The sequence below is a fragment of the Mesorhizobium sp. L-8-10 genome, from assembly GCF_016756635.1.
In the GTDB taxonomy this organism is placed as follows: domain Bacteria; phylum Pseudomonadota; class Alphaproteobacteria; order Rhizobiales; family Rhizobiaceae.
The window spans coordinates 342,595-456,319 of sequence record NZ_AP023263.1 but is presented as its reverse complement, the minus strand read 5'-3'; the positions used below and the strand labels follow the sequence as shown (position 1 = coordinate 456,319).

The window sequence follows — 113,725 nt, the reverse complement described above, 5'->3', positions numbered from 1 at the left end:
CGCGAACTGCCGAGCGAGCGCTTTGTCATCGACGGAGACACCGAGGGCCTGTCGAAGGGCGGCAGCTTCGTCGGCCTGCATGTGCTGACGCCGCTCGCCGGCGTGGCCGTCCACATCAACGCCTTCAACTTCCCCACCTGGGGCATGCTGGAGAAACTCGCGCCGGCGATCCTGGCCGGCGTGCCCGTCATCACCAAGCCCGCGACCCAGACCGCTTACGTCGCCGGGGCGGTGGTGCGCCTCATCGTCGAGGCCGCCATCCTGCCGGCAGGAGCACTGCAGTTCCTGGCGGGGTCGACGGGCGACCTGCTCGACCACCTGACCGGCCAGGACATCGTCTCCTTCACGGGCTCGGCCGAGACGTCCGACCGGCTGCGCAGCCACAAGGCGATCTCCGAGAAGGCCGTCAGGTTCGTCGCGGAGCGCGATTCGCTCAATGCAGCCGTGCTCGGGCCGGATGCCGTGCCGGGAACGCCCGAGTTCGACCTTTTCCTCAAGGAAGTGATCCGCGAGATGACGGTCAAGGCCGGGCAGAAATGCACTGCCATTCGGCGCGTCATCGTTCCCCGGCAGCAGCAGCACGCTGTCGTCGACGGTCTGAAGGCGGCCCTTGCTGCGATCGCCCCCGGTGACCCGCGTGACGAGGCCACCCGGCTGGGGGCCCTGGCATCGGCCACGCAGCGCGCCGCGGTCTGCGACGCGGTGCGTGAGCTCGGCACGGAGGCCGAGATCGTCTTGGGCGGCGCCGATGCGCCCGGCGGCGCGGGAGCGTTCATGGCGCCGGTGCTGCTTCTCGCGGCCGATCCGCTTCATGGCGACAAGATCCATCGTGTGGAGGCCTTCGGTCCGGTGGCGACCGTCATGCCCTACGATACGCTCGAGGATGCGGTTGCACTGGTCGCCAAGGGCGAGGGAAGCCTCGTCGCCTCGGTCTTCACCTATGATCCGGCCGTCGCCGAACAACTGATCTTCGGCATCGCGCCCTGGCATGGGCGCCTGCTCATCGTGGACCGCGATTGCGCCAAGGAATCGACGGGACACGGGTCGCCGCTTCCGGCGCTGGTCCATGGCGGGCCGGGCCGGGCCGGCGGCGGCGAGGAATTGGGCGGACTGCGCTCCGTCTTCCACTACATGCAGCGCACCGCGTTGCAGGGTTCGCCGCAGCGGCTGGCCACACTCACCGGCCGCTGGACAAAGGGCGCGGCTGCGCCCGTCGCGGCGGAGCACCCCTTCCGGCGCAATTTCGAAGGGCTCGCGATCGGCGACTCGGTCGAGACGCCGGCGCGGGAAATCTCGCTGGCCGACATCGAGCATTTCGCCGATTTCACCGGCGACAAGTTCTACGCTCATATGGACGAGGCGGCGGCCCGCGCCAATCCGTTCTTCCCCGGCCGCGTGGCCCATGGCTATCTCATCCTCTCCTTCGCCGCCGGCCTTTTCGTCGACCCGGCGCCCGGACCGCTGCTCGCCAATTACGGGCTCGACAATCTGCGCTTCCTGAAGCCCGTATCCCCCGGCGATACGATCCGTGTGCGGCTCACCGTCAAGGAGAAGCGCGCCGCCCGCGCACCCGAGTATGGCGAGGTACGCTGGGACGTCGAGGTGTTCAACCAGAACGACGAGACGGTTGCCCGTTACGACCTGCTCACAATGAGCGCGCGTCAGGCGGCTTAGCGCATCGCCCTCCTATTGACGTGACCTGGTACCCAAGCTGAAAGATACTGTGCTGCCAAGGTAAAGCACAGTTCGGCAGCTTCGGGAGATAGGCGATGAAGCGTCGAACGAGAGACGGGCTGCGAATCGTACTTGGTTTGGCGATCGCATATCTGCTTGTCGCCTATTTCATTGTGCCTGAGATCTGGATCTTTCGGGATGCGTCGCGCGTCTCGGACTTCGGCGACATGGTCACGCATACGGAGCAGGACATCCCTGGCGATCCCATCAATGTCGGACTGGTCGGGACAAAGGAACAGGTCATTCGCGCATTCGCCGCAGCCGACTGGGATCCAGCCGACAAGATCACGCTGCGCTCTTCCATCGACATCGGTCTCAGCGTCGTGCTCGATCGACCCGACCTGGACGCGCCTGTCAGCCCTCTGCTCTACGAGGGGAGGAAGCAGGATCTTGCTTTCGAAAAGCCTGTCGGACACAGCGCCGACCAGCGCAATCATGTCCGCTTCTGGCTAACCAAGAACCTCGGTAGCGACGGTCGTCCGATTTGGCTCGGTTCGGCCAGCTTCGACCGTGGCGTCGGGCTCAGCCATGACACCGGCCAAATCACCCATCACATCGGCCCCGATGTGGACGCTGAACGAGACCTCGTCATCGGCGACCTCATGAAGGCAGGACAGCTTTCCTCCAGCTACGAGATCCCCGGAATAGGCGCCACCAAAGACGGCCGCAACGGTGGTGGCGATCCGTATTATACGGACGGCAAGGCTCTCATCGGGGTGTTGAAATAACATCATCAGCCCTTTTTGCTCGACGAGCGCTGCGTGGGTTCCGGTTCGTTCAGCCCTATCCACCCGAACATCTCGCGCAAAGATCGAAATCGGACTGTTCTCCAGATATGCCGGGGTTCACCGCATGGCCTGGCGGCAACGAAAAACCGCCGCCGTTTCCCAAAAGGACAGTATCGCCTAAGAACGGCGCGAAGTAATATCGGCATCGGGCGATGCAGTATCGCTGCATCGCCCGATGTCGACAGGCGCCAATATTGCCACGAAACTTATGAGTGATGCGCCCCGCGGAATGAAACGACGCGGGCGCCCGCCACGCGGCACCTGCCGCCGGCTCACGGGGGGTCACTCGCAGCGGGCATCGACCGGACGCTTGGGCGCGCATGCAGGGCTACGTCCGCTATGTAGGGAGATGAAGCATGACACACAGAACTCTTATCCTTCTTGCCGTGCTTGCCGGAAGCCAGTGGTTTAGCTTGAGTGGTGGCCTCGCGCAGGAGGCCGATGCCAAACCGCATGTTCCCCTTCAGAAAACGATAGGCCAGGTCACGCCGACCGGCCCGGTTCCCTCGCTTTTTGTGCTCAACTCGGCCGGCGCAAAGCTCGAGGGCAACAAGCTGACCATGACCGGCGTTGCGCCGAACTCGATCGTTTTCGCCGATCGCCCGGTGCGGGCAGCAGGGCATGTCACCACCGAGCAGTTCATCATGCAGTGGGACGAAGGCAAGGACAACTTCATCAAGGATCCGCCCAATGCGACCATTTCGGTCCTCGGCGGCGACGGCTCCAAGGTCGAGGATGCCGTGGTAACCTTGATGAAGCCGTTGCTCGAAGCCGGCAACCTGACCTTCGAGGTTGCGGTCCTCGAGGGAAGCCTGAGCGGAGGCAGTGGACCCGCCGCGCTGTTCATTGATCGTGGCGGCGGCTTCGGCGGAGGCGGCTTTGGCGGTGGTGGCCATGGTTTCGGCGGCGGCGGTTTTGGCGGTGGCGACCGCAGCTTCGGCGGCTTCCATGACGACTTCGCCGGCGATCGATTGGCTGGCGACTATCGACGCTTCCCTGACGATCGATACGCGGTCGACCGATACGGCGTCGATCACTACTGGCACGCGCCCGTCTATCATGGCGCGTGGTACGCCGGCGGGCTGGCAACAGGTGCCGCGATCGGCGCTGCCGCGGCTGCTCCTTACTATCGCGCGTACCCTTACGCTTACGGGCAATGCGGATATTATCCGTATCCGCCTTGCTACTAAGGCGAGAACCGGAGGATAAGAGTGCTCGTGCTAGCCAACAAACGGCGTTCGTCAAACAGGGAGATGATAATGGCTTTCGTCCGCACAGCATGTCTTGGGTTGATCGTGGCACTGGCCTCACTCGACGCAAGTGCCCAGAACTCGGCGCAGATCGGCACGCTGTCATGCGATGTGTCTCGCGGAATCGGTTTCTTCGTGGTCGAAAAGCAGACGCTTTCGTGCGTTTTCGAAGACGGCAAAGGCAATGTCGAAAACTACACCGGTTCGATTGATCAGTTCGGCGTCGCGATCGGCGAGGTTGCAGCAGGGCATCTGGTCTGGGGCGTCGTGGCGGCGACACGCGGCCTTCCGCAGGGCGCGCTTGCCGGCACCTATGCTGGAGTGGGCGCTAACGCATCGCTCGGCGCCGGCGGTGGCGCCAATGTTCTCGTCGGTGGCAGCAACCGCGCATTCTCCTTGCAGCCGATCTCTGTGGAGGCTCAGAAAGGCATCAACATCGCGGGCGGGGTTACCGCTGTCACCTTGAAGCCTGCCCCTTGAGAACCGAACGGGATCAAAACCACGAGGCTGACAAACAGCAGCTTGGAGGCCATTCCGCGCGCCTATCGAAGTGATGCTCGGAGTGGCCCAAATGGACTGAGGCATTTGCGCCCGCGTCAGTGGAGGCGCCTCCACTGACGCACGCAGAGGTCCGGCCGAGTCGCGAACTGGCGGAAGGTATTCTATCTCCTCAGAGCTCCGCGACCCGGTGCAAAGGCAAAGATCCAGCAGGAGGTGGCTCGACCAATGGCGACCTATGTCCGGCACGAGCAATGTGGATATTATCCCTATCCACCCTGCTATTCAGGTAAGGCCATGGGCCTGGAACGCTCCACACGTCGCCACCGGCTCAACCATCCCGCAGCACTGCAGGGTGCTCGGGTGAGTTGGCTGATGTCAGCACTCCTCTTCAGCGCGGTGCCCGCGTTCGCGGGAAACAACTCGATCGGCCTCGAGATAGCCAACGACCGGGAAGCGGACGACTTCAGCGAGTCGAAGGACGTCAAATATCAAATCGACGGTGCGCATACCTTCGATAACGGCGTCATTCTCGGCGGATCCTTTCAGTACACAGACCCGGCCAGGGGAGGGAAGGACAGTCAGAACGTGGAAGCGACCATCGGCTATCGCCTGTTGCTTGGGCAAGTCTTCTCGGTGGTGGGCAGTTCCGGTATCGGCGCGAGGTTCAGCGGATCGGACGATGTCTTCGCCTACTATGTTCTGAAAGTAGGCGCCGACCTGCGCATGACTGATCGTGTCACCTGGAACGCCATCGGCTATCGATACCGCAACGCCTTTGACACCGACAACGACTATGATACGCCGCAGCTGTCGACCGGTCTTTCTTTCAAGGTCGATCACGCAAACTCGGTCTCGACCAAGTTCTATCGCAGTTGGAAAGACGGCAACCCGGACGAAACGGGCCTTGCACTCGGCTTCAAGCACGAGTTCTGAGCCCGGCGGGAAATCAGGACGTGGCGCGCCTCGGGGCAGTGGTGTTCGTGAAAGGTCCGCAACGCGCTTGAAAGGTGCAGGCGCGAGAGTATCGGACATCTGCAAGAAATATCCGGGCCGAGTTGAGCTACCGGCTGGAGGCGGCGGGATCAGTCACGGCGATTGACCATGATGCGGTCAGGATGGCGGCGGTCCAGTTGGGCTGTGTGGCCTTCCTGCGCAAGCCGTTTCCAGCCGATTTGCTGTGCTGACCGACGCTGCAATGAACGCCCTGTCGCCCCTCCCCAACGCTGAACGCAGCCTTGCCTGAAATCCGGGCATACGATGTTGTTCCTGGCGGCTGCCACCTCCTCAGAAAGGACTATAACGCTTCGACGAACCGCTCGATATAATTGATGCCGGGTAATCCCGGACGCGTTGTCATCGCTTCATTATTCGTGACGAAGGTTCGGATCTGCTGGCACAAGCAATTCGTGTGCAAGAGCGAAGAGAAAGGGAAGGCGGCCACGAGTACGTCCTACCCGATTTCGGTGCCAGTGAGACCTGGCAGTATCTTACCCATCTGAATCAGCCTTCGCCGCAATGGCAACGTCCGCCTTATTGAAGAAAGGCGAGTAACATGAAAGCAGCAGCAACTTTCATTGCAGCGGGTATGGCAGTCGGTGCGACCCTTCTTTGCAGCACATCGATGATCCACGCCCAGGAACAGGCCAAGCCCAACATCCTGGTGATCATGGGCGACGATGTCGGCTGGTTCAATATCGGCGCCTATCACCGGGGCATCATGTCCGGGAAGACGCCGAACCTCGATAAACTTGCCTCCGATGGCATGATGTTCACCGACTATTATGCGGAAGCCAGTTGCACTGCGGGCCGGGCCAGCTTCATCACCGGTGAAATCCCGTTGCGCACGGGGCTGACGACCGTCGGCCAGGCCGGCGCCGACGTAGGCATGCCCGACAAGGCTGCGACCATCGCTGCCGCCCTCAAGACCGAGGGTTATGCGACCGGCCAGTTCGGCAAGAACCATCTCGGCGATCTGAACAAGTATTTGCCGACCCTGCATGGCTTTGATGAGTTCTTTGGATATCTCTATCACCTCGACGCAATGTCGGACCCCTACTGGTATTCGTTCCCGAATGACCAGTCGTACCGTGACAAGGTCGGCCCGCGCAATTTGGTCCACAGCTTTGCAGCCGATACGGACGATACGACAGAGCAGCCGCGATGGGGCAAGATCGGCAAGCAGAGGATCGTGGATGAAGGTCCCCTGGCACCGTACCCCGATATGTCCAACGTACCGAACATGCACGACATCACGCCCAAGGCCAAGTACGACATGGGAACGTTCGATGAAGTGCTGGTCAAGGCTTCGTGCGACTTCATGGACAAAGCCAAAACCGACGGCAACCCGTTTTTTGTCTGGCACAACACGACGCGGATGCACGTCTGGACATTTCTGTCGGCCAAGTACCAGGCGCTCATGAACAGCGATACCAATTACGGCCTCGAGGAGGCCGGCATGGCGCAACTGGACGACAGCGTCGGTGCGCTGATGAAATGTGTGGAGGATGCGGGCGAAACCGACAACACCATAATCATCTTCACGACCGACAATGGCGCCGAAGTCTTCACGTGGCCCGACGGTGGCATGACCCCGTTCAAGGGCACCAAGGGTACGGTGATGGAGGGCGGTTTTCGCGCGCCCGCGATCATTCGCTGGCCGGGAAAGGTCAAGCCGGGCACAGTTGAGAACGGTATCTTCTCGGCTTTGGACTGGTTCCCCACGCTCTTAGCGGCTGCCGGCAACCCCAACATAACCGAGCAACTTCTCAAAGGCGTGCAATTGGGTGATCGGACCTACAAGAACCACCTTGACGGCTACAACCAGCTGGACCTGCTGCAAGGCAATGGGCCGTCCGCCCGTCGCGAGTTCTTCTACTTCGGCGGCCCTCAGTTGGGTGCGGTTCGTATCGATAACTTCAAGTTCCAGTTCTTTCAGCAGCCGCAAGGTTGGCCAGGTGCGAAAGTAACCACGGATATGCCCACAATGGTCAACATCCGTCAGGACCCATTTGAACGGACACCGTCGATCGGCGAGCAAAGCCTCAATGATCTCGGCGGCGGCTACATGAATGACTTTTTCGCACGCGAGTTCTGGCGGTTCGTAAGTGTTCAGCAGGAAGTCGCGAAATTGGCCCTCACGGCGGTTGACTACCCCCCGATGCAGGATCCGGCCTCATTCAACCTCGATGCGGTAAAAAAACAGATTGACGCGGCAATCAGGAACAAGCCGGGCAACTAGGAAACAAGATCGACGCGACGGGCGGCTCTCTTCGGGGCGCCCGTTGCTCAACCCGCGCCATACGGAGTACAACCCGCCGAGACTCTGATTGCGGCTGGATGAGAATCCGGTGGCAGGTCAGGGCAGTCAAGAAGGAGACGCCTTCATGTTTGCAACGCGGGACATTGCAAGAGTGGCTGTCGCCCGGGCGCCTCGGCCGACGGCCGCTCTTGCTCGTGCTTGTCGAGGACTCTCCTTGAAAGGCCTCAAGCTGATTGTTTGTTGTTCGGCTGCGATAACTTTGATACCGCTGCCAATTCATGCGGAACCTCTCACGACGATGGATGAGGTCGGGGCGGCCATCATGTCATGCTGGAATCCACCGACGGGGGTTGAAAAGTCCGCGGTTACGCTGAGTTTCAGCTTGAAGAGCGATGGATCGCTTGTTGGTCCACCCCAACCCACATCCATCGATGTCGCCGGCGACGAGAAAGTTCGTCAACAGTTTGTCGCTGCTGCCATGGACGCGGTGGATCGATGCACACCCGTTGAACTGTCTCCTGGCTTGGCCCAGGGAATTGGGGGGAACCCGTTCACAATGGAATTTGCATCCTCCGATAAGGCGCAAACCCTCTCGCCTTCGAACTAGGCGCGGAGCCTCAAAGGGCTCTCGTCGGTGAGGCCGGGTCTGTCGGTGCTTTGGGTCTTAGGCTGCGGTGCCAATCCACCGGCGGAGCCAGGCCGGGAAGCTTCGCGAAGCGGACTGTTCGCTTCGCCGTCTTGCCACCGCCGCACCTGCGCAAACCATTCCCTGGCAAGCCAACGAATGGTCTGCCCAGGCCTTTTGTTTTGTCGCGGATTCTTGTCGGAAAACCGCGGGACACTTTTCCGGCTTAGACGGGCAGAGCGGTCGTGTATTTCACGCTTTTCAGGGCAAAATGCGACGACGATGTCGCCACGGCCTCATGCGTAAGGATGCCCTGCATCAGGAGCCGTTCGTAGTCGTGCACGTCGCCGACGGCGACCCGCAGCAGATAGTCCCAATCGCCGGACATCGAATAGCATTCCAGCACCTCGTCATGGCTTTCGACGAACCGCTCGAAGTCCTTCCGCGCGATCGGATCATGCGACCGCATCCGCACCTGGCAGAACACGTTGAGGCCGCGCCCCACGGTATCGGGATCGACCAGCCTGACCGTCGGACCCAGCACGCCCGCCGCCTCCATCGCCTTGATCCGCCGCCAGCAGGAGGCGCTCGATGCGCTGACCTCCTCTGCCAGTGCCGCATGGCTGATGTCGGCCCGTTCCTGCAGCACACGCAGGATGCGCCGGTCAGTGGCATCGAGCTTGAATTGATTCTCCACGAATTGCTCCAATTATGAAATGAGTATTTCATACTGGATGCTATGTGCCTCGAATATGAAACGCAATCGCATTGCGCGCGTATTATTCTTGACGAACAGCATGTCAGGAGGATCCGCCATGGGACGAGCAGCGCTGAAGCAGGTCGGACGCAACGCCCCTGACGAGAATGTCGACTGGAGGCGGATCGCCTATCTCGTCCAGCTCTCCCGAGCCCTTGATCACATGGAGGAGACCAGGCTCGTTCCCGAGAAGAAGGTCCTCTACCAGTTCTCCGCGCGAGGCCACGACATGGCGCAGATCATGCTGGGCTGCCGGCTCACCGAGACCCACGACGCGACCTGCGGCTACTATCGGTCGCGTCCGCTCCTGCTGTCGCTCGGCGTCGATCCCGCCGACGCGCTCGGCTCGGCTATGGGGCGCGCGGGCGGCTATTCCGACGGGCGCGACATCGGCGTGGTGTTCAACTATCCCAACAGCGATGGCGCGTCGGCGCTTCCCATGTGCGGCGGCGTCGGTGCCCAGTACACGCCGACCGCCGGCTGGGCGCAGGCCCTCGACTATTATGGCAATGTGCTGAAGGACGATCGCTACCGGCGCGATATAGCCGTCGTGCTCGGCGGCGACGGTTCGGTCGCCTCGAACGGCTTCTGGTCGGCGCTGACCATCGCCACTACCCAGCGATTGCCGATGCTGTTCTACATCGAGGACAACGGCTTCGGTATCTCGGTTCCCTCCACCGTACAGACGCCCGGCGGCAACATCGCCGCAAACCTCGCCGGGTGGAAGGATCTCATGATCTTCGAGGGCGACGGCTGCGATCCGGCCGAGGCGAGCCGGCTCATCGAGGAGGCGGTCGAGTTCGTGCGCGAGAACAGGGCGCCGGCGCTGCTGAGGCTCACCGTGCCGCGTCTCGAGGGTCACAGCTTCCAGGATACCCAGGCCTATAAGAGCAAGGCGGTCCTCGATGCCGAATGGGCGCGCGATCCCTTGCCGCGCCTGCGCGATTATCTGGTGCCGGCCGCGATGACCCCGGAAGAATGGAACGATGCCGCCGCGCGTGCCGCCGCCGCGGCCGAGGCGGCCCGCATCGAGGCCGAAGCGCGGCCGGTGGCCATCCCCGAGACAGTGACCCGCCATGTCTTCTTCGAGGGCGAGATGCAGGCGATGGGCGGCCAGCACCGCCACGGCTATGTCGCGCCCGCCACGTCGGATATGCCCGTCCCCGACGGCCAGCGCATCAACATGGTCACCGCGATCCGCCGCACGCTCGACCATGAAATGTCGATCAACGACCGGGTCGTGCTGTTCGGCGAGGACATCGGCCCGAAGGGCGGCGTCCATGCCGTGACGCTGGGCCTGCAGGAGAAGTTCGGCTCCGAGCGCGTCTTCGACACGTCGCTCTCCGAGGAGGGCATCGTCGGGCGTGCGGTCGGCATGGCGCTTGCCGGACTCGTCCCCGTGCCGGAGATCCAGTTTCGCAAATATGCCGAGCCGGCGACCGAACAGATCAACGACTGCGGCACCATCCGCTGGCGCACCAACAATCGCTTCGCGGCGCCGATCGTGTTGCGCATGCCAGGCGGCTTCTTCAAATGCGGCGACCCCTGGCACAGCCAGACCAATGAGGTCGCCTTTGTCCATCAGCCGGGATGGAAGGTGGCGGTGCCGTCCAACGCAGAGGACGCCGTCGGCCTGCTGCGCACCGCGCTGCGCGGCAACGACCCCGTGATCTTCTTCGAGCATCGCGCCATGCTCGATCATGCCTGGGCGCGTCGCGCCTATCCCGGTGACGATTTCGCGCTGCCCTACGGCAAGGCGCGCTTCACCAGGACGGGCGACGCACTGACCATCGTCACCTGGGGCGCCATGGTGCATCGCTGCGAGGAAGCGGCGGCGGACCTGTCGGCCGACATCATCGACCTCAGGACCCTGATGCCGTGGGACCGCGAGGCCGTGCTGACCTCGGTCAGACGCACGCGGCGCTGCCTGATCGTGCATGAGGATCTCGGCACGGCCGGCTTCGGCGCCGAGATTTCCGCGGTCGTTGCCGACCAGGCCTTCATGGATCTCGATGCGCCGGTCTCCCGGCTGACCATGCCCGATATTCCGAGCCCCCACAATCCGGCGCTGCTCGACTGGGCGGTACCCTCGGTCGAGAGCATACGGCGCAAGATCGCCGATGTCGTCGCGTTCTGAGTTGCAGGCCATGGACGATCTTGTCGAGGTGAAGGCGCCGCTCGAGCAGGAGGGCACCAAGGCGGTGGTGCGCAACTGGCTGAAGCAGCCGGGAGAGGCGGTGCTTCTCGACGATCCGCTGGTGGAACTGGAGACGGACAAGGTCACGCAGGAAGTGCCTGCTCCCGTCGCCGGCGTGCTGGAGGAGATCTTTCTCAGGAGCGGCGAGGATGCCGTGCCGGGTGTCGTGCTCGGCCGGATCCGTGTGGGAGCGGCCAAGGCGGCACGGGATACGCTCGTCGAGCGGCCGCCAGCGGCGGCCGAGGTTGCGGACGGCACGTTTCACCCGTCGCGTTTCTCCCCGGCCGTACGACGAGCCGCCGAGCAATACGGCATCGATCCTGCCGAGGTGACCGGAACCGGCAAGGGCGGACGGGTCACGCGCAAGGACATGGACGCGGCCTTCGCGGCGCGTGGTCCCGATACCGCGCCGCCGCCAGCCGTCCCCGAGAGGCCGGCTCCGCAGTTCTTTCCCGAAGCCGGGACCCCTCCCGCTCCGCCGCTCAGCGAGCCGTCCGCCGGCTCGCATGTGGTTGCCCATTCGCCCATGCGTCTGGCGATCGCCGGCCACATGGCGGAATCGCTTGCCGCCGCGCCGCATGTGACGGCCGTCTTCGAGGCCGATTTCTCGGCGATCATGCGGCACCGGGGTGCCAACAGGGAGCGCATGGCAGCCGAGGGCGTCAGCCTGTCCTATACCGCCTATCTCGTTGCCGCGTCGGTTGCCGCGATGAGGGCGGTCCCTGAGATCAACAGCCGCTGGCATGCGGACCGCCTGGAAATCTTCGACGACGTCAATATCGGCATCGGCACCGCCCTCGGCGACAAGGGCCTTGTCGTCCCGGTCATCCGCAAGGCCCAGCATCTGTCGCTCTCCGGCATCGCGGCGCAGCTCCAGGACCTGACCAACCGCGCCAGGATCGGTCGGCTCAGCCCCGCCGATGTCAAAGGCGGCACCTTCACCATCTCCAATCACGGCGTCTCCGGTTCGCTGCTCGCGGCGCCTATCATCATCAACCAGCCGCAAGCGGCGATCCTGGGCGTGGGCAAGCTGGAGAAGAGGGTGGTCGTGCGCGAAGTCGACGGCGTCGACACGATCCAGATCCGGCCGATGGCCTATGTCTCCCTCACCATCGATCACCGGGCCGTCGACGGGCACCAGACCAATGCCTGGCTCTCCCATTTCGTCAGGACGCTGGAAGGCTGGCCGTCGTGAGCGAAAAGGATGATTTTGACGTGCTCGTTATCGGCGCCGGGCCCGGCGGCTATGCTTGCGCGATCCGTGCCGCGCAGCTTGGCTTGCGGACGGCCTGCGCCGATGCCCGGGAGACGCTCGGCGGAACCTGCCTGAATGTCGGCTGCATTCCGTCGAAAGCCCTGCTCCATGCCTCCCATCTCTACGACCAGGCGTCGGGCTCGGGCTGGGAACGCTTCGGCGTGAAGGTCGGGGACCTCTCCTTCGACCTCGCTGCGATGATGCGCGGCAAGGACGAGACGGTTGAGACCCTCACCAAGGGCATTGACGGCCTCTTCCGCAGGAATTCCGTGACGCGGCTGAAGGGGCTTGCGCGCTTCGCGGGCCGCGACCGCGTCGATGTCGCGGGTCGCCAGCTTGCGGCGCGCGCCATCGTGATCGCCACGGGATCGGTGCCGGGGCCCTTGCCGGGCGCCGAGATCGAAGGCGGCGACGGTATCGTGGTCGATTCCACCGGTGCCCTCTCCCTGGACCGGGTGCCCGGCCGGCTCGCCGTGATCGGCGGCGGCGCCATCGGGCTCGAGCTCGGGTCGGTATGGCGCCGACTGGGCGCGAGCGTCACCGTCGTCGAATATATGGACCGGATCCTGCCGGGCATGGACGGCGATATCGGCGCGGCCATGGCGAAGATCTTGCGGCGGCAGGGGATCGACATCAGGACGTCCAGCCGTGTGAAGAGAATTCGCGGCGAAGACGGTAAGGCAAGGCTGGCGATCGAGCAGGCCGGGAAGGTTGAAGAACTCGTCGCAGACGCCGTGCTCGTCGCGACCGGCCGCAAACCCAACACTGCCGGGCTCGGTCTCGCCCAGGCCGGGCTCGCCGTCGACGAGGCGGGCTTCATCCCGGTCGATCGCAACATGGCGACAGCGATTCCGGGGATCTTCGCCATCGGCGACGTGACGCGCGGCCCGATGCTCGCCCATCGCGCGGAAGACGAGGGAATTGCCGTGGCCGAACGTATCGCCGGCCGGCGGGGAATGGTGAACCACGCAGTCATCCCGGCCATCGTCTACACCGATCCCGAGGCTGCGGGCGTCGGACGGACCGAAGAGGAACTGAAGCGCGACGGCATCTCCTATGAGAAGTCGTCGTTCCCGATGTCGGCCAACAGCCGGGCGAGGACCAATCGCGAGCTCGACGGTTTCGTGAAGATCCTTGCCGACGCCGGGACCGGCGAGGTGCTCGGGGCCCATATCGTCTCCAGCCTCGCGGGCACGATGATCGGACAGGTGGCGCAGGCCATGGAGTTCGGCGCGACGGCTGAAGACATCGCCTATAGCTGCCACGCCCATCCCACGCACAACGAAGCGATCAAGGAAGCGGCGCTCGGGATCTCGGGAAGGCCGATCCACATCTGAGGAGCCACTGGCGGTTGCCTGCGGACTCGCCTGGCTGCGCGTCGCCCGCCTTTCATGGGCGACATCCGTTGCACAGATGGTGAGCGGAGCGGCATGCTCGTCCCGTCCACCGGCCGGGCGCGGCCGGACTTGCCGGGCGGCCAGCGTCGCCTCGTGGCAAGCGCGGTGATCATGCTGTGCGCGGCAATGATCCTTCCCTAGCGTCAAGGCTGGTCGATAAAAAAACTTTATACGGACAATTCCGAATGGCGATTGGACAAATGCGCGATGCCCCGTGGAAACTCATGGAACATAAGCAATCGTCAGCCTAGGGAATGAAAATGGACGAGCGCAGGCTTTATCTGAGATTTGTCGACGCCAATGTCGAGGGCATCATTGATCTTTATTGGGATGTCGCTCCTGAAACATGTAAGGCGCTGTGGGGCGCGCTGGAGAAGCCGATCCGCTGGCCGGCGGCCCATGCCATGTTCTCGGGACCGGAAATCATGATGGGGCTGCCGGAGGAAAACCGCAATTTCGACCCGACGGCGCTGCCGCCCGAGAACCAGACGATCATCCCCGAGGTCGGCGAGCTGCTCTGGTTTTATCAGCCGAAGAACTTCTTCAAGATCGATCCGAGCGAGTTCTGGGAGATCGGCATGTTCTACGGCGTCGGCGGCCGCACATTCGGCCCGACGGGTTGGATCCCGTGCACCTATTTCGGCAAGATGACGCAGAACCTCGAGGGCGTCGCCGAGCAGTGCCGGCTGATCCGCAAGGAAGGCCAGAAAGTCGTCGAGATCGGCCGGCTGAGCTGAGCCGTCGTATCACCAGCAACCGGACATCAAAGGGGAACAGCCATGAGAAGCAGTTTCGGTATCGCAGTTCTGGGCGCGTCGTTCGTCGCACTGACGGCGGGCACCGCCAATGCCCAGGACAAGACGCTCATCATCAATTCCTTCGGCGGCGCCTACGAAGCGGCGCACAAGAAATGCGTGATCGAGCCCTTCGAGAAGGAGAACGGCGCGACGGTCCGCATCGTCACCGCCTATTCGGCGGATGCCTTCGCCCAGCTCCGCGCCCAGAAGGATGCGCCGCAATTCGACGTCATCCATTTCTCCGGCGGCCAGGAGATCGTCGGCGCGGCCGAAGGCCTGCTCGCGCCGATCGACCCGGCCAGGCTGACCAACGCGGCCGATCTCTACGATTTCGCCAAGGCCAAGCTGGCGAGCGGTGAAGGCCCGGCCTATTCCATCGCGGCGATCGGGCTGGTCTACAACAGCGAGAAGTCGCCGAAGACGCCGTCGAGCTGGAAGGACCTGATGGATCCTGCGCTTGGCGAGCACCTGGTGCTCACCGACATCTCGAATGGCTACGGCATGCTGGGCTTCCTGATGCTCAACCAGGTCGAGGGCGGCAGCCTCGACAACATCCAGCCGGGCCTCGATGCCGTCGCCAAGCTCCTGGAGGGCGGTGCGGTCGTGGTCTCGAAGTCGCCGGAGATCCAGCAGGAATTCGCGCAGAACGAAGCCTGGATCGCGCCATACGCCTCCGACTACGCCTATACGCTGCGCGCCGCCGGCCTGCCGGCCAAGTTCGTGCAGGGCGCGGAAGGCACGCCGGCGAGCTACATCACGACCAATCTGGTGGCCAACAGGCCGAACCAGGACCTGGCGCTGAAGTTCATCGACATGTCGATCTCGCCGGCAGCCCAGACCTGCTTCGCCGAGGCATTGCGCTATACGCCGACCAACAGCAAGGCGACGCTCTCGTCCGAAGTCGCGGCCGACGTCGCCTACGGTGTCGACGGCGTGAAGAGCCTGATCCGGTTCGATCCCGCCAAGATCGAGGCGAACCGCGCCGCCTGGGTGGAAGCCTGGAACAAGACCATAGCCAAGTGATCAACGCATCGCCCGGCCTCGTTCCTCATGGGGCGAGGCCGCAGGAGATGGGCCGGTGAACGATCGTACCGAAAATCTGCTGCTGGTGTCGCCGGGCCTGCTGCTCCTCGCGCTGGCATTCTTCCTCCCCATCTTCCAGATGCTGGCGCTCAGCGTGTCGGCCCCCGAGGGCCCCACGCTCGAACATTTCACCCGTTTCCTGGGCGATTCCTTCTATCTCGGCGTGCTGTGGCGAACGGTGAAGCTGTCGCTGATCATCACGGCGATCTGCGCGGTCATCGGCTTCCCGCTCGCCTATATCATGGCGCGTGTCGGGCCGCGGGTCAGGCTTTGGCTCGTCATCATGGTGATCCTGCCGCTGATGACGAGCGTCGTGGTGCGCACATTCGGCTGGATGGTCCTGCTCAGCAAGTCGGGCCTTATCCCCGAGTTGTTGCGCGACCTGGGCCTCGTTCGCCGCAACTTCACGCTGATGCACACCGAAACCGCCATCGTGGTGGGCATGGTGCAGGTGTTGCTGCCTTTCATGACCCTGTCCATCCTCGGCGTCATCACCCGCATCGACCCTCGCCTCGAAGAGGCGGCACGCACCATGGGCTGCTCCTTCCTGCAGACCATACGCACCGTCGTCCTGCCGCTTTCCCTGCCCGGCATCGTGGCGGGCTCGCTGCTGGCCTTCACGCTTTCGGCGAGTTCCTTCGTGACGCCGAACCTGCTCGGCGGGACGCGGATCCAGGTGCTGGCGGCCTCGATCTACAATTCGGTGACGCAGACGCTCGACTGGCCCTTCGCGGCGGCGCAGGCGGTCATCCTGTTCGTCGGCATCGTCCTGGTGCTCATCCCCTATATCCGGTTGACCGGGCGCGGCCATGGTTGAGGCGGTTCCGCGACTGGTCCGCATCGCGGGGATCGTCTTCGTCGCGCTGACGGCCCTTCTTCTGCTGGGTCCGCTGATCGTGGTGGTCGGGGCGTCCTTCAGCGCCAGCCAGTTCGTGGTCTTCCCGCCGCAGGGCGTCTCGCTCGCCTGGTACCAGAAGGTGCTGTCGTCGCCTGATTATCTGCATGCCGGCCTGATCAGCGTGATCGTGGCGCTTTTCGTCACCGTGACCGCCACGCTCGTCGGCGGCGCCGCAGCGATCGCCATCCACCGCAGACAGTTGCCGGGCTCGCAGGCCATGGCGGCGTTCTTCCTCTCGCCGCTGGTCCTGCCCACGATCATCTATGCGATCGGCATGCTGATGTTCTGGAGCGCGACCTTCGGCCCGGTTTCCCTGCCTGCCTTGTGGATCAGCCACACCGTCATCGCCATGCCCTATGTCATCCGCACCACGCTGGCGGTGCTGTCGGAGGCCGACCCCTTCCTGGAGGAGGCAGCCCGCACGATGGGCGCCAACCGGATGCAGCGGCTATTTCTGGTCGTCGTGCCGCAGTGCTTTCCCGGCCTCGCCGCGGGGGCATTCTTCGCCTTCAACATCTCCTTCGACGAGGCCGTGCTGTCGCTCTTCCTGCGCAAGCCCGGCTTCACCACGCTGCCGGTTCAGATCTACGGCCAGCTCGAGTTCAGCCCGGATCCGTCGGTGGCAGCCGTCTCGTCCATCATGATCGCGCTGACCGTGGTGCTCATCCTGGTCATCGATCGTTTCCTGGGCATCAAGAAGTTCGCGAGTGCTTGACCATGGCCAATGTCCGACTTGACGACGTCAGGAAGTCGTTCGGTTCCGTCCAGGTGCTCCACGGCATCACTCTCGACATCGCCTCGGGCGAGTTCGTGAGCCTTCTCGGTGCCTCGGGCTGCGGCAAGACCACCCTGCTGCGCACGGTGGCCGGGCTCGAGACGGTCACATCGGGGTCGATCTCCATCGACGGCCAGGTGGTGACGGGCCTGCCTCCGGAGAAGCGCGACATCGCCATGATGTTCCAGTCCTATGCGCTGCTGCCGCATCTGACCGTCGCGGAGAACGTGCGCTTTCCGCTGCGCATGCGTGGGATCGGCAATCGCGAGGAACAGGCGGAGCGTGTTAAGGCGGCTCTGGAGACCGTGCAACTCGGTCACCTCGCCGAACGACGACCCCGGCAACTGTCGGGCGGCCAGCAGCAGCGTGTGGCGCTGGCGCGCGCCATCGTTTCCAAGCCCAAGGTCCTGCTGCTGGACGAGCCGCTGTCCAACCTCGATGCGCGCCTGCGCGAGGACATGCAGGTCGAGCTTATCGAGATCCACAAGCGTCTCGGCCTGACAACCTTGTTCGTCACCCACGACCAGGAGGAGGCGCTGAGCCTCTCCGACCGTGTCGTGCTGCTCAACCAGGGCAAGGTGGAGCAGGAGGGCGAACCTGCGGTCATTTATTCGCACCCGGCGACCGAATTTGCTTCCAATTTCATAGGCTCCGCGAACATCCTGCCGGCCAGGATCGACGACAGCGCCGCCGGCCCCGTCGCCATCCTGCCGGACGGACAGACCTTGCCGCTGGTGCGCGAGGAGAGGATTCGCGGGCCCGTGCTCTTGGTCCTGCGCCAGGAGGACCTCGCCATCGCCGGGGCGGGCAGGCTGGAGGGGACCGTGCGCACGCGCGTCTATCTCGGAGCGCGCAACCGCTACGTGGTTTCGCTGGCCGGGCAGGCCGTCAGGGTTCTTGCCGGAAGCGACAAGGTGTTCTCGGCCGGAGAGCCCGTCGCGCTCGATATCGATCCGTCCCGCATCCGCGTGATCGTCGCCTGAAGCAGGTGACGAAGAAGACCAGCCATTTCAACCACAGGGCAGATCCGGAGCAGTACCATGAACGGGTTTGAGACACGTCTCTTCATCAACGGGGAATTCGTGCCTGGCGAGGGGGCCGTCGAGCACGCCTACGAGCCGGCCACCGCGGGCGTGCTGGCGGACGTTCGGTCGGCTTCCGAGGAACAGATCGACGAGGCCGTCCGTGCCGCCCAACTCGCCTATCGCAACTGGTCCCGCACCACCCCCAAGCAGCGAAGCCTCGCTTTGCTGGCGATTGCCGACGCGATAGAAGAGCGGACCGCCGCGCTCGCCTCGGCCGAGTCCCGCAACGCCGGCAAGCCATTGCGTTTCGTCGCCGGCGGCGAACTGGCCAATGTGGTCGATGTCTTTCGTTTCTATGCTTCCGCCGTGCGCAACATGCCGGCGGTGGCGAGCGGCAATTACCGGTCGCCGACATTGAGCAGCGTGACGCGTCGCGATCCGATCGGCGTCGTCGCCCAGATCGCGCCGTGGAACTATCCGCTGCTGATGGCCGCATGGAAGATCGCCCCGGCGATCGCCGCCGGCAACACCGTCGTCATCAAGCCCTCGGAACACACGCCGCTCAGTATCCTGGTGCTGGCGGGGGTCTTCGCCGACTGTCTTCCCTCCGGCGTCGTCAACATCGTCTGCGGCAACGGCCTCGATGTCGGCCAGAAACTCATCTCCCACGACCTAGTCCGTATGATCTCGCTCACCGGCGACGTGCGGACCGGCCGGGCCGTCCTCCATGCTACGGGCGGCAACATGATCAAGCGCACCCATCTGGAGCTCGGCGGCAAGGCGCCTGTTATCGTCGCTGCCGATGCCGATCTCGATCGGCTGGTGGAGACGCTGCGTGAGGCAAGTTTCTACAATGCCGGCCAGGACTGCACCGCGGCCTGCCGCATCTTCGCCGACAAGGCGATCGCCGACGATCTCACCGAGAGACTGTCGGCGATGATCCGCACGCTCACTTATGGCGCGCCGGAGCGCGACGATGTCGAGTTCGGGCCCGTGGTCACGGCGCGCCAGCGCGAGCGTATCGCCGGCTTCGTCGCTCGCGCCCATGAGGATGGCTGCGACATCATCGTCGGCGGCAGGATCCCCGAAGAGGCCGGCTTCTATTACGAGCCGACGCTGATCGCGGCGCCGTTCGAGGCCGAGGCCGTCCAGAAGGAGATCTTCGGGCCGGTGCTCACCATCACTCCGGTCGACTCGATGGAAACCGCCCTGGACTGGGCCAACGCGTCCGAATACGGCCTCGCCTCCTCGGTCTGGTCGCGCAATGCCTCGACCGCCGCGCGGATCGCCGATGCGCTCGAATACGGTGTGACCTGGGTGAACACGCATGGCTCCATGGCGACCGAGATGCCGCATGGCGGCATGAAGAACTCGGGTTACGGCTCGGATCTCTCCATGCAGTCGCTTCTGGAATACACGCAGATCCGCCATTTGATGACGGCGGCCTGAGACGCGCGGTTCCGATGTTGCCGTCGGACTTTTCTGTTAGAGGGTACGGTATGCGTATCCTCGACCTGAACACCTTCCTGGTGCTGGCGCGGAACCGCCATTTCGGCCGGACCGCCCAGGAACTCAATACGACGCAGCCGGCGATCTCGACCAGGCTGGCGGCGCTCGAAGCCGAGTTCGGCTGTCGCCTCGTGCATCGCGGCGACCGCGAGTTCCGGCTGACGCCCGAGGGGGAGCGGGCGCTGCAGGTCTTCCAGGACGTCATCGGGACGCTGCAGGGCCTGCGTGCCGAGCTGCGCCAGGGCACCCCCAGCTCTACGATAACGGTCAGGATCGGCGCGATCGATTCGGTGGCCTCCACCTGGATGCCGCATCTCATCGAATCGCTGCATGCCCGGGCGCCCAACCTGCGGGTGGAACTGACCGTGGAATCGACGAAGGATCTCGTCCAGCACATGACCAAGGGCGAGCTGGACATGATCTTCTGTCTCGATCCGGCGATCGGCGACGGTTTCCGCAGCTTCGTCGCCTGCGTCTGGCAGATGATCTGGGCCGGCTCGCCGAAGCTCGTGCAGAAGGACATGGCCTACAGCGTCGACGAACTGGCGCGAATGCCGATCGTCACCTTTCCGAAGGACACGCCGCCTTATCGCCAGATCGCTCCCTATTTCCAGGACGAGCGCGTGCTGGCCTCGAAGATGACGAGCTCGAACTCGCTCTTCGCCATCATCAACCTGATCATCGACGGCTTCGGCGTGGCGGCGTTGCCGGCCGTCACGATCGAGCGCGAACTGAAGGCGGGACTGCTGCACCAGATCGAGGTCGAGAAGTGGTTTCCGCCCATGCCGATCATCGCGACCTATCAGTCGTCGACGCACCAGAACGTCATCCATCTCGTCGCCGACCAGGTGCACGAGGTGGCCGGCGAATTCTGCGCCCGCGTCAGGCCCGGCACCGCCTGGACGACGGAGGCCATGGTTGCAGCCGAGAAAGCCGGCTAACCGGTTGTCCCGGATTTGCGGAGGCGGGGTGTCAGCCTACGGCATGCGAGTTGTCTATCGGCGCAAATGCGCCTCAGCGTCGAGGTCGTTCCATACCCTCTGATCCACGAGCCGGCCGCCGTCGACCGTAAAGCGGTCAATGAAGCGTATGCCTTTGAACGGGCGCCCGTCCGGCCATTCGCCCGAAAGCGTGCCGAAACAGTAGACCACCATGCCTTGCTCGCCAAAGCTCTCGTCGAAGCCTTCATAGGTCTTGCTGACGAAGCGGTAGCGCTTGCTGCCCCATGCTACCAACTCCTCGAGTGCCGTGAACCGGGCGTTGCCCGGAAAGGTCATAACGAAATCGTCCGCAAGAAACCCGCGGGCACGATCCAGATCGCGTGCTTCCATTGCAGCAAGAAATGCGCGCACGGTTTCGGCAGCCGCGGCCACCGGTCTGCCGGGCATGCGTGATACACGTCCGCGCATGTAGCTGGAGGGTTTGACCTCCTCGATCACCACGGTGACGCCTTCGAGCGGCGCCGCGATCGTCGAGCGGACGGCATCAGTCAGACGTGCCGCCAGCCGGCTGCGGGTCTCGTCGTCATATCCCTCGATAAGCGTCGTCCTGACGACAGGCATTCCCTTTCTCCAAATCACGATTTCGATCAGTTGACATATTGGTATAGCTATATACCATATTGAGCAAGTCCAGGGAGGCAGATGGATGGTTCGCGACGGAGCGAGAGACGGGGAGAACCAGGGAAGCGAGCTGCATGGCCGGCTCAATCCCGATGCCCGTGTGCCGCTCTATCATCAGATCTTCGTCCTGCTGCGTAACCGGATCTATGGCGGCGTACTGACACCAGGCGATCTCGTCCCCGGCGAACTGGACCTTACCCGTGAATTCGGGGTGTCCCGCATTACCGCCAAGCGGGCGCTCAACGAACTGGCGGATGTCGGGCTTGTCGTTCGCGAACGCGGCAAGGGCACGCGGGTGGTTGCCCGTCCGCCGACGCCGGCGGTCACCTCCTCCATCGAAGGCTGGCTGGAGAACATCTCCCTCATGGGCATCGCCACCGAGGCGCGCGTGCTCGAATTCGACTATGTGCCGGCAAGCGAGGACATAGCCGCTGCCCTCGAACTCACATCCGGGATGGAAGTTCAACGTGCGGTGCGCGTTCGCCGCCTCGACGGCAAGCCGATGTCGTTCCTCGTCACCTATGTGCCAAGCGATATCGGCCGCCAGTACGACCGTGACGACCTCAACACCAAGCCGCTGCTTCACCTTCTGGAGCGGGCAGGTGTCGAAGTCGCGTCGGCCCGGCAGACCATATCGGCGACCATCGCCGACGGCGAGGTTGCCGCCGCTCTTTCCATACATGCGGGAGCGCCGCTGATCGAGGTCCGGCGTGTCGTGCGCGACGTCTCGGAGAGACCCGTCGAATATATCCGCGTGCTCTACAGGCCCGACGTCTATCGCTTCGAGATGGATATGCGCCGGGTGCGCGGGAAGGAAGGCATGCACTGGTCGGCCCTTACGCAGACACCGGCCCCGGCCGGTACTGGCGAGACGGTGATGAATGCCGGGGAACAGTGAAGACAACCAATACAGGAGGTGAACATGACCGACAGGACAGGTAGGAGCGCGATGCGCCGTCGTGAATTTCTTGCCGCGGGCGCAGCCACTTTGGGAACTGCGGTGGTGGGCTTTCCCGCGGTGCTCAGGGCGCAGCCGGCTTCGATCAAGATCGGCCTTATCCATCCCGTTACCGGGTTCATCGCCTTCTCGGGTACGCAGTCGCGGGCCGGCGCGCAAATGGCGATCGAGGAGATCAATGCGGCCGGCGGCATCAAGTCGCTCGGCGGGGCGAAGCTCGAGGCGGTGCTCGGCGACAGCCAGGGCAAGCCTGAAGTGGGCGCGGCCGAAGTCACCAAGATGGTCGAGGCAGGCGTCCACGGCATCGTCGCAGGCTATTCCTCCGCGATCTCGCTTGCGACCTCGCAGGAAGCGGCCAAGACCGATACGCCGCACGTGGTCGATGTCGGCGTCGCCGACGACATCATGAAGCGCGGCCTCAAGAACACGTTCCGCTTCTCGCCGGGCTATAGCAAGATCGCGTCAACCGCGGTCGCCAATCTCGATACCATCAACAAGGCCGCGGGTTCGCCGGCCAGGACCGCGCTTATCGTGCACGAGGAATCGCTGTTCGGCACGGGTTCGGCCAAGCTGCTTTCGACGGAGCTGCCGAAGATCGGCATCGAGGTCGTCGATGTGATCAAACATGCGAATCCGACGCGGGACTTCACCAACATCGTGCTGCAGATCAAGTCCAAGAAGCCGGACATCATCATCCCGGCCAACTACTACAACGAATATATTCTGTTCGCCCGCACCCTGCGGCAGCAGAAGGTCGAGGCCAAGGCCATCTATTCGGTGCTCGGCGGTGCCGCTTCCAACTACCAGTTCGTCAAGGAATTTCCCGACGCTGCCGATCAGATCATGGACTGCAATCACTGGTTCAACCCGAAATCCGACCTTGCGCTGGCGCGCAAGAAGGCGGCGGAAGCAAAGGGTCTGGTCTATACCTACGAGGTGTTCCTCACCTACAACGCCGTCGCCTATCTGGCCGATGCCATCGACAGGGCGGCGTCCACGGACAAGGAGAAGGTGATCGCCGCGCTTGCGGATTCCACATGGGATCAGCATGGAATGCCCTATGGCCCGACCAAGATGGAGAACGGTCAGAACATGGGTGCGCAGCCGGTCAATACGCAGATCCTCAACAACCAGATCGAGGTCATCTATCCGGCGGAATTCGCCTCGGCCGGAGCTGTCTTCCCGATGAAGTCCAACGCCTGACTCCGGATGCGCCTGCCGGGCGGCTCTGCGGTCGCCCGGTCCATCGAGGAAATGTCGTCGCTTATGCCCGATTTCACGATTGTCCTGCCCTCGCTGCTCAACGGCATCACCACCGGCGCGCTCTACGCGCTGGTGGCGCTCGGGCTGACGCTTATCTACGGCGTGCTGCACATCATCAATTTCGCGCATGGCGCGCTGCTGATGATCGGCCTCTATGCGGTCTATTTCCTCAATGTTCAGTTCGGCGTCGATCCGTATGTCGCCCTGCTCATCGTGCCGCCGCTGATGTTCGCGCTAGGCTACGCCCTGCAACGCGGCATCATCACGCGCGCCAGCCACGGCCGTGACGAGAACATCCTGCTCGCCACGCTGGGGCTCTCGATCATCATCGAGAACCTGGCGCTCTATTTCTTCAAGTCGGATACCCGCATCATCGATACATCCTATTCGTTCGAGACGGTGGAGGTGCTGGGCGCATTCCTGCCCCTGCCCAAAGTCATCGCCTTTTTCGGAGCGCTGGTGACGGCAGGACTTTTCTGGCTCGTGATGGCGCGCACCGATCTCGGCAAGGCGATCCGCGCACTTGCCAAGGAACGCAAGGGCGCCGCACTCGTCGGCATCGACACGGAACATGTCTATGCCATGAGCTTCGGTCTGGGGATCGCCTGCCTTGGCGTCGCCGCCTGCCTGCTTCTGCCCAGTTACTACGTCACGCCGCAGGTCGGCCACGGCTTCGTCCTCATCGCCTTCACCATCGTCGTGCTCGGCGGCATGGGGTCGTTCGTGGGCGCGCTGCTCGGCGGCTTCATCATCGGCATCGTGGAGGCGATGGGCGGACTGTTCCTCGGTGAGAGCCTCGGCCAGATCGGCATCTTCCTGATCTTCATCCTGGTGCTCATCTTCCGCCCGACGGGTCTGCTGGGGCACAAGGCATGACCGCGATGCGCAGCCTCTCGACCCTTCTCCTGGTCTTCCTGCTGATCGGCATTGCGCCGCTCGTCGTGACGTCCGACTTCTGGCTCAACGTGGTCATCATGACGCTCTATGCGGCATTGCTCGGGCAGGCCTGGAACATCCTCGGCGGCTATGGCGGGCAGTTCTCCTTCGGTCATGCCGCCTTCTTCGGCACGGGAGCCTATGCGGTGGCCGTCCTGCAGGTGCAACTCGGCATCAATCCGTGGATCGGCATGGCATTGGGCGGTGTGCTGGCTGCGGCGGTCGCTGCTTTCATCGGCTTCTGCACCTTCCGCTATGGCCTGCGCGGTTCTTATTTCGCCCTGGTCACGCTGGCTTTCGCCGAGGTCCTTCGAATCCTGTCCAACTCCGTCGACTTCACCGGCGCCGGCGTAGGATTGCTCATCCCGCTCGCTCGCGGGGTCGAGAATTTCCAGTTTGCGTCGCGCGCCGGCTATTTCTGGGTCGTGTGGGCGCTGGCGCTGGCCGCTTTTGTCACCGTCTGGTGGATCGGCAATTCGCGCTTCGGCGCACAGTTGACGGCGGTGCGCGACAACGAGGAGGCTGCCGCGCGCTTGGCGTCAACGCCTTCCGCGTCAAGATGGGCGCGATTGTCCTTTCCGGATTCTTCTCCGGCCTCGCCGGCGTCTTCTACGCGCAGTATTTCCTCTATCTCGACCCTTCGATCGCTTATGGGCCGGAGATCTCCATCACCAGCCTGCTCGTGCCGATCATCGGTGGCATGGGGACGCTTTTCGGGCCGCTTCTCGGTGCCGTCGGCGTGCATGCCATCTCCGAAGGCACGCGCAGCTTCGTAGGCGAGGCGCCGGGCATCAGCCTTGCCCTGTACGGGGCGGTCCTGGTGGTGATGGTGCTCTTCATGCCGCGCGGGCTTGCCGGGTTGCTCGCCCGGAGGGCCCGCAAGAGGCATGAGGACAGGGTTGCTGCCGGAGACGCGGAGGTTGCCGGCCATGCTTGAGGTCCGCGCCCTTTGCAAGAGCTTCGGCGGTGTTCAAGCGGCGCGCGACGTCAGCTTCACCGTCCCGGAAGGCGGCATCGTCTCGCTGATCGGTCCCAACGGTGCCGGCAAGACGACGTTGTTCTCGCTGATCACCGGCTTCCACAGACCGGATTCCGGTTCGGTCGCCTTCCGTGGCGAGGTCATCACGGGACACGCACCCGAAACGATTGCCCGCCGCGGCCTGGTGCGCACCTTCCAGATCGTGCAGCCCTTTGCCGGCCAATCGGTTCGCGAGAACATTGCGGTGGGCGCGCATCTGCATATTTCGTCGCGGCGGGAAGCGCTGGCGAGGGCCGGCGAAGTGGCGCGCATGGTCGGCCTCGGGGACAGGCTCGACATGCCGGCCGGCGCGCTGACGGTCGCCGGCCGCAAGCGTCTCGAAGTCGCCCGCGCGCTGGCGACCGGGCCGAAGCTCGTGCTCTTCGACGAGGTTCTGGCCGGCCTCAATCCATCCGAGATACGCGACGTCATCCCCATCATCCGGGCGATCCGCGAAACCGGCGTGACCATCCTTCTCATCGAGCATGTCATGCAGGCCGTGATGAGCCTGTCCGAATACACCTGGGTCCTGAACCAGGGACAACTGATCGCCGAAGGCAAGCCGCGCGACGTGGTCTCGAACCGGCAGGTAATCGAGGCCTATCTCGGCAAGGGCATGGCCGAGCGCATCGCCAGGCGGGAGGTGGCCGATGCTTGAGGTCGAAGGTCTCAAAGGCGGCTATGGTGCGGTGGAGGTGCTGCGCGGCATCGACCTCGACATCGCCTCGGGCGAGATCGTGGCGCTGCTCGGCTCCAACGGCGTCGGCAAGACCACATTCGCGGCCGCGTTGTCGGGCCTGATCCCTTGCCGGCAGGGGTCGGTGCGCTTCGACGGGCGTCAGATAAACGGGCTCGGCGCCCGTGCGATCGTCGATCTCGGACTGATCCAGGTGCCGGAAGGGCGCCACATCTTCCCCAACCTGACCGTTCTCGAGAATCTCGAGCTTGGCGCCTACTGCCGAGGCAGGGCGAACCGGCCGGACAACATCGACAAGGTGGCCGACATTTTTCCGCGGCTGAGGGAACGTTTCGGGCAAAAGGCAGGCACGCTGTCGGGCGGCGAACAGCAGATGCTGGCGATCGGACGCGGCATGATGGCGGAGCCGAAACTGCTCATCCTCGACGAACCGTCGATCGGGCTGTCGCCGCTTCTGGTGGAAGAGATGTTCGCGCTGATCTCCCGCCTCAACGCGACCGGGCTTACGATCCTGCTGGTCGAGCAGAACGTGCTGCAATCGCTGGAGATCGCCAGCCGCGCCTTCGTCATGGAGAACGGCGAGATCCGCCTGTCCGGCAGGCCGGCCGAGATGATGAACGATCCCGAATTGCAGCGCTCCTATCTGGGGCTGGCGTGATGAAGGCGACGCTAGCGCAGAAGATCGTCGCCCGCGCGGCGGGACGGCAGAGCGTGCGGCCGGGCGAGGTCGTCACGGCCAGGGTCGATCTGGCGATGATCCACGATTCGGGTGGGCCGCGCCGCGTCGAACCCATCCTGAAAGAATTCGGCGTCGGCCTGTTCGATGCCTCGAAGGTGGTCCTGATCTCCGATCATTTCGTGCCTGGAGACACCGACGAGGGCGCGCGCATCCTGGAACTGACCCGCCAGTGGGCCAGGGACCGCCGCGTCGCCTTCCACGACGGCGAGGGCATCTGCCATGTCGTGCTGCCGGAACGCGGGCACCTGAAACCCGGCATGTTCGTTGTCGGCGGCGACAGCCATTCGCCCACCGGCGGCGCCTTCGGCTGCTACATGTTCGGGGTCGGCGCGACCGAAATGGCGGGCGTGCTGGCGACCGGCGAGATCTGGCTCAAGGTGCCGGGCACCATCCTGATCGAATGGAATAACCGGCTGGGACCGGGTCTGACCGCCAAGGACATCATGCTTGCGCTTTGCGGCCGGCTCGGCATGGACGGCGGGAAGTATCAGGCGGTCGAATATGCCGGCGAGGCGATCACGGCCCTTTCCATGCAGGAGCGCATGACGCTCTCCAACATGGCCGCAGAACTCGGTGCGCAGGCCGGATTGATCGCCCCCGACGAGACGACCGCCGCTTTCCTGAGGGCCGCCGGCGGCGAGCCGGGCGACTACGGCCATCTGTTCACCGATCCCGGGGCCGAATTGCTGGAGCATCACGTCTTCGACGCGGCAGCCCTCGAACCTCAGGTGGCGGCGCCGCATTCTCCCGCCAATTCCGCCCCGGTGGGCGAGACCGCCGGCACGCCGGTCGAAGTCGCCTATATCGGCGCCTGCACCGGCGCCAAATATGTGGATCTCAAGGGCGCGGCGGACCTGCTGCGTGGCCGCAAGCTCGCCAGAGGGGTCGAACTTCTGGTGGCGCCGGCCTCGCGCCGCGATCAGCAGCGCGCCGCGGACGACGGCATCATGAAGGTGTTCGAGGATGCCGGCGCGCGCATCCTGGCCAATGCTTGCGGCATCTGTGCCGGTTATGGCGCCGACCGTCTCGGGGAGGACGTCTCCTGCATCTCGTCCACGGCGCGCAACTTCAAGGGCCGTATGGGAGCGGCGTCCTCGAAGGTATGGCTCGGCTCTCCGTTGACGGTAGCGGCCTCTGCCGTTGCCGGGCACATCGCTGATCCGCGCGACTTCCTGCCGGAGGCGAACCGATGAGCGGTCGTATCTTTCTTTTCGGCGACGACATCGACACCGACCAGCTGGCGCCCGGACAATATATGAAAGGGGGGCTCGAAGAGCTTGCGAAACATTGCCTCGAAGGCGTGCGGCCGGAATTCGCCCACGAGGTCGGGCGCGGCGATATCGTCGTGGCCGGCAGGAATTTCGGCATGGGCTCGTCGCGGGAGCAGGCTGCCGAGGCCCTGCTGCATCTGGGCGTTGCCGGCGTGGTGGCACGTTCCTTTGCCGGCATCTTCTATCGCAATGCCATCAATCTCGGATTGCCGGTCCTGGTGGCGCCAGACCTTGCCGGTGTCACGGACGGCGAAAAAGCCGACCTCGATCTCGAGGCGGGGGCGTTGCGCCTCGCGGCGAGCGGACGGGCGGTGGTACTCGAGCCCCTGCCAGACAATCTCAAGCGCATGCTCGCCGACGGCGGCCTGGTTCCGCATCTGAAGAAGCGCTTCGCGGCGGCGCGCAGCAATGGAAGGCCCCTATGAAAGTCAATCTGAAGCAACGCCTCGGAGAAGAGCGCATCCTGCTTGCTCCCGGCGTTTACGACGCCCTGAGCGGCCTGATCGCGTCCCAGGCCGGGGCGGAGGCCGTTTATCTCTCCGGGGCTTCGATCGCTTATACGCGTTTCGGCCGCCCGGACATCGGTCTTGTCTCCATGAGCGAGGTGGCTGATACCATCGCGGTCCTGCGCGACCGTATCGCCCTGCCGATCGTCGTCGACGCCGACAACGGCTTCGGCAATGCGCTCAACGTTCAGCGCACGGTGCGCGTCTTCGAACGCATGGGCGCCAATGCCTTGCAGCTTGAAGACCAGACAATGCCGAAGCGTTGCGGTCACCTCGATGGCAAGTCGCTGATCTCGCCGGGAGAGATGGCGGGAAAGATCCGGGCGGCCTGCGATGCGCGCGCTTCCGACGACACGCTTATCATAGGCCGCACCGACGCCATCGCCGTCGAGGGTTTCGAGGCGGCGCTGGATCGGGCGGAAGCCTATGTGGAAGCCGGCGCCGATATGCTTTTCATCGAGGCCCCGCGATCCATGGAGGAGATCGGCCGCGTCGTCGAACGTTTTGCCGGCCGCGTGCCGCTGATGGCCAACATGGTGGAAGGCGGCAAGACTCCGATCGTCGATGCGGCCGGGCTGGAGAAGCTCGGCTTCAGCTTCGTGATCTTCCCCGGCGGCATCGTTCGTGCCGTTGCGGCGACGCAGCGCGACTACTACCGCAACCTGACGCGAACGGGGTCGAACGAGGCGTTCCGCGACCGCATGTTCGACTTTGCCGGCTTGAATGCCGTCATCGGCACGCCCGACTTGCTGGCCATGGGCCGTCGCTATGACGGAGGTGACGCGTGATGGCGCTTGATCCGGTCACGCTCGCCATTCTCAAGGGCCGCCTCGAGCAGATCGCCGACGAGATGGATGCGACATTGTTCCGCTCCGCTTTCAACCCCATCATCGCCGAGGCGCACGATGCCTCGCACGGCATCTATGATGCGATCACCGGCGAAACGCTGGTGCAGGGCAAGTCCGGTCTGCCGATCTTCGTCGGCGTCATGGCCTTCGCGGTCAAGGCCGTGATCGGCAAGGCCGCCCGCCAGGGCGGCGTCCATGAAGGCGACGTCTGGATATTCAACGATCCTTATGAGGGCGGCACCCATCTTTCGGACTTCCGGCTCGTGAAACCCGTCTTCCGGGACGGTAACCTGTTCTGTTTTCTCGCTTCCGTCGGCCACTGGCACGACGTCGGCGGCAATGTGCCCGGAAACTACAATCCGGCCGCCACCGAATGTTTCCAGGAAGGAATGCTCATCCCGCCGGTCAAGCTCTATGACCGGGGCGAGTTCCGGCAGGACGTCGTGGACATATTGTCCGCCAATTCCCGGCTGCCGCTGTCGCTCTATGGCGACCTCAATGGCCAGATCAACGCACTGGAACTCGGCGAGCGTCGCATGCACGCGCTGATCGACGACTATGGCGACGGGACGGTCGCGTCGGCGCTTGTCGAACTGAAGGCACGCGCGGCCGAGATGATGCGTGCGCAGATCGCCGGCCTGCCGGCGGGCACGGTTTCCGCCGAGGATTTCCTCGACAATGACGGCATCGTCGACCAGCCGCTGAAGATCGCGCTGGATCTTACCATCGAGGGCGACCGGATGGTGATGGATTTCACCCGCTCCTCGCCCGCCTGCGCCGGCCCGGTCAATATCTCGCGCTCGACCACCATTGCGGCCTGCTATGTGGCGCTCAAGCACATTTTCGGCGAAGTGCCGGCGAATGCGGGGGTTCTGGAGCCGGTCGAGTTCCGCATCGCGGAAAGCTCGCTTCTGTCGGTCGTGGCGCCCAAGCCCGTCGGTGGGTACACCGAGACGATCCTGCGGCTGATCGACGTCGTCTTCCAGGCGGTTGCGAAGATCGCGCCTGGGCCGGCCATGGCGTGCGCCTACGGCACGATCAACGCCCTCTCGCTTGCGGGCCACAGGACTAACGGCCAGCGTTGGGTCATGTTCTCCTTCTTCGGTGGCGGTCATGGCGCGCATGGCGCCGGCGACGGCCTCAACCACGGCAATGCGCCGATCTCGACGGCGACCATTCCGCCGCTCGAAATCCTCGAAGCCGCCTATCCGGTGCGCTTCACCCAATGGGCCCTGCGGCCCGATTCCGGCGGAGCGGGCCGTTACAGGGGCGGCCTCGGCGCGGTGTATGAGATCGAGCTTCTGGAGAGGGAAGCCGATGTGTTCCTGTTCGGCGAGCGTGGAAAGTTCGCGCCTCCCGGTGTCGCGGGCGGAGCCGCCGCCGCGCCCAACCGATTCCGCTACGAGCAGGCCGAGGGCGAATGCGAGCCGCCGATGGTTTCGAAGATGGTCGGCATCCATCTGCGGCGGGGGCAGAAGGTTCGCCTGGAGACGCCGGGAGGAGGGGGCTACGGCGATCCTCTGGAACGTGACCCGGATCTGGTGGTGCGTGATGTCAGGCGGGGCTTCGTGAGCCCGGAACGAGCCGCCTCCGACTATGGCGTCTCAATCTCTGACGGCCGGATCGATGCCGGCGAAACGGCAAGACTTCGCAACCGGGAGGCCGCCGAATGAACCGCCCTGCCTACGTGATCGGCGTCGATGTCGGCGGCACCTTCACCGACGTCTTCATCCTTGACGAAAGCGCCGGCACGGTGATGACCGCCAAGGTGCCGTCCACGCGCGGCGACCAGTCGAAGGGCATGGTCGAAGGCATCGGCAACCGGATTGGCGACTTCGCCGATATCAGCACTGTCGTGCATGGCACCACGGTTGGCACGAACGCGCTGCTCGAACGCAAGGGCGCCCGCACCGGCATCATCACCACGCAGGGTTTTCGCGACGTGCTCGAGATGCGACGGCGTGACCGGCCGACGACCTGGGGCCTGAAAGGCTCCTTCGCGCCGGTGGTGGATCGTTCGGATCGGGTCGAGGTCGCGGAGCGTGTGCTCGCGGACGGCTCCGTTCTGCGCGTGGTCGAGGAGGAGGAAGTGCGCGCGCGGGCGAAGGCACTTGCGGCAAGCGGTTGCGAGGCCGTCTGCGTCTTCTTCATCAACGGCTATGCCAACAATGACAACGAGAAGCGCGCCGTAGAGGCGGTGCGTTCGGTCTGGCCCAACGCCTATGTGACGGCGGCGACGGAGATACTGCCGGAGATCCGCGAATTCGAGCGCGTCTCGACCGCGACGCTGAACGCCTATCTGCAACCCGTCGTCTCGTCCTATCTGGAGCGGCTGGAGAATGCGCTGGGCAGCCGCGGCTTCGCCGGCGACATCATGATCGTGCAGTCGAACGGCGGCGTCATGGCGGTCGATACCGCCAAGCGCTATCCGGTCCGCACCGCGCTTTCCGGTCCAGCGGCCGGGGTCATCGCGGCGACGGCGATCGCGCGGGCGGCGGGTTTCGACAACATCATCACCTGCGACATGGGCGGCACGTCTTTCGACGTCTCGCTCGTCACCGGCGGCAAGGCGGCGCTGGCCGCCCAGACGGCGATCGACTTCGGGATGGTTGTCCGCACGCCGATGATCGAGATCACCACGATCGGAGCCGGCGGCGGCTCGATCGCTTCGGTCGACAAGAGCGGCCTCCTTCAGGTTGGGCCGGAATCGGCCGGCTCCGATCCGGGGCCGGTGTGTTACGGCTTGGGCAACGACCGGCCTACGGTGACCGACGCCAACCTCGTGCTCGGCCGCATCAATCCCGACCGTCCCATCGGCGGCAAGCTCGCGCGTCTCGACGTCGAGGCGGCGCGCAGGGCAATCGATGCCCATATCGCCCTCCCGCTCGGTCTGGGCGTGGAGCAGGCGGCCGATGCGATCCTGAAGCTGGCCAACGCCAAGATGGCGGGAGCGATCCGGCTCGTTTCGATCGAGAAGGGGCATGATCCGGCGAAGTATGCCGCCATGCCCTTTGGCGGCGGCGGCGCGCTGCATGCCGGTGCTCTGATCAAGGAGGTTGGCCTTGGCGCGGCTCTCGTGCCGCGCTTTCCCGGCGTCACCTCGGCGCTTGGCTGCGTGGTGGCGGACATGCGCCACGACCGGGTGCAGACCGTCAACCGTCTGCTCGACCAGATCGACGCGGTGGCCCTCGGCGAGGAAATGAAAAGGGTTGCCGACGAAACCGAAGCGCTGCTCGCGCGCGCGGGCGTGACCTTCGAACGCGTCGAACGCATATTCGAACTGGACATGCTCTATCTCGGCCAGACGCATACGGTGAGCGTGCCGATTGCGGTAGTCGATGCCGGATTGACGCGCGCGGCGATCCAGGCGGCATTCGATGAGGCTTATCGCGACGCCTATGGCAGACTACTCGAGAACATTCCGACGCGGGTGATGAACTACCGCGCGGCCGTTGTTGGCTGCCGACCGGCCCTCGACATGGCGGTGTTCGCGCCGGTGGACGGGAAGACGGCCGAGGCCTGCCGGATCGGCACGCGCCGCATCTATGCCGACGGTGCGTTTCATGAGGCCGCGATCTATGACCGGCTGGCGCTGGAGGTTGGCGCGACAATCGTCGGGCCGGCATTGCTGGAACAGCCGGACACGACGATCTTCGTCGATCCGGGACTTGTCGCCAGCGTCGACCGTTTCGGCAACCTGCTGATCGAGCGGGTACGATGATGCAGCCGGCAGTCTCCAACCCGCGAACGACCGGGCTTCTCATCATCGATCTCACCAATGATTTCCTCCATCCCGACGGTGCCTATGCGCGCGGCGGACAGACCAGCCCGGAAATCGCCGCTCTGCCCGAACGCGTGCTTCCGGTGGCCGAGACCCTGCGGGCGAAAGGCGGCTGGATCGTCTCGGCGGAGTTCACCCTGGTGCCGGGCAAGGGGGGCGAGCCGTTCATCTCGCCCCACCTCAAGGCCATTCGCCCTTTCCTCGGCAAGGGTGATTTCGCCCCTGGGAGCTGGGGGCAGGAGTTGGTGGAAATGCTGAAGCCGGCCGATATCCGGATCGAGAAGGTTGCCTATTCCGCCTTCTACATGACCCGGCTCGAATGGGTGCTGCGCAAGGCCGGCATCGATACGCTGCTCGTCTGCGGCATCGTCACCAATGGCGGGGTCGCCTCGACCGTGCGCGACGCGCATATGCGCGATTTCACCACCACCGTGCTCAGCGATGGCTGCGCCGCGTTCAGGCGCGATACGCATGAAACCACGCTCTTGGATCTGCGCACCGTCGCGGGGCAGATGACCTGCGCCGAAGCGGCAAGCCTGATCGCGGGGCCGTGACGTGCAGGCCGGCGCGGTCAGCCGCGAGCCGCCGCCGCGCATCGACGCCTCGGCCGACGTGGTCGTCATTGGCGCTGGCGCCTGCGGCCTGGCGGCGGCGCTGAAGGCCGGCGACGCCGGCGCGGATGTTCTGGTGCTCGAACGCGATGGCTCCGCCTCGGGCTCCACCTCCATGTCCTCGGGCTTTGTTCCCGCGCCGGCAACGCGCTTCCAGTGGACGGCGGGCATCGAGGATGACACGCCCGACCGTTTCCTGGCTGACATCATGGCCAAATCCCATGGCAGTTCGCATGCGCGGCTTGCGGCACTTGCCGCTCGCACGATCGGTCCCGCGCTCGAATGGCTTGCCGACCGACATGGGCTCGAATGGATCGTGCTCGACGACTTTCTCTATCCCGGCCACTCCCGCCATCGCATGCACGCAGTCCCGGAAAAGACCGGCGCGGCACTTCTGGCCCGGATGCAGGCGGCAACCGAGCGGGCAGGCATTCCGGTCGTCTGCGATGCGCGGGCAGTGCGGCTGTTCGTTGACGATCTCGACCGCGTGCGCGGCGTCGAGCTCCTTCGTCCGGACGGCGCCGCCGAGATCGTCGGCTGCGGGGCACTTGTGCTGGCCTGCAATGGCTATGGCGGGAGCCGCGAGCTCGTCGCCCGTCACATTCCCGAGATCGCCGGCGGCCTCTATTACGGCCATGCCGGCAATACGGGCGATGCGCTGACATGGGGTGAGGCGCTGGGTGCCGACGTGGCGCATCTTTCCGCTTATCAGGGGCACGGCTCGCTTGCGCATCCGCATGGCATCCTGATCTCCTGGGCGCTGATGACGAAGGGCGCAATCCAGGTCAACACGGAGGGCAGGCGGTTTTCCGACGAGAGCGGCGGCTATTCCGAACAGGCGGTCTGCGTCGTTTCCCAGCCCGGCGGCGTCGCCTGGAACGTTTATGACCAACGCATCCACGATTTCGCGCTGGCCTTCCCCGACTACCGCGATGCCGTGGCGGCGGGCGCGGTGATCCGTGCCGCCGATCTTTCGGAATTGGCGCGCGCGACGCATCTGCCTGAAGCCGTCCTCCAGGAAACGTTCATCGAATTGGAAGCCTCCCGGTCAGGACGGCGAAAGGATGCTTTCGGCCGCGATTTCAGCTCCCTTCCCCCGTTCGAAGCACCGTTTTGCGGGGTGAGGGTCACAGGCGCGCTGTTCCACACACAAGGCGGCCTTGTCATCGACGACAATGCACGTGTAGTGCGGCCGGACGGTGCGCCGTTCCCGAATCTCTTCGCCGGAGGCGGGGCCGCCTGCGGCGTCTCGGGCCCCAACGTCTCCGGCTATCTTTCCGGAAACGGCTTGCTGACGGCGCTGGCCTTCGGTTTCCTGGCCGGAGAAGGCGCGTTAGATCGAAGTTTGAATTGAGAATGTCGGGATAGTGGCGGATTTGCAGGGCGTCCGGGCTAAGTTCTTTGCGAATTGTGTCCGTGTAGGAGGTTCTCAACGGACTCGAATTCTGATTCGATGGCGGCATGCGCACTGGTTCGGCTTGGCGGGATTTGCCGGAGGTGTTCGGCGAAACTCCCTCGCCGTCGTCACCATCGCGGCCATGGATGATTGCGTCGTGGGTTTGGTTGGTCCGCATGGAATGACGCTACAGCCATCTGCAGAACCTGGAATTCTCGCGTCAATCGCCGCTCGCCAGTGTCGGAACGGACAATCTCGCATTTGATCCGTTTAGAGTCCCCGATAGGGGATCAGGAAACCCCACGCCTTTAGGCGGCTGGGATCGCGACGCTTCCCGTGTAGATTGGTTTTATGGAAGCGTACAAGCGTGGCAGCCACACAGCCTGGGACTGCAAATATCATGTGGTTTGGGTGACGAAGTACCGCTACGCGGTGCTTGGCGGCGACGTGGGTAACCGCTGCCGAGAATTGCTACGAGAGACAGCACGGGCCCACGAGATGGTCGTTCACGCCGGGTCGATCAACCGCGACCATGTGCATATGCTGCTGTCGATCCCGCCGAGCCTGTCGGTGTCGCGCGCCGTGCAGCACCTGAAAGGGCGCAGTTCGCACAAGCTGCTGAGCGAATTCGGGATATTGCGCAAGCGCTACTGGGGCCAGCATCTGTGGGCGAGAGGCTATTGGGTTACCACGAGTGGCAACGTAACGGACGAGATGTGGATGGAGTATATCAAGAACCAAGCGCCACCCGAGCCTGATGACAACTTCAACGTGACGTGAGTGAGCGCCTCGTCCGCCGCCGGCGGACCGATCCGGCTTTAAGCCGTAACCCGAAGCCACCGCCTTTCAGGCGGTGGAGCATTCACGACCGAAAAGCTGTAGCGCCCGCGCGTATCGCGTGTGACCGAATAGGACAGGATCTCGCGTATCCGGTTGTCCCGGTCAAAGGTAAGCACGCGAGGCTGGATCTCCGTGATCGCGCTCTCATCGAGATAGACAGAGTTGCAGATGATGACCTGGTCGCCGGGCTGGCACGTGCGCGCGGCCGCGCCGTTGAGGATGCAGCACCGCGAGCCGCGCTCGCCGAGGATGACGTAGGTCGAGATCCTGGCGCCCGAATTCTTGTTCCAGATCTCCACGAACTCCATCGGCAGGATGCCCGCCTCTTCGCAATGATCCGGGTCGAGCGTTATCGAGCCGTGGTAATTGATGTTGGCGTCGGTCACGTGGATGCCATGCAGCTTGCCGGCGACGATCTTGCGCATTCCGTCCCTTTCCTTGTCGGTTGACCCTGCTCCGTCACACGCTGACCAGCAGCGCGCCGCCGGTGAGCCCTGCGCCGGCTGCTGCGAGCAGGAGCTTTTCGCCGGACTGTAATGGTTCAGCTTGGTGGGACAGCGACAGCGAAAGCGGGATGGTGGCGGCTGACGAATTGCCGTATTCGCTGATGGTTTTTATCACCCTGCCGTCCTCGATGCCGAGGTTCTTGCCCACCGCCTTGAAGATGCGCGCATTGGCCTGATGCGGGATGAAGCGGCGGACCTCTTGCGAAGAGACGTCTGCAGCGGCCAATGCTTCCACGGAACAGCGGGACATCATCTCCACCGCCTTGACGAACACCTCGCGACCGTCGGTGATCGTCATGCGGGTTTCGGCGATATCCAGGTCCTCTGCGAAGGGCTTGCTGCTGCCGCCGGCTGGGATCCGGATCAGACCATAGCCCGATCCGTCGGCGCCGAGCGAGGCGCCGAGGATGCCGTGGCCGGGCTCCGCGGAAGGTATCAGCACAACGGCGCCGGCGGCGTCGGCGAAAAGCACAGCGCTCGCGCGCTCGGCCGGGTTGATGCGGCGGCTCAGGATGTTGGCGGCGACCACGAGTGCGGGCTTGTTGTGCAGCCGGACAAAGGCGTCGGCGAATGTCATGGCGTAGATGAAGCCGGCGCAGGCTCCGGCCAGGTCGACGGCGCCGGCGCGGAGAAGCCCGAGCCGGTGCGCGACCAGCGGGGCGCTTGGCGGAAGCAGATGATCGGGCGTCGACGTCGCGAGCACCATCAGGCCGACCGTGTCGCGCTCGATGCCCGCCATCGCCATCGCCATCTCCGCGGCCTGTTCAGCCATGCCCGACAGCGTGTCGCCGGGCAGAACCCAGTGACGCGAGCGGATGCCGGTCCTCCCCTCGATCCAGCCGGGCTCCAGACCAAGGCGGGCTTCGATCTCGGCGTTCGGCACCTTTCGCGCCGGTGCGTGATGGCCGAGGCCCACGATCCTCGATGTCCGGTTCATGCGGCCGCCTCCACCAGGCTGGCCGCCTCGTCGATCGCATCGTAGAGCTGGTCGAGTTCGTCGGCCGTCACGCAATAGGGCGGCAGAACGTAGACCACATTGCCCAGCGGCCGCACCAGAAGGTGGCGCCCGAGGAAGAAGGCGCGCAACTTCGGCCCGATTTCGGCGAGGTATCCGGAACTTTCGACGTGGAGGTCAAACGCGGCGATCGTCCCCGTGCAGCGCACATCGGCGAAGCGCCTGTCGCCGCGGAAGCTGGCGGCGCGCTCCGCCTGCATGCGAGACAGCGCCGCTATCCGCTTCATCACCGGCTCGCTTCGCCAGACCTCGATATTGGCAAGTGCGGCGGCGCAGGCGATGGGGTTGGCGGTGTAGGAACTCGAATGGAAGAAGGTCCGGCTGCGGTCACGGGAATAATGCGCGCGGAAGACGGCTTCCGTGGCGAGCGTCGCGGCGAGCGGGATGGAGCCGCCGGTCAGCCCCTTGGACGTGCACAATATGTCCGGCGAGATCCCGGCCTGTTCGCAGGCAAACAGCGTGCCCGTCCTGCCCCAGCCAGTCATCACCTCGTCGGCGATGAACAGGGTCCCGGACGCCTCTGTGATCCGCTTCAGTTCGGCGAGCACCCATGCCGGATACATCAGCATGCCGCCGGCGCCGAGCACCAGCGGTTCAACGATCAGCGCCGCCGCCTTGCGATCGCGGATCAGACCCTCGAGGCGGTCGAGCGTTTCCTGTTCGCGCCCGGCGACTGGAAACGGGATGGTGTCGACCTCGAACAGCAGCGGCTCGTAGGCAGCGTTGAAGACGCCACGTGCGCCGACGCTCATCGTCCCGATCGTGTCGCCGTGGTAGCTGTGCTCCATGACGACGATGCGCGAGCGCGCCGCGCGGCTGTTGTGGAAATATCCGAGCGCCATCTTGAGCGCGACCTCGACGCTCGTCGAGCCGCTGTCGGAATAGAAGACCCAATCAAGTTCCTCGGGTGCCAGCGTGGTGAGCGCGGTGGCGAGGCGTTCGGCCGGCTCGTGTGTGAAACCGGCAAAGATGATCTGGTCGAGCGTCGCCGCCGTTGAACGGATCGCCTCGACGATCGCCGGATGCCGGTGGCCGTGGGTCACCACCCACCAGGACGAGATGGCGTCGAGGATGCGTCGGCCGTCGGCCGTCTCCAGATAGGCGCCGCCGGTTCGCGCGACGCAGGGCATGTCCGGCTCGACAGCGTGCTGAGTGAAAGGGTGCCAGACGGCCGATCGGTTCACGACAGGACCTCGTCGAATGCCGCCTTGTCGAAGCCGAACGTCATGGCGGAGCGCAGCGTCTGAGGCGTCAGCGGGTCGAGATGCGGCAGGCGGCCGAGCACGCGGACCTTGCCGAGGTCGGCGATCGTGCGCTCGGTGTCGGGCATCGCCTCGCCGATGAAGGCAATGCCGAGGAGCGGGATGTCGCGCCGTCGCAGCGCTTCGATCGACAGCAGCGTGTGGTTGATCGTGCCGAGCGCGGTGCGCGCGCAGAGTACGACGGACGCGCGCCAGCGGGCGAAGACATCGATGAAGAGGCGCTCCCGAGTCAGCGGGACCAAAAGGCCGCCGGCGCCTTCCACGATCAAGGGCCGCGCGACGCTGGGCAAGGCGAGGCGGTCAGGGTCGATCGACACGCTATCGAGTTCGGCGGCGCGGTGGGGCGAAAGCGGCTGCGACAGGCGGTAGGCCTCCGGCAAGATCCGTTCGGGTGACAGCCCGGCGAGACGGGAGACCACGCGACTGTCGGTCTCTCCGTCGAGCCCCGACTGCACAGGTTTCCAGTAGACGCCGTCCACCAGGCCGGTGAGACCGGCCGCAAAGACCGTCTTGCCGATGCCGGTGTCTGTGCCGGTGACGACGATCGGGCTCATGCCGCGACGCTCTCCCATTCCTCGGCAAGCGCCGCGACCATGGCCGACACGTCGGCCTGACCGACATTGAGGGTGAGCGAAATCCTGAGACGGGCGGTGCCCTCCGGTACAGTCGGCGGGCGGATGCCGCGTACATCGAAGCCGCGCATCTGCAACGCTGTGGCCAACGACATGGCGCGGCGGTTGTCGCCGACGATGACGGGCAGGATCTGCGAGCCGCTCGGCCCGATCCCGCAACGTGTCTCTATCTCCCGTCCAGCGAAGGCGACAAGCTGCGCCAGCCTCTCGCGACGTTCCGGTTCGTCGCGCAGAATGGCCAACGCTTCGGTCGCCGCGACCGCCATCAAGGGCGACGGGGCGGTCGCGTAGATGAAAGGCCGGCAGCGATTGACCAGGAAATCGCACAGCACGGCGGGGGCTGTGACGAGCGCGCCGGAGCAGCCGAGCGCCTTGCCGCAGGTGTGCAGTGCCACAACGTTGTCGCGGCCCTCGAGATTATGGGCGACACCGCGTCCGTCCGGGCCGTAGACGCCTGTCGCATGCGCCTCGTCGATGAACAGGAAGGCATCATGGCGGTCAGCGAGAGCGGCGAGATCGGCAAGCGGCGCGCGGTCCCCGTCCATACTGTAGAGACTCTCGACCGCGATCCAGGCGTGGCCGGTGCCGCCGCCGTCGCGCCAGCGCGATATGACATCATCGATGGCGCCAATGTCGTTATGCGGGATTTCGACGACCTGCGCCCGGCCGGCGCGTGCGCCCTCATGGGCGCTGGCGTGGACGAGCGCATCGAGGATCAGAAGGTCCCCCTTTTGCGGCAGTGTGGTCAGTACGGCGAAATTGGCGACATAACCCCCGCCGAAGAACAGCGCGCACTCGGCGCCGAAGAATCGTGCTGCAACGGCCTCCAATTCCTCATGCTCGGGTGCGTTGCCGCGCAACAGGCGAGACCCCGCCGCTCCGACCGGTGTGCCGTTGGCCAGGGCGGTGGCGACGGCGTCGGCAAGCCGCCGGCAGGAGGCGAGGCCGAGATAGTCGTTGGAGGCGAAATCGAGGCCGGCGCGCGGCGACAATGCGCGCAGGCGACTTTTCCGGGAAAGCCCGCGCAGCGTCGCCTCAAAGCGGTCGAGCACCGTCACTAAGCGGCGATCTCCATGGGTGCGATGCCGAGCCGGCGGAACAGTGCACTATCCTTATCCTCGCCCGGATTGCCGGCCGTCAGGAGGGTGTCGCCGACGAAAATCGAGTTGGCGCCGGCGAAGAAGCACAGCGCCTGCATCTCGTCACTCATGGCCGTGCGGCCGGCCGACAGCCTGACATGAGACTTCGGCATCAGGATGCGCGCAAGCGCGATGGTCCGGACAAACTCGATCGGCTCGATCGGTGCCGACCCGGCGAGCGGCGTGCCGTCGATGGGGATAAGCATGTTGATCGGCACGCTTTCGGGGTGCTCGGGCAGGTTGGCAAGCGCCACCAGCATGTCGACGCGGTCGACTGCCTCTTCGCCCATGCCGACAATGCCGCCGCAACAGACCTTGATGCCGCTGTCGCGGATATTGGCGAGCGTATCGAGCCGGTCGGCGAAGCTACGGGTCGTGATGATCTCGCCATAGTAGCGCTCGGAGGTGTCGATGTTGTGGTTGTAGTAGTCGAGCCCCGCCTGCTTGAGCCGGCGCGCCTGGTCGATATCGAGCATGCCGAGCGTCATGCAGGTTTCCATGCCGAGCGCCTTCACGCCCTCGACCATGGCGACGACGGCATCCATGTCGCGCGCCTTGGGGCTCCGCCACGCCGCGCCCATGCAGTAGCGTGTGGCGCCCGCATTGCGCGCCTTCCTGGCTTCGTCGATGACACGCTGGACCTCCATCAGCTTGGAGGCCTTCAGACCGGACTCATGGTGCGCCGACTGACTGCAATAGCCGCAATCCTCCGGACAGCCGCCGGTCTTGATGCTCAGGAGCCGGCTGAGCTGAACCCGATTGGGGTCGAAATTCTCGCGATGGACGCAGTGGGCCTGAAAGAGGAGATCGTTGAAAGGCGCGTCATAGAGCGCTCGGGCCTCCTCCACCGTCCAATGCCGGCGGGACGCCGCATGGGTCGGCTCGGCGTCGTTACGCTGCAATTTCAGGGTCATGTCCTCTCCACTGCTCCAGGTCTTGCCGCCCGTCCCGGCGTCCAAATACCGGACAGCTTTGCTCTTCGTAGCCAGCCTAGAAATCCGACGCTGCTATGGCGGCATAACGCGGGATCATATGCTTATTGTGAGCATAAGGCTTGTCAAGCGCGCATAGGTGGCAATTGTTGCTTGGCTGCTCGGCGTCGGCAGACACAGGCCCAAGCTGGCCAGGACGAGTAGCTGTTGCCGAAATGGGAGCTTGAGGCGGCAACTCTGTCTGTTGTGAACCGCCCCAGGTTTGCCGGAGGCCATTTGGTTTGAGTCACGCGGCCATGGCCGGATCTTCCAGCATGGCGTAGTAGCGTTCCTCGGCTTCGGCCGGCGGGATGTTGCCGATGGGCTCCAGGAGCCGGCGATCGTTGAAGCAGTCGACCCGGGTCAACGTGGCGAACTCGATGGCTTCGAACGAGCGCCACGGTCCACGTCGATGGATGACCTCTGCTTTTTAGGGCCGTTGATCGTCTCAGCGAGAGCGTTGTCGTAGGAGTCTCCGACGCTGCCCCGAAAGGTTGCCACGGAGCCCTTTCGCGACCCATCGTTTCTGAAGATCAGGAGCACTACGGGCGCTCAAATGCTGCGAAATCTGCTGCTCTTGACGTGAGCAGAGCAGGCGATTGACCGTGCACCACACAAATGAGGAAGACCCTGTGCCATGCGACAATCGCCGCCGGGTTTTGGGCGCGTCCAACCCGGCGGGACAGCCCCGGCGACCCCTTCACAGACGTTCGGCGCGGACCCTGATGAGATCAAAGAGCAGTCGACGCAACCTCATCAGCCGCCGGCGCCATAGTCCGCTCATGGCCTCTCCTTCCTGAACATGTCTCCCATCTTCCGGGTTCAGATACCCCAGTCAGACCGCCTGCGTGGCAGCGATAGCAAGGCCGAACAGGGCCGTGCCGGCGCCGAAGCCGCGCATGAGGAGGCCCCGGGCGCCGACAAGGGCGCCGGTTCCGTGCAGCGCCAGCGTGGCGGCGACGAAACCTGCCACATAGGCAAGGCCGCTCGCGCTCGCAGGCACTTCGAGCCCGTGGGCATGGCCGTGGAATAGGCCGAAGAGGCCGACGAGCGCGCAACTGCGGGCAAGAGGCTGGCGGCGGCCGAAGGCCATGATAGCGCCGAGGACCACGAGCGACAGCGCGATCGAGGGCTCGACAGCCGGCAGCGCCACACCACTCATGCCGAGCGCGGCGCCGGCCAGCATGGCCGCGACGAAGGAGAGCGGCAAGGCGGCGATACCGCGCCCACCTGTTCGCGCCGCGATCATGCCAACCGCCAGCATGGCAAGGAGATGGTCGAGGCCGAAGATGGGATGCGCGAGCCCGGCGACGAGCCCGTGCAGAGGGTCGCCGCCGGTGTGGGCGTTGGCGATCGATGGCGTGAGCGCCATGATCGCGGTAGCGGCTCCGGTGAGGCGGGTGGCACGAATGTTCATGGTCTTCTCCGGTACAAGCTGTTCGATGAGGTGAGGGCGGCGATCATTGGCCGGCCATCGTGATTTGGGAGGCCTGGGTTCGGTCGCTCAAGGACCGGGCTTCCGCGAAGCCTAGCCGGTGCGCCGCCTGGCCGTCGTGATAGACGAAGGCGAGCTTTCGCCGTCGCGAGGCGAGCCGCTGCGGCAGCGGGTCGTAGCGCACGCCGTTGCCGCCGATGAGCGGCATGACGGCGCCGACATCGGCCAGGTCCTCGGTTTCCACGCGCAGGAGATGCAGTTGCGTTCCATCGGCCGTTTCGCCGACGAAGGGGATGCCCGAAAGGCGCAGCAGGCTCGGGATATCAGACGCGCCCGAGAAGGCCTCGACAAAGGCCTTTTCCACGAGGTCGAGATCGGCCTCGCGCGGCTGCGGCGCGCTGTGATCGTGCGGCAGGTGCGGCGTCTGCCATTGCACGGCCTTGCCCGCGGGGCCGTTGTGGCCGGGGGGATGCGGGTGGTGATGATCGTAGCCGCTATGGCCGTCATCGTGATGGTGATGATGATCATCGTGCATGGCTAGAGACTCACCGGCTTGTCGATGATCGACTTGTGCTTGCCAAGCGTGCCGTGGGCGACCATCGAGCCAAGCGCCTCGACGACGACGCGCGTGCCGAATAGGGCGGTGATGTCGGAGGTGTCGTAGGGGGGCGAGACCTCCACGACCTCCAGCCCGCAGACGCCGGGAGCGGTGACGAGCCCGAGCAGCTTCAGGGCCTCGCGCGGCAGGAAACCGCCTGGTTCCGGCCAGCCGGTGCCCGGCACGAAGCCGCAATCGACCGAATCGACGTCGAAGGAAACGTAGACGGCATCGGCGTCCTTCCAGGCGATCTCAAGCGCGATCTCGGCCGTCTTTTCGAGCCCCAGCTTTTCGATGTCGTCGATGGTAAGCACATTGGTGCCGCGCTTCCTCGCCTCGGCAACGCCGTAGCGCGGCACCTGCCAGCCGCCGATGCCGAGCTGGACCAGGTTGGTGGCGGGAACATTCGGCAGGTTGGTCGCCCAGTACCAGGGCGTTGTGTGCATACGCTCGTCGAGATCCTTTTCCTGAATGTCGATATGGCGGTCGAAATGGATGATGCCGATGCGCTTGGACGTCACCTCGGCGATGCCGCGCACGCAGGGAAAGCCGATCGAGTGGTCGCCGCCCAGCATTACCGGCAGCGCACCTGACGAGGCGACGTGGCTGACGCCGCGCGTGATCTGGTCGAAGCTCTTTTCCAGATTGGCCGGGATGGTGAAGACGTCACCGGCGTCGCACAGCGTCATCTGCTCGCGCAGGTCGACGCCGAGTTCGTAATTGTAGGGCGTGTAAAGCGCGGAGATGCGGCGGATGCCCTGCGGCCCGAAGCGAGTGCCAGGGCGATAGGTCGTGCCGGAATCGAAGGGAATGCCGATGATGGCGGCGTCATATTTCCCGACGTCCCGCACATTCTCGACATAGGGCGCCTTGAGGAAGGTGTTGATGCCGGCAAAATGAGGCAGCTCGCCGCGCGCGAATGTCGGGATGCTCCTGTCGGTCAGGCATTCGGCGCCCGGCAGGCCCATGTCCAGCGCCCATTGCTGCTCCTTGCGCCAGCCTCTCTCGGGCAGCTTTTCCTCCGCCTCGATCGACCGCCAGCCCTGCATGGCGCGCACGTCGAAATCCGGGTGATGGCGGTGCTCGGTCGGCACGCGTTGGATCAGTCCGGCGCGCGTTTGCTTCCGCTCGGGCAGGTCTCTCATTGTTGGGTCTCCTGCGGCGCCGTCGCCGCGCTGACATGTCCCGGCCGGGTCGTCCCGGCCAGCGCGGCCACCTTGGCCATCTCGGGGAAGGAAGCCCGTTCCTTGCGGTCGAGCTTCAGATCGTAGGTGATTGTCGCGCCGTAGGCGGACGGGAACTGCGGGTCATGGCGCACCTTGTCGAAAACAAGCACGCGTGTGCCGAGCTTGAAGGCTTCATGGATATCGTGCGTGACCATCAGCACCGTCATGCCGTGCTCGGTCCAGATTTCGGTCAAGAGCTCGTGCATTTCGGCCCGGATGCCGGGATCGAGCGCGCCGAAGGGCTCGTCAAGAAGCAGCACTTTCGGCCGCCCGAGCAAGGTCTGCGCGATTGCCAGGCGCTGCTGCATGCCGCCCGACAGCGACGCGGGATAGAGGTCGCGGGCATGGCCGAGGCCGACGCGCTCCAGCATTGCTTCCGCCTCGGCTCTGGCCTTGGCGCGCCGCGCGCCGAGCGTGCGGCCGATCATCCCGCCGGAGCGGAAGTCCTCCACCAGCAAGAGATTTTGCATGACGGTCAGATGCGGAAAAACCGAATAACGCTGGAAGACGATGCCGCGGTCTGGCGTCGGCTCCGGCGCGATCGGACCGTCACCGACGACCACCACGCCGGCGGACGCCTCGTCCTGGCCGAGGATGATGCGCAGGAAGGTGGATTTCCCGCAACCGCTGGCGCCGACGAGCGACAGGAACTCCCCGTGCTCGGCCGCGAGGTTGACGCGCTCGAGCACACGTACGTCGCCAAAGCTCTTTTCCAGCCCGTGGACGAGGATTCGGCTCATTTTGCGTCACCGGCATGCGCCCAGCCGAACAGCGCGCGCGAAAGGCGCACGAGCAGCCAGTCGGTCACGACCGCGAGCAGCGTGATCCAGGCGACATAGGGAAGAATGATGTCCATCGACAGATACCGCCGCACCAGGAAGATGCGGTAGCCGAGCCCCTCAGTCGAGGCGATGGCTTCGGCCGCGATCAGGAACAGCCAGGCCGGCCCGAGCGCAAGCCGCACGCAGACGATCAGGCGCGGCATGACCTGCGGTAGCACAACGCGCAGGATCATCGTCCAGGTATTGGCGCCGAGCGTCTGCGCCTTGACGATCAGCTCGGTCGGCAGCTCCGCCACGCGGTTGGCGACGTCCCGCACCATGACCGGGGCGACGCCGATTGCGATCAGAGTGATCTTGGCCGCCTCGCCGAGGCCGAGCGCGATGAACAGGATCGGCAAGAGCGCCAGCGGCGGGATGACGCAGATGACCGTGACAAAGGGCAGGAACAGGGCACGGATGCGGGGGACAAAGCCGATCGCGGTGCCAAGGCAGAGCGCGAACAGCGTCGCGATCCCCACGCCTGCGAGGAGCCGTTCGAGGCTCGCAAAGGTGTCGACCCACAGGACGATGTCGCCGCTACGCTTGTCGGGGACGGAAGCGAGCTCGAAGAAGGCCCGCCACATCTGCGCAGGCGAAGGCAGGAGCTTATCTGCGGGATTGGCGGCCAGCCTGTCGGCCGATGCGACGACATAGGTGATCGCAGCGGCCAGGAATGGTAAGAGGGCGAGGAGGAACGCCGAGGTGCGAGACAGCCTGGCGTTGACGAGCCGCAGGCGCGGTTTGCGCCTGCCGGCGGCTGCCCGCGCAGCCGCCTCCGGGATTGCGATCGCAACGCGCTCTAGCATCGTCATCGCCCTCCGCCTGGTCAGAGCGATCCGGCGGCCGCCTCCGCCATGAAGGCCGGGTCGAAGCGCAGCTTGACATTCTCCTTGTCGCCAAGCGCCGAGCCGTCGGCGAAGCTCATCCCGATAACGTCGACGTTCGGCGCGTTGGTGCCCAAAATGCCGTGGTCGAAGAGGAAGTTGCGCACGAGGTCCATGGTTTTCGGCAATTCCGCGCTTTTGGCGAAGGCGACAGCTTTGGCCGGTTCGTAGAACATCTGTGTCGAGGCGAGCTGCGCCTCGAAACCGTCGAGGTCCGTCCCCGAAGCCTTGGCCATTTCCTCCCTGGCCGCCTTGCCTTCGGGCGTGCCGGACGCCATCAGCGCCATCGCTTCATACCAGGCGCCGACGAGCGCCTTGCCAAGCGCAGGGTTGTCGGCGAGCATTTCGGTGTTGACCACCATCAAGTCGATGATCTCGCCCGGGATGTCGGAGGAATCGAACACCTTGGCCGCGCCGGGCATGGCCAAGATTTCGGAGGCGAGCGGGTTCCAGGTCACGACCGCGGTCACGTCCGACGTTCCGTAAGCTGCCACAATGTCGGCGTCGGAGGTGTTGACGACGCTGAGGTCCTTTTCCGTCAGGCCGACCGTGTCGAGCGCGCGCGCCATCAGATAGTGCGAGACCGACAGTTCGACGAGGTTGACGCTCTGGCCGGCGATGTCGGCGAGCTCCTTCTTGTCCTTCAGGATCACCGCGTCGTTACCGTTGGAGAAGTCGCCGATGATCAGCGCCGTGGTGTCGACGCCGCCGCCGGCGGGGATCGACAGCGCATCCATGTTGGTCATCGAGCAGCCGTCGAAGCCGCCGGCGGTATATTGGTTGATGCTCTCGACATAGTCGTTGATGCGCGTGATCTCGACATTGATGCCGTATTTGTCGGCCCATTTCTTCATGATGCCGCTGTCGGCGATATAGCCCCACGGCATCCAGCCGACATAGATCGACCAGCAGATCTTGAAGTCGGTCTTGGGCGCGGCGAAGGCCGCTGTGGAGGGAATGGCCAGGAGGGCGGCTAGGACGATTCCGGTCAGTCTGCGCAGCATATCTTACCCCTCGTCTGGATCCGGAACCATGTCCGGATATCCTGTTGGGGTCTGCGTGCGCGCTACCGGGAGAAGGTTCGCGCCAGCAAACCCGTGCAGTGTTCTCCCGGGATTTTGGCCCGCCGTGTCCCGCCGGATGCCTCAGCGCACCCGTACGGTCGCGTCTCTCGGACCAGCACCGCCGATGTGCCGGTGCATGATGCGGAAAGCCTGCGACTTTGCCAGATCATGCCGCGGCGGCCGGAACCCTAGACGCTCTGCACAGGAAATAACCAAGCAAGGAATGTGCAAAGCAGGCAGCATCGGCAGGGCACGGGTATTTCGGCGGCTTGCATCGGTCCGGCACGGCGAGAATGCCGGAAATTTCGTCATTCCGCCGAGGGATTGAGCAGAAGCGGGTGAAGCAGAAGCGGTGAAATGGCGGCCCGCAGCGATCAGGGGTCGGGATGGATAAGCAGCCGGTCCAGCCCGATCCGCTTGAGCGTCCCGAGAACCGCCACAACATGGCCGTGCGGCATCGCCCGGACGATCTCCAGCCCCTCTCCCGCCAGCCCCAGCTTGTCACCGTGCAAGACCGCGCGCAGGGCCTCGACCTTCTCCGCCGGCCAATGGCTGAGATTGGCAAGCGTGCGGTTCTTCACCTTATCGCCGTCGCGATAGCTCTCGCGCAACAGCACGGCGGGGGGGCGAATTGCGGTTGGGGACGGTGGGACGTACATGAGAATCTTGGTTCACCGACCCCGTCCCCTGTCAAACGCAATATCAGCCAATACCTCACTACACTACAACGCCAGGGATCGCCCGAAATCCAGCAATCCCGCGGCCTTCAAGCGGGTAAAGTTCGGGCTAGAGATCAGCCCGCCACCGCTCTAAGGCCGTGTCCCCGACGGCGAAGGGATGGAGGTGGTTCCGCCGAAGCCCTGAAGTGTCCATTCATAGACGGTCGTTGCGGTCCGAAGTTGGCCAATACGTGAGGCTGCAAGATCGAGAATGTCGACGATGACAGCCGTCCACATGAGGGTAAGCAGCGCGACCAGCACGCGCGAGGGCTTCTCCTTGAGGCCGAACTGATAGCCCAGGCAAGTCACACTCAATAGAGTCATGCCGATAAGCAGCCAGAACAGCTGCGGGGGAAGCCGTGTCTCGAATGCAAGGCGTTCCTTCGTGCTTGCGTCGAACAGGTCGTTCAGGGCGAGCATCAGCGAATTCGAGATAGCGCTGGGCTGTTCGCGCACGATCGGCGCCAACTGTCCCCACATCTCGGACTGGAGCGCGTTCGTGCGCTGGTTCAATTCGGCGATGGAGGCCCGGCTCCCGCCATGTCGAACGAAGTCCGCGCGCACCTGCGTATATTGCTCGAGCAAGGCGGCGATCTGGTCCGCTTGCGGGCCGCCGATGGCCTTGGCTCTGAGCCAGGCGGTTCCGATCGCATTGGCCTCCATGAGGCTTCCCTCACGACGCTCGTTGAAGCGCGTGTTGGCGAAGGACAGCGTCAGTGCCAGGACGAAAGCCAGCAACCCCAGCATGCCTCCGACGACGATGCCGACCGTCTCCGGCTGGCCGCGGTCCTTGGCCCGGTCCCGGCGTCCGAACCGCAGCCCGATTTCATGGGCGATCAGCTGGGCAAGAAACAGAAGCAGCCCAAATGCCAGAAGGCTGCGCTCCGCGATGAATATGAAAAACGCCATCCCTTGTCCCCGGTCCAGCAGATCGCCGTCAGCCGTCGCGACCAGTTTGGAATATGCCGCGCAGGCACTTGTCAAGCGGGCGACCCTTGGGGAGGCGCGCTACGCGGCGGGGTGCCGGCTTTCGGGGACGCTCGATCCATGCTTTCGCCTCGGCCAATCACCCTGCCGCCATCGCGCCACCGGCAGGAGGACCCCCGTCCGTGGTGCCGGCAAGCGGCCGGATGGCAACGCCGGCGGGGAGGCTTTCCGCGGCACTTGCCGCGGTGCAGCCGGGCAACGCAGCGATCCCTGCCAAGGCTGGAACCAGCGCGCCGCGAATTCATGAAGCAATGCTTTGTTCGACGGGCCTCTTCTGGAGAGCGATCTGGCGCTCCTGCGTGGCCGCCGCCTCTCGACGTCCGTATATCAAACCGGCATGTCGGCGTGATTGACCTTGGGGCCAATCCCGGGCCACGCCATCAGGGGTCCGGAACTGCCAATGGAGGCAACGACCCGCACGAGGTCCGCAACCGTGCGCACCCCCATCTTCCTCATCATACGGGCCCGATGCACCTTGACGGTCTTCTCGACTGTCCCGAGCTCGGCAGCGATCTGCTTGTTGAGGCGCCCTGCCGTGACATGCGCGAGAACCTCGCCCTCTCGCGGCGTGAGGCTCGCCAGCCGCGCCTCGACGGAATGTCTCAGCTCTCCTTCGCGCCGGCTACGGAGGTCGCGATCCAGCGCCTGCGCCACCGCGGCCAGAAGGGCGGAAGCGTCCACGGGTTTGGTCAGGAAGTCCACGGCACCCGCCTTCATCGCCCTGACGCTCGTGGGAATGTCCCCGAACCCGGTGACAAAGATGACGGGCCGGTTGATCCGCCCGGAGAGGAGGGATTGCTGGACGTCCAACCCGTCCATGTCAGGCAAGCTGAGGTCGATGACGGCGCAGCCGTGAACGGCAGGGTCGTGATGGCCCAGGAAATCGCCGGCACTCGCATAGGACCTGACCACATGTCCGGCTGTCGAGAGCAACCTCGTCAGCGACGTACGAACACCCTTGTCGTCATCTACCAGGTAGACGGTAGAAACGCTTCCATCCATGGGCCGGTCCTCACACCGACGGCCAAACCACGGTAGCCCTCCGTCCCCCGCTGTGGCCGTCGTCCAACGTCAGCATGCCCCATGCAACACGGTGCACCGACAGCCCGCCATGTCAGGTGGTATTCCAGGGGCCGCAGTTCAACGCTTCGCAGCGTCCATCATCTCTCCTCATGGGCTTTATTTCAACCTTTCTTTCCGCAAGCTTCATCTGTCAAAGATTCAGTTATTTTAGTCGTTACTGATGGAAATCTTCGGCCACTCTCTTGCTGGATTGGTGGCAGCCGTCGGCTGCGATCCTGGATTCCGTCAACCGTTGGCGACCTCCGGATTGAGAGGCGGAAGTCTGTCGCGGGCGCTGCGGCGAGGTCCCGCCGATGCGCCCTTCACCGCTTCGCTGACGGTACGCCACGCGTCAGACGGAGGCGTCCCTTCGGTTTGGCCGTAGATCGATCGGCCAATTCCGGTCAGGGCCTGATGAATGGGGGCGACCAGGGCCGCGTCGGTGACGGGAGGGCGTGAGGCCCATTCGTCGACGGCGCGCAAAGTCGCCGGATAGTCCCGCTTCCGAATGGCCTTCAACATGGCGTGTTCCGCCCATGCCTTGCTGGCTGCACGTCGGGCCCGGCGGCGGCGATAGGTGTCTGTCGCCCGCCGCCAATACCGGCGGATCAGGAACGCCGACACGGCAAGCACGACGATGCCCGCAAGCCCCGCAGCCGCCAGCGTGATTGTCCGGCGATCGGAGCCGGGTCGGGATGCGGGCGGGCCGTCGACGGATATGTCGAATCCATCCAGCGTCGCCGTCTCGATCTTGCCCGACGTCAGGTTGAACCAGCGCAGTTCGACCCCCGGCACGTGGCCGTTCGCGCCGCCCTCGGCCATGAGTGTCACCTGTTCGATACGGGTTCCCGACAGCAGGCCACGCTCGTCCTTCTCTGAGATCGACGGTTGCCCTGGATAGGCTTCTATCCCCTCGATCCGGATTTCGGGCATCAGTTCGGGCAGCACGATTGGAGATGCGCCCTCCATCTCGGCTGTAACGGTCCGCTTGATGCTCTGGCCGGGCTGCAGTCCCGTCGTCGGTTGCGTGAACTCCTGCGTCAGTTTCAGGCTGGTTGCGGCGATGAACGGATCGAGCCCCTCGGCGCCTTGCGGCAGGACGCCGGCGATCGTGACGGCTTTCGTCTTCAACTCGGCCCGGGCCGCCTCGGAACTTCCCGGAACGGCATAGGTGACGGAGATGCTCTGTGCCGGGATAGCGAAGGTTCCAGCCACCATGGGCGAGATCAGATAGTTCCGCGTCACCCCCGACCATTGTTCGCCGTTGATCCTGCGGCTCGTCGGTCCCGTCGATCGCTCCGGCAGACGCACCCGCAGGTTCGGACCCTCCATCGACGGAAACTCCACCGGCTTCGGCAGCCAGGTCGGCACCAGGACCGTGACGCGGAGGGTCACGTACTGCCCCGGCACCACCTGTGACTTGTCAAGCTCGGTTTCCACAACGGGTTGCTGGTCGGGTTGCTGTGCGTGGACGACCTCCGCCGACATTCCAACGAGAACGAGTAGCAAGATGAGCAGTCTCATTGTCGTGTCGTCGCTTGTCTTGTCGCCGCCTCGATGGCGAAGCGCTGGCGCAGAAAGTCCGCGGGATCGGTATCGACCGTGTTCATCCACTGCTCGGTCGTCAGCAGTGCGTCACCTTTGCCCTGGATACGGGTCTCGGCTCCGCGCGCATCCTTGTTGTCCATGACGATTTCGTCGGCGCCTTCGCCGGCTTCCTCGCCGGTGTCGGATTGCTCGCGGGTCGTTTCGATGTAGTCGAGGATCTCCTTGGCCGTCTTGAGGTTCTCGGCCGCACCCGGATAGTCCGGATCGCGCTTCAGGGTGGTTTCAAAGGCGGCGATCCCGTCCCGGTATTCCCGGCCTTTGATATGCGCCATCCCTTCGGCAAAAGCCGCCGCCGCCGTGTCGAGCCGGGAAAAGACATCCGCTGCCTCGCTGTACTGGCCGTCCCGGTACAGCGACTGGCCCTTCCACATCGGGTCGGCGAACAGTTCCGCGGCGCGATCGTATTCCTTGCGCTGATAGGCGAGGCGGCCTTGCTGGTCCGGCGTCAGGAGCCAGTCGATGACGCCTTCAGCATGGGCGGGAGGGGATGGCATCGCGCCGATCCCGAGCGCAAGAAGGAGCGACCAGCGCATCGTCCAGCCGCGGCGGAACCACAACAGCGCAAGCAGCGCCGCCGGCCAGCCGAGCAGCCATCCGCGATCGTTCCAGGGCTGCGTTCCCTCTTCCGTCATGACGCGCTCATAGGCGGCGTTCAGCCGGCGTTCGAGCGTGCGTACGTCGCCGCCGTCGGGTGTGGCGCGCACGACCGGAACGCTCAGGCGGTCGATACCCGGATCGTTTGCGCCCTCGGGAAGCATCGCGAGGACGGCGAGACTTGCGACATCGGCATTGCCGAGCGCGTCGACATCCGCCGTGTCGACGGCATCGGTCACGAACAATATGCCGCCGGGCACATCCTCCCTGGCAAGGATGTCACGGGCGAGCGCGAGCGCTGCTCCCGCGTCGGCCCCGTCTTCCGGCATGATCTCGGGCGACAAGCCCTGCAGATAGGGTTCGACGACGCCTGGGTCGTCGGTCATCGGCACGACGGAATGCGCCGAGCCCGCATAGGCGACGAGAGCGGTCCGCCCGCCGGCCCGCAGTTTCAGAAGATCCCGGATTTTCTGCTTCGCACGCTCCAGCCTCGTCGGAGCGAGGTCATCGGCGGTCATGGACGATGTGACCTTCAGCGCCACGACAAGGGGTACGGTCTGCGCAACGAAAGGGTCCGGCACGCGCGACCAGGTCGGCCCGGCAGCCCCCAATGCCGTGAGCAACAGGCCCAGGGCCACGCCGTCGATCGCCAGCAGATGCCGCGTCTGGACGCCGCCGACCGTCATGGCCTTGCGCAGATGCGGTGCAATTCTTTCGGTCGCCTGCGCGGGACGCATCGCGCGGCGCCGGACATGGAACCAGATCGCCGCGATCGCGGGAACAAGCAGGAGCCAGGCCGGCCTGAGGAAGTGGAAGGCTTCGAGGAAGAACGAAATCTCCGTCATGCCCGCCCCTTGCGTGCGCTGCCAAGGGCCAGCCAGGCGATGGCCAGTGTTCCGATCAGGGTCGCCGCAGCCAGTGGCAGGTAGGCCAGAGCCTGCCGCGGCCGGTACGACAGGGTCTCGACCTTGCGCGGGGCGAGCTGGTCGATTCTGTCGTACACCTGCCGCAGGCCCTTCTCATCCTCCGCAAAAAAATACTGGCCGCCCGTTCGGCGTGCAATGTCCTGAAGCGTCGCGAGATCGACACGGTTCTCGCCTGCTGCATTCGGATCGCCGACACCGATCGTATAGATCTCGATATTCCGGTCACGCGCGATTTCGGCGGCATTCACCGGGCTCATGCGGCTGGCCGTATCCGTTCCATCCGAAAGCAGGATCAGGAGACGCTGGTCGATGTTGCTGGCTTCGAAAGTGCGGATCGCCAGGCCGATCGCATCGCCAAGCGCCGTGTGCGGGCCGGCTATGCCGACATCCGTCTGGTTCAGCAACTCGCTGATGGTCTGCAGGTCTTCCGTCAGCGGAGCCTGCACATAGGCCTTTGAACCGAACACGACCAGGGCCATGCGATCGCCGTCGCGTCCGGCAATGAAATCGTCGACGACGCCGCGCACGCCCTCCAGCCGTTGCTTCTTGGTGCCGTCCGGGGCAACGAAGTCCTTGGCGTCCATCGATCCCGATATGTCGATCGCGAGGATGACGTCCCTGGCGGACTTGTCGAGTTCGACGGCTTCGCCCAGGCGCTCGGGACGGGCCAGGGCGAGAACCAGCAGCGGCCAGATGATGATGGCCGTCCCCATCTGCAGGCGGCTGCGCGACAACACGACGGCCCCTTCGCCCGGCCAGGAGCCGGCGGTCTCGACGATCCGCCTGAAGAAGGGAAAGCGCAGTGCCGGCACGCGCTCGCGATGCGGCGGCAACAGGAGCCAGAGGAACGGCAGCGGCAACAGGAGCAGCGCCCAGGGGAAAGCCAGCGTGATCATGGCGTTCCTTCCGGACGGTGCCGAAGGATCCAGTTTCTGGCGACCGCGTAGAGCGCCGGCTCCTTCGGCATCGTTCTGTAGGGAGCCGATGCCACCACTCGGCCGGGCCCCTCCAAAAAGTCCCGTCCGGACACCTGAGCGTCGAGGAAGCTCAGCCAGCCGTCGCCGGCAAGCCCGGCCACGTTGCGCCGCGGATAGGCGGCGAGCGCGGTGCGCCGGAGGATCTCCGCGATTGCCGCCGGGTCGTCCCCTGCCGCCTCGAGTTCCCTGACTGCATCCCGACGATAGGCATTGGCCAGGTAGCGTCGCCGCAGGTAAGCCGCGACGATTATGCCGATCGCCAGCAGGATCAGTGCCAGCGCGACCCAGCCCCAGGTCTGGGGCATCATCGAGACCGGCGGCGGCTCCGGCGCCTCGATCAGCCGGCCGAGCAGATCGAGCAGCGTAACGGGTTCGGCCTCGTCGTTCATCGCCGTCGCCCCGGCAGGCCCATGAGCCGCCGCATCTGCTCGACGCTGTCGCCTGACGTCGTCAGCGGCAGGACCGGCACCCCGAGCTGCCTCTGCCAGTCGAGGATTTCGGCCAGCCGGCCCTTCGCCATATCCTTCAGCCGGCGGTGCACCGTCTTGTCGGCGGTGTCGATTTCCGCTTGCAGCGTTCCGTCCGAGACGACCACTTTCACCCCGGCCGGCATCTCCTCGACATAGGGATCCGACACGAGCACCAGCACCAGGTCGTTGCGGCGGGACAGGCCGGCGACCAGCCGGTGCGTCGACGCGTCCACTTCGTCGAAATCGCTGAACACGAGCACCAGATGGTTGCGCGGCGCAATCCGCGCCACGGATTGCAGGACGCGATTCATGGACATCGGCGCCACCGGCGGCCGGTCGGCGTCGAGCTGCCCGTTGGCATCGCTCAGCGCGGTCAGGAAGGCGGTCAGCGACTTTCTGCTGCGCCCGGGCCGGATCTCGGCGATCGCGCTATCGCCGAATACGATCCCTCCCACCCGGTCTCCCTGATCGAAGATGCGAAAGGCGGCAAGCGCGGCGCATTCGGCGGCGGTCACGGACTTCATGTTGAGGACCGACCCGAAGAACATCGACATGCGCTGATCGACCACGATCAGGGTCGGACGGTCGCGCTCCTCCGTATAGACCCGCACGTGCGGCTCACCGGTGCGGGCCGTCACCTTCCAGTCGATGGCGCGGATGTCGTCGCCGGGAAGGTAGCCGCGCAATTCCTCGAAGTTCAGCCCGCGTCCGCGCAGCCGCGAGGCATGCCTGCCGTTGAGCACGCTGCGGGCGGGCTGGCGCGGAAGAAAACTGATCTGGCGGGCACGTGCCTCCAGCTTCCTGAGATGGGCGAGATCGACGTGGATGCGGGTGTCCTCGACCTCGGTCGCGCTCGCCGGGCGCCCGATGCCTGCGCGTGTTCGTGCCGGCCTGTCCCGCATGGTCTCGCTCAGGTCAATGCGACTTGCTTCAGCAATTCACCAACCACCTTGTCCGGCGTCACGCCTTCGCCCTGCGCCTCGAACGTCAGGCCCAGCCGGTGCCGGAGCACGTCGGGCGCGATGGCGCGCACGTCCTCGGGATCGACATAGTCGCGGCCCGCCAGCCAGGCATGGGTACGACCGCATCTGTCGAGCGCCAGCGAAGCGCGGGGGCTGGCGCCGATCTCGATCCATCGCGGCAGGTCCTTGCCGTATTCGGTGGGGATGCGCGTGGCATTCACCAGATCGGCCATGTAGCGCTCGATCGCGTCGGAGACATGGATCGCGCCGATCTCGCGCCTTGCGGCGAAGATGGCGTCCTGCGGAACGGCGGAAGGTTTGGTGGAGGATGCCTTGACATGCTGCGCCTCCAGCGCGGCAATCTCTTCGCCGCGCACCAGCCGGATCACCTCCACTTCGTCTTCCACCGGCGGATAGGTGATGAGCACATGCATCAGGAATCGGTCCATCTGCGCCTCGGGCAGCGGATAGGTGCCCTCCTGTTCGATCGGGTTCTGCGTCGCCATCACCATGAACAGCGGCTCCATCACATGGGTCTTGCCCGATACCGTGACCTGGCGTTCCTCCATGGCTTCCAGAAGCGCGGCCTGCACCTTGGCTGGGGCGCGGTTGATCTCGTCCGCCAGCACGATATTGGCAAAGATGGGGCCCTGCTCGAAGCGGAATTCGCCCTTTTCACCCGACTGGTAATAAACCTCCGTTCCCGTCACATCAGACGGCAGGAGATCGGGCGTGAACTGTATGCGGCTGAACCTTGCCTCCAGATTGTGCGCGAGCGCCTTGATCGCCCGCGTCTTGGCAAGGCCGGGCAACCCCTCGACGAGCAGGTTGCCATTGGCAAGAAGCCCGATCAGCAGCCGTTCGATCACAGCGCGCTGGCCGACGATGGCTGCACCCATGCGGGTGCGCAGTTCCTCGATCTGCTCGCGTGGTGTCATTGCTTGCCCGACCAGATCCGGTTCCAGTCCTTTGCCATGTCGACGACCAACCAGCCGCGCTTCTCGGCCTCGTCCAGGCCCTTGTTCAGCACGCCAACGTGACCTTCGCGGTCATACGCGAATTCGCGCTCGGCGTCGGTGTGATGCACGAGCAGACCGAAGCGCGGGCCTTCCCCTGACGTCGTCCATTCGAGCATCTCGAAGTCTCCGTCCGAATTGCCGGCAGCAAAGATCGGGCGCTTGCCGATATGGCGGTCGATACCGACGGGCTTGCCGGCCTTGTCGTCGATGAATGAGATGCCGCCGAACTTCATGAGGGTCGGCTTGTCGCCCTTCGCCTCGTAGCGGGTGTCGCCCTCGGTGCCGACCACCTGTCCGGGCGGCACTCCGTAGGCTTCTTCGGAAACGGCGCGGATGAAATGCACGCCGCCGCCCGAGACGATGTAAGTGGCGAAATCCTGGTCCCTGAGATAGGTGAGAAGTTCCAGCATCGGCTGATAAGTCATGTCTGCATATACAAGCCCGGATTGCGGACGCTTGGCGGTTGTCAGCCACTCACGCGCGTCGGCCTCGAAATCGCCCACCGACATGCCGGAGTGGGAAACGTCGAGAATCTCGATCAGCCCTTCCTGACCTCCGGCCATCGCGCCCTTCAGATCACCCTTGGCCGCCGCCTTGAGCGTGTCCGAAGTCAGTATGGACGGGTCTTTCTCGGCTTTCTGCTTGAGGCGGTCGAGTGCGTAGAGGGCCTGGAAATAGGCCGGCTGTTCGCTCCACAGCGTGCCGTCATTGTCGAATACCGCGATGCGGTCGGCGGCAGGCACGAAATCATCCGAGACCGGATCGGTGACGCGCTCGACGAATTCGATGATCGCGGCTTCGGCCCGGGTGTCGTTCCAGGAGGGCAACGGGTCGGCAAGGGCGGGTAGCGCGATCAGCAGAACTTGCAATGTTGCGAATGCCGCGGTGACGGATATCTTGGCCATCTTCAGGTTCCCATCGACATGGCTGCAAGGCAGGCAGTGATCGGGACGCCGGTCCCGGCGTCCCGATCGTTGTCCTTGTCGGTTCAGTTGCCGGTTCCGGCCTTGATCTTCGCCTCGATGGCGCTGAGGTTGAACGATCCCGGCGCCTGGCTCGGCGGGTAGTCCTGCATGGTCTGCAGGAAGCGCGCGGCCAGCGCCTGGATCGGCACGAGCACGAAAGCCCGGTCGAGGAACCAGTCGTTGTAGGTATTCGCGTTGTGCTGCGCCTTCTCGAACGGGTCGCGCCGCAGGTTGAAGAGCAGGGGAACACGCAGTTCCGTGAAGGGCTCGCGCCAGACCCCGAAGGCCTCGCCGCGGTTCTCCAGGAACACCACCTTCCAGTCGTCATAACGCGCGGCGACGATCTGGCCATCGTCATTGACGTACCAGAACTCGTGACGCGGAGACTCCTCAGCCTCGCCCGAGAGATAGGCCGTCATGTCGTAGCCGTCGATATAGTTCTTGTAGGTCCGGCCGTTGAGTTCCACGCCGTCGGCCAATTGCTGCTTGATGTTCGGATTGCCGGCGATGGCTGCGACGGTCGGCAGCCAGTCCTCATGGGCGACGATCCCGTTCACGGTTTCACCCTTGCGGAAATGACCGGGCCAGCGGACGAAGGCAGGTACGCGATAGGCGCCTTCCCAGTTCGAGTTCTTCTCGCTGCGGAAGGGCGTCGTGCCGGCATCCGGCCAGGTGTTGTAGTGCGGGCCGTTGTCGGTCGAGTAGAAGACGATGGTGTTGTCGGCGACGCCAAGTTCGTCGAGCTTGTCGAGGAGCTGGCCGACCATCCGGTCATGCTCGACCATGCCGTCGTGATAGTTGTTGCCGCTCGGCCCCGAGATGCCGACATTGTCCTCCTTCACATGCGTGCGGAAGTGCATGCGGGTAGCATTCCACCATGTGAACCAGGGCTTGCCTTCCTTGGTCTTTCGATCCATGAAGTCGACGGCCGCGGCTAGCGTCTCCTCGTCCACGGTCTCCATTCGTTTGCGGGTCAGCGGCCCGGTATCCTCGATCTTGCCGTCGGCAGACGCGCGCAGCACGCCGCGCGGGCCGAAGGCTTCGCGGAAGGTACGGCCGTCGGCCAGCTTCATGTCGCCGGGATAGTCGCGGTTCTCCGGCTCTTCCTCGGCGTTGAGATGGTAGAGATTGCCGAAGAACTCGTCGAAGCCGTTGTTCGTCGGAAGATGCTCGTCGCGGTCGCCCTGGTGGTTCTTGCCGAACTGGCCGGTGTCGTAGCCGAGCGATTTCAACACCGTGGCGATGGTGACGTCGGTTGTCTGCCAGCCCTGCGGGGCGCCGGGCAGGCCGACCTTGGTCATGCCGGTCCGGACCGGCACGTTGCCGCCGAGAAAGGCCGCGCGTCCGGCGGTGCAGCTCTGCTGTCCGTAATAGTCGGTGAAAGACACGCCCTCCGCGGCAATCCGGTCGATATTGGGCGTTCGATATCCCATCACGCCACGGTTGTTGTGGCTGATGTTCCAGGTCCCGATATCGTCCCCCCAGATCACCAGAATGTTCGGTTTCTGAGCCTGTTCTTGCGCCGCGACAGGGTCGGACGGGGCAAGGTAAGCTGCGCCGAGTGTAAACACCGCGGCGCTGAGCCTGGTTGTCAAGGCTGCAAGTTTCATCGATGCCTCCTGATCTACCCCTGCCGGCGCCGCGTCCTCGCACGCCCGCGAAGGGTCCGATGCGGATTATTCAGGTAAGATGACGTCAAGTAAGTTGGACCTTGGGGCAATGCGGCGGGCTGTGAGTGGCAATGGGTCACTCCGAAGCCGCTGTCGCCTCCTCGATCGCCGACGCCACGGCCGCCCGCCCGAGCGGCTTGACCAGATAGGCGGCCGCGCCCGCTTCAAGGCATCTCTCCCGCATCCCGTGCTGGTCGAAGCCGGTCATGATGATGGCGGGGACTTGCCGCCCCTCGTTCCGGAGGCGATGCAGGACGTCCAGCCCTTTCAATCCGGGCATGTTCAGGTCCAGCAAGACGCAATCGGGCGTGGCTTCATACAAGGCGTCGAGGAATTCTTCGCCCGATGCGAATGTGCGCGACTGGTGGGAAAGCGACGTGACGAGCCGGCGCAGTGCACGACGAACCGAGTCGTCATCGTCGACGATGGCCACCACTGATGCAACACGTTCCATTCCCATCCTGTACCACATGCGAGCGGGTCGTCGTAGTTGGCCTTGGGTCCCATGCGGCCGTCGGATCGATGCGCATCCCAGCTTCCTGCCTTGTTCGCCATATGCGCGGTGGCTTGCCGGTTGGTTCTGCTAGACCGGCGGCAGGGTGAGGATCACCCGAGTGCCGGCGTCCTCATGGTCGTCGAAAGCGAGAGTGCCTCCGTGCGCCGATGCGATCGAACGGCAGATGGGCAGTCCGAGGCCCATGCCTGTCGCTCCACCGCTCACGAAAGGCTTGAAGGCCTTATCCTTCATCTCGGGCGAAATTCCCGGCCCACGATCGGAAACCGACAACTGACGTGCACCGCCTGGCAATGTCCGCGTCTCGATCGTGATTTCACGTCCCCCCGGCGGAAGATGACGCATGGCTTCGGTGGCGTTCAGGATCAGGTTCAGCACGATCTGCTGCAGCTGCGCAAGATTGCCGCGGACGGGCAGTTCTTTCTCCTCCCGTCGGAAGTCGACCTGCGTCTGGCGTGCAACCAGTTCGCTCCTCGCCAGTTCCATCGTCGCGGCAACCGCTTTGTTGAGATCCACCCGCTCGAGCGCCGCCTCTCCTTTCACCATGAGCTGCCGCAACTGCGTGATGATGCCGGCTGCGCGCCTGTCCTCGTCGGCGATGTCCTCGAGGATATCCTTCACTTCGTTCAGGTCGGGCGGCTTCATGGCCAGCAGCCGGGCTCCTGCTTCGGCATTCGCGAGGATCGAGGTGAGCGGCTGGTTCAGTTCGTGGGCGAAGGCTCCCGAGAGCTGGCCGAGCTGCGTGATACGCGAAAGATGGGCCAGCTCCAGCCGTTCCAGGGCGAGTTCCTCCTGCGCGATGCGACGGCGCCGGTCAAGGATGACGAGGCCGGCGATCGTGGCCGCCTGGAGCCCGATGACTGCAAGAGCCGCTATGATCTCGAAGCGATATCGTTCCCAAACCGGCGGCTCATGGAATTCGAGTTGCGTGTCCGCGGGAAGAAGGTCGCTACCGATACCCCAGCGTTCCAATTGCCGCCAGTCGACGACCGGCCGGCTGGTCGATGCTTCGGTCCGTCGCTCCGGCGGTGCGCCCGAAATGATCTGGCTGGCAAGGTCAGCCATGTCGATGCCGATACCTTCGAACGTTTCCACGAAGCCACCCACCACGCCGGTGCCGATGAAGGAACTGTAGACGGCATAGGCCGGCGCAACCGATGCCGGAGCGATCTCGGCCGCCGCGTCGCGGGGGATGAAGGAGCGGCCCGCCGCATCCTGGAGTATGGTGAGGATCAGCAGAATCGTATCGGCGGGCAGTCGGTTCGCGACGTCCTTGAAGCCGTCCAGCGTCAGCCCCGAAACATACTCGACGCTCAGTCCGCGATAGTTCCCTGTCAGTTCGTTTCGGGCTCGCGCTTCCCACTGGCGGTCGAAATCGGACGAGCCGGTCATGACGACGATGCGCTTCGCCGTCGGCTGGAGACGCCTCGCCAGATCGATCGTTCCGACCGGGTCGAACCGGCTGACCACGCCCCAGATGTCGGCCGGCAGCGAGAGCGATTTCAGCGTCGCGTCGGTGATCCCGCCAAACACAAGGGGCGCGCCCGGCGCGATCGCGTCGCGGTGCTCGAGCATGAACAGGAGCGCGCCGGGCCCGGCGGCCAATGCGATGTCGAGCGGAATCCCCTTGTACTTGGCCGCCAGGAACTGCGCCTGCCGATCCAGATGGCCCGGACCGGGGAAGCGGACGGAATCGAGATGTTCGCTGTAGAGCTCGATCCGTGTGGGCGCATCGCCGACGAGGCCCTCTCGCAGGCCGCGGGAGACTTCGGTCACGGCGAAAAGGGTGCTCTCGTTCTCGTAGACGATGAGGATCCGCTTGGCAGTTCCTTCGGTGGCTCTGGCTGCGGAGAATTTGCCCGGCGTCGGAGCCAGACAAAGCAACAGGATCAAGATCTGAAAGAAAAGCGGTCGGCGCGACAAGACGATTCCATCGATGCAACGGCTGGCTGAACTTAGCCGACAGGGAGAACGGAAGCCATAAGGGTCTCTCGTGTCCCCTGTTTGACACGGTCATGACCGTTTCCGGGACACACGAAAGAAGCCTGGGGAGGCTATCGGGCCCTCTCGGCGTTCGAACCATTGCTTAATGCCGAAGCTGCGTTGCACCAAGGTCCAACTATCACACCATCCTGCCTGCGCTATCAATTCGGCAAGCAGGGTCGGCATCGCCCGGGCAATTGCTCGGCGCTTCGATCCATGGCACCGTTGCCCGCAAAGAAACAGAGAAGCGCGATGAAGTCGGGTAGAGTTATCCTTGGTCTCTTGGCGTCGCTGACGGTCATAGCTGCCGGCACATCCGCCAGGGCCCAGGAAGCGGACCTCGCCAAGCAGTTGTCGAACCCTGTCGCCTCGCTGATCAGCGTGCCGTTTCAGTTCAACTACGATTCCGGCTTCGGGCCGAATGACGGCGACAAGGTGACGCTGAACATCCAGCCGGTCATCCCGATCTCGCTCAACGAGGATTGGAACATCATCTCGCGCACGATCCTGCCGGTCATCTGGCAGGACGACATCGCCGGCCCGTCCGGCACCCAGTCGGGGCTCGGCGACACGGTGCAGAGCCTGTTCTTCTCGCCCAAGGCACCGGGGCCCGGCGGCATCATCTGGGGTGCCGGACCGGCGTTCCTGATTCCGACAGGCACCGACCCGCTGCTGGGCGGCGACAAATGGGGCGCTGGACCGACCGGCGTGGTCCTGAAGCAAACGGGACCATGGACCTACGGTATGCTGGCCAACCACATCTGGTCATTCGCCGGACCGGAAGCGCGACCGGACGTGAATTCCACATTCCTGCAGCCTTTCGTCAGCTATACCACGGCGGATGCCTGGACCTTCGCGCTCAACACGGAATCCACCTACGACTGGACCAACGAGGCCTGGTCAGTGCCGGTCAACTTCATGATCAGCAAGCTGGTGAAGTTCGGACACCAGCCGGTCAGCCTGCAGGCCGGCGTCCGATACTGGGCCGAAACTCCCGAGGGCGGGCCGGATGGCTTCGGAGCGCGCGCCGCGGTTACGTTCCTGTTTCCGAAGAAATAGGAGCAAACCCACGACAGCCCGATGGGGAAGACCCGACCTCGGGCGCAATCGGCGCATGACTTCACATGATGGGGCCGTCGCAGACGGCACTCGGTGACGAGGCGCCACCGTCACCGGACAGACCGTGTCAGTCCATGATGTGGTATCCTCCGTCGACATAGAGCACCTGGCCGGTGATGAGGCGCGCGGCGTCGTGGGCGAGGAAGGCGGTTGCGGCGCCGACATCGTCTATGTCGACGAGCTCGCGCGAAGGGGCCTTGGACTTTGCCTTGGCGAGGAGCTCGTCGAAGTCGGGGATTCCCGAGGCGGCGCGCGTGGCGAGCGGACCGGGAGAGATCGCGTGTACCCTGATTCCCTTGGGTCCAAGCTCGGCGGCCATGTAGCGGACGGCGGCCTCGAGCGCAGCCTTGGCGACACCCATAATGTTGTAGTTCTCCACCACCATCTGCGAGCCGTAGTAGGTCATGGCGAAGAGCGTGCCGCCATTCTTCATCAGCGGTTCGGCGAGGTGACCCATGCGGATGAAGGACCAGCAGGAGACGTCCATGGTCGTCAGGAAGCCGTCGCGCGGGACGTCGGTGACCCGGCCCTGAAGCGTGTCCCTGGGCGAGAAAGCGATCGAGTGCACCAAGAAGTCAAGCTCGCCCCAGGTCTCGGAAATGCGGTCGAAGACCGCCTCGATCTGGCCGGGCACGCTCACATCCAGCGGCATGAAGATCGGGGCATCGAGGGCCTCGGCAAGCGGCGCGACGTGCGGCTTCGCCTTGTCGTTGAGATAGGTGACGGCGATCTCTGCACCGAATGCGCGGAAGGCACGGGCGCAGCCCCAGGCAATCGAGCGGTCGTTGGCAATGCCGACGATCAGGCCCTTGCGGCCCTCGAGGATCTTGCCGGCCTTGGCGGTGGGGATGGATATGGCGGTCTCATGCGACATGACGATCTCCGGCGATTCAGGTCGGGGCGGCAATGAAGGCGAGCGTGTGCCGGGCGATCATCAGTTCCTCGTCGGTTGGGATGACATATAGCCCGACGCGGCTCGCTGGCGTTGAGATGCAAGTGGCACCGGTATCGTTGGCGGCTGCGTCGACCTTGGCGCCGAGCCAGGCCAGGCGTTCGGCGATGCGGGCGCGGATGGCGGCCGAGTTCTCTCCGACGCCGGCGGTGAAGACGAAAGCGTCGAGGCCACCGAGCGCGGCGGCGAGCATGCCGGCGCTCAGCCCGCAGCGGTGGACGAAGTGGTCGAGCGCCAGGCCGGCATGCGGGTCGTCGCTCGCCAGCAGGTCGCGCATGTCGTTGGAGATGCCCGAGAGGCCCTTGAGGCCGGACTCCTTGTAGAGCAAGTCGGTGACTTCCTTCACGCTCATGCCGCGCTGGTCGATCAGATAGAGCACGATGCCGGGGTCGAGCTGGCCTGGCCGCGTGCCCATCGGCAGGCCGTCGAGGGCGGTGAAGCCCATGGTGCTCTCGATGCTGCGGCCATCTTGGAGCGCGCACATCGAGGCACCGCTGCCGAGATGGGCGACGATGACCCGGCCGGCGGCAGGCGCTATCTCGCGCATCCGTTCGGAGATGTATTCGTAGGAGAGGCCGTGGAAGCCGTAGCGGCGCACGCCTTCTTCGTAGAGGGCTCGCGGCAGTGCGTAGCAGTCGGAATGCATGGCGTGGCCGCGGTGAAAAGCCGTGTCGAAGCAGGCGACCTGCGGCACGTCCGGGTTGATCTCCATGGCGAGCCGGATCGGTGCGAGATTGTTCGGCTGGTGCAGCGGCGCGAGATCCTGGAGATAGGCGAGCCGGTCGAGCACGGCCGCGTCGATCAGGACAGGACCGGAGAAGTCCGGGCCGCCGTGGACGACGCGGTGCCCGATGGCACGCAGTTCGAAGCCGTCCAGGGTGCCGAGCCAGTGCCTGGTCGTGGCGAGCGCGGCGGGCAGGTCGCGGATCTCCTCAGGCGCGTAGCCCTGTTCGACAAGCGCGGTGCCGTCGGCGGCAGCGGCGCCCAGGCGGGGTCGGGTGCCGATGCCCTCGACCTGGCCGCGCACCTGGCGGACCGGTGCGCCATCGACAAGGCCGAAGATCTGAAACTTCAGGCTCGAGGAGCCGGCGTTGATGACGAGGATCGCGTCCATCGGTTCATGCCGCCACTTGGGTGACGCGACGCCGGGCGGCGGCGTAGAGGGAGGCAACGGCGCAGGAGGCGAGGCGCGTGCGCACCGAGTCCGCCCGCGAGGTCAGCACGATCGGCACCCTGGCGCCGAGCACGAGACCGGCGGCGTCGGCATGGGCGAGAAAGGTGAGGTTCTTCGCCAGCATGTTACCCGCCTCGAGGTCGGGAACGACGAGGATCTGGGCGTGGCCAGCCACCGGCGAGGCGATCTCCTTGATGCGCGCTGCCTCGGGGTCGATGGCATTGTCGAAGGCGAGCGGGCCCTCGAGGAATCCGCCTGTGATCTGGCCGCGCTCGGCCATCTTGCACAGCGCAGCAGCCTCGATGGTCGAAGGTATCTTGGTCGTGACCGTTTCCACTGCCGACAGGATCGCCACCCGCGGCTGGCCCAGGCCGACCGCGGTGAAGAGGTCGATGGCGTTCTGGATGATGTCGCGCTTTGCGTCGAGATCGGGGAAGATGTTGATCGCGGCGTCGGTGATGAAGAGCGTGTCGGCGTGGCCGGGCACGTCCATGATGAAGACATGGCTGATCCGGCGCTCGGTCCTGAGCCCGGTGGCCGAGGCGGTCACCTCCCGCATCAGTTCGTCGGTGTGCAGGCTGCCCTTCATCAGAAGTTCGCCCCTGCCCTCGCGGACAAGAGCGACGGCCTGGGCTGCGGCAGCGTGGCTGTGCGGTGCGTCGACGATCTCGCAGTCGGCAAGGTCAAGGTGGTGCGCCTGCGCAACGGCCCGGATCTTTGCCTCGGGACCGACCAGGACCGGCAGGATCAGCCGGGCGGCGGCGGCCTGAAGCGCCCCTTGCAGCGAAGTCTCGTCGCAGGGATGGGCTACGATCGTTCGGGCTGGCTCCTCCACCTGTGCGGCGGCGATCAGCCGGTCGTACTTGGAAGAGACCCTTGACGGTTCCTGCGGGACTTCCGACATGACTGTTCCTCACTCCTGCGAAGGCCGTCCTTCGCAACGCTTCGACGAGACAGACGGGACTGAGCTTGGCATCGGGCCATCCCGAGGGTGCCGGTCCATCTCTTTGTTTCCGATCGGGGCCATCGCCGGCATGGCGCTTCATCCCCGAATTCCTTGTTCAATGCGAAACGTTCGGCTGCGAACCCTGCGCCGCGGATTCACTGGTCGAAGCACCGCTCGTCTCGGATTCGACACGTTCGATCTTCGAGCTCCGCCCCTTGCTTGTTCCGATGGCGAAAAGCTCGGTGATCCGCTTCATCCGCTCCGCTGCAGCGTCGGTCAGCGGCCCGGATGCCGTCAGCACATTGGTAAGCAGATCGAGCGCGTCGCGGCGCTCGTCGCGGCCTTCAGGCAAAAGACCTGGAAGCGCTGCGAGTGCGGCATCCTCGTCGATCAGCACCATGAAGAACTGCTCGCGCAGCAGCGCCTTGAATTCGGCGAGGGTCACTTCAGCGGCGCGGGGGGCCTTTTCGCGGATCCGGCGGATCGCCTCGAAGCTGCGCTCGTCGACCCTGCCGCGGGCCATGCCGACATAGACCATTGAGCGCAGCAGTGCTTCCCGCAGCCCGCCCTGGGTTATGGCCGCCCTGAGTTCCGCGATCCGCCGTTCGACCAGGGCATTGTGGAGCAGGCTCTTCGCTGCCTTGCGCGGCGGGGGCTGCGACCCGGTGTCGATCCCGAGCGCGGCTTGCAGGGCCGGCGCTCCGTAGAGGGCACGAAAAGTCTCCTCCGACAGCCGCTCGGCAGTCTTGCGCCAGGCATCGAGGCCTTCGACGATTTGCTCAGAAGCCTGCTGCTGGAGCTTGAGGAACGGATTGTCGCCAGCGACCGGGCTCCGCTCCTCGCGGACCCGGCCAGCCGCGGTTTCCACCCATGCCATGAAAGGATTGCGCGGGCCGTAAAGCTCGTATTGGAGGCGCAGCGGGTGCATTCGACGCATTGCTTCGGCCACTGGCGGCGTCATCGTCGCTTTGACCCATGGCTGCACGAGGGCGCGATAGAGTGCGAGGTTGATCTCGGAAAGCCGGGCAGCGGCAGCAAAGCGGCGCTCGTCCTCGAGATCGTTGCCACCAAGGGCGCGGATGTCGTCCAGCGTTCGCGGCTCGCAGCGCATCACCCATTCGCCGGTAACGAGCTCGGCGTTTTCGACCGTGGCATCCTTCGGTTCGAGAATGGCTTCGTAGAGCCCGGGCGGCAGCACGTCGACGAAGTCGATGTTGGAGGCGAACTCGTCGTGCTCCTTCTTTGCAACGCCGGCCGAGACGAAGATGCCGAGGTGCCCGATCGTGTCATGGATGGTGTAGACGATCGTCTGGCCGTGGGCGCGGATCTCATCGACGCTGTCATAGAGATCGAGGATCCAATCGAGCGCTTGCTGCGGTGGCGTGATGTTATCGCCCTTCGAGCAGAAGACCACGATCGGCGCGCGGATGTTGCGCAGGTCGATGGCGACACCGTCGGAAGTGCGGACCTCGCCGGCGGCGAGCTTGTTGCCGACGAATAGCTCGTCGACGATCCACTGCATTTCCTCGGCGTTCAGCAGGACGTGGCCGCCCCACCACTTCTCGAAGCCGAGATAGCGTTCGGCCTCCGTGTCGATCTTCGAGTAGAGATTGTACTGTTTGGTCCACAAAGTGTTCGCCGGGTTCTGGTTCTCGAAGTTCTGCACCAGCCAGGCGCCGTCGAAGACACCCTGCCCGAGGTCCCCGGTGAGTGCCGTGAGCCATGAGCCGCCGAGCAGGCCGCCGGAATAGCGCATCGGGTACTGACCCTTCACGCCCGCCCAGTAGGAGAGCGGCGAGCCCGCGACAATGATCGGGCCGAAAAGCTCCGGGCGCAGGGCGTTCACCATCATCATCGCCCAGCCGGCCTGACAGTTGCCGATCACACAGGGCTTGCCTTCGGCCCCGGGGTGGCGATCGATCACGATCTCGAGAAACCGCGCCTCCGCCTGGGCGATGTCCTCGATGGTCTGGCCCGGGACGGGATCGGGCAGGAAGCCCACGAAGTAACACGGGTGGCCGGCCTTCGTCGCCACGCCGATCTCGCTGTCGGCCTTGAAGCCGCCGATTCCGGGTCCGTGCCCAGCCCTTGGATCGACGACCACGAATGGCCGCTTGCGGCTGTCGATCTCGACGCCCTGCGGGGGGACGATGCGCACAAGGAGATAGTTGACGGGGCGCGCGAGCTCGCGGCCGTCACAGACGAGTTCGGCATCGAAGTCGAGCACATGGGGCACGGCTTCCGACGCATGCTCGTCATACTGGACGGCCCTGCGCCGCATCACATCGAGGAAGAGGATGGAACGCTGCCAGGCGTCGAGTCCATAGGAAGCAGCTTCAGCAAGCATTTGCATCTCCGCGACAAGGCACCGGCGGACTGACAAGGCGCCAAGGGACTGTAAACTCCCTACGGTTGATCGCAGGGCATTGATCTTCATCAAATATACTTGGCGAATGTAACGATATTTTTTCTTCGCGTGCATGCAACAGTCAAGATTCGCGAGGGTAGCGGCCTCCGGGTCGCACCTGGGAACACGCGGCCGCGTTGCCCCAAGGTCCAACTATCGCCTGATCGCAAGCGCCACGGATCGCGATATCCTGAATGCGGCGCCGGATCCGATCGAGATCAGGCGGGTGCTCGGCAAGGACGAAGACGAAGAGGACGAGGACGAGGAAGTCGAGGAACTGCTCTATCTCTCGCCGATCTTCACCGGAAGGTCGCCGACCAGCTCGACAGTGACGGTCACGCTCATAGGTGCCGACGGCGCGCCGATCGACATGGGCTCGGTCGTGGCCGGCCCCGACGGGAATTGGACGCTCATCATGAGAGACGTCGAGGGACCGGCGCCCGTTTCCGCCATCGTCATGACTCGCATCCGAAACTGACACCGCCGGGCGTGCTCGGCTACACCAATGTCTATTTCAATCCGGGCGGCAACTCGCCGCCCGACTGGATGCTGGACACGTCCAGTCGGGTTGATATCAAAGCCCGGCACAACGAGGAGCTTCCGGGCTGAGACGGACTGCAAAAAGACTGTTCTGCGCGGCCCCGTCGCTATCGCAGCAGCATGGTCGAAAGCTCGGGTACGAAGGCAACAAGCATCAGAACCGCGAGTATCACAGCGGCGAATGGCAGGACCGAGACGCAGATCAGCTGGAATTTCTCGCGAAACGCCGTCATCGCAACAAACAGGTTCAGCCCGATGGGCGGCGTCAGGAAGCCGATCTCGAGGTTGATCACCATCATGACTCCGAACTGGATCGGGTTGATGCCAAACGCAACTGCCGGGGGCAGCAGCAGTGGCCCCAGGATGAGGATCGCCGAGATCACGTCGAAGAAGCAGCCGACGACCAGAAGCAGCAGGTTCACCGCGATCAGGAAAGCCACCTTGCTCGTGGTGACATCGGTCATCCAGAGCGCGAGCTCATGGGGTACGCGCATGATCGTCAGGATCGACTTGAGGCTGAGCGCCACGGCGATGATCGGGAACAGCATGCCCAGCATCCTCGCCGTGTCGAGGGTCGTCGCCCGGAAATCCGCGAAGGTCAGCTCCCGGTGAATGAAGAACTCGACCAACAGCCCGTATGCCAGCGCCACCGCGGCGGCCTCGGTTGGCGAGAAGTAACCGGAATAGATGCCGCCAAGCAGCACCACCGGCAGCATCAGCGACCAGATGCCCTCCCTCAGCGCCGAAAGGAACGCGGCCCCGTCGAAGGATTTCGAGGGGCGGGCCCTGTTCACCCAGTAGGAATAGATCGCGAGCATCGCCGTCAACACGAGGCCGGGGACGATGCCGGCGATGAAGAGGTCGGCGATGGATTGCTCGGTCACGAGCCCGTAGATGATCAGCGGGATCGATGGCGGGATGATGATCCCGAGCGTTCCGGCCGAGGTGATGGCGCCGAGCGCGAATTTCTTGTCGTAGCCCTGAGCGAGCAGGGCCGGATAGAGGACCGACCCGACCGCAAGCAGCGTCACCGGCGAGGAGCCGCTGATCGCCGCGAAGAGCGCGCAGGACAGGATCGTCGCGATGCCGAGCCCGCCGGGGAGCGGATCGGTCAGCAGCGTCGTGATCCGGATCAGCCGCTTCGCGATCGATCCGCGGGTCATGATGTTTCCCGCGATCAGGAACATCGGGATCGACAACAGAACCTCGCTGCCGAGGCTGATCCACATATCCTCGACGAGATATTCGAGGCGACCGTCGCCCCACACCAGATGCACATAGCCGGCGATGGCGAGCAGCAGCACCACGATGTTCTGGCGCAGCACGAGCAGCAGGAGAGCGAGCAGCAGGAGTCCGATCGCGGCCATCCGTCAGCCCTCCGCGAATTGCTGCCCAGGCTGTGACCGGCTCTTGAGCTTCGGATCGATCGCGAAGAAGAAGTGCCGGATGGCGCAGGACAAAAAGGCGATGGGCATGACCAGCTGCACCGGCCAGAGCGGAAAGAACAGCACGGCGATGCGGTCTCCCGCCGCTCTCGATTCGGTGACGAATAGGATCGCGAAGCAGGCGATGGCGACGTAGAAGGCGGCCGCGACCAGGTCGGAGGCGCGCTCCAGATAGCTGTCGAACCGTCTGGGCAACACCTTGTCGAAGGCCTCCGGGCGCAGATGCGAACCGGCCGCCGTCGCCAGCGACAGCCCCACGAACCCCGCGACGATGGCCGCAAGGACTGCAATCGCCTGCGTGCCGAGCAAGGGAATTCCGAGGATCTCGCGCGCGACGATGTCGCCGATCAGGAGGACCGCCACGATGACATATGCCACCGTGGCCACGAGGCCCTCGATCCTTTCCAGAAGCGAAAGAAAGATACGCATCGGCTTACTTGGCGCATGCCTGTTTGGCCGAGAGCAGGTCGGCCCAGACCTGCGGGGCGTTGTCGCCGAGGTCGGAGAGGATCTGCTCCTGGGCTTGTGCGGCGAAGCTCTTCCAGGCGGCTTTCTCGTCCGAGGTCGGCGTGTGGACGATGGCGCCCGCCGTCTTGGCTTTCTCCAGCAGCGCCTGTTCCGCAGCGCGGACGGCGGGCCGCAGTTCGTCCATCGTCAGGGCAGCTTCGGTGATCGCGGCGCGTTCCTTGTCGCCAAGCGCATCCCACGTCTTTTTCGAGACCAGCAGCGCACCGAGCTGGTGGCCATGTCCGGTCAGCGTGATCTGCGGCGCCTCAGCCGCATAGCCTGCTGCCACGCCCATCACGATCGGCGTGGTGACGGCCACGACCGCGCCGGTCTTCAGAGCGGGCATGGAATCGACGGTGCCGAGCGGCACGGCCGCAGCGCCGGTGGCGTCGATGTAGTCCGTATCGGTCGGCGTCGGCGAGGTGCGGACCTTTTCGCCTACCATGTCGGCCGGCGTGCGAAACGGCTTTTGCGACATGATCACCATCTGCCCGACCTCGATGCTCGAAAGCAGGACAGCGCCCGCCGACTGGAACGCAGCGTCGAACGTGCTGGACAGGTGGGCGTCGGTCACGCAGTCGACCTCCGCGAGGCTGTCGAAGGCATAGGGCGACAGCAGCAGCCCGTATTCCGGGACCAGCAGCGAGGCGGCGACGTTGGACAGAAGCGCCATGTCGAGACGACCGCGCGGCAGCTGTCGCGCCATCGTCTGTTCGTCGCCGAGCTCGTTGTTGTAGTAGATGCTTATGGTGACCTCGCCGCCGGAGAGTTCGGCAACCGTTGCCGCGAATTTCTCGGTGACCTTTCCCCAAGGTGTTGCGGCAGGCGCCGCCATGCCAAGGCGCAATTCGACCGCATCGGCCGCCTGTGCCACGCAAAGTGCAGCGGCAAGGCTGGCCGCCAGGCTCAGTTTCTTCATCGGATTCCTCCTGTAGGATAGCTGGGCGTTTCGCCCCAGCGGTGCAAACATCAGATCATGTCGCGCTAGCTTGCTTCCTTGCGGACAGCGTACGGGTCAGGCTGCGAGCCTGAGCCGAGGTCGGTAATGCCTCTGGCGCGCAAACAGGGGCAAAGTGGTGTTTTCGTGCTGCCCTCCGCGCAGATGAGAGCGCCGGCGGAACAGGCCAGAGGGCACCCGCTGGGCCGTTCCTCGCGTATCGCGGCAATCCGGGCGATGCGCGCGCAGAGCGGCATCGACCTGCCGCCGAGTCCGCAAAGGATCCTTTCCATGGGGCCTCCTCCTCTTGTTGGCCGGTTGGGACCGGACGGGTGCGGACTTGTCCGACAGGCGAAATCTACGCTTCCGTCCGGCTTGCGTCCCCCCACTCGACAGGGGGGCATCCCCCTCCTCAGCCAGCCTTGTGCGAAATCAGGTGATTTCCGAAGGCCTCGCGCAATTTGTTCTTCTGCACCTTGCCGGTGGCGCCCAGCGGAATCTTGTCCACGAAGATGACGCCGTCCGGCGTCCACCAGCGGGCGACCTTGCCGCGGAAATGGTCGAGCAGTTCGGCCTCGGTTAGCTCGGCCCCGGTTTTCTTGACGACGATCAGCAGGGGCCGCTCATCCCATTTCGGATGACGGGCGGCAACGCAGGCGGCCAGTTCGATGTCCGGATGGCTCATGGCGATGTTCTCGAGTTCGATGGAGCCGATCCACTCGCCGCCCGACTTGATCACGTCCTTGTTGCGATCGGTGATCTGCATGAAGCCGTCGGCATCGATGGTCGAGATGTCCCCGGTGGGGAACCACCCGTCGACCAATACGTCGCCGCCCTCGCCCTTGAAATAGCCCGAGGTGATCCACGGGCCCCGCACCATCAGTTCACCCGAGGATTTGCCGTCATGCGGAAGAGCCTGCCCGTCTTCGTCCACGATTTTCATGTCGATGCCGAAGACCACGCGCCCTTGCTTGGCCTGAAGCGCCAGTCGCGCCGTGTCATGGAGTTCCTTGTGCACGGGTTTCAGGGCGCAGACGGTGCCGAGCGGGCTCATCTCCGTCATGCCCCAGGCATGCAGCACGCTGACCCCGTAGCGGTCCTGGAACGCCTTGATCATCGCAGGCGCACAGGCCGAGCCGCCGATGACCGTGCGCGACATGGACGAGAACCGGCTGCCGGTGGCCTCGACATGCGCCAACAGGCCCTGCCATACGGTCGGCACCCCGGCCGAAAGCGTGACGCGCTCGGCTTCCAGCAGCTCGTGCAGCGACTTCCCGTCGAGCCAGGGACCCGGGAACACCAGCTTTGCGCCGACCATGCAGGCCACATAGGGCAGACCCCAGGCATTCACATGGAACATCGGCACCACCGGCAGGATGGTGTCGCACGCCGAGCAGTTCATCGCATCGGGCAGCGCCGCGGCATAGGAATGCAGGATCGACGAGCGGTGGCTGTAGAGGACGCCCTTGGGATTGCCCGTGGTGCCCGAGGTGTAGCAGAGGGCGGCGGCGGTATTCTCGTCGAACTCCGGCCAGTCGAAGGCGTCACTGCCTTCCGCGATCAGGTCCTCGTAGCAAAGAAGCTTCGGGATGTGCGGCGCGTTGGGCATGTTCTCGCGGTCGGTCATGGCGACGAAGGCGCGGACCGTGAGTGCCTGCCGGGCGATCTGCTCGATGATCGGCAGAAACGTCAGGTCGAAGAACAGGATCTGATCCTCGGCATGATTGGCGATCCAGGCCACCTGGTCGGGATGCAGGCGCGGGTTGATCGTGTGCAGGACCGCGCCCGAGCCGGACACCGCGTAATAGAGCTCCATATGCCGGTAGCCGTTCCAGGCCAGTGTCGCCACCCGGTCCCCGAAGCCGAGCCCGCGGGCGGCAAGCGCGTCGGCCATTTGCCGGGCGCGGGCTGCCATGTCGCGGTAGGTGTAGCGGTGCGTGTCGCCTTCGACCCGGCGCGACACGACTTCCTGCTCCCCGTGGTGGCGTTCGGCATGGGTTAGCAGGGACGAAATCAGTAGCGGTCGGTGCATCATCTGGCCGAGCATGGGAGGTCCTTCTGTGGGTCGGGACAGTGATCGATCAGGGCACGATCACGGTCGCGCCCGTGGTCTTGCGGCCCTCGAGCGCGACATGCGCCTCGGCAGCGTCTTCGAGCGCGTAGGTCTGGCTGGGGGCGCTGACGATCTTTCCCGCAAGCACCATGTCGAACAGCTCCTTGGCCATGTCGAGCATATGCGCGCGCGGCGTCGCGTAGTGGACCATCGCCGGCCGGGTCATCCAGATCGAACCCTTTACGGCGAGCAGGGTCGAATCCACCACGACGGGACCCGAGGAGGTGCCGTTGCTGACCAGCGTCCCGCGCGGCCGCAGGCTGTCGAGCGAGGCCATCAGCGTGTCCTTCCCGACCGAGTCGTATACGACAGGCACGCCCTTGCCGCCGGTGATCTCGCGCACCCGTGCGGCAATGTCTTCGCGCGAGGTGACGATGACATGCGCACAGCCGTTCTTGCGGGCAATCTCGGCCTTCTCGTCGGTCGAGACAGTGCCGATCATCTCGACACCCAGGGCCCGCGCCCACTGGCAGGCGAGCACGCCCACGCCGCCGGCCGCGGCGTGGTAGAGGATCGTCTCGCCTCCATGCAGCGGGTAGACCTGCCGGAACAGGTACTGCACCGTCATGCCCTTCATGACGAGGGTGGCGGCGGTGCTGTCGGAAATTCCGTCGGGCAGCGGGATGAGTACGTCGGCCGGCATCACCCGGACTTCCGAATAGGCACCCTGCGGCCCGAGGAGATAGCCGACCCGGTCGCCGGGGCGGATGTCTTCGACACCGGGGCCAACCGCCTCCACCACGCCCACCGCATCCGAACCAAGCCCGTTCGGCAGTTCAAGGGGATAGCGTCCGGTTCGGAAATAGATGTCGATGAAGTTGACCGCGATGTACGAGTGCCGGACCCGGGCTTCTCCCGGACCGGGCTCGCCGACCTCGACGTTTTCGAGCTTCAGGACTTCCGGTCCCCCGGTTTCGTAGAAGCGGATTGCTCGAGCCATCAGCGGTTCCTCGCCGTTGTAATGGATGTATCCGTGGCCAGCTCTGTGTCCAGGAGGCCGATCAACCGCTCGGCCTCCGGCCAGTCGCCGAAGCCTGATGCGGGGTTGAGATGTCCGACCGCGCCGAGATCGGCGAATTCGCTGCCCCAGCGGAGCGCCATTGCCTCGATGCGCGTGAATTTCCCCAGCGGGTCGTTCCGGCTTGCCGCGACGACGCTCGGGAAGGGCAAGGGATCGCGCGGTACCGGCAGCCAGCCGCTTGCGTCGAGTTCCGCCATTGTTGGATAACCCTCGGGCATCGGCGTCTCGAAATCGGGCGGGGTCGCCAGCAGGGCGCCGCGCACCTGGCGACGCGTGTGTCGAGCCCAATGCGCGACCATGATCACGCCGCCGCTGTGGGCGACGACGATCACCGGACCGTCGATGGACTGCGCCTCCCGCTCGATTGCGGCGCAACGCGCGCCGCAATCGAGGTCGGTCCGGCCCATCGGCTCGACGGCCCTGACGCGAGGCAACCGCTGCGCCAGCAGTGTCTGCCAGTGTTCGGGGACATGGCCACGCAGCCCCGGCACGATCAACACGGTCGCCTCGGCCATCTTAGACTACTCGGCAGCCTGCATCAGGAAACCGCGCTGCCCGGACTTCCGGTTCGGCGAAAAGCCATTCCTGGCCAGCGTCTCGTCGGTGGAGGAGTAGAACTCGCCGATCCGGTAGATGCGGCGCGCCTGTTTGGCGTCGGCGATGGGACGGCCGAAATCGCGGGAGATCCGCACCAGCTGCTCAATCTGCTCGACCGAGCCCATCTTGCGCGAACGGTCCTGGGTCCAGATATTGTCCTCGATACCGCAGCGGACATGCAGGCCCATGGCGATTGCCATCATGTTGAGCGGCAGCACGTTCAGCATCGAGGATTCGAGCGTCAGCACGGCCCCATCCGGCACGGCACGGACGAAATTCGCGAGGTTGTAGATGTTCGGCGCATCGAAACCGCCGCCCAGCGCAACCCAGGTCAAGATCAGCGGGACGTTGCAGGTGCCGCGGCGCATCATCCGCTCGACGGTCTCGAGCTGACAGATGTTGGCGAGCTGGAAGTGGGTCTGGATGCCCTTTTCCGACAGCCGGCGGATGTGTTCCTCGACCCATTCCGGACCCGCGGGGATCGTCATCTCGCGATATGCACGGTAGAGGTCCGGCTCGGCGATCGAGGTGCCGGCGATGTCGGCATCCGTCATTTGCTCGACGATGTTCATCTGATTGGTGTTGATCGCGATCGTCACCTGGTCGGGGGTCGGCGTCAGCTCGGCCAGCATGTGCCGGGTGTCGTCCGAGAGCCACTTGGCTTCGGCGCCTTCTCCCTCGGGTGAGAAGGAGATCGACCCGCCGACCTGCAGGATCATGTCCGGCACCGCTTCACGCAGCCGCTCGAGCAGTTCGTTGAACTTCGACAGGCGCTTGGAGCCCTTGCCGTTTTCCTCGCGCACATGCAGGTGCAGCACGGTGGCGCCCGCGTTGTAGCAGTCGACTGCCTTCTGGACGTGCTCGTCCATCGAGATCGGGATGTCTTGCGGGAAATCCTCCGGTTCCCATTCGGGCCCGTAAGGCGCGGCCGTGATCACGAGCGGTTCCTGGTTTTCGGGGAACAGCGAGCCATCGAGGAAATTCATGGCGAATCCTTTCCAGTTTCGATTGACGATGTTTGGGTCGGGCCCTGTACCAATTCAGAACAGCGGAATGGCCCGGCAGGAATTCAGAACGGCAAGTCGCCGATGATGCCGGCACGCTCCATCTTCCGGTGGCACGGCGGATAGTCCATCACCGCGTAATGCTGCGTCGACCGGTTGTCCCAGAAGGCGAAGCTGTTCGGCTTCCACCGCCAGCGCACCTGGAACTCGGGCACGAAGGCCTGGCTGATCAAATAATGCAGCAGTTGCGCGGCCCCCGGAGCATAGTCCAGCCCGAAACGAACGTTCTCAGGCGTGTGGTAGTTGGTGAAATGCGTGGTGAAGGCGTTGACGAACAGCACCTTCTCGCCGGTTTCCGGATGGATGCGCACCACCGGATGCTCGGCATCGGGATACTGCGCCTTCAACGCTAGACGCTTCTTGATCGGCATGGTGGCGCCGAAGGTCGCCTCGATGCTATGGCGGGCCCGCAGGCCCTCGATCTGCGCCTTCACCGTCTCGGGCAGGCGCGCATAGGCCTCGACCATGTTCACCCACATCGTATCGCCGCCCACTTCGGGGCATTCGACGCAGCGCAGGACGCAACCCATCGGCGGCTTCTCGCGCCAGGTGGCATCCGTGTGCCAGGCGTTCTCGTAGCGGTCGTTTGGCTTGTCGGGCGTCTTGTAGATACGCACCAGACCCGGATGGTCGGGATCGTTTCCGGCAACCGGATGATCCTCCAGCTCGCCGAAATGGCGGGCAAACGCCACATGCTCGGCGCGGCTTACGTCCTGATCGCGGAAGAACAGCACCCGATACTTGAGCAGCAGCGTGCGGATCGCCTGCATCATCCCGGCATCACGCGAGGCGACGCCGAGATTCACGTTGAGCACTTCCGCCCCGATCGTGCAGGTCAGCGGCTCGACCTTGATTTCGGATATCAGAGCCGTTGGCGATACCTTCGCGGGGGCAGCGGGCTGCCTGGTTTCGGATTCAAGGCTCATCGGTCCTCCTGACACCGATCGGACGGCCGATTTCTCCCGGCTGGTCCTATCTGATCCCAATATAGCCCGGGGCATCGGCGCATGCCCCCCACTTGAAGGGGGGGAAGGGGGTGGTCAGGCGAGAAAGCCCATCAGGCGGGCCCTCGACACGACATGCTTGCGCGACCCGGCGTCGAGCTTCACGAACAGGTTCTTCACGTGCCACTTCACGGTTTCCTCGTGGATGTCGAGGGCTCGTCCGATCTCCTTGTTCGAGAGTGAGCGGGCGAGAAGTTCGAGCACTTCCCACTCCTTGGGGGTCAGCACCGAGGCTCGGTGCGTGGTCATCGCGGTCTTCCGCTCTGCCGGTGGTTCCGGCGCGGTCCGGGGAATGCCGGCCGCCGGCTCGGACCCGCCGGTACCGGCCAGCAGCCGCCGGGCCAGATCGCCCAGCATTGGGTGGGCATCGGCAAAGACGCGCTGCAACCCGTAGGTTCTGGCGAGTTCCTGCGCTTCGCGCATGAGCGCCTGCGCGTTCTCGCCGAGCCGTTCCAAAATCAGCGCCCGCATGCCCAGCGTTTCGATCACGAGGCGTTCCTGCTTGTAGGATCGGGCAAGTTCGTTGGCCCGTTCGAAAGGAGCGGTCGCGGCGCGCCAGTCGCGGGCCGCAACCGCCGCATAGCCATGGGCAAGCTCCACTTGGATGGCGATGCTGCGCCGCCACATCGGGCCGTGCTGGGCTGTGTTGGTGTCCAGAAAAGCGTCCAGCCGGGCAGCCAGATTCCGGCAGGTCTCGCCGCGAAAGCCCCGTGCGTGCAGGCGCACCTGCTCGACCAGGCTAATCACCCTCAGGCGTGGCAGGTGGCGATGCAGGCCCACCGCCTCGAGCGCGCCTAGCAGCTCCAGCGCCCGGTCCTCGTCCCCTTGCGACCAGGCGATGCGGATGAGCGTGCGGTAGGCGAGCATGAGCGCTTCCGGGAGGCCGCTCTTTTCCAGCACGTCCATGCGGTCGGCAAGGAGCACCCGCGCTTCCTCCGGCTGATCGCGCTCCCACATGGCAGCGGCAAGCAGCGCCGCCATCATCGAGGTGAAGGCATTACGCCGCCCCAGATCGGCCTCGCATTGCAGCAGGGCCGGGCGGATGATCTTCTCGGCCAGGCGCACCTGCCCTTCCCAGAGGTAGCTGAGGCCGATGATGAAGTCGTTCCAGCGCGACAGATAGCTCATTTCCGGCAGGCTGCCCGGCCGGGGTGCGCGCTGCTGACGCAGGCGGGCCAGCGCCGGTTCGCCATCGAGCAGCGCGCGGAATGCGAAGCGGTTGGCGTGGATCTTGAGCAGCAGCGGATCGGAGAGTGGCGGATCGAGCGCCCAGGGGTCGTGCAGGCGCGCAAACAGGTCGGGATCGTCGGCATAGGCGGCCGCACCGCCGAGGATGAGCGCGCATTCGCAGCGCAATGATGCGTCATCGCCGGCGCCGGCCATGATCCGGTCGACCAGGCGGCTTGCTTCGTCGTGGCGCTCGCTCAGGGCCAGCGCCCAGGCCGCCGCGAGCAGGAGGCGCGGGCGCCGGTCCAGTCCCTCGTCCGGCACCACCGCCAGCCAGTTTCGCACCTGGCCGAGTTGTCCGCGCGTCATTAGAGAATCGTAGAGACTGCGCTCCGCCAGATCGAGCGCCGGGTCGGTTTCGCCGATTGCCAGGAGATGCTCTGCCGCCTTGGCAGGCATGCCGTTCGTCGCCAGCCATTCCGCCGCCCGCCGGTGCAGATCATGGCGCTCGGCAGCCGGCAGATCGGCGAATTTCAGAAGCAGCGCTTCCCGCGCAACGGCATGGAGCCGCATCCAGTCGCTGCGCTCGGCCAGTTGCACGACCGGGGTGGTGCGGGCGATCCGATCGAGCCGGGGGCGCGCATCCGCCGTGCCGGTCACGACGTTGCAGAAATCGTGGGTGAAGTCGTCGAGGATGGAGATGCGCGTCAGGAAGTCGACGTCCTCGCTGTCGAGATTGGCGAGAAGCAAGGCAACGAAACGCTCCTGGAAATCGCCGGCGCTGCCGGCTAATTCGCTGGCCAGCGACGCCGCGGAGCGCGCATTGAGACCCGCGGAGATTGCAAGCTGCAGACCGAGCGGCCAGCCGGCGGTCAGTTCATGGATCTGCGCCGCGATGTCCGGATCGAAGCCGTCGCCGAACCGCTGTCGGAAGAGTTCGATCGACTCGTCGAGCTGGAAGCTTAGAGCCGACGTCGTCACCGTGGCGCATTGCCCGTAGGCGATCAGGTCGTCGATCTCGTATCCGCTCATGGAGCGCATGCCGAGAAAGATCCGCAGGTTGCCGGGCAGGTTGCGCAGGATATAGCTCAGCGCCTCGCGCGAGTCGGCGGGCAGCCGGTCGGCCTCGTCCACGATAAAGGCTGCATCCACCGCCGATTGCGTGATTTCGGCTAGCAATTCCGAATACTGCTCGATGCCTTTGCTGTCCGTCGCCCCCATCAGCGTATGGCCGAAGGTTGGCCGCAGCGCGGCGGCGCGAAAGGACAGGATCAAACCATGGAGCAGTTCCGTCGGGTTGTCAGTCTCGCTTGCCCAGAGCCAGGCAACCGACGCGCCGATACCGAGCAGTTCGCGGCGCCACTGTGCCAGCAGTGAGGTCTTGCCAAAACCGGCCGGCGCATGCACGACCACGGATGGCTCGGCCAAGAGCCCGTCCCTGCCGAGCGAAAGCCGCGGCCGGACCAGTGCGTCGCGCCGAACCCGTGGCGGCAGGATCTTCAAGGTGACGCTTGCCGCTATGCCGGGGTTTTCCTCCAATCTTCCTCCGTCTTCTGCAGCTGTCCGGCGCCCGGCGCCCTGGCCGGCTGCGCCAGCAGGGCGTCCAGACGTTGCGACCCGAGCATGTCCAACTCCCCTGGCCGGTAAAGACTAGTCGCCGGCGCGCAAATGGCAATCGTGGGCGTTGTTTGAGATCTCGGCGGATTTCGACTATATGAAGCGCGTTATGGCAATGCAGACCGTCGAGATCATCCCTGCTGAGTTCCCCGAGCTGACCAAGCTCGCGTGGAACCGTGATCCCCGTCGTCCTATGGCTGACGACGAGGTTTTCGCGCTGTACGAACGGAACTGGCGCTTCGTCGATCATGAACACCTGACCGAAGAAGAGACCCGGCTGCTAAGGGAACTCTGCGACAAATACGGCCACGGCCTTAGGTTGGTCTAGTTACTTGTACCCGGCATTCCGTCGTGCATCCTGCTATGGACTTGGCCATGCAGGTATGGACCTGGCCATGCAGGAATAGACGGATGACGTTCAACAGGCCTGAACATGAAATCATAGGCGATGCCCTCCGGCGCATGAACCATCAGATGCTGATGGACAGCAAGTGCTGGTTCGGAGGCGGGACGGCGATTGTCCTGAGGCTGGGCGAGTACCGTTGCTCCTTGGACGTGGACTTCATCTGCTCCGATACCAACGGCTATCGGGACTTGAGGAACGCTCTTATCGGCAAAGGTCCGAGCACCCTGTTTCCCAATGAAGTAAAGAGCGTTCGCGACATCCGGGCCGATCAGTACGGCATCAGAATGTTCCTCGAATATCGCGCGCAGCTCATAAAGTTCGAAATCGTTCGGGAGTCTCGGATCGATGTCGATGGCGATATCGATCCCGTGCTCCAGGTTCCAACGCTGCTCGTCCGCGACATGTTTTCGGAAAAGCTGCTTTCAAATTCGGATAGGTGCATGGATCGCTCTACAGCCTATCGGGACGCCATCGACCTCGGCAGACTGGTCGAGGCATACGGCCCCATTCCCGAAGATGCCTTGGCCAAAGCGGTCACGGCATACGGGGAGGATATCGAAAGAAAAGCAGTCTGGGTCGTCAATAGGCTACATAGTCGCGACGAACTGCGAAACGCAGCCGAAGCCCTCCAGATGGACCATGACGTGGCTGCCCGGGCCATTGCCTCCCTGAGAGATGATTTTCAAAGGATCTGGCCGGCGGCGAAAATAGATCTCAATCCCTCCGAGGGAAATGACCACGTGAGGTAACTTTCCGCGTTCCAATGCCGGACAATACGCGATCGTCGAAAGTCAGGCAGCTATACGTCGAGATTGGCCACGCTCAGCGCGTTCTCCTGGATGAAATCGCGACGCGGCTCCACCTCGTCGCCCATGAGGCGGGCGAAGAGCGAGTCCGCATCGGTCGCGTCGGTCACCTTCACCTGCAGCAGGGAGCGGACATTCGGGTCGAGCGTCGTCTCCCAGAGCTGCTCGGCGTTCATCTCCCCGAGACCCTTGTAGCGCTGCATGGTGAGGCCCTTGCGGCCGCTGCTGAAGACGGCGTCGAGCAGGGCCAGCGGGCCGGAAAGCCGTTCCGACACATCCTTGCGGCGCAGCACGGGCGGTGCCGCATAGACCTCGCCGAGACGGGCCGCATAGCGGTCGAGAGCGCGCGCATCGGCCGAATTGAGCAGCGCCATGTCGAGCACGGCGGCTTCCTTCACGCCGCGCACCGTGCGCTCGAAGATGTAGCCGCCGGGTCCCTCGTTGGAAGGGTTGGTGCGGCCCTGCCAGCCACGCTCGGTGTCTTCGGCGATCTCGTCGAGGCGGCGCGCGATCGTCTCGGCCATGACCGCGGCGTGCGCCGGGTCTCCGGCGATGTCGGGGTTGAGCCCGCCGGCGATTGCCGCCTGCTCGACCACCGCGCGATTGTAGCGCGAATGGATGCCGTTGATCAGGCTTCGCACGCCGAGAGCGTCCTGGACGGCGGCGCGCAGGTCCTGGCCGGCACGGATCTCGCCTGATGACAGCGACAATGTCGCCTCGTCGAGGCCGGTTTCGATCAGGAAGTCCTCGAAGGCGGTCTCGTCCTTCAGATACTGCGCGCTTTTGCCCTTGGTCACCTTGTAGAGCGGGGGCTGGGCGATGAAGAGATGGCCGCGTTCGATCAGTTCCGGCATCTGCCGGAAGAAGAAGGTCAAGAGCAGCGTGCGGATATGGGCGCCGTCGACGTCGGCGTCGGTCATGATGATGATCTTGTGATAGCGCAGCTTGTCGGCGTTGAAGCCGCCTTCATCCTTGCCGATGCCGGTGCCGAGCGCGGTGATCATCGTGCCGATCATGTCCGACGACAACATGCGGTCGAAGCGCACCCGCTCCACATTCAGGATCTTGCCGCGCAGCGGCAGGATCGCCTGGTTCTGGCGCGAGCGTCCGCTCTTGGCCGAGCCGCCGGCCGAGTCGCCCTCGACGATGAAGAGCTCCGACTTGGCCGGATCGCGCTCCTGGCAGTCGGCGAGCTTGCCGGGCAGCGAACTGACATTGAGCACGCTCTTGCGCGAGATGTCGCGCGCCTTGCGCGCGGCTTCGCGGGCGGCCGCTGCCTGGATCACCTTCTCCACCACCACCTTGCCCTCGGAGGGATGCTCCTCGAGCCAGGTGCCGAGCGCCTCGTTGACGAGGCTCTCCACGACCGGACGAACTTCCGACGAGACCAGCTTGTCCTTGGTCTGCGACGAGAACTTCGGATCGGGGACCTTCACCGAAAGCACGGCCGTCAGGCCTTCGCGGCAGTCGTCGCCGATGAGGGCGACCTTTTCCTTCTTGGTCATCCCCGAGGTTTCGGCATAACCCGTCACCTGGCGCGTGAGCGCGCCACGGAACCCCGCGAGGTGGGTGCCGCCGTCGCGCTGCGGGATGTTGTTGGTGAAGCAGAGCACGTTCTCGTGGTAGGAATCGTTCCACCACATCGCCACCTCGACGGTGACGCCGTCGCGCTCGGCGCGGATCGCGATCGGCTCGATCAAATGCTTCCTAGCCCTGTCGAGATATTTGACGAACTCCACCAGCCCGCCGTCATAGAGCAGTTCCTGCGTCTTCACGTCGGCGTGGCGCTTGTCTGTCAGCACGATCCGCACGCCGGAATTGAGGAAGGCAAGCTCGCGCAGCCTGTGCTCCAGCGTGCTGTAGTCGAACTCGACCATGGTGAAGGTATCTGAAGAGGGCAGGAAGGAGACTTCCGTGCCGGTCTCGTCGCCGGCGTCGCCGGTTTCCCTCAGCGGTGCGTCGGCATCGCCATGGGTGAAGCTCATCTCATGGATGCGGCCCTTGCGGCGGATCTTGAGCTTCAGCCAGACCGACAGCGCGTTGACCACCGAGACGCCGACGCCGTGCAGGCCGCCGGACACCTTGTAGGAGTTCTGGTCGAACTTCCCGCCGGCATGCAACTGGGTCATGATCACTTCGGCCGCCGACACGCCTTCCGTGGGGTGCAGGTCGGTCGGAATGCCGCGGCCGTTGTCGGTCACCGTGCAGGAGCCGTCGGGGTTGAGCGTCACCGTGACAAGCGTCGCATGGCCGGCCAGCGCCTCGTCGATGGCGTTGTCGACCACCTCATAGACCATGTGGTGCAGGCCCGAGCCGTCGTCGGTGTCGCCGATATACATGCCCGGCCGCTTGCGGACGGCATCCAAACCCTTCAAAACCTTGATGGAATCTGCGCCGTACTCGGCATTCGCGCCGGGAAGATTCTCGGACTGATCGCTCATGAAGTGCTTTCGATTTGATCCCGTGAAAAGGACGCGTCGAATCCCGTCCGAATCGCGCGTCCCATGACCTTCAGAATATAGGCGTTCGGACCCGTTTTTCCAAGTTTTTCCGGTATTTCCGGCGGGAAAGACGGGCTTTCCCGCTGCGTTCGGGGTGACGCGGAAAAGACCGGATCCGTCACCCGCCCGGCAGGCGTTTGCGACCCTCGCCAAGGCCTTCGCGCGCCTTCATGTAATCCGCCAATGCACGACGCATATGCGCGACGAAAGCCCGTAGCTTGGGCAGTGCGTGCGACCGGTTCGGATAATAGAGGAAGATGCCCGGCGTCTGCGGCATATAGCCCTGCAGAACCAGCTCGAGCCTGCCTTCTTCCACCATTTGCTCGACCAGGGGCTCTGCCACATAGGAAAGCCCGATGCCGTCGAGAGAGGCGGCGATGCTCACCGCTGTGTCGTTGACGATCAACGGGCCGTCGACCGCGACTTCGAAGGCATGGCCATCCCGTTCCAACTCCCAGCGGTAGATGCCTTGCGAGCTCATCTGGCGGAAGCGGATGCAGTCGTGCTGCTTCAGCTCTTCCGGCGACGTCGGCCGCCCGCGCCGCGCGAAATAGTCCGGCGCACCGACGACCACGAAGCGGAAGGGCGGGCTGACGCGCACCGCCACCATGTCTGCCTGAAGCGACTCGCCGAGCCGGAAACCGGCGTCGAAGCCGCCGTCCACGATGTCTGTGAAGCCGTCATCGGCGAATACCTCGACCTCCACCTCGGGATGGGCGGCGAAGAAGGAGGGCAGGACCGGCCCGATCAGGCTGGCGATCACGCCGCGCGAGGCATTGATGCGCAACAGGCCGGACGGGCGTCCGGAGAGCGATCGGGCTGCATCGAGCGCTTCGCGCAGCCCGGCCATCGCCGGGCGGGCATGTTCGAGGAGGCGTTCGCCCGCCTCGGTCAGGCCGACGCTGCGGGTGGTGCGGTGGAAGAGCGCGATGCCCAGCCGCGCCTCCAGGGCCTTGATCGTCTGGCTGAGCGCCGAAGGTGAAACGCCGAGCTCGGCCGCGGCCGCGCGAAAGCTGCGCCGCTGCGCGACCAAGAGGAAGGCCGGTATGCCGTCAAGGTCGCGTTCAGCGATTGTGAAGTCATGCTTCATGGTTCGTGCAAACTATGACGGATTATCGCCGCGGGGAAGAGGTGGGAGTCTGACCATCCGAGCAAGATGCCGCGGAAGCGGAGAAGGAGTTGCCGATGTCGATCCGCCTCACCATCAACGGTCAGCCTTTCGACTTCGCGGGCGAGCCGGAGAAGCCGCTGCTCTGGGTGCTGCGCGAAGACGTCGGGCTCAGCGGCACCAAATATGGTTGCGGGGTTGCCGCCTGCGGCGCCTGCACCGTGCATGTCGATGGTGTTGCCACACGATCCTGCTCGCTGCCTGTCGGGGCCGCAGCCGGTGCCGAGATCATTACAATCGAAGGGCTCGCGGCGTCGAACGATGCTGGGCGACATCCGGTCCAGCAAGCCTGGGAAAGGCTGCAGGTGCCGCAATGCGGCTATTGCCAGTCCGGCATGATCATGGCCGCGGCCGCCCTGCTCGTCAAAAACCCGCGGCCCGAGGATGACGAGATCAACGCGGCGATCACCAATCTCTGCCGATGCGGCACCTATCCGCGCATCCGCGCAGCGATCCGTTCGCTTGCATCCGAGGCCTGACGGAGGGGACACAGATGCGCCGCAGGACCTTCCTTTTCGGCTCGGCTGCCGCGGCCGGTGGTCTCGTGCTCGGATACCGGGCCTGGGCGGCGAGCTACGAGCGCGCCGCCATCGGCCAGGTGCAGGGCGAGGGCGAACATCTTCTCGCCGGCTGGCTGAAGATATCGACGGACGACACGGTGACCGTCTATGTGCCGCATATCGACATGGGGCAGGGCACGCATACCGCGCTCGCCATGCTTGCCGCCGAGGAACTCGACGCCGACTGGTCCAAGGTCAGGACGGAGCGGGCGCCGGGGGAGAGGACTTTCGCCAACCAGTTCCTGGCCCGTGGCTGGATCATCGAGGACCGGAAGTTTCCTTTGGTCGACGGCGCGGTCGACATGGCCTTCGAGGAGATCGCACGCGTCATCGACCTGCAGATCACCGGTGGCTCGACCGCCGTGCGCATGACCGGCCGCTTCGGCATGCGGCGCGTGGGGGCGGCGGCCCGCGCCATGTTGGTGACGGCAGCGGCGACGCGCTGGAGCGTGCCTGCCGCACAGATCTCGGTGCGCGACGGCATTGTCTCCGATCAGGCCTCCGGCCGCAGCGCGCGTTTCGGCGAGCTCGCGGAGGCGGCGGCGCGGCTTCCGGTGCCGCACGGCGCGCCGCTCAAGCAGCCGGGCGAATGGCGCATCGCCGGCACGTCGCCGGGACGTCTCGACATTCCGGCCAAGACCGACGGCAGTTTCGGCTATGGCATCGACCTGAAGCTCCCCGACATGTTGTATGCCGCGCTTCGGTCGGCGCCTGTCCATGGCGGGCGGCTCATCGATGCCGACCTTGCTCCCGCCAAGGCCATATCAGGCGTCGTCGACGTCCTGCGGCTCGACAATGCGGCGGCTGTCGTCGCGCCGAGCTGGTGCCAGGCGCGCCGGGCGGTGGACGCTCTGGAGCTGCGTTTCTCTAACGGAGATGCAAAGGTCCTGGATGGGATCGCCTTGCATGCCGCGCAGGACCGGGCCCTTTCCGAGATCGACGGAACCGACATGGTCGACATCGGCGATGCCGTCGAGGCGTTCGAGGCGGCCGCCGAGACGCGCCGGATCACGGCAACATACCGGGTCCCCTACCTCCATCACGCAGCGATGGAGCCGATCAACATCACCGCCCAATTCGCCGAGGGCCGGCTGACGGTCTGGGGCGGCGAGCAGGATGCGCTCGGCACCAAGGCGAAACTTGTCGAGCTCTCGGGTCTTTCCGGTGACGCGGTGACCTTCCATGGCCTGGCGGCGGGCGGGTCCTTTGGCCGGCGGATTCCGGTCTCAGCCGACTATCTCGATCACATTGTGCCGCTGGCGCGGGCCGCTTCGCCGCGTCCGGTGAAGCTGATCCTTTCGCGGGAGGAGGAATTCACCCACGGTGCCTACAGGCCCGCGCTGGCGACCGTCATGAAGGCATCGTTGGGGCGGGACGGGCGACCGACTGCCTGGCTGCAGACCTTCCTCGCCGGTCCCACGCGCAACGAGGGTTTTGCGCTGCCCTACACGATCGCGAACCAGTCGATCCGTGCGATCGACTTCGCCACCCATGTCCGTACCGGAACATGGCGCGCCGTCGCTCACACGCAGCACGCCTACTGGATGGAGAGTTTTGTCGACGAACTCGCCCATGCCGTGGGGCAGGATTCCTTCGAATATCGCCGGTCCCTGCTGCCTGAGGGTTCGCGCGAGCGCAAGGTGTTGGAGACGGCCGCAAAAAAGGCCGGCTGGGGAGAGCCGTTGCCCGCCGGCCACGGCCGCGGCATTGCGATCGCCGAAAGCTATGGCACCGTCGTCGCCGAAGTGATCGAGGTCTCGCTCCGCGCCGACGGTATGCCGCACGTCCATCGCGTGGTCGCGGCGGTCGACTGCGGCACTGTGATCCACCCCGATACGGCGCGCGCGCAGGTGGAGGGCGCGATATTGATGGGGCTGGGCGCGGCTCTGTTCGAGGAGATCACGCTGGATGGCGGCGCGGTCGTTGAAACAAACTTCCCGAACTATCCGATCATGACGATGGGCGAAACACCCGCCATCGAGGTGCACTTCGTCTCGAGCGACGGGGCCTGGGGAGGGCTCGGCGAGCCGGGCCTGCCGCCGGCCGCACCCGCGCTCTGCAACGCGCTCTTCGCCGCGGGCGGCAGAAGGATCCGGTCGCTGCCGATCCGCCGGGCCCTCGAGGAGACGTCGTAACCGCTGCGCTGTTCACGCAAACGGGTGATCGCTACAGTCGTTGCGGCGTCAGAGATGCTTGAACGGCGGGGGAGGAGATGAAGAAACGGATCGGCATCGTGGGCCTCGGTATGGCGGTGTCGCCCCACGCCCGGGGCGTCATGGATTTGTCGGATCGCGTCGAAGTTGCCCATGCCTTCAGTCCGAGCGTGGCACGGCGGCAGGCATTCGGCGAGCGCTTTCCGTTCCCGCTCTGCGACAAGCTGGAGACGATCCTCGACGACCCGGGCGTCGATGCGGTTCTGGTGCTCACGCCGCCCAACACCCATCTCGACATCGTCCGCCGATGCGCCGTGGCGGGCAAGCATGTGCTGCTCGAAAAGCCGGTCGAGATCTCGACCGCCCGCGCCGAGGAACTGGTCGGATTGTGCCGCGATGCCGGCGTCACACTCGGCATCGTGCTGCAGCACAGGTTCCGCCCGTCCGCCATGGAACTCGCGGGAATACTGAGCTCGGGAGAGCTCGGTGCGATCGTCGGCTGCTCGGCGATCATCCGCCTGTGGCGGCCGCAGAGCTACTATGACGAACCCGGGCGCGGCAGCTTCTCGCGCGACGGCGGTGGGGTGCTCCTCACGCAGGGGATCCATACGCTCGACCTGATGCTGCGCCTCGCCGGCCCGGTCGCCGAAGTGACCGGCTTCGTGGGGACGACGCCGGTTCACAATATGGAGGCCGAGGACATGGTCTGCGCAGCGATTCGTTTCGCCAACGGCGCCTTCGGCACGATCGATGCGACGACGTCAGCCTATCCGGGTTTCCCGGAACGCATTGATCTCACATGTTCGAAAGGCAGCGCCTCGCTCGCGGGCACGGCATTGACCGTAGCATTCCAGGACGGGCGCAAGGTCGAGATCGCGCCCGACGGCACTATGGGGGGCTCCGGCACCGACCCGATGGCCTTCCCGCACGACTATCATCGAGCGGTCATGTCCGATTTCATCGAAGTGATCGCGTCGGGTCGCGAGCCCCAGGTAACCGGCAAAGAGGCGCTGCGCGTGCACCGGCTGATCGATGCGCTCGTTGCAGCGGGCCGCGAACGGATGCCCGTGGCCCTGATGCCGTGATTGCGAAGCGCGTTGGCTGATGTGAACGCTCAGGCGGAACGCAAAGGCTTCAGCGCCTCACTCCAGCGATAGAGCTCGTCGAGCATCGTCGCCGCACCGGTCGCGACGATATCGGTCGGCGCGAAGGCGCCGTCCGCATCGAGGAATTGCGGGAAGTTCGGCAGCGGCACGCCTTCCGGGATCGGCACGACCTTCAGGGTCGACAGCAGCTGCTTCTCGGCCTGCACGGCGCGCAGGCCGCCCGATATGCCGCCGTAGCTCAGGAAGCTCGCGGGCTTGTACTGCCATTCGCGCGTCAGGTAGCTGATCGCGTTCACCAGCGCCGGCGGCGCGAAATAGTTGTATTCGGGCGTAACGAAGACGAAGGCGTCGGCCGCATTCACCGAGCGCGACCAGGCCTTGGTGTGGTCGTTCTCATACTCACCCAGCCGCGGATGCCTCGGCTCGTCGAAGATCGGCAGGTTGAACTCGGCGAGGTCCACCAGCACCGGCTCGAACTTGCCATGTTCCCTGGCGAATTCGGTCAGCCAGCGGGCGAAGACCGGGCCGACGCGTCCGGGCCGCGTGCTGGCGATGACGATGTTGAGCTGGTGTGCCAAGTCGGTTTCCTTTTGGTCAAGAGTATCCAATGGTGACCGGCACATAGGCGATGCTTCACATGCGAAGCAAGAAGGCACTTCGAGGTGACCGACTAAACTTCGGGTAACTCTTGATCCCCAATCGATTGCGGCTGCCCGGATGTTCGTCCCCAGGCGCGTTCGGTCGATGCACGGCCGGCTGCCTTGTCGCGGCATGGACGCGCGCTGCGGCGGCTCCTACATTGATGTTGAGCCATGGATACCGTGCCCGCCCCTTTCGTGCCGCCTGCGCCAAAACCGCGCACCAGCCCGCCGTCGACGCTGCAGATGATCCGCATCGTCTACCGCAACCCGCTCGAATTGTGGGGCGAGCCTTCCTACAACGAACCGTGGATTTCCGTCTCGGGTATCGGCGGGCCGCTCGTCATCGCCAACGATCCCGGCCTCATCCGCCACGTGCTGGTGGACAATGCCAGGAACTACAAGATGGCGACCGTGCGCCAGAAGATCCTGCGCCCGATCCTGCGCGACGGGCTGCTGACCGCCGAGGGTGAGGTCTGGAAGCGCTCGCGCAAGGCCATGGCGCCGGTTTTCACGCCGCGCCATATCCACGGTTTCGCGGGCTCGATGTTGCGGTGCTCGGAAGCATTCGCCACACGCTACGACGATCTCGTCGGCACGACCGACGTCGCCCGCGACATGACCATGCTCACCTACGAGATCCTGGCCGAGACGCTGTTCTCGGGCGAGATCGCCGGCGAGCCCGGCAGCTTCTCCCACCAGATCGACCGGCTGTTCGAGACGATGGGGCGCGTCGATCCGCTGGACCTGCTGCGCGCGCCCGACTGGTTGCCGCGCGTCACAAGGCTGCGCGGGCGCAAGACCATGGCCTATTTCCGCAAGATCGTGTCCGACACGGTCGCCATGCGGGAAGAACGCATGCGGCGCGATCCGGACGGCGTGGCCGAGGATTTCCTGACGCTTCTGCTGCGTGCCGAAGGCCCCGAGGGGCTGAACCGCGCGGAGATCGAGGACAATATCATCACTTTCATCGGCGCCGGCCACGAGACCACGGCGCGCGCACTCGGCTGGACGATCTACTGCCTGGCGGAGGCGCCCTGGGAGCGCAAGCGGATCGAGGCAGAGATCGACGCGGTCACGGCGCGCGAGCCTGACCCGGTCAAGTGGCTGGAGGCCATGCCGCTGACGCGGGCCGCCTTCGAGGAGGCGCTGCGGCTTTACCCGCCGGCGCCGTCGATCAATCGCGAGCCGGTGGAGACGGACCATTACAGGGACCTGGTGCTGCCCAGGGGTGCCCAGGTGCTTGTGATGCCCTGGACGGTGCATCGCCATCGGAAGAACTGGGAAAATCCCGAGGCCTTCCTGCCGGAGCGTTTCCATCCCGGCAATCGCGAGAAGATCGACCGCTTCCAGTATCTTCCCTTCGGTGCGGGCCCGCGCGTCTGTATCGGCGCGAGCTTCGCCATGCAGGAGGCGGTGATCGCGCTCGCCGTCCTGCTCAAACTCTATCGTTTCGATACCGTCGGCGAAACCAGGCCTTGGCCCGTGCAGAAGCTCACCACGCAACCGGAAGGCGGCCTGCCGATGGCGGTGACCAGGCGATAGAGCGCCGCCACCAAGCGCACTCTCGCGACTGGCAGCGGTGTTCCCCGAGTCTCCTGCGCGGGGCGCTGGCGGCGGTCCTGCTTCAGACCAGCGCGAACACCCGTGCCGGGCCGCCGGTGCCGCCCCTCACCTTCGGCGCGCCGACGATGATGGTCGCGCCCTTGGCCGGAAGCCGGTCGAGATTGGCGACACCCTCGATGCCGTAGCGGCCGGCCGGCAGCCAGGTATTGTGCACGATGAAATCGGGCGAGGGGCCGTGGTCGAGCGACAGCGTGTCGACGGCGATGGCCTTGGTCGACGTTTCGAGCAACTGCTGCACCGCCTCTACATTGAACCCCGGGAAGTGCATCGTCTTGCCGTCGTCTCCGACATTGCGGAACTTGTCGTTGGCGACATTCGCGCCCCAGCCCGACAGCATGGCCACCACGGCGCCATCAGGCAGTTCGCCATTGGCAGATGTCCAGGCCTCGAGGTCGTCGGGGGTAACCTGCGCATCCGGGTTCTCCGCCGCCTTGGCGCGGATGTCGACGACTACGAGCGGTGCGATCAGGTCCTCCACCGGCAGTTCCGCGACCGACTTGCCATCCGCGGAAAAATGCAGCGGCGCGTCGATATGAGTGCCTGTATGCTCGTTGATGCGCCATTCATTGAGATTGAAAGTGTGCTCCTTGAAGTTGAATTTCTGTTCGATGAAGAGCTGCTGGCCGCCAAAATAAGTAGGGAATTTGTCGAACAGCTCATGCGTCAGGTCCTCGGCCCTGGCCGGCGCGGATTGCGCCAGAAGCGGCGTCGGCGCGGCCGTCGCCGCGATCGCCGCCGCTCCGGCCGCGGCGAGCCCGCCGGCAAAGAAGCTGCGGCGGCTCAGCATGTCGGATTTCACTTTCTCGATGACGCAGTGATGGCACATTTTGTTCGCTCCCAGGTTTGGTTTCGAAGGAAGAGTAGCCCGAAACCGGAGCGCGGCAAGCTCGACTGTTGCCGCCTCAGTTCCGGCCCTGGAAAATATTCTCGACATGCACCGGCCAGCGGCGTGGCAGCACCGCGACCATATCGAAACGCATCGACAGCCTTCCATGATCGGGCTGGCGGGCCAGCCAGAGGTCGGCCGCGGCCTCGATGCGGCGCTGCGAAGCCCAGCCGATCGCGTCCATGGCTTCGGCGAGCGTCGGCCGCGCCTTGACCTCCACGATGATCACCAAATCGCCGCGACGTGCGACGAGGTCGATCTCGCCGAGCTTGGTGCGGAAGCGCCGCGCCACGATGCGGTAGCCTTTGACGAGGAGCGCAAGCGCCGCGATCCACTCGCTGCGATGGCCGCGGCGATAGGCCCTGAGGCGGTCAGCCGGCATTCTTGAGTTCCAGCAGGCGCCGGTAGAGGTCGGGTTTCCTGCCGCCGGTCATGCGGGCGGCTTCGGCCGCCGCCTTGGACGCCGGCATCTCCTCGGCCAGCGACAGAAGCAACCGGTCGACCGTTTCGGGCGCGGTTTCGGCCGCGGCAGTCGGCGGCCCGACGCAGATGACGATCTCGCCTTTCGGCGTTTCGGCCTCGGCATAATGTGCGGCGAGCGCGCCGAGCGTGCCGGTACGCATCTCTTCGAAAGTCTTCGTCAACTCGCGGCCGATCGCCGCCTGCCTGGTTTCGCCGAGCACGCCGGCCATGGCGGCCAGCGTGTCGGCCAGCCGTCGCGGCGATTCGAAGAAGATTAGGGTTGCCGGCACCGGCTTCAACTCATCGAGCCGCGAGCGCCGCTGTCCGTCCTTGACCGGCAGGAAGCCGGCGAAGAGGAACGCGTCCGAAGGCAGGCCCGAGGCGGTGAGTGCCGCGAGCACGGCCGACGCGCCCGGCACCGGGACGACGCGGATCCCGGCTTCGAGCGCCTGGCCGACGAGACGGAAGCCGGGATCCGAGACCAGCGGCGTGCCGGCATCGGAGACGAGCGCGACGCTCCTGCCGCCATTGAGCGCCTCGATCAATCGCGGCCCGGCCTCGGCGGCATTGTGCTCGTGATAGGCCACCGGCCTCTGCCGGATGCCGTAGCGGTCGAGAAGCACCCGGGTGATACGCGTGTCCTCGCAGGCGACGACATCGGCGCCTGCGAGCGCCTCCAGCGCGCGCAACGTGATGTCGGCGAGGTTGCCGATCGGCGTCGCCACGAGATAGAGCGCCGGCTCGAGCGGCCGCGCGGCGATCTCGGTCTGGGCGATCACATAGGAGCGCTTGGCTTCGGTCTGCTGCACCCGTGGCCTCTCGTGGGTTCTTATCGGCCATTCTTTGACATGGCCGGGGGCATGTTGCAAAGCACTCGTCAGCTCTGCAAGCTTGCTTGGCAAGTTCCGACCCAGGCAGCGGCTACAGCTCCCATGGGTTGAGAAGAGGAACCCCAAAGGACGCGAAGTCCTTGGTGTTTCGCGTCACCAGAGTGAGTTGCCTGCCCAGTGCGGTCGCGGCCAGGAACCCGTCCATCGTTGAAAGCGCCCTTCCGATCTTCTGGCTTTCGGCCATGAGATCTCCCCATCGCTCGGCGGTCTCAGGGTCGATTGGTAGGATCCGGCCGGCGAAACGGTCGGGGAGATCATGCACCAGCCAGGCAGCGAGCGCCTCCCTTCGTCGCCCATCGTCCATCAGGAGAACGCCACGACGAAGCTCAGCGAGTGAAATGACGCTTATGAACGACCTGTCCTCATCGACTTCATCGAGCCAGGCGAGAACCTTTGGGCTTGGCGCCGGACGTCGGACTTCAGACAGGACGTTGGTATCCAGCAGGTAGCTCACAGAGCTATGTCACGCGGTGCGTCGTGATGCCGATCTATCTCAATATCGGTGCCACGCAATGGTGAATTGAGCAGGAAGTCGGCAAGGCTTCCCTTGCGCGTTGTCTTGCGCGCCCATTCTTCGGCTGAGACGATCACCGCACTCGGCTTGCCGTTGCGTGTGATCAACTGGGGCTCAGCCTGGGCGCGGTCAACGACCTCGGAGAGCTTTGCCTTTGCCCGCGCCAGAGTCCACGTTGCAGCTTCGGCCGGGCCTGTCTCAGGCGTAGTCATCTCGAGCCTCCATAGCCAACGTGACCAACATGACTATATGGCTTCGCAGGGCCGATATTCAATAGCCCGACAATAGGGTCTTCTGGCCACCATCACCGCGCCAGGTCGGCGACCACTGCGTCGAGCACGATCATGCCGGCAGCGGTTGCGCGCAGGCGTGAATTGCCGATCGCCGCGACCAGCCCCTCCTCCTGCAGGATCGACAGCCGGGCCGTGGCAAGTGCCCTACCCGACAAGGCTTCGTAGCGGGCAAGGTCGATGCCTTCGGCCAGCCGCAGGCCCATCAGCAGGAACTCGTCCGCCTCCTCGGAGCGCGACAGCACCTCGCCTCCCGTCACGCCGTGGCCCTTGGCCTCGACCAGGTTCAGCCAGGTTTCCGGCATGCGTTCGGCGATGGTCACCACCCGGCGGCCGTTCTCGACGAAGCGGCCATGCGCGCCGGGGCCTACGCCGACATATTCGCCGTAGCGCCAATAGGTCAGGTTGTGCCGGCTTTCCGCACCTGGCCGGGCATGGTTGGAGATCTCATAGGCTGGCAGGCCGTGCTCGGCCGTCACCTCCTGCGTCACGGCATAGAGTTCGGCCGCGTGCTCGCCGTCGGGGATGGAGAATTTGCGCGCCGCATGCAGCGCATGGAAGGGCGTGCCTTCCTCTATGGTCAGCTGGTAGAGCGAGAGATGGTCGGCGGCGTGGCCGATGGCCTGTTCGAGCTCGGCGCGCCAAGCCTCGGGTGTCTGGCCCGGACGCGCATAGATGAGGTCGAAGGAAAGGCGCGGAAAGATCTCGCGGGCAAGGCCGATTGCGTGCAGCGCCTCGGCGACATTGTGCAGCCGGCCGAGGAACTTCAGGTCGCGATCGTCGAGCGCCTGCACGCCGAGGGAGACACGGTTGACGCCGGCCGCGTGGTAGCCGCGAAAGCGGTCCGCCTCGACCGAGGACGGATTGGCCTCGAGCGTGATCTCGGCACCGTCGGCGATCGTCCAGTTGGCCGCGACCGCATCGAGCACCGCCGCCACTGTTTCGGGTTTCATCAACGACGGCGTGCCGCCGCCGAGGAAGATGCTGGTCACGCATTGCTGCCCTGTGCGGGCGCGCATCGTGGCGAGTTCGGCGGCGAAGGCGCGGGCGAAGCGTTGCTGGTCGACCGGCTGGTGCCGTACATGCGAGTTGAAGTCGCAATAGGGGCACTTGGCCGCGCAGAACGGCCAGTGGACGTAGACGCCGAAGCCGGGCGCCCGGGCGTCGCGTTCGGTCATGGCGAGCCGAGGCGGGCGCGGGCGAACTTCTGGAAGGCGCGCGCGCGGTGGGAAAGCGCATCGGGCTGGCCAGGCGCCCAGCCGTGTTTTTCGGCGGCAGGCATCTCGCCGAAGGTGCGCAGGTGCCCATCCGGCAGGAACACCGGATCGTAGCCGAAGCCGAGTTGGCCGCGCGGCGGCCACACCAGCTTGCCTTCCGCCTCGCCGCGGAAATATTCGGCATGGCCGTCCGGCCAAGCCAGGCAGATGACGGCGACAAAGCGTCCGGTGCGATCGGCGGGCTGGACCGCGCCCGCCGCCCGGAGCGCGTCCTCGGTCTTCTGCATTGCCATGGCGAAGTCGCGTGTGCCGTCGGGCTTCTCCGCCCAGTTCGCGGTGTAGACGCCGGGCTGGCCGTTCAGCGCATCGACGACGAGGCCGGAATCGTCCGAAAGGGCGGGCAGGCCTGTCGCCTGGGCGGCGGCGAGCGCTTTGATATAGGCGTTCTGCTCGAAAGTCGTACCGGTCTCGTCGGGCTCGGGCAGGCCGTATTCCCTGGCCGACTTCGCCTCGAAGCCGAACGGCCCCATCAACTCGGAAAATTCCCGCAGCTTGCCTTCATTGTGGCTGGCCACGACGATCTTCTTGTCGTTCAGATGATGCATCACAAACCCCAGATACGCGGCTCGGCAAACTCGATCGAATTGCCTGACGGGTCACGGAAATAGATAGAGCGCCCGCCTTGGGGCCATTGGAAATCGGCCTCGATGACGATGCCCTCGGCCTGAAGACGGGCCTTCCAGCGATCGATCTCCTCGGCTGTCGCCGAAAAGCAGAGATGGCCCTGGCCGGCCGTGCCATGCGGCGGCACGGGCAGCCTTGCGTCCGATGGTGGAGGGACACGGGTGGCCGCGGCGTTGAAGAGCAGCAGGACGCCCTGGCCGCAACGAAAGAAGACATGCCGCCCCGCGACCTTGCCGACCGGCGCCAGCCCCAGTGCTTCGCCGTAGAAACGCTCCGCCGCGTCGAGATCGGTCACGTAGAGTGCTGATTCGAGGATGGCGGACGGGGTCATCTCGGCTCCGGCGCTACGCCACGGCCATCTGCTGCAGGCTCACCAGCCGAGTGATGCCCTTGCGGGCCAGCGCCATCAGCGCGGCGAACTGTTCCTCGCTGAAGGGCTCGCCCTCGGCGGTGCCCTGGATCTCGACGATGCCGCCCTTGCCGGTCATGACGAAATTGGCGTCGGTTCCAGCCGAGGAATCTTCGATATAGTCGAGGTCGATGACAGCCTGGCCGTCATGGATGCCGCAGGAGATCGCCGCCACATGGTCTTTCAGTACCTTGGAGACGTTCACAATGCTGCGCGCCTCCATCCAGCGCAGGCAGTCGTGGAGCGCCACCCAGCCGCCTGTTATCGCCGCCGTGCGGGTGCCCCCGTCGGCCTGGATCACGTCGCAGTCTATGGTGATCTGCTGCTCGCCGAGCGCCTGCATGTCGACGACGGCACGCAGGGAACGGCCGATCAGCCGCTGGATCTCCAGCGTCCGGCCGCCCTGCTTGCCGGTCGAGGCTTCGCGGCGCATGCGCTCGCCGGTGGCGCGCGGCAGCATGCCGTATTCGGCTGTCACCCAGCCCTTGCCGGAATTGCGCATCCAGCCCGGCACCTTCTCTTCGAGGCTGGCCGTGCACAGCACATGGGTGTCGCCGAACCTGACCAGGCACGACCCTTCCGCGTGCTTCGACACTCCGCGTTCGAAGGAGATCGCGCGCATTTCGTCGAACTGGCGTTTTGAGGGGCGCATCAAGGGGTCTTTCTTCACCTGGAAATCCGGAATCGTGCGCGCTTTTAGCCCCATGCCCGGTCGAGCGCAAAGGAAAACGGGCTTTTTGGCGCGACAGGAGGGAGTCGAGCCCCCGCCGAAACGATGTGTCCCGGGCGAAATCAGCCCTGTGCCTCGGCATCTGCATGCGAGCTTGGGAATCGCATTCGCAAAGCCGATATTAACAACTCAGATCAACAATGACCCTACCGGGATCGACCGTCACCGAATAGCGTTGAACCGCAATGGCTGCTGTCGCGAAGAAAGAGAGACCATCCTATAACCCGGCGATGCTTCGCTGGGCACGGGAGCGTCGCGGCCAATCGATCGAGGAGGTCGCACATCGCCTCAAACAGAAGCCCGAGCGGATCGTCGCCTGGGAAGAGGCACGCGAGGTTCCTACCGTTAACCAGGCGCGTGCGCTTGCTGATCTCTACCATCGGTCGTTCATCGAGTTCTTTCTGAAGGAGCCGCTTGAGCTTCCCGAGGCAGCGATGGTTCCTGATTTTCGCACCCACCGGGGCGTCGACATCGACGAGAACCAGCGAGCCCTGAAAGACATTCAGTCCTGGGCTGAAGCTCAGAGGGCAAATGCCCTCGACCTGTTTCAGGAGCTCGGCGAGGAACCTCCGGTGTTCCCCGAGCACCTTTTTGCCACGGTCGAGACACGGGTTGAAAGTGCCGCGGTTGAAGCACGCAAGGCAATGGATTTCACCATCGACGCGCAGCTCGCACTTAGCTCACAGGAGCGCGCTCAACTGCCCAACATTCTTCGCCGGAAGCTTGAGCAAGTCGGAATCCTTACGCTAAAGGACACGTCGCTCGGCGAGCTAGGCGCCCGAGGCATGTGCCTCGTCGAGTTTCCTCTTCCAACCGTGGTTTTCGGGAACGAGGCGCCTAGCGCGCAGGCGTTTACCCTGGCGCACGAACTGGCGCACGTCGTTCTGCGGCAGAGCGGCATCATCGCGCCGCTTGCGCATCCGAATCAAGGAGGCAAGACACACACCGAGGCTTGGTGCGATCAGTTTGCCGCGTCGTTCCTGATGCCCAAAGAGGCGGTGATTCAGCTTCTCGGCGAGGTGCCCGCGCGTCGTCTTGATTCCATATCGGATGATCGCCTGTCGTCAGCGGCAAGCGCTTTCCGGGTTAGCCCCCATGCGATGCTCATTCGCCTAGTGCATCTCGGCTATGTGGATCGCCTCTACTACTGGGAGATAAAAAAGCCTCATTTCGACCAAGAGGAGGCTAACTATCGAGCCTTTGGACGAGCATCGTATTATGGTACGAGGTACAAGAACGCGCTGGGTGATCTTTATACCGGCCTTGTTATGGAGGCCTGGGCGAACGGCCGCATAACAAATCACAACGCGGCTCAGTATATGGGCATAAAGAACCTGCAGCATCTTTACGACATACGCGATCATTTCGGTGTGCCGTGAGGAGGTATTGCTTCGATACATCTGGAATCTCGAATCCGCTGGAAACGATGCCAGAAGACATTCACAAGACGATGTGGGCGGGGTTCTGCGAACGAGTCGAGGACGGACTGATCGGCGCCACAACCGAAATTCACGATGAAATGTGCCACATCCCCGGCGACGTGGGCGCGTGCCTGATCGCAAACAAATCGACGATCGTACTGGAAGTCGGCGAGGATTGGGATTGGCGAACCTACATCGAGCACGCCCAGCGGATGCAGGTTGATCACAAGGACTTCATCTCCGAGTTCACCGGCGGATCGGCCAAGACGATCTGCCTGAATGATCTTACCATCATTGCTCTTGCGAAGACTCTTGGCTTGCCGGTCGTCAGCATGGAAAGGCTGGTGTCGGAAGACCCTAGCACGAAGAAAAGGCGTATTCCCAATATCTGCAAGGCTGAAGGCGTGGAGCACCTAAGCTTCAATGATTTCCTTCGTAGAGAGCAGCTGACCTTCTAGCCACGCCGCTTTGCCGCGGGCCGTTGAGTTCCCCGCCAGCCTGTCTATATCATCGGTCATCAGGAGCTTTCCTCGTCGATGACGAAACCGGTCGTGGATCAGACACTGCAATCACTCGATGCGCGTTCGCGCGACATCTTCCGCCAGATCGTCGATACCTATCTCAAGGACGGCGAGCCGCTGGGCTCACGCAACCTGTCGCGCATGCTGCCGCAGTCGCTGTCGCCCGCCACCGTGCGCAACGTGATGAGCGACCTGGAGCATCTCGGCCTCATCTATGCCCCGCATATTTCGGCGGGCCGGCTGCCCACCCAACGTGGCCTGCGTTTCTTCGTCGATGCCTTCATGGAACTGGGCGACCTCTCCGACGAGGAGCGCCGGGTGATCGAGGCCCAGGTCAAGGCATCGGGCAGCGGCGCGACGCTGGAGCATGTGCTGACCGAGGCCACGCTGATGCTATCGGGCATGTCGCGTGGCGCGGGTCTGGTCGTGGCCGCCAAGAACGAGGTGGCGCTGAAGCATATCGAATTCATCCAGCTCGAGCCGACGCGGGCGCTCGCCGTTCTGGTCTCGCAGGCCGGCGACGTGGAGAACCGCGTGCTCGACCTGCCGGCCGGCGTCACCGCCTCGCAACTCCACGAGGCCTCGAATTTCCTCAATGCCCATATACGCGGCCGTACCTTGGCCGAGGCGCGTGGCGAGATCTCACGACTCAAGGACGAGACAAAGGCCGCGCTCGACACGCTTTCGCAGGATCTGGTCGAGCGCGGGCTCGCCGTCTGGGCCGGCGCCGAAAGCGGGTTGCCGGCCCGGCTCATCGTGCGCGGCCGCGCCAATCTGCTCGAAAACGTCACGGCCCAGGCCGATATCGAACTGTTGAAGCATCTGTTCGAGGATCTGGAGACTCAGGACGGGCTCATGCAACTGCTCGACCTTGCCGAACAGGGATCGGGCGTTCGCATCTTCATCGGGTCGGAGAACAAGCTCTTCTCGCTGTCGGGTTCGTCGTTGGTGGTGGCGCCCTATCGCGACAAGGATGCGCGCGTCATCGGCGCGCTGGGCGTCATCGGCCCCACCAGGCTCAATTATGCGCGCATCGTGCCGATGGTGGACTACACGGCGCAACTGATCAGCCGAATGATGCGCTGAACCACGGGGGAGAATATGTTCGGTCTTATCGGCAAGATGCGAGCCCGGCCCGGCGAACGTGATGCGCTGATCGCAATCCTGCTCGAGGGCACCGAGGCGATGCCGGGATGCCTGAGTTACGTCGTGGCGAAGGATCCCGCCGATGCCGATGCGATCTGGATCACGGAGGTCTGGGATGGTGCGGCGAGCCATAAGGCCTCGCTGTCCCTGCCTGCCGTGCAGGCGGCCATCGCCCAGGCGCGGCCGATGATCGCCGGGTTCGATTCCCATGTGGAGACGGAACCGGTCGGCGGCGTCGGCATTTCCGGCTAAGCAGGTTTCGGAAAAGTGTCCACGGTTTCCAAGAGCCTGCGGCAAGAGAAGAGTTTAGTCAGGTGAAGCGTGGGCGAAGCCGCGCAAGCCCCCTTGGCAGCTTTCGCTTCGGGTGGGTTCGGCTAGGAATGGGGTCCCCCTCCGCCCCTTGATTTTTGCGACCCGAACATCGATATCGGGCGCGACTTCAGGAACTATTCGAGAGACGGCGATGAGCGACCAGGCAAAAGACGAACGCGCGCCCGATGAGACCGCGCTGAACGAGGCCGCGAACGGCAACGAAGCTGCGGGCGCTGAGACCGGCGGCGACTATGAGGTCGTCGTCAAGCTGATGAAGGAGAACGAGGAGTTGAAGGACCGCGCGCTGCGTGCCGCGGCCGATATGGAGAATCTGCGCCGGCGCACCGCGCGTGAACTCCATGACGCGCGCTCCTATGCCATGGCCAATTTCGCCCGCGACATGCTGTCGGTCTCGGACAATCTGCGTCGTGCCATCGATGCGATCCCGGCTGAGGCCAAGGCCGCTGGGGATGCCGGCTTCAAGACCCTGATCGAGGGCGTCGAGATCACCGAGCGCGCGATGCTCGCGGCGCTCGAACGCCATGGTGTCAAGAAGCTGTCGCCGGAAGGCGAGAAGTTCGACCCCAACTTCCACCAGGCGATGTTCGAGGTTCCCAATCCCGACGTTCCGGCCAATACGGTCGTGCAGGTGGTGCAGCCGGGCTATTCGATCGGCGAGCGCGTGCTCAGGCCCGCGATGGTCGGCGTCGCCAAGGGCGGCCCGAAACATGCCTCGGCCGACGCGCCGGCCGAGCCCGGCCCGGTCAACGAGCAGGCCGAGAAGGATGCGTGAGGGAGCCAATAGCGAATAGGGAGTAGCGAATAGGGAAGAACTCGGGGAAGATTGACCGCGAGGAATTCGCATTCTCTATCTACTCGCTGCTCGCTTTCTATGGTCGATCTTCTGGTCACTTACATGGAGATGATCTCTCCGCCGTCGCTGCCGCCAGTCGAGGCGCCCGGCGCGGGCGTCCGCGTGGCCCGCGAGCGCCTGTCGCGCCCTGCCTATCTCGATATCTACAGGGCTGTTGGCGAAGCGGTTCAGTGGGACCAGAGGCTGCGCATGGATGCGGCGACGCTCGACGGTCTGCTCGCCGAGCCCTCGAACCCCGTCTATGTGCTGCGGGCCGAGGGGCGTCCTGTCGGGCTTTGCGAATTCGCTGACTTCGGCGGCGACACTGTCGAACTCGTGCATTTCGGCCTGGTGCCAGAGGCGCAGGGCAGGGGGCTCGGCCGCTACTTGCTGGACGGTGCACTTCGCGCCTGCTGGGCCTTGTCGCCGCAGCGGGTCTGGTTGCACACCGATACCAACGATCATCCGCGCGCCGTCGCCACCTACGAGAGGGCAGGCTTCAGACCTTATCTGCGGCGCCGGGAGAGTTTTCCCGACTGATCGGCGGCTCCTGCGTGGCGATCGTCGGCAGTTCACGCAGCCCCCTATCACCCCTTCCGCCCTTCGGCTAACAGTAGGGAGGGAGGCGGCGCCGGCATGAACCTGACGCTTTTTTTCGACTATGCCGGCGTGGCGGTGTTCGCCGCAACCGGCGCGCTGGCTGCCTCGCGCAAGCAACTCGACATCATCGGCTTTCTTTTTCTGGCGGGCGTCACCGGCATCGGCGGCGGCACGCTGCGCGACGTCATGCTCGACGTGCCGGTGTTCTGGGTCAGGAATTCCGGCTATCTGCTGGTCTGTGCCGCCGTAGGGATCCTGGTCTTCTTCACGGCACATCTCGTGGAGTCCCGCTACAAGCTGCTGTTGTGGCTCGATGCGCTCGGGCTTTCCGCCTTTGCCGTGCTGGGCGCCCATAAAGGGTTGGCTGCGACCGGTTCCTCCGTCGTCGCCATCGTCATGGGCATGCTGACGGCCACCTTCGGCGGCATCATGCGCGACCTGCTTGCCGGCGAGCCCTCCGTGCTGCTGCGGCCGGAAATCTATGTCACCGCGGCCATGACGGGCGCTGCCGCCTACACGGTGCTGGCTCATTTTGCGGGCGTTCCCGCCATTCCCGCCGCGGCGATCGCCTTTGCCGCCGCCTTTGCCGTGCGCGGCGGCGCGCTGCACTTCGGCTGGACTTTTCCGCCCTACAAAGGCCGTCCCGGCCGAAGGCCGGAGGACATAAGTTAGAGCAAACCGGTCTGCTGGGCTTCCACTTTGAGATTCTTGTGCGGGCGCGGGCCGATATGCTGGATCACCAGGCCGGCGGCGAGCGAGCCCAGGTCGCCGCACTCCTTCAGGCTGCGGCCCGTCGTGTAGCCATGGAGGAAACCGGCGGCATAGAGGTCGCCTGCCCCCGTGGTGTCGACGAGTTCGCGAATCGTCGTCGCCTGGATCGGCACGGTCTCGTCGCCGCGCACGATGATCGAGCCCTTTTCCGAGCGCGTGACGGCGGCGATCTTGCAGTCCCTGCGGATTGCGGCCAGCGCCTCTTCGAAGGAAGAGGTCTGGTAGAGCGACTTGATCTCGTGGCTGTTGGCGAAGACGATGTCGACCGTGCCCGAGCGCATCAGATCCAGGAACTCGTCGCGGTAACGATCGACGCAGAAACTGTCGGACAGCGTCATCGACACTTCGCGGCCGGCGGCGTGGGCGTGCCGCGCCGTCAGCCGGATCGCTTCCTTGGCCCGCGGCGGATCCCAGAGATAGCCTTCGAAATAGGTGACCTTGGCCCCCTTCGCCTTGTCGGCCTCGACATCCTCCGGTCCGAGCTCCACGCAGGCGCCGAGATAGGTGTTCATCGAACGCTCGCCGTCGGGCGTGACGAAGATCATCGAGCGCGCGGTCGGCGGGTTGCCTGATAGCGGCATGGTATCGAAGGCGACGCCCTGGGCACGGATGTCGTGGGTGAAGATCTCGCCGAGCGGATCCTGCGAGACCTTGCCGAAATAGGCCGCGCGCCCGCCGAAGCTCGCGACGCCGGCTGCCGTATTGCCGGCGCTGCCGCCCGACGCCTCGATCGCCGGGCCCATGCGGCTGTAGAGCAACTGGGCGCGATCGGCGTCGATCAGGTTCATCGCACCCTTGATGATGCCGTTCTCGGTGAGGAACGATTCCTCGCATTGGGCAATGATGTCGACAATGGCATTGCCGATGCAAAGGACGTCGTAATCGGCCATCGACCTCTCCAGGAACCTAGAGCAATTCCAGCAAAATGCGCAGCGGTTTCGCATTCGGAATTGCGTAAAAACAATAAGATAGAGCATTTCCGCCACTCGGAGAAAGGTGGAAACGCTCTAGGCGGCAAAGCTATCTGCCATGCCGGCCACGCGCGGGTCCAGCCCTGCATCTTCCGCACCCGGCCGGCGGGCCGCATGCGGTGTGGAAAACGCGGGCTATCAGGCTTCCTGCATTTTGCAAGCGCAGAACTTCCACCCTTCTTGCAGCATGATGACGCGGCCCCTATCTGGCGGCTGACCAAAGCGGGATGTGGATATGATCTTCGAGGCCGCGCGCGCCGCTCTTCTGCGCCTGTTCACGCCGGAGTTCCGGGGCGTTTTCTTCAAGTCGCTCGGCCTGACGCTGCTTGCGCTGGCCGGCCTCTGGTTCGGGCTGAAGGAGGTCTTCGACTGGCTGGCTTTGCCATGGATCGACCAGCTCCTGCCGGGCTTTCCGTCCTGGGCCGGCTGGCTGACCTTCATCGCGGCGATCCTGGCCGGCATTGGCCTGGCGCTCGGGCTCGCTTTGCTCGTGGCGCCGGTCACCGCGATCGTCGCCGGATTGTTCCTCGACGACGTGGCCGAGGTGGTCGAGCGAACCGATTATCCGAACGACATGCCCGGCAAGCCGGTGCCCTTGCTGCGGTCGATCTTGCTGTCGCTCAAATTCTTCGGCGTCGTCATTCTCGGCAACATCGTGGCGTTGCTGCTCCTGCTGATGCCGGGCATCAACATAGCGGCCTTCTTCCTCGTCAACGGTTATCTGCTCGGTCGCGAGTTCTTCGAATTCGCCGCCATGCGGTTCCGGCCCGAGGCCGAGGCCAAGGCGCTCAGGCGCAAGCATGCGGGCACGGTCTTCCTGGCTGGGCTGCTGATCTCTGTTTTCCTCGCAATCCCGCTCGTCAACCTGCTGACGCCGCTCTTCGCCGCTGCCATGATGGTGCATCTGCACAAGATGGTATCGGCCGAGGAAACCGCGCTGCGGCCAGGCCGGGCTTGATCAGCGGCCGGCGCGCCAGGCCATGTTCATGTAGACGTCGCCGCGCTTCAGCTCGTCGATCATCTGGGCGAGGCGCTTCCGGCGGGCCGCTTCCCGCTTGGGGCTGGCGATCCACCAGAGATGGTCGTTCTTCTGGTAGTCCGGCCTCGCTTCGCAAGCTTCCATCAACGCGTCCTCCAAAAGGGCGCCGCGGACGAAGTCGGGCATCGGATTGCGGTCGCGTTTCAGGGCCATGCGGAGAACATCGGCAATCGGCTGATATCCGTCAACCGAGGGTCCTTCGCTCCCGACAGACGGCTGTCGGCTGCCGGCCGGTGACCGTGTAAGGATATGAATCGCGATTCCCGCCGATCCCATCAGCTCAGGACCCAGCCATGGAAACCGACCTCGTTCTGGCGATTGCGCACCATTTCGCCGTCTTCCTGCTCGCCGCCGTCCTCGCGGTGGAATTCGTGCTCATCCGCCCAGGTCTGGCAAAGGGCGACCTCGCTTTGCTCGCCAATGTCGACCGTGCCTATGGCGGTCTCGCGGTCCTGATCATCCTGATCGGAATCGGCCGTGTGCTCTTCGGTCTCAAGGGGTGGGAATATTACGTCTACTACTGGGCCTTCTGGGCCAAGATGGCGGCCTTCGCGGCGGTCGGCCTGCTTACTGTCCCGCCGACGATGCGCATCCTGCGCTGGCGTAGCCAGGCTGCGGCGACATCAGGCTATGTCGTGCCGGAATCCGAGATCGCCGGTCTGCGCGGCTATCTCAAAGGTCAGGTTGTGTGCTTCGCCTTGATCCTGGTCTTCGCCGCGACCATGGCCCGCGGCGTCGGTTACTGACCGGCCTGGTGTACCGCTTCGGCCGTCACTTCGACCGGCGGGAGCGGTACCAGCGGCGCGGCGACCGAACTCGTCTTGTCAGGCCATTTGCAGAGATCGGCGATCACGCAGAGCTCGCAGTCGGGTTTGCGCGCCTTGCACACGTAACGCCCATGCAGGATCAGCCAATGATGCGCATGGCGCATATAGTCGTCGGGGATGATCCTGATCAGCTCCTGCTCGACCTCCTCCGGCGTTCTGCCCGGGGCGAGCCCGATGCGATTGCCGATGCGGAAGATATGCGTGTCGACGGCCATGGTCTTCTCGCCGAAAGCCATGTTGAGCACGACATTGGCGGTCTTGCGCCCGACGCCGGGCAGCCTGGTGAGCTGGTCGCGGTCGGCGGGAACCTCGCCGCCATGGTCCCGGATCAGGGCTTCCGACAGCGCGATCACGTTCTTGGCCTTGTTGCGCCAGAGCCCGATGGTCCGGATATATTGGCCGACTTTCTCCTCGCCGAGCGCGAGCATCTTCTGCGGCGTGTCGGCGATCGCGAAGAGCGGCCGCGTCGCCTTGTTCACGCCCGCGTCGGTGGCCTGGGCCGACAACACCACGGCGACCAGCAAGGTGAAGGCGTTGACATGTTCCAGTTCGCCCTTCGGCTCAGGCCGCTGGATGGCGAAGCGCCGGAAGATTTCGCGCACTTCATCTGATGTGTAGAGCGAGCGCGGCCGGGCCGGACGCCGTTTGTCGTTGGCACCTTTCGGGCGTGACGCAGCGTCGCTGGATCGCTTTGGGGTATTGGGCTTTTGCATGATCCCTCTATAGTCGGTGCCATGAGCGAGACAAACGCCTCATTCGCCGCCGACGAACCGTTTTTCCGGGCGCTTCTGACGCCGCACCGGTCGCTCGGGCGCACCGGTTTCATGATCTTGATGGGTGCGCTGCTCTTCGGCTGGATGGTGACCGGGGCAATCTTCTTCGCGCACGGCGCATGGCCCGTGTTCGGCTTCTTCGGCTTCGACGTGCTCCTGGTCTATGTCGCCTTCCGCCTCAACTATCGTTCCGGCCGCGCTCGCGAGGAGGTGTCGGTGTCGCGTACCAGCCTCGACATCCGCAAGATCGCTCCCTCCGGGCGCACCGAAGCCTTCCAGTTCAATCCCTTCTGGGCGCGATTCTCAGTCTCCCGCCATCAGGAGATCGGTATCACCGGCATGGCGGTGGAAGGTCAGGGCAGGAACGTGCCGATCGGCAGTTTCCTCAACCCCGACGATCGCGAGAGTTTCGCCACCGCCTTCTCCGTCGCGCTGGCCAAGGCGAAGCGTGGGTAGCGTCGCGAAAAAATAATTCTGGGTTGCAGGAAACGGGTGGAGAGCGGCCCGACGAAGGACGATATTCGCGTTCCAAAGCAATTCCAGCAAAAGTGCATAGCGGTTTTGCGTCCGGAATTGCGTAAAAACAAAGAGTTAGAGCAATTCCGCGACCCGGAGAAAGCGGAATTGCTCTAGGAGATTTGCCATGAACGCACAGACAGCAATCCTCAAGAACGATATCACGCCGGCCGGCGGCGACTACGAGACCGTGCGCCGCGTCATCGAGAAGATCAGCCTCGATTTTCGGGATCAGCCCTCGCTGGAGACCTTGGCCGCCGAGGTGGGAGAGACCCCGACCGGGCTGCAGAAGCTCTTCACCCGCTGGGCCGGCCTCTCGCCGAAGGGCTTCCTCCAGGCTGTCACGCTCGACCACGCGCGCCGGCTGCTCGATGCGGGCATGCCCTTGCTCGAAGCCTCTTTCGAGGTCGGCATGTCGGGCCCGGGACGGCTGCACGACCTCTTCGTCACCCATGAGGCGATGTCGCCAGGCGACTACAAGACCCGCGGCGCCGGCCTCACCATACGCTACGGCTTTCATATCTCGCCCTTCGGCGTGGCGCTCGTCATGGTCACCGAGAGAGGGCTCGCAGGCCTCTCCTTCAACGACGCGGGCGAGGAACGCGCGGCCTTCGCCGATATGAGCGGCCGCTGGCCGAATGCGACCTATGTCGAGGACATGTCGGCCACCGCGCCCTATGCGGCGCGCATCTTCGACCCGGCGCGGTGGCGCTCCGACCAGCCGCTGCGTGTCGTGATGATCGGCACGGACTTCCAGGTCCGCGTATGGGAAGCGCTGTTGAAGATCCCGATGGGCAAGGCGCGCACCTATTCCTCCATCGCGGCGGAGATCGGCGCTCCTACGGCCAGCCGCGCGGTCGGCGCGGCGGTCGGCGCCAACCCGATCTCCTTCGTGGTGCCCTGCCATCGCGCGCTGGGCAAGTCAGGCGCGCTCACCGGCTATCATTGGGGGCTCACCCGCAAGCGGGCGATCCTCGGCTGGGAGGCCGGTCAGGTCGGTGCCTGACGCCTCGGGATGCAGGCCGGAGCCGGGCCTTCGTCCCCGCGCATCGTGCGTTCCTAAAATCGATTTCGATTTTCGGGCCGATGCGATAGCTTCCGGGCAAATCACCGGGAGGCTCTAGTTGATCACCATTATCGGCTCCATCAATCTCGACCTGATCGCGACCGTGGACCGGTTGCCGGCTCCCGGCGAGACGGTGCCGGGCAACGGCTTCGGCACGGCGCCGGGCGGCAAGGGCGCCAACCAGGCGCTGGCCGTGGCGAGAGCCGGCGGCAAGGTCCGCATGGTCGGTGCGACGGGCCGAGACGCCTTTGCCGGTGAAGCATTGGCGCTGTTGAAGGCGGGCGGCGTCGATCTATCGCAGGTCAGGGAAACCTCGCAGCCGACGGGCACGGCCTTGATCCTTGTCGGGGGCGACGGCGAGAACATGATCGCCGTGGTGCCGGGCGCAAATGCCCAGGTCGGCGCCGCAGCTGTCGCCGGCATCGTCTCGGGCGACCATATCCTGCTGCAGCACGAGATCCCGCTCTCCACCGTCGAGGCGGCGCTCGACGCCGCGCGCTCGGCCGGAGCCGTCACCTTGCTCAACACGGCGCCGTTCCGGGCCGAGGCCGCCGCCTTCGTGGGCAAGGCCGACTATGTGGTCGCCAACGAAACGGAATTCGATCATTATGCCGAGGCGCTGAATCTCGCCGGCGACAGCCGCGAGCAGCGCATGCGCAGCTTTGCGGCATCCACCGGCCGGACGGTTGTCGTGACCCTTGGCGGCGAGGGCGTTCTGGCGGCGACGCCGGACGAATTCTTGCGGCTCGACGCGATGAAGATCACGCCGGTCGACACCGTCGGCGCCGGCGACACCTTCTGCGGCTATCTCGCGGCCGGCCTGTCGGAAGGGCTTTCCTTGCGCGAGGCACTGCGCCGAGCCGGGACTGCAGGCTCGCTCGCCTGCCTGAAGCCGGGAGCGCAACCGTCGATCCCGTCGCGCTCCGAGGTCGACGCGGCCCTTGCTTCCCAGGCCAGTTGAGGAGGGCATAATGGATCGGCCGGCAACGAAGCACGATATTCCGCAAGCGGGCGAGATCTGCCGTCTCCCGGCGGTCGATCTCGCGGAGCGGATCAGGCGGCGGCATCTGTCGGTCCGCGAGGTGGCGAACGCCTTCCTCGACCGCATCGACGCGGTCAATCCCCACGTCAACGCCATCGTGTCGCTGCGCGACCGTGATCCCATCCTGCGGGAGGCCGACGCTGCCGATGCGGCACTGGCTGCGGGCGCGCCCGCCGGCGCGCTGTTCGGGCTGCCGATCGCGGTCAAGGACCTTGCGCTCACCCAAGGCCTCAGGACGACCTTCGGTTCGCCGATCCTTGCAGAATTCGTGCCCGACGAGGACGACTTCTTCGTCGAGCGCATGCGTGCGGCCGGCGCCATCATCATCGGCAAGACCAATGTCCCGGAGTTCGGCCTCGGCTCCAACACCTATAACAATGTGTTCGGGCCGACGCTCAACGCTTTCGATCCGGCCTGGACGGCCGGCGGCTCGAGCGGCGGCGCTGCCGTGGCGCTGGCGCTCGACATGGTGCCCGTTGCCGACGGCAGCGATTTCGGCGGCTCGCTGCGCAACCCGGCTGCCTACAACAATGTCTACGGCTTCCGGCCCACACAGGGCCTCGTGCCGGCAGGGCCCATGAACGAGATCTTCCTGTCGCAGATCGGTATCGAAGGACCGATGGGCCGCAACGTCCGTGATGTCGCGCTGCTGCTCGGCGTGCAGGCGGGCCACCATCCACGTGCGCCGCTGTCGCATGACGGCCCCGGCTCCTATCTTAACCGTCTCGATGGGGCGCAGCCCGGCGGCCGCATCGCCTGGCTCGGCGATCTCGGCGGTCATCTTGCCGTCGAGGACGGCATCCTGGCGCTCTGTGAGGCGGCCTTGGCGCGCTTCGACGGCTTTGCGACCGAGCCGGTGGTTCCGCCGTTCGATTTCGAAGCGCTGTGGAGCGCGTTCAAGACCTTGCGCCATGCCACCAGCGGCTGCAGCCTCAAGCTCCACTATGATGATCCGGCCAGGCGCGGACTGCTGAAGCCCGAGGCGGTGTGGGAGGCGGAAGGCGCCGCGCGGCTCACCGCGCCGGAGGTCTATGCCGCCTCGACCGTACGCTCGTCCTGGCACGAGACCGTGCTCAGGCTGCTCCAACGCTACGACCTTCTCGCTCTGCCGACCGCCCAGGTGTTCCCCTTCGCCGTCGGGACGCATTGGCCGCGCGACGTCGCCGGCCGTACGATGGACAGCTACCATCGCTGGATGGAGGTCTCCGCCCCGGCCTCGATGGCGGGCGCGCCGACGGTCAATGTGCCGGTCGGCTTCGATGGACTCGGCCGCCCGATGGGCATGCAACTGATCGGCCGTCCGCGCGGCGACCTCGCGGTGCTGCAGGCGGCGGCCGCCTATGAGCGGACGGTATCCTCGCCGGCCGGAGCCTGAGCCGATCCGGGCTACGCTCCCCGGCGTGGCGACGCACGGCCGAGCGCCGGCAGGCACTCAGCCGAAGGCCCGACGTGCCCGGGCTCTGGACGAAAGTCGGAGGTCGTGCATTGTTCTCGCCATGGCTCGCGGCGTCGAGCCCACGGAGGAAAGACATGTCGCTCGAACTCTTCGCCGCTTATCTGGCCGCCTGCCTGGTCATCATGCTGGTGCCCGGACCAAACGTCACCCTGATCATCGCCTCCAGCATGCGTCACGGCACGCGCGCCGGGCTGCTCAACATTGCCGGCGGTCAGCTCGGCCTGGCCGCGAGCATCGCCGTGGTCGGCGTCGGCCTCGCCTCGGCGATCGAGGCCGCAGGGCACTGGTTCGAATGGATCCGGCTCATTGGCGCGGCCTATCTGGTTTGGCTGGGCTTCCAGATGTACCGCTCGGGGGCAGGCACCGATCCCGACGGTGCGCCCGCACGGTCGCGCAGCGGCTTCTTCGTGCAGGGTTTCCTGGTTGCCGTCAGCAATCCGAAGACCCTGATCTTCTTTGGCGCCTTCTTCCCGCAATTCATCGATCCGGCCGGCAACTATGCCCTGCAGATCACGGCAATGGGCATCGCGACCCTCGTCTTCGCCGCGGTCACCGACAGCTGCTATGCGCTGGCGGCCGGTCGTGCGGGCAGAGCCCTCACCGCCGGCCGCATGAAGCTCCTGTCCCGCATCGGCGGCGGCTTCCTCATCGGCGGCGGGCTCTGGCTGGCATTTTCCAGGGCAAGATAGCCGGAAGGCCGGCGGGATCACGCCTGCCTGGAGAAGTCACCGATCTCGGCTGCTGCAACCGACAGCCAAGCCTCGGCCGGGATCACCAGGGTCGCCGTGTTGCGGCCGCTGCCGCATATGATCTCGTCCAGGACCAGAACCTGGCGGTCGACGAGCACGCGCGCGCCGTTGATCGGCAGGGGCACCATGCCGCCCGCCTCCATGTCGAGGCTTGCCAGCACTTCGTCCGGCGCGGCGAGCTTCAGGTCGGCGCGCCGCATGCGCAGCCCATCGGCGATGCGCTTGTAGTCGGCACGGTCGCCGGCGCGAAGCGCCACGATCGCCAGCCCGTCCGGCAGACCGAAGGTCAGCCCCTTCACCATCCGCGCGGGGTCGAGGGTCAGTATCTCCCTGGCTTCCTCGAAAGAGATGAACGGCCGGTGTTCGACGACGGAAAAGGCGACACCATGCGTTTCCAGGAACTGTCTCACCAGCGGGCTCATGCGTCGGCCATCTCCATGCTCGCGGGCGCGGCCGCGGCCCACTGGAACGTGGCGGTGAAATGGCGCAGCACCGGCGGCTCGTAAGTGAAATCGACCCCTCTGATCCGATCGGCGCGTGCCGCGACCGCGATCAGCGCGTCGGCAACATAGTCCATATGGTCGTTCGTATATACACGGCGCGGAATGGTGAGCCGCATGAGTTCGAGAGGCGATTCCTCCTGCAGCCCGCTGAGCGGGTCGCGGCCGAGCATGAGCGAGCCGATCTCGACAGCCCTGACACCGGCTTCCAGGTAGAGCTCGCAGGCGAGCGCGTGGGCCGGGAACCGCTCGGCCGGGATATGCGGCAACAGCGCCGCGGCGTCGACGAAGACGGCATGGCCGCCGGTCGGATACTGGATGGGAACGCCGCCGGCGCGCAGTCTGTCACCCAGATAGGCGACCTGGCCGATCCGATAGGAGAGGTAGTCGGTGTCGACCGCTTCGTTGAGGCCGATGGCGAGCGCCTCCATGTCGCGCCCGGCCAACCCCCCATAGGTGATGAAGCCTTCCATCGGCACGCAGCGCACCTGGACAGCGCGAAACAAGTCGGCGTCGCTGCGGAAGGCGCAGACGCCGCCGATATTGACCAGCCCGTCTTTCTTGGCAGACAGCGTGATCACGTCGCCGTAGCATGCCATTTCGCGCACGATGTCGCGGATCGAGCGCTCGGCGTAACCCTCCTCGCGCCGTTTGACGAACCAGGCGTTCTCGGCGAAGCGGGTGGCGTCGATGATGACGGGTATGCCGAAATCGCGCGCATAGCCCGCCACGGTCCTCAGATTGGCCATGGATACTGGCTGCCCGCCCGCACTGTTGCAGGTCAAGGTCGCGACGATCCCGGCGATGTTGCGCGGACCATGGAATTCGATCGCCTGCACGAGCGCTTCCAGATCGAAATTGCCCTTCCAGTCATGCGGCCTTGTCGTGTCGAGGGCCGCCGGCGTCAGCACGTTGACCGCCTTTGCGCCGGCCAGTTCGACATGCGCCTTCGTGGTGTCGAAATGATAGTTGGAGATGAAAACCGGGTGAGGCGACCCACGTCGCTTCACCAGTTCCGGGAACAGGATCTGCTCGGCGCCCCGACCCTGATGCGTCGGGATGGTGTGGGGGTAGCCGAACAGTTCGGCCACCGTTTCGGCAAGCCGATGGAAATTGCGGCTTCCGGCATAGGCCTCGTCGCCCAGCATCAGCCCGGCCCAC

The 113,725-nt window shown here is 64.8% G+C and carries 109 protein-coding genes and 2 pseudogenes (2 of these 111 running past the window's edge); 53 read left to right on the top strand and 58 right to left on the bottom strand.

Annotation, left to right across the window (positions count from 1 at the left end; genetic code table 11):
- The 7 genes from paaZ to JN280_RS02010 form a co-directional block, all read left to right on the top strand.
- Nucleotides 1-1,674, top strand: partial view of a phenylacetic acid degradation bifunctional protein PaaZ gene (gene paaZ, locus JN280_RS02040; RefSeq protein ID WP_202309875.1) — the 3' portion only. The gene continues 348 nt to the left of window position 1, outside the view; the window shows 1,674 of its 2,022 coding nt (coding positions 349-2,022); its start codon lies beyond the left edge, outside the window; its stop codon occupies nt 1,672-1,674.
- 95 nt (nt 1,675-1,769) lie between these two features.
- Nucleotides 1,770-2,462, top strand: coding sequence for an LssY C-terminal domain-containing protein (locus JN280_RS02035; protein ID WP_202309874.1), 693 nt, complete (start codon nt 1,770-1,772; stop codon nt 2,460-2,462).
- Nucleotides 2,463-2,878: 416 nt separating this feature from the next.
- A complete protein-coding gene (locus tag JN280_RS02030) occupies nt 2,879-3,712 on the top strand; it encodes a hypothetical protein (protein ID WP_202309873.1) in 834 nt (277 codons plus the stop codon).
- A gap of 69 nt (nt 3,713-3,781) precedes the next feature.
- Complete coding sequence (locus JN280_RS02025) at nt 3,782-4,252, top strand: DUF992 domain-containing protein (RefSeq protein ID WP_244742809.1); 471 nt, start codon at nt 3,782-3,784, stop codon at nt 4,250-4,252.
- A gap of 246 nt (nt 4,253-4,498) precedes the next feature.
- Nucleotides 4,499-5,206, top strand: a complete 708-nt coding sequence (locus JN280_RS02020; protein WP_202309872.1) for a hypothetical protein — start codon at nt 4,499-4,501, stop codon at nt 5,204-5,206.
- Between the two features lie 652 nt (nt 5,207-5,858).
- Nucleotides 5,859-7,511: an arylsulfatase gene (locus JN280_RS02015; RefSeq protein WP_244743447.1), complete on the top strand. Its 1,653-nt coding sequence runs from the start codon at nt 5,859-5,861 to the stop codon at nt 7,509-7,511.
- A gap of 235 nt (nt 7,512-7,746) precedes the next feature.
- The gene (locus JN280_RS02010; RefSeq protein ID WP_244742806.1) at nt 7,747-8,139 is read left to right on the top strand and encodes a hypothetical protein; all 393 of its coding nucleotides are present in this window, start codon (nt 7,747-7,749) and stop codon (nt 8,137-8,139) included.
- Between the two features lie 244 nt (nt 8,140-8,383).
- On the opposite strand, the gene JN280_RS02005 is transcribed toward JN280_RS02010, so the two are convergent.
- Entirely contained in the window at nt 8,384-8,854 is a 471-nt protein-coding gene (locus JN280_RS02005; protein ID WP_202309871.1) for an Lrp/AsnC family transcriptional regulator, read from the bottom strand.
- Between the two features lie 118 nt (nt 8,855-8,972).
- Here JN280_RS02005 and JN280_RS02000 point away from each other — a divergent pair, with 118 nt between their 5' ends.
- The 10 genes from JN280_RS02000 (at nt 8,973) to JN280_RS01955 (ending at nt 20,791) form a co-directional block, all read left to right on the top strand.
- Nucleotides 8,973-11,051 (top strand): transketolase C-terminal domain-containing protein, encoded by a 2,079-nt coding sequence (locus JN280_RS02000; protein ID WP_202309870.1) that lies wholly within the window; start codon nt 8,973-8,975, stop codon nt 11,049-11,051.
- A 10-nt stretch (nt 11,052-11,061) separates the two neighbouring features.
- Nucleotides 11,062-12,306 (top strand): dihydrolipoamide acetyltransferase family protein, encoded by a 1,245-nt coding sequence (locus JN280_RS01995; protein ID WP_202314455.1) that lies wholly within the window; start codon nt 11,062-11,064, stop codon nt 12,304-12,306.
- Nucleotides 12,303-13,703: a dihydrolipoyl dehydrogenase gene (lpdA, locus tag JN280_RS01990; RefSeq protein WP_202309869.1), complete on the top strand. Its 1,401-nt coding sequence runs from the start codon at nt 12,303-12,305 to the stop codon at nt 13,701-13,703. Before JN280_RS01995 ends, lpdA begins: the two co-directional genes overlap by 4 nt.
- A gap of 320 nt (nt 13,704-14,023) precedes the next feature.
- A complete protein-coding gene (locus tag JN280_RS01985) occupies nt 14,024-14,500 on the top strand; it encodes a DUF3830 family protein (RefSeq protein ID WP_202309868.1) in 477 nt (158 codons plus the stop codon).
- 42 nt (nt 14,501-14,542) lie between these two features.
- Nucleotides 14,543-15,583 (top strand): ABC transporter substrate-binding protein, encoded by a 1,041-nt coding sequence (locus JN280_RS01980; RefSeq protein WP_202309867.1) that lies wholly within the window; start codon nt 14,543-14,545, stop codon nt 15,581-15,583.
- Between the two features lie 55 nt (nt 15,584-15,638).
- Nucleotides 15,639-16,460 (top strand): ABC transporter permease, encoded by an 822-nt coding sequence (locus tag JN280_RS01975; protein ID WP_202309866.1) that lies wholly within the window; start codon nt 15,639-15,641, stop codon nt 16,458-16,460.
- On the top strand, nt 16,453-17,256 hold the full coding sequence (locus tag JN280_RS01970; protein ID WP_202309865.1) for an ABC transporter permease: 804 nt from the start codon (nt 16,453-16,455) through the stop codon (nt 17,254-17,256). The genes JN280_RS01975 and JN280_RS01970 overlap by 8 nt, the downstream gene beginning before the upstream one ends.
- Before the next feature lie 2 nt (nt 17,257-17,258).
- Entirely contained in the window at nt 17,259-18,299 is a 1,041-nt protein-coding gene (locus JN280_RS01965; protein WP_202309864.1) for an ABC transporter ATP-binding protein, read from the top strand.
- Nucleotides 18,300-18,356: 57 nt separating this feature from the next.
- Nucleotides 18,357-19,790, top strand: a complete 1,434-nt coding sequence (locus tag JN280_RS01960) for an aminobutyraldehyde dehydrogenase (protein ID WP_202309863.1) — start codon at nt 18,357-18,359, stop codon at nt 19,788-19,790.
- A gap of 50 nt (nt 19,791-19,840) precedes the next feature.
- Nucleotides 19,841-20,791 carry a LysR family transcriptional regulator gene (locus JN280_RS01955; protein WP_202309862.1) on the top strand — a complete coding sequence of 317 codons (951 nt, stop codon included), beginning with the start codon at nt 19,841-19,843 and terminating at the stop codon, nt 20,789-20,791.
- Nucleotides 20,792-20,845: 54 nt separating this feature from the next.
- Here the strand turns inward: JN280_RS01955 and JN280_RS01950 are convergent, their stop codons facing one another.
- Nucleotides 20,846-21,412, bottom strand: a complete 567-nt coding sequence (locus JN280_RS01950; RefSeq protein WP_202309861.1) for a nuclear transport factor 2 family protein — start codon at nt 21,410-21,412, stop codon at nt 20,846-20,848.
- 85 nt (nt 21,413-21,497) lie between these two features.
- Here JN280_RS01950 and JN280_RS01945 point away from each other — a divergent pair, with 85 nt between their 5' ends.
- From JN280_RS01945 to tnpA, 14 genes and pseudogenes are all read left to right on the top strand, one after another.
- Nucleotides 21,498-22,370 (top strand): GntR family transcriptional regulator, encoded by an 873-nt coding sequence (locus JN280_RS01945; protein ID WP_202309860.1) that lies wholly within the window; start codon nt 21,498-21,500, stop codon nt 22,368-22,370.
- Nucleotides 22,371-22,394: 24 nt separating this feature from the next.
- Nucleotides 22,395-23,633: an ABC transporter substrate-binding protein gene (locus tag JN280_RS01940; RefSeq protein WP_202309859.1), complete on the top strand. Its 1,239-nt coding sequence runs from the start codon at nt 22,395-22,397 to the stop codon at nt 23,631-23,633.
- 63 nt (nt 23,634-23,696) lie between these two features.
- Nucleotides 23,697-24,569 (top strand): branched-chain amino acid ABC transporter permease, encoded by an 873-nt coding sequence (locus JN280_RS01935; protein WP_202314454.1) that lies wholly within the window; start codon nt 23,697-23,699, stop codon nt 24,567-24,569.
- A pseudogene (locus JN280_RS40195) lies at nt 24,566-25,566 on the top strand (branched-chain amino acid ABC transporter permease). Before JN280_RS01935 ends, JN280_RS40195 begins: the two are co-directional and overlap by 4 nt.
- On the top strand, nt 25,559-26,305 hold the full coding sequence (locus JN280_RS01925) for an ABC transporter ATP-binding protein (protein ID WP_202309858.1): 747 nt from the start codon (nt 25,559-25,561) through the stop codon (nt 26,303-26,305). Before JN280_RS40195 ends, JN280_RS01925 begins: the two are co-directional and overlap by 8 nt.
- The gene (locus JN280_RS01920; RefSeq protein WP_202309857.1) at nt 26,298-27,002 is read left to right on the top strand and encodes an ABC transporter ATP-binding protein; all 705 of its coding nucleotides are present in this window, start codon (nt 26,298-26,300) and stop codon (nt 27,000-27,002) included. The genes JN280_RS01925 and JN280_RS01920 overlap by 8 nt, the downstream gene beginning before the upstream one ends.
- Nucleotides 27,002-28,276 carry a 3-isopropylmalate dehydratase large subunit gene (locus tag JN280_RS01915; RefSeq protein WP_202309856.1) on the top strand — a complete coding sequence of 425 codons (1,275 nt, stop codon included), beginning with the start codon at nt 27,002-27,004 and terminating at the stop codon, nt 28,274-28,276. Before JN280_RS01920 ends, JN280_RS01915 begins: the two co-directional genes overlap by 1 nt.
- Nucleotides 28,273-28,779 carry a LeuD/DmdB family oxidoreductase small subunit gene (locus JN280_RS01910; protein ID WP_202309855.1) on the top strand — a complete coding sequence of 169 codons (507 nt, stop codon included), beginning with the start codon at nt 28,273-28,275 and terminating at the stop codon, nt 28,777-28,779. Before JN280_RS01915 ends, JN280_RS01910 begins: the two co-directional genes overlap by 4 nt.
- Nucleotides 28,776-29,648: an isocitrate lyase/PEP mutase family protein gene (locus JN280_RS01905; protein ID WP_202309854.1), complete on the top strand. Its 873-nt coding sequence runs from the start codon at nt 28,776-28,778 to the stop codon at nt 29,646-29,648. The genes JN280_RS01910 and JN280_RS01905 overlap by 4 nt, the downstream gene beginning before the upstream one ends.
- Nucleotides 29,645-31,381: a hydantoinase B/oxoprolinase family protein gene (locus JN280_RS01900; protein WP_202309853.1), complete on the top strand. Its 1,737-nt coding sequence runs from the start codon at nt 29,645-29,647 to the stop codon at nt 31,379-31,381. Before JN280_RS01905 ends, JN280_RS01900 begins: the two co-directional genes overlap by 4 nt.
- Nucleotides 31,378-33,429 carry a hydantoinase/oxoprolinase family protein gene (locus tag JN280_RS01895; RefSeq protein ID WP_202309852.1) on the top strand — a complete coding sequence of 684 codons (2,052 nt, stop codon included), beginning with the start codon at nt 31,378-31,380 and terminating at the stop codon, nt 33,427-33,429. The genes JN280_RS01900 and JN280_RS01895 overlap by 4 nt, the downstream gene beginning before the upstream one ends.
- Complete coding sequence (locus JN280_RS01890) at nt 33,429-34,043, top strand: cysteine hydrolase family protein (protein ID WP_202314453.1); 615 nt, start codon at nt 33,429-33,431, stop codon at nt 34,041-34,043. The genes JN280_RS01895 and JN280_RS01890 overlap by 1 nt, the downstream gene beginning before the upstream one ends.
- Nucleotide 34,044: 1 nt before the next feature.
- Nucleotides 34,045-35,454 (top strand): FAD-dependent oxidoreductase, encoded by a 1,410-nt coding sequence (locus JN280_RS01885; protein ID WP_244742800.1) that lies wholly within the window; start codon nt 34,045-34,047, stop codon nt 35,452-35,454.
- A 393-nt stretch (nt 35,455-35,847) separates the two neighbouring features.
- The gene (gene tnpA, locus JN280_RS01880) at nt 35,848-36,276 is read left to right on the top strand and encodes an IS200/IS605 family transposase (RefSeq protein WP_202308953.1); all 429 of its coding nucleotides are present in this window, start codon (nt 35,848-35,850) and stop codon (nt 36,274-36,276) included.
- 38 nt (nt 36,277-36,314) lie between these two features.
- On the opposite strand, the gene panD is transcribed toward tnpA, so the two are convergent.
- From panD to JN280_RS01750, 26 genes and pseudogenes are all read right to left on the bottom strand, one after another.
- Nucleotides 36,315-36,761, bottom strand: a complete 447-nt coding sequence (gene panD, locus JN280_RS01875) for an aspartate 1-decarboxylase (protein ID WP_202309851.1) — start codon at nt 36,759-36,761, stop codon at nt 36,315-36,317.
- 34 nt (nt 36,762-36,795) lie between these two features.
- Complete coding sequence (locus JN280_RS01870) at nt 36,796-37,779, bottom strand: beta-ketoacyl-ACP synthase III (RefSeq protein ID WP_202309850.1); 984 nt, start codon at nt 37,777-37,779, stop codon at nt 36,796-36,798.
- Nucleotides 37,776-39,041: an adenosylmethionine--8-amino-7-oxononanoate transaminase gene (locus tag JN280_RS01865; RefSeq protein ID WP_202309849.1), complete on the bottom strand. Its 1,266-nt coding sequence runs from the start codon at nt 39,039-39,041 to the stop codon at nt 37,776-37,778. Before JN280_RS01865 ends, JN280_RS01870 begins: the two co-directional genes overlap by 4 nt.
- Nucleotides 39,038-39,673 carry a dethiobiotin synthase gene (bioD, locus tag JN280_RS01860; protein ID WP_202309848.1) on the bottom strand — a complete coding sequence of 212 codons (636 nt, stop codon included), beginning with the start codon at nt 39,671-39,673 and terminating at the stop codon, nt 39,038-39,040. Before bioD ends, JN280_RS01865 begins: the two co-directional genes overlap by 4 nt.
- Entirely contained in the window at nt 39,670-40,809 is a 1,140-nt protein-coding gene (locus JN280_RS01855; RefSeq protein WP_202309847.1) for an 8-amino-7-oxononanoate synthase, read from the bottom strand. The genes bioD and JN280_RS01855 overlap by 4 nt, the downstream gene beginning before the upstream one ends.
- Nucleotides 40,809-41,804, bottom strand: a complete 996-nt coding sequence (gene bioB, locus JN280_RS01850) for a biotin synthase BioB (RefSeq protein WP_202309846.1) — start codon at nt 41,802-41,804, stop codon at nt 40,809-40,811. The genes JN280_RS01855 and bioB overlap by 1 nt, the downstream gene beginning before the upstream one ends.
- Before the next feature lie 304 nt (nt 41,805-42,108).
- Nucleotides 42,109-42,347, bottom strand: a pseudogene (locus tag JN280_RS01845) (IS3 family transposase); the annotation flags it as partial.
- Nucleotides 42,348-42,696: 349 nt separating this feature from the next.
- Nucleotides 42,697-43,278, bottom strand: coding sequence for a HupE/UreJ family protein (locus tag JN280_RS01840; protein WP_244742797.1), 582 nt, complete (start codon nt 43,276-43,278; stop codon nt 42,697-42,699).
- Nucleotides 43,279-43,321: 43 nt separating this feature from the next.
- Nucleotides 43,322-43,831, bottom strand: coding sequence for a hypothetical protein (locus JN280_RS01835; protein ID WP_202309845.1), 510 nt, complete (start codon nt 43,829-43,831; stop codon nt 43,322-43,324).
- A 2-nt stretch (nt 43,832-43,833) separates the two neighbouring features.
- The gene (locus JN280_RS01830) at nt 43,834-45,039 is read right to left on the bottom strand and encodes an agmatinase family protein (RefSeq protein ID WP_202309844.1); all 1,206 of its coding nucleotides are present in this window, start codon (nt 45,037-45,039) and stop codon (nt 43,834-43,836) included.
- Entirely contained in the window at nt 45,036-45,860 is an 825-nt protein-coding gene (locus JN280_RS01825; protein ID WP_202309843.1) for an ATP-binding cassette domain-containing protein, read from the bottom strand. Before JN280_RS01825 ends, JN280_RS01830 begins: the two co-directional genes overlap by 4 nt.
- Nucleotides 45,857-46,675 (bottom strand): ABC transporter permease, encoded by an 819-nt coding sequence (locus tag JN280_RS01820; protein WP_202314450.1) that lies wholly within the window; start codon nt 46,673-46,675, stop codon nt 45,857-45,859. Before JN280_RS01820 ends, JN280_RS01825 begins: the two co-directional genes overlap by 4 nt.
- 92 nt (nt 46,676-46,767) lie before the next feature.
- A complete protein-coding gene (locus JN280_RS01815) occupies nt 46,768-47,829 on the bottom strand; it encodes a putative urea ABC transporter substrate-binding protein (RefSeq protein ID WP_202309842.1) in 1,062 nt (353 codons plus the stop codon).
- Between the two features lie 434 nt (nt 47,830-48,263).
- Complete coding sequence (locus JN280_RS01810; protein ID WP_202309841.1) at nt 48,264-48,548, bottom strand: hypothetical protein; 285 nt, start codon at nt 48,546-48,548, stop codon at nt 48,264-48,266.
- A 150-nt stretch (nt 48,549-48,698) separates the two neighbouring features.
- The gene (locus JN280_RS01805) at nt 48,699-49,517 is read right to left on the bottom strand and encodes a bestrophin-like domain (RefSeq protein WP_202309840.1); all 819 of its coding nucleotides are present in this window, start codon (nt 49,515-49,517) and stop codon (nt 48,699-48,701) included.
- A 405-nt stretch (nt 49,518-49,922) separates the two neighbouring features.
- Nucleotides 49,923-50,597, bottom strand: coding sequence for a response regulator transcription factor (locus tag JN280_RS01800; protein WP_202309839.1), 675 nt, complete (start codon nt 50,595-50,597; stop codon nt 49,923-49,925).
- A gap of 306 nt (nt 50,598-50,903) precedes the next feature.
- A complete protein-coding gene (locus tag JN280_RS01795) occupies nt 50,904-52,181 on the bottom strand; it encodes a BatD family protein (protein ID WP_202309838.1) in 1,278 nt (425 codons plus the stop codon).
- Nucleotides 52,178-53,704, bottom strand: a complete 1,527-nt coding sequence (locus JN280_RS01790) for a VWA domain-containing protein (protein WP_202309837.1) — start codon at nt 53,702-53,704, stop codon at nt 52,178-52,180. Before JN280_RS01790 ends, JN280_RS01795 begins: the two co-directional genes overlap by 4 nt.
- Nucleotides 53,701-54,681: a VWA domain-containing protein gene (locus tag JN280_RS01785; protein ID WP_202309836.1), complete on the bottom strand. Its 981-nt coding sequence runs from the start codon at nt 54,679-54,681 to the stop codon at nt 53,701-53,703. Before JN280_RS01785 ends, JN280_RS01790 begins: the two co-directional genes overlap by 4 nt.
- On the bottom strand, nt 54,678-55,151 hold the full coding sequence (locus JN280_RS01780) for a DUF4381 domain-containing protein (RefSeq protein ID WP_202309835.1): 474 nt from the start codon (nt 55,149-55,151) through the stop codon (nt 54,678-54,680). Before JN280_RS01780 ends, JN280_RS01785 begins: the two co-directional genes overlap by 4 nt.
- Nucleotides 55,148-56,134 carry a DUF58 domain-containing protein gene (locus JN280_RS01775; protein WP_202309834.1) on the bottom strand — a complete coding sequence of 329 codons (987 nt, stop codon included), beginning with the start codon at nt 56,132-56,134 and terminating at the stop codon, nt 55,148-55,150. Before JN280_RS01775 ends, JN280_RS01780 begins: the two co-directional genes overlap by 4 nt.
- 8 nt (nt 56,135-56,142) lie before the next feature.
- Nucleotides 56,143-57,132, bottom strand: coding sequence for an AAA family ATPase (locus JN280_RS01770; RefSeq protein WP_202309833.1), 990 nt, complete (start codon nt 57,130-57,132; stop codon nt 56,143-56,145).
- A complete protein-coding gene (locus tag JN280_RS01765) occupies nt 57,129-58,118 on the bottom strand; it encodes an HAD family hydrolase (RefSeq protein WP_202309832.1) in 990 nt (329 codons plus the stop codon). The genes JN280_RS01770 and JN280_RS01765 overlap by 4 nt, the downstream gene beginning before the upstream one ends.
- Before the next feature lie 83 nt (nt 58,119-58,201).
- Nucleotides 58,202-59,788, bottom strand: coding sequence for an arylsulfatase (locus JN280_RS01760; RefSeq protein ID WP_202309831.1), 1,587 nt, complete (start codon nt 59,786-59,788; stop codon nt 58,202-58,204).
- Nucleotides 59,789-59,924: 136 nt separating this feature from the next.
- Nucleotides 59,925-60,284, bottom strand: a complete 360-nt coding sequence (locus tag JN280_RS01755; protein ID WP_244742793.1) for a response regulator transcription factor — start codon at nt 60,282-60,284, stop codon at nt 59,925-59,927.
- A 147-nt stretch (nt 60,285-60,431) separates the two neighbouring features.
- The gene (locus JN280_RS01750; protein ID WP_244742790.1) at nt 60,432-62,246 is read right to left on the bottom strand and encodes a sensor histidine kinase; all 1,815 of its coding nucleotides are present in this window, start codon (nt 62,244-62,246) and stop codon (nt 60,432-60,434) included.
- Between the two features lie 351 nt (nt 62,247-62,597).
- On the opposite strand from JN280_RS01750, the gene JN280_RS01745 reads away from it, so the two are divergent.
- Nucleotides 62,598-63,404: a transporter gene (locus JN280_RS01745; protein ID WP_202309829.1), complete on the top strand. Its 807-nt coding sequence runs from the start codon at nt 62,598-62,600 to the stop codon at nt 63,402-63,404.
- Between the two features lie 127 nt (nt 63,405-63,531).
- Here JN280_RS01745 and fabI read toward each other — a convergent pair whose 3' ends face one another.
- The 4 genes from fabI to JN280_RS01725 form a co-directional block, all read right to left on the bottom strand.
- On the bottom strand, nt 63,532-64,320 hold the full coding sequence (fabI, locus tag JN280_RS01740) for an enoyl-ACP reductase FabI (RefSeq protein ID WP_202314447.1): 789 nt from the start codon (nt 64,318-64,320) through the stop codon (nt 63,532-63,534).
- A 34-nt stretch (nt 64,321-64,354) separates the two neighbouring features.
- Nucleotides 64,355-65,530: an acetate/propionate family kinase gene (locus JN280_RS01735; protein WP_202309828.1), complete on the bottom strand. Its 1,176-nt coding sequence runs from the start codon at nt 65,528-65,530 to the stop codon at nt 64,355-64,357.
- A 4-nt stretch (nt 65,531-65,534) separates the two neighbouring features.
- On the bottom strand, nt 65,535-66,494 hold the full coding sequence (locus JN280_RS01730) for a phosphate acetyltransferase (RefSeq protein ID WP_202309827.1): 960 nt from the start codon (nt 66,492-66,494) through the stop codon (nt 65,535-65,537).
- 157 nt (nt 66,495-66,651) lie between these two features.
- On the bottom strand, nt 66,652-68,883 hold the full coding sequence (locus JN280_RS01725) for a DUF3141 domain-containing protein (RefSeq protein ID WP_202309826.1): 2,232 nt from the start codon (nt 68,881-68,883) through the stop codon (nt 66,652-66,654).
- 133 nt (nt 68,884-69,016) lie between these two features.
- Here JN280_RS01725 and JN280_RS01720 point away from each other — a divergent pair, with 133 nt between their 5' ends.
- Nucleotides 69,017-69,421 carry a hypothetical protein gene (locus JN280_RS01720; RefSeq protein ID WP_202309825.1) on the top strand — a complete coding sequence of 135 codons (405 nt, stop codon included), beginning with the start codon at nt 69,017-69,019 and terminating at the stop codon, nt 69,419-69,421.
- A gap of 169 nt (nt 69,422-69,590) precedes the next feature.
- Here the strand turns inward: JN280_RS01720 and JN280_RS01715 are convergent, their stop codons facing one another.
- From JN280_RS01715 to JN280_RS01675, 9 genes are all read right to left on the bottom strand, one after another.
- Nucleotides 69,591-70,850, bottom strand: coding sequence for a TRAP transporter large permease (locus tag JN280_RS01715; RefSeq protein WP_202309824.1), 1,260 nt, complete (start codon nt 70,848-70,850; stop codon nt 69,591-69,593).
- 3 nt (nt 70,851-70,853) lie between these two features.
- Complete coding sequence (locus JN280_RS01710; RefSeq protein WP_202309823.1) at nt 70,854-71,357, bottom strand: TRAP transporter small permease; 504 nt, start codon at nt 71,355-71,357, stop codon at nt 70,854-70,856.
- Between the two features lie 4 nt (nt 71,358-71,361).
- Nucleotides 71,362-72,354: a TRAP transporter substrate-binding protein DctP gene (gene dctP, locus JN280_RS01705; protein WP_202309822.1), complete on the bottom strand. Its 993-nt coding sequence runs from the start codon at nt 72,352-72,354 to the stop codon at nt 71,362-71,364.
- Nucleotides 72,355-72,784: 430 nt separating this feature from the next.
- Nucleotides 72,785-74,419 (bottom strand): 3-(methylthio)propionyl-CoA ligase, encoded by a 1,635-nt coding sequence (locus tag JN280_RS01700; RefSeq protein WP_202309821.1) that lies wholly within the window; start codon nt 74,417-74,419, stop codon nt 72,785-72,787.
- A gap of 34 nt (nt 74,420-74,453) precedes the next feature.
- A complete protein-coding gene (locus JN280_RS01695) occupies nt 74,454-75,425 on the bottom strand; it encodes a quinone oxidoreductase family protein (RefSeq protein ID WP_202309820.1) in 972 nt (323 codons plus the stop codon).
- Entirely contained in the window at nt 75,425-76,021 is a 597-nt protein-coding gene (locus tag JN280_RS01690) for an RBBP9/YdeN family alpha/beta hydrolase (protein WP_202309819.1), read from the bottom strand. The genes JN280_RS01695 and JN280_RS01690 overlap by 1 nt, the downstream gene beginning before the upstream one ends.
- Nucleotides 76,022-76,027: 6 nt before the next feature.
- Entirely contained in the window at nt 76,028-77,089 is a 1,062-nt protein-coding gene (locus JN280_RS01685; protein WP_202309818.1) for a 3-keto-5-aminohexanoate cleavage protein, read from the bottom strand.
- A gap of 83 nt (nt 77,090-77,172) precedes the next feature.
- Nucleotides 77,173-78,093 carry a TauD/TfdA dioxygenase family protein gene (locus JN280_RS01680; RefSeq protein ID WP_202309817.1) on the bottom strand — a complete coding sequence of 307 codons (921 nt, stop codon included), beginning with the start codon at nt 78,091-78,093 and terminating at the stop codon, nt 77,173-77,175.
- Nucleotides 78,094-78,207: 114 nt separating this feature from the next.
- Entirely contained in the window at nt 78,208-80,841 is a 2,634-nt protein-coding gene (locus JN280_RS01675; RefSeq protein WP_202309816.1) for a LuxR C-terminal-related transcriptional regulator, read from the bottom strand.
- Nucleotides 80,842-81,064: 223 nt separating this feature from the next.
- On the opposite strand from JN280_RS01675, the gene JN280_RS01670 reads away from it, so the two are divergent.
- Together JN280_RS01670 and JN280_RS01665 are read left to right on the top strand one after the other, a co-directional pair.
- Complete coding sequence (locus JN280_RS01670; RefSeq protein WP_446720807.1) at nt 81,065-81,283, top strand: hypothetical protein; 219 nt, start codon at nt 81,065-81,067, stop codon at nt 81,281-81,283.
- A gap of 83 nt (nt 81,284-81,366) precedes the next feature.
- Nucleotides 81,367-82,110 (top strand): nucleotidyl transferase AbiEii/AbiGii toxin family protein, encoded by a 744-nt coding sequence (locus tag JN280_RS01665; protein ID WP_202309815.1) that lies wholly within the window; start codon nt 81,367-81,369, stop codon nt 82,108-82,110.
- 50 nt (nt 82,111-82,160) lie between these two features.
- On the opposite strand, the gene gyrB is transcribed toward JN280_RS01665, so the two are convergent.
- Both gyrB and JN280_RS01655 read right to left on the bottom strand, forming a co-directional pair.
- Nucleotides 82,161-84,608 (bottom strand): DNA topoisomerase (ATP-hydrolyzing) subunit B, encoded by a 2,448-nt coding sequence (gene gyrB / locus JN280_RS01660; protein WP_202309814.1) that lies wholly within the window; start codon nt 84,606-84,608, stop codon nt 82,161-82,163.
- A gap of 178 nt (nt 84,609-84,786) precedes the next feature.
- Nucleotides 84,787-85,758: a LysR family transcriptional regulator gene (locus JN280_RS01655; protein WP_202309813.1), complete on the bottom strand. Its 972-nt coding sequence runs from the start codon at nt 85,756-85,758 to the stop codon at nt 84,787-84,789.
- 95 nt (nt 85,759-85,853) lie between these two features.
- On the opposite strand from JN280_RS01655, the gene JN280_RS01650 reads away from it, so the two are divergent.
- The 3 genes from JN280_RS01650 (at nt 85,854) to JN280_RS01640 (ending at nt 89,634) form a co-directional block, all read left to right on the top strand.
- On the top strand, nt 85,854-86,315 hold the full coding sequence (locus JN280_RS01650; protein ID WP_202309812.1) for a (2Fe-2S)-binding protein: 462 nt from the start codon (nt 85,854-85,856) through the stop codon (nt 86,313-86,315).
- 14 nt (nt 86,316-86,329) lie between these two features.
- On the top strand, nt 86,330-88,531 hold the full coding sequence (locus JN280_RS01645; protein WP_202309811.1) for a xanthine dehydrogenase family protein molybdopterin-binding subunit: 2,202 nt from the start codon (nt 86,330-86,332) through the stop codon (nt 88,529-88,531).
- 77 nt (nt 88,532-88,608) lie between these two features.
- A complete protein-coding gene (locus JN280_RS01640) occupies nt 88,609-89,634 on the top strand; it encodes a Gfo/Idh/MocA family protein (RefSeq protein ID WP_202309810.1) in 1,026 nt (341 codons plus the stop codon).
- A gap of 29 nt (nt 89,635-89,663) precedes the next feature.
- Here the strand turns inward: JN280_RS01640 and JN280_RS01635 are convergent, their stop codons facing one another.
- On the bottom strand, nt 89,664-90,233 hold the full coding sequence (locus tag JN280_RS01635; RefSeq protein ID WP_202309809.1) for an NADPH-dependent FMN reductase: 570 nt from the start codon (nt 90,231-90,233) through the stop codon (nt 89,664-89,666).
- A gap of 234 nt (nt 90,234-90,467) precedes the next feature.
- On the opposite strand from JN280_RS01635, the gene JN280_RS01630 reads away from it, so the two are divergent.
- A complete protein-coding gene (locus JN280_RS01630) occupies nt 90,468-91,838 on the top strand; it encodes a cytochrome P450 (RefSeq protein ID WP_202309808.1) in 1,371 nt (456 codons plus the stop codon).
- An 82-nt stretch (nt 91,839-91,920) separates the two neighbouring features.
- On the opposite strand, the gene JN280_RS01625 is transcribed toward JN280_RS01630, so the two are convergent.
- The 9 genes from JN280_RS01625 to rph all read right to left on the bottom strand — a co-directional run bounded on the left by JN280_RS01625 (nt 91,921) and on the right by rph (nt 97,923).
- Nucleotides 91,921-92,745 carry a cyclase family protein gene (locus JN280_RS01625; protein ID WP_202309807.1) on the bottom strand — a complete coding sequence of 275 codons (825 nt, stop codon included), beginning with the start codon at nt 92,743-92,745 and terminating at the stop codon, nt 91,921-91,923.
- 76 nt (nt 92,746-92,821) lie between these two features.
- Nucleotides 92,822-93,187: a YraN family protein gene (locus tag JN280_RS01620; RefSeq protein WP_202309806.1), complete on the bottom strand. Its 366-nt coding sequence runs from the start codon at nt 93,185-93,187 to the stop codon at nt 92,822-92,824.
- Nucleotides 93,177-94,076: a 16S rRNA (cytidine(1402)-2'-O)-methyltransferase gene (gene rsmI / locus JN280_RS01615; RefSeq protein WP_202309805.1), complete on the bottom strand. Its 900-nt coding sequence runs from the start codon at nt 94,074-94,076 to the stop codon at nt 93,177-93,179. The genes JN280_RS01620 and rsmI overlap by 11 nt, the downstream gene beginning before the upstream one ends.
- A gap of 112 nt (nt 94,077-94,188) precedes the next feature.
- Nucleotides 94,189-94,611 (bottom strand): type II toxin-antitoxin system VapC family toxin, encoded by a 423-nt coding sequence (locus JN280_RS01610; protein ID WP_202309804.1) that lies wholly within the window; start codon nt 94,609-94,611, stop codon nt 94,189-94,191.
- Entirely contained in the window at nt 94,608-94,883 is a 276-nt protein-coding gene (locus tag JN280_RS01605; RefSeq protein ID WP_202309803.1) for a type II toxin-antitoxin system Phd/YefM family antitoxin, read from the bottom strand. Before JN280_RS01605 ends, JN280_RS01610 begins: the two co-directional genes overlap by 4 nt.
- 92 nt (nt 94,884-94,975) lie before the next feature.
- Complete coding sequence (gene hemW / locus JN280_RS01600; protein WP_202309802.1) at nt 94,976-96,139, bottom strand: radical SAM family heme chaperone HemW; 1,164 nt, start codon at nt 96,137-96,139, stop codon at nt 94,976-94,978.
- On the bottom strand, nt 96,136-96,783 hold the full coding sequence (rdgB, locus tag JN280_RS01595; protein ID WP_202309801.1) for an RdgB/HAM1 family non-canonical purine NTP pyrophosphatase: 648 nt from the start codon (nt 96,781-96,783) through the stop codon (nt 96,136-96,138). Before rdgB ends, hemW begins: the two co-directional genes overlap by 4 nt.
- Complete coding sequence (locus JN280_RS01590) at nt 96,783-97,193, bottom strand: VOC family protein (protein WP_202309800.1); 411 nt, start codon at nt 97,191-97,193, stop codon at nt 96,783-96,785. Before JN280_RS01590 ends, rdgB begins: the two co-directional genes overlap by 1 nt.
- Before the next feature lie 13 nt (nt 97,194-97,206).
- Nucleotides 97,207-97,923: a ribonuclease PH gene (gene rph / locus JN280_RS01585; RefSeq protein WP_202309799.1), complete on the bottom strand. Its 717-nt coding sequence runs from the start codon at nt 97,921-97,923 to the stop codon at nt 97,207-97,209.
- A gap of 263 nt (nt 97,924-98,186) precedes the next feature.
- Between rph and JN280_RS01580 the strand changes: the two genes are divergently transcribed.
- From JN280_RS01580 to JN280_RS01550, 7 genes are all read left to right on the top strand, one after another.
- On the top strand, nt 98,187-99,380 hold the full coding sequence (locus JN280_RS01580) for an ImmA/IrrE family metallo-endopeptidase (protein ID WP_202309798.1): 1,194 nt from the start codon (nt 98,187-98,189) through the stop codon (nt 99,378-99,380).
- Entirely contained in the window at nt 99,377-99,880 is a 504-nt protein-coding gene (locus JN280_RS01575; protein WP_202309797.1) for a DUF4411 family protein, read from the top strand. The genes JN280_RS01580 and JN280_RS01575 overlap by 4 nt, the downstream gene beginning before the upstream one ends.
- A 78-nt stretch (nt 99,881-99,958) precedes the next feature.
- On the top strand, nt 99,959-101,029 hold the full coding sequence (gene hrcA, locus JN280_RS01570; RefSeq protein ID WP_202309796.1) for a heat-inducible transcriptional repressor HrcA: 1,071 nt from the start codon (nt 99,959-99,961) through the stop codon (nt 101,027-101,029).
- A gap of 15 nt (nt 101,030-101,044) precedes the next feature.
- The gene (locus tag JN280_RS01565) at nt 101,045-101,341 is read left to right on the top strand and encodes a putative quinol monooxygenase (RefSeq protein WP_202309795.1); all 297 of its coding nucleotides are present in this window, start codon (nt 101,045-101,047) and stop codon (nt 101,339-101,341) included.
- 211 nt (nt 101,342-101,552) lie between these two features.
- The gene (grpE, locus tag JN280_RS01560) at nt 101,553-102,194 is read left to right on the top strand and encodes a nucleotide exchange factor GrpE (protein WP_202309794.1); all 642 of its coding nucleotides are present in this window, start codon (nt 101,553-101,555) and stop codon (nt 102,192-102,194) included.
- Between the two features lie 99 nt (nt 102,195-102,293).
- Nucleotides 102,294-102,794, top strand: a complete 501-nt coding sequence (locus JN280_RS01555; protein WP_202309793.1) for a GNAT family N-acetyltransferase — start codon at nt 102,294-102,296, stop codon at nt 102,792-102,794.
- Nucleotides 102,795-102,890: 96 nt separating this feature from the next.
- A complete protein-coding gene (locus JN280_RS01550) occupies nt 102,891-103,526 on the top strand; it encodes a trimeric intracellular cation channel family protein (RefSeq protein ID WP_202309792.1) in 636 nt (211 codons plus the stop codon).
- Here the strand turns inward: JN280_RS01550 and JN280_RS01545 are convergent.
- Complete coding sequence (locus JN280_RS01545; RefSeq protein ID WP_202309791.1) at nt 103,523-104,515, bottom strand: adenosine kinase; 993 nt, start codon at nt 104,513-104,515, stop codon at nt 103,523-103,525. The two genes, JN280_RS01550 and JN280_RS01545, sit on opposite strands and share 4 nt — an antisense overlap.
- Before the next feature lie 316 nt (nt 104,516-104,831).
- Between JN280_RS01545 and JN280_RS01540 the strand changes: the two genes are divergently transcribed.
- Complete coding sequence (locus tag JN280_RS01540) at nt 104,832-105,554, top strand: sulfate transporter family protein (RefSeq protein WP_202309790.1); 723 nt, start codon at nt 104,832-104,834, stop codon at nt 105,552-105,554.
- On the opposite strand, the gene JN280_RS01535 is transcribed toward JN280_RS01540, so the two are convergent.
- Complete coding sequence (locus JN280_RS01535) at nt 105,555-105,788, bottom strand: YdeI/OmpD-associated family protein (RefSeq protein WP_202309789.1); 234 nt, start codon at nt 105,786-105,788, stop codon at nt 105,555-105,557. It lies immediately after the preceding gene.
- A 140-nt stretch (nt 105,789-105,928) separates the two neighbouring features.
- On the opposite strand from JN280_RS01535, the gene JN280_RS01530 reads away from it, so the two are divergent.
- Nucleotides 105,929-106,381, top strand: a complete 453-nt coding sequence (locus JN280_RS01530; RefSeq protein ID WP_202309788.1) for a DUF2214 family protein — start codon at nt 105,929-105,931, stop codon at nt 106,379-106,381.
- On the opposite strand, the gene nth is transcribed toward JN280_RS01530, so the two are convergent.
- Nucleotides 106,375-107,175: an endonuclease III gene (nth, locus tag JN280_RS01525; protein WP_202309787.1), complete on the bottom strand. Its 801-nt coding sequence runs from the start codon at nt 107,173-107,175 to the stop codon at nt 106,375-106,377. The two genes, JN280_RS01530 and nth, sit on opposite strands and share 7 nt — an antisense overlap.
- A 21-nt stretch (nt 107,176-107,196) precedes the next feature.
- On the opposite strand from nth, the gene JN280_RS01520 reads away from it, so the two are divergent.
- From JN280_RS01520 to JN280_RS01500, 5 genes are all read left to right on the top strand, one after another.
- Nucleotides 107,197-107,691 (top strand): DUF2244 domain-containing protein, encoded by a 495-nt coding sequence (locus JN280_RS01520; protein WP_202309786.1) that lies wholly within the window; start codon nt 107,197-107,199, stop codon nt 107,689-107,691.
- A 187-nt stretch (nt 107,692-107,878) separates the two neighbouring features.
- Complete coding sequence (locus JN280_RS01515) at nt 107,879-108,757, top strand: methylated-DNA--[protein]-cysteine S-methyltransferase (protein WP_202309785.1); 879 nt, start codon at nt 107,879-107,881, stop codon at nt 108,755-108,757.
- A gap of 118 nt (nt 108,758-108,875) precedes the next feature.
- A complete protein-coding gene (locus JN280_RS01510; protein WP_202309784.1) occupies nt 108,876-109,778 on the top strand; it encodes a ribokinase in 903 nt (300 codons plus the stop codon).
- A gap of 10 nt (nt 109,779-109,788) precedes the next feature.
- Complete coding sequence (locus tag JN280_RS01505; protein WP_202309783.1) at nt 109,789-111,234, top strand: amidase; 1,446 nt, start codon at nt 109,789-109,791, stop codon at nt 111,232-111,234.
- Between the two features lie 155 nt (nt 111,235-111,389).
- Nucleotides 111,390-112,004: a LysE family translocator gene (locus JN280_RS01500; protein WP_202309782.1), complete on the top strand. Its 615-nt coding sequence runs from the start codon at nt 111,390-111,392 to the stop codon at nt 112,002-112,004.
- Between the two features lie 17 nt (nt 112,005-112,021).
- Here JN280_RS01500 and JN280_RS01495 read toward each other — a convergent pair whose 3' ends face one another.
- Both JN280_RS01495 and JN280_RS01490 read right to left on the bottom strand, forming a co-directional pair.
- Nucleotides 112,022-112,486 (bottom strand): aminoacyl-tRNA deacylase, encoded by a 465-nt coding sequence (locus JN280_RS01495; RefSeq protein WP_202309781.1) that lies wholly within the window; start codon nt 112,484-112,486, stop codon nt 112,022-112,024.
- On the bottom strand, nt 112,483-113,725 hold the 3' portion of the coding sequence (locus JN280_RS01490) for a tryptophanase (protein WP_202309780.1). The gene runs 182 nt beyond the window's last position; the window shows 1,243 of its 1,425 coding nt (coding positions 183-1,425); its start codon lies beyond the right edge, outside the window — the gene reads right to left on this strand; it ends in the stop codon at nt 112,483-112,485. The genes JN280_RS01495 and JN280_RS01490 overlap by 4 nt, the downstream gene beginning before the upstream one ends.

Excerpts from the sequence above, each read along its gene's own strand:
- JN280_RS02000 (WP_202309870.1), top strand. The coding sequence starts at position 8,973 with ATGGGACGAGCAGCGCTGAAGCAGGTCGGACGCAACGCCCCTGACGAG.
- hemW (WP_202309802.1), bottom strand. The coding sequence starts at position 96,139 with ATGACCGAACGCGACGCCCGGGCGCCCGGCTTCGGCGTCTACGTCCAC.
- JN280_RS01790 (WP_202309837.1), bottom strand. The coding sequence starts at position 53,704 with ATGACGGAGATTTCGTTCTTCCTCGAAGCCTTCCACTTCCTCAGGCCG.
- JN280_RS01785 (WP_202309836.1), bottom strand. The coding sequence starts at position 54,681 with ATGATCACGCTGGCTTTCCCCTGGGCGCTGCTCCTGTTGCCGCTGCCG.
- JN280_RS01550 (WP_202309792.1), top strand. The coding sequence starts at position 102,891 with ATGAACCTGACGCTTTTTTTCGACTATGCCGGCGTGGCGGTGTTCGCC.
- JN280_RS01770 (WP_202309833.1), bottom strand. The coding sequence starts at position 57,132 with ATGACACCACGCGAGCAGATCGAGGAACTGCGCACCCGCATGGGTGCA.
- JN280_RS01545 (WP_202309791.1), bottom strand. The coding sequence starts at position 104,515 with ATGGCCGATTACGACGTCCTTTGCATCGGCAATGCCATTGTCGACATC.
- tnpA (WP_202308953.1), top strand. The coding sequence starts at position 35,848 with ATGGAAGCGTACAAGCGTGGCAGCCACACAGCCTGGGACTGCAAATAT.
- JN280_RS01780 (WP_202309835.1), bottom strand. The coding sequence starts at position 55,151 with ATGAACGACGAGGCCGAACCCGTTACGCTGCTCGATCTGCTCGGCCGG.
- JN280_RS01730 (WP_202309827.1), bottom strand. The coding sequence starts at position 66,494 with ATGTCGGAAGTCCCGCAGGAACCGTCAAGGGTCTCTTCCAAGTACGAC.
- JN280_RS01725 (WP_202309826.1), bottom strand. The coding sequence starts at position 68,883 with ATGCTTGCTGAAGCTGCTTCCTATGGACTCGACGCCTGGCAGCGTTCC.
- JN280_RS01645 (WP_202309811.1), top strand. The coding sequence starts at position 86,330 with ATGCGCCGCAGGACCTTCCTTTTCGGCTCGGCTGCCGCGGCCGGTGGT.
- JN280_RS01985 (WP_202309868.1), top strand. The coding sequence starts at position 14,024 with ATGGACGAGCGCAGGCTTTATCTGAGATTTGTCGACGCCAATGTCGAG.
- JN280_RS01670 (WP_446720807.1), top strand. The coding sequence starts at position 81,065 with ATGGCAATGCAGACCGTCGAGATCATCCCTGCTGAGTTCCCCGAGCTG.
- JN280_RS01835 (WP_202309845.1), bottom strand. The coding sequence starts at position 43,831 with ATGCACGATGATCATCATCACCATCACGATGACGGCCATAGCGGCTAC.
- JN280_RS02020 (WP_202309872.1), top strand. The coding sequence starts at position 4,499 with ATGGCGACCTATGTCCGGCACGAGCAATGTGGATATTATCCCTATCCA.
- JN280_RS01950 (WP_202309861.1), bottom strand. The coding sequence starts at position 21,412 with ATGCCTGTCGTCAGGACGACGCTTATCGAGGGATATGACGACGAGACC.
- JN280_RS01640 (WP_202309810.1), top strand. The coding sequence starts at position 88,609 with ATGAAGAAACGGATCGGCATCGTGGGCCTCGGTATGGCGGTGTCGCCC.
- JN280_RS01870 (WP_202309850.1), bottom strand. The coding sequence starts at position 37,779 with ATGAACCGGACATCGAGGATCGTGGGCCTCGGCCATCACGCACCGGCG.
- JN280_RS02030 (WP_202309873.1), top strand. The coding sequence starts at position 2,879 with ATGACACACAGAACTCTTATCCTTCTTGCCGTGCTTGCCGGAAGCCAG.
- JN280_RS01565 (WP_202309795.1), top strand. The coding sequence starts at position 101,045 with ATGTTCGGTCTTATCGGCAAGATGCGAGCCCGGCCCGGCGAACGTGAT.
- JN280_RS02015 (WP_244743447.1), top strand. The coding sequence starts at position 5,859 with ATGGCAGTCGGTGCGACCCTTCTTTGCAGCACATCGATGATCCACGCC.
- JN280_RS01650 (WP_202309812.1), top strand. The coding sequence starts at position 85,854 with ATGTCGATCCGCCTCACCATCAACGGTCAGCCTTTCGACTTCGCGGGC.
- JN280_RS01515 (WP_202309785.1), top strand. The coding sequence starts at position 107,879 with ATGAACGCACAGACAGCAATCCTCAAGAACGATATCACGCCGGCCGGC.
- JN280_RS01620 (WP_202309806.1), bottom strand. The coding sequence starts at position 93,187 with ATGCCGGCTGACCGCCTCAGGGCCTATCGCCGCGGCCATCGCAGCGAG.
- JN280_RS01665 (WP_202309815.1), top strand. The coding sequence starts at position 81,367 with ATGACGTTCAACAGGCCTGAACATGAAATCATAGGCGATGCCCTCCGG.
- JN280_RS01625 (WP_202309807.1), bottom strand. The coding sequence starts at position 92,745 with ATGTGCCATCACTGCGTCATCGAGAAAGTGAAATCCGACATGCTGAGC.
- hrcA (WP_202309796.1), top strand. The coding sequence starts at position 99,959 with ATGACGAAACCGGTCGTGGATCAGACACTGCAATCACTCGATGCGCGT.
- JN280_RS01840 (WP_244742797.1), bottom strand. The coding sequence starts at position 43,278 with ATGAACATTCGTGCCACCCGCCTCACCGGAGCCGCTACCGCGATCATG.
- grpE (WP_202309794.1), top strand. The coding sequence starts at position 101,553 with ATGAGCGACCAGGCAAAAGACGAACGCGCGCCCGATGAGACCGCGCTG.
- JN280_RS01690 (WP_202309819.1), bottom strand. The coding sequence starts at position 76,021 with ATGGCCGAGGCGACCGTGTTGATCGTGCCGGGGCTGCGTGGCCATGTC.
- JN280_RS01800 (WP_202309839.1), bottom strand. The coding sequence starts at position 50,597 with ATGGATGGAAGCGTTTCTACCGTCTACCTGGTAGATGACGACAAGGGT.
- JN280_RS01630 (WP_202309808.1), top strand. The coding sequence starts at position 90,468 with ATGGATACCGTGCCCGCCCCTTTCGTGCCGCCTGCGCCAAAACCGCGC.
- JN280_RS01735 (WP_202309828.1), bottom strand. The coding sequence starts at position 65,530 with ATGGACGCGATCCTCGTCATCAACGCCGGCTCCTCGAGCCTGAAGTTT.
- JN280_RS01970 (WP_202309865.1), top strand. The coding sequence starts at position 16,453 with ATGGTTGAGGCGGTTCCGCGACTGGTCCGCATCGCGGGGATCGTCTTC.
- JN280_RS01810 (WP_202309841.1), bottom strand. The coding sequence starts at position 48,548 with ATGTACGTCCCACCGTCCCCAACCGCAATTCGCCCCCCCGCCGTGCTG.
- JN280_RS01495 (WP_202309781.1), bottom strand. The coding sequence starts at position 112,486 with ATGAGCCCGCTGGTGAGACAGTTCCTGGAAACGCATGGTGTCGCCTTT.
- JN280_RS01995 (WP_202314455.1), top strand. The coding sequence starts at position 11,062 with ATGGACGATCTTGTCGAGGTGAAGGCGCCGCTCGAGCAGGAGGGCACC.
- JN280_RS02035 (WP_202309874.1), top strand. The coding sequence starts at position 1,770 with ATGAAGCGTCGAACGAGAGACGGGCTGCGAATCGTACTTGGTTTGGCG.
- JN280_RS01580 (WP_202309798.1), top strand. The coding sequence starts at position 98,187 with ATGGCTGCTGTCGCGAAGAAAGAGAGACCATCCTATAACCCGGCGATG.
- JN280_RS01895 (WP_202309852.1), top strand. The coding sequence starts at position 31,378 with ATGAACCGCCCTGCCTACGTGATCGGCGTCGATGTCGGCGGCACCTTC.
- JN280_RS01915 (WP_202309856.1), top strand. The coding sequence starts at position 27,002 with ATGAAGGCGACGCTAGCGCAGAAGATCGTCGCCCGCGCGGCGGGACGG.
- JN280_RS01935 (WP_202314454.1), top strand. The coding sequence starts at position 23,697 with ATGCCCGATTTCACGATTGTCCTGCCCTCGCTGCTCAACGGCATCACC.
- JN280_RS01685 (WP_202309818.1), bottom strand. The coding sequence starts at position 77,089 with ATGAATTTCCTCGATGGCTCGCTGTTCCCCGAAAACCAGGAACCGCTC.
- JN280_RS01505 (WP_202309783.1), top strand. The coding sequence starts at position 109,789 with ATGGATCGGCCGGCAACGAAGCACGATATTCCGCAAGCGGGCGAGATC.
- JN280_RS01805 (WP_202309840.1), bottom strand. The coding sequence starts at position 49,517 with ATGGCGTTTTTCATATTCATCGCGGAGCGCAGCCTTCTGGCATTTGGG.
- gyrB (WP_202309814.1), bottom strand. The coding sequence starts at position 84,608 with ATGAGCGATCAGTCCGAGAATCTTCCCGGCGCGAATGCCGAGTACGGC.
- JN280_RS01680 (WP_202309817.1), bottom strand. The coding sequence starts at position 78,093 with ATGAGCCTTGAATCCGAAACCAGGCAGCCCGCTGCCCCCGCGAAGGTA.
- JN280_RS01605 (WP_202309803.1), bottom strand. The coding sequence starts at position 94,883 with ATGACTACGCCTGAGACAGGCCCGGCCGAAGCTGCAACGTGGACTCTG.
- rph (WP_202309799.1), bottom strand. The coding sequence starts at position 97,923 with ATGCGCCCCTCAAAACGCCAGTTCGACGAAATGCGCGCGATCTCCTTC.
- JN280_RS01940 (WP_202309859.1), top strand. The coding sequence starts at position 22,395 with ATGACCGACAGGACAGGTAGGAGCGCGATGCGCCGTCGTGAATTTCTT.
- JN280_RS01535 (WP_202309789.1), bottom strand. The coding sequence starts at position 105,788 with ATGGCCCTGAAACGCGACCGCAATCCGATGCCCGACTTCGTCCGCGGC.
- JN280_RS01965 (WP_202309864.1), top strand. The coding sequence starts at position 17,259 with ATGGCCAATGTCCGACTTGACGACGTCAGGAAGTCGTTCGGTTCCGTC.
- JN280_RS01700 (WP_202309821.1), bottom strand. The coding sequence starts at position 74,419 with ATGCTCGGCCAGATGATGCACCGACCGCTACTGATTTCGTCCCTGCTA.
- JN280_RS01960 (WP_202309863.1), top strand. The coding sequence starts at position 18,357 with ATGAACGGGTTTGAGACACGTCTCTTCATCAACGGGGAATTCGTGCCT.
- nth (WP_202309787.1), bottom strand. The coding sequence starts at position 107,175 with ATGCAAAAGCCCAATACCCCAAAGCGATCCAGCGACGCTGCGTCACGC.
- JN280_RS01795 (WP_202309838.1), bottom strand. The coding sequence starts at position 52,181 with ATGAGACTGCTCATCTTGCTACTCGTTCTCGTTGGAATGTCGGCGGAG.
- JN280_RS01765 (WP_202309832.1), bottom strand. The coding sequence starts at position 58,118 with ATGGCCAAGATATCCGTCACCGCGGCATTCGCAACATTGCAAGTTCTG.
- JN280_RS01890 (WP_202314453.1), top strand. The coding sequence starts at position 33,429 with ATGCAGCCGGCAGTCTCCAACCCGCGAACGACCGGGCTTCTCATCATC.
- JN280_RS01905 (WP_202309854.1), top strand. The coding sequence starts at position 28,776 with ATGAAAGTCAATCTGAAGCAACGCCTCGGAGAAGAGCGCATCCTGCTT.
- JN280_RS01720 (WP_202309825.1), top strand. The coding sequence starts at position 69,017 with ATGCAACAGTCAAGATTCGCGAGGGTAGCGGCCTCCGGGTCGCACCTG.
- JN280_RS01825 (WP_202309843.1), bottom strand. The coding sequence starts at position 45,860 with ATGAGCCGAATCCTCGTCCACGGGCTGGAAAAGAGCTTTGGCGACGTA.
- JN280_RS01980 (WP_202309867.1), top strand. The coding sequence starts at position 14,543 with ATGAGAAGCAGTTTCGGTATCGCAGTTCTGGGCGCGTCGTTCGTCGCA.
- JN280_RS01710 (WP_202309823.1), bottom strand. The coding sequence starts at position 71,357 with ATGCGTATCTTTCTTTCGCTTCTGGAAAGGATCGAGGGCCTCGTGGCC.
- JN280_RS01590 (WP_202309800.1), bottom strand. The coding sequence starts at position 97,193 with ATGACCCCGTCCGCCATCCTCGAATCAGCACTCTACGTGACCGATCTC.
- JN280_RS01715 (WP_202309824.1), bottom strand. The coding sequence starts at position 70,850 with ATGGCCGCGATCGGACTCCTGCTGCTCGCTCTCCTGCTGCTCGTGCTG.
- JN280_RS01745 (WP_202309829.1), top strand. The coding sequence starts at position 62,598 with ATGAAGTCGGGTAGAGTTATCCTTGGTCTCTTGGCGTCGCTGACGGTC.
- bioB (WP_202309846.1), bottom strand. The coding sequence starts at position 41,804 with ATGACCCTGAAATTGCAGCGTAACGACGCCGAGCCGACCCATGCGGCG.
- JN280_RS01830 (WP_202309844.1), bottom strand. The coding sequence starts at position 45,039 with ATGAGAGACCTGCCCGAGCGGAAGCAAACGCGCGCCGGACTGATCCAA.
- JN280_RS01910 (WP_202309855.1), top strand. The coding sequence starts at position 28,273 with ATGAGCGGTCGTATCTTTCTTTTCGGCGACGACATCGACACCGACCAG.
- bioD (WP_202309848.1), bottom strand. The coding sequence starts at position 39,673 with ATGAGCCCGATCGTCGTCACCGGCACAGACACCGGCATCGGCAAGACG.
- panD (WP_202309851.1), bottom strand. The coding sequence starts at position 36,761 with ATGCGCAAGATCGTCGCCGGCAAGCTGCATGGCATCCACGTGACCGAC.
- JN280_RS01555 (WP_202309793.1), top strand. The coding sequence starts at position 102,294 with ATGGTCGATCTTCTGGTCACTTACATGGAGATGATCTCTCCGCCGTCG.
- JN280_RS01815 (WP_202309842.1), bottom strand. The coding sequence starts at position 47,829 with ATGCTGCGCAGACTGACCGGAATCGTCCTAGCCGCCCTCCTGGCCATT.
- JN280_RS01530 (WP_202309788.1), top strand. The coding sequence starts at position 105,929 with ATGGAAACCGACCTCGTTCTGGCGATTGCGCACCATTTCGCCGTCTTC.
- rdgB (WP_202309801.1), bottom strand. The coding sequence starts at position 96,783 with ATGCATCATCTGAACGACAAGAAGATCGTCGTGGCCAGCCACAATGAA.
- JN280_RS01695 (WP_202309820.1), bottom strand. The coding sequence starts at position 75,425 with ATGGCTCGAGCAATCCGCTTCTACGAAACCGGGGGACCGGAAGTCCTG.
- JN280_RS01540 (WP_202309790.1), top strand. The coding sequence starts at position 104,832 with ATGATCTTCGAGGCCGCGCGCGCCGCTCTTCTGCGCCTGTTCACGCCG.
- JN280_RS01500 (WP_202309782.1), top strand. The coding sequence starts at position 111,390 with ATGTCGCTCGAACTCTTCGCCGCTTATCTGGCCGCCTGCCTGGTCATC.
- JN280_RS01775 (WP_202309834.1), bottom strand. The coding sequence starts at position 56,134 with ATGCGGGACAGGCCGGCACGAACACGCGCAGGCATCGGGCGCCCGGCG.
- JN280_RS01955 (WP_202309862.1), top strand. The coding sequence starts at position 19,841 with ATGCGTATCCTCGACCTGAACACCTTCCTGGTGCTGGCGCGGAACCGC.
- JN280_RS01925 (WP_202309858.1), top strand. The coding sequence starts at position 25,559 with ATGCTTGAGGTCCGCGCCCTTTGCAAGAGCTTCGGCGGTGTTCAAGCG.
- JN280_RS01655 (WP_202309813.1), bottom strand. The coding sequence starts at position 85,758 with ATGAAGCATGACTTCACAATCGCTGAACGCGACCTTGACGGCATACCG.
- JN280_RS01920 (WP_202309857.1), top strand. The coding sequence starts at position 26,298 with ATGCTTGAGGTCGAAGGTCTCAAAGGCGGCTATGGTGCGGTGGAGGTG.
- JN280_RS01945 (WP_202309860.1), top strand. The coding sequence starts at position 21,498 with ATGGTTCGCGACGGAGCGAGAGACGGGGAGAACCAGGGAAGCGAGCTG.
- JN280_RS01760 (WP_202309831.1), bottom strand. The coding sequence starts at position 59,788 with ATGAAACTTGCAGCCTTGACAACCAGGCTCAGCGCCGCGGTGTTTACA.
- JN280_RS01520 (WP_202309786.1), top strand. The coding sequence starts at position 107,197 with ATGAGCGAGACAAACGCCTCATTCGCCGCCGACGAACCGTTTTTCCGG.
- JN280_RS02025 (WP_244742809.1), top strand. The coding sequence starts at position 3,782 with ATGGCTTTCGTCCGCACAGCATGTCTTGGGTTGATCGTGGCACTGGCC.
- dctP (WP_202309822.1), bottom strand. The coding sequence starts at position 72,354 with ATGAAGAAACTGAGCCTGGCGGCCAGCCTTGCCGCTGCACTTTGCGTG.